The sequence below is a fragment of the Paenibacillus sp. HW567 genome, assembly GCF_000374185.1.
In the GTDB taxonomy this organism is placed as follows: domain Bacteria; phylum Bacillota; class Bacilli; order Paenibacillales; family Paenibacillaceae; genus Paenibacillus_AQ.
This window is the reverse complement of record NZ_KB910518.1, coordinates 5,760,319-5,875,661: the sequence shown is the minus strand read 5'-3', so window position 1 is coordinate 5,875,661 and position 115,343 is coordinate 5,760,319. Positions and strand designations below refer to the sequence as shown.

Genomic DNA, 115,343 nt, shown 5'->3' with positions numbered 1-115,343 from the left:
TCAGAGCAAGCTGCACAGATTGTAGTTACGCCAGTTAATGATACACCTTATATTTCTGAGATTAGCGGCAGCAACTATCTTGGGTTTGATGGCCGGGGATATGTTACACTTCCGGATTTGAACATATACTCCAATTCTCTGACCATCGAAACATGGGTAAATGCCAGCAGTGCTCCAACGTGGGCGCGCATCTTTGATACCTCATATGGAACGGATAACTTTAATCTTCATCTGACATTTGAGGGGAGTTCAGGGAGAGTAGCGCTTGAAGCCCTGCCGCAAAAGGGTACCCGGGTTAAAGACTATCTGGTGAAAACCACGGAGCCGCTGCCGCTTAACCAATGGGTGCACGTAGCCGCTGTTTATAATGCTGCGGAGAAGAAGGCTTATATCTATTGGAACGGGATTTTGAAAGGCAGCGGTTTTATGGATCTTACAGAGATGGCCAAAGGCAGTGCCGCCAATTCCAACAAGCCGAGACCCTACAATTTTATTGGTGAGAGCACCTGGTCCCAGGATGCCAATTATATTGGAAGCATGAGGGATTACCGTATCTGGAACAAGGCCAAGACCCAGGCGGAGATTGAGAGCCAGATGAATACTAGTCTTACTGGCAACGAAGCTAATCTGATGGTCAACTATAAGCTCAATGATCCTAACGACGGAGCTGTGGCCAAGGACTCCTCTGCGGGGCAAAGAAACGGAAATATTATCAGCGGTAAATGGGTGTCCGGGACAGGGTTTAACTCGAATGTGGTGACACCCGTGAACACGCCTGTATCCAAGCCGTTTAAGGTGACGGATGTCGATGATGGCGATGTGCTGACGCTTAGTGCAACCTCATCGAATACGTCGCTTGTGGCGAATGCCAACATTACTTTTTCAGGTGAAGGCCCGGATAGAAGCATCAATCTGGCTCCAACGGCAAATATGACAGGCACCTCCACCATTAATGTAACCGTAAGTGATGGGATTGCTTCGAGTACCAGCAGCTTTTTGCTGAGTGTGGTAGCCGGTAAATTTGATCTGAAATTCATTACACCTTCTGTAGGGGTGATGGCCCCTGCCTTTAACAGAGGGATTGTCTATAATAAAGTGCATGTTCCCAATAAAAGCGGCAACAGTCCGAACAATAGCATCAATATAAATGTAGGAGCAGTGAATCCCGCTGATGTAAATGTGACAGCCTACACCGACAATGGCTCCGGGATAACCGTATCGGGAACCTACCCGACGTTTACAGTAAGCGGCCTGCCAGTCGGTGTATATAAGCCGGTAAAGATAAAAGTAGCCGATAAAAATTCAACCAATTCTAAGGAATATGTGTTGGATGTGATCCGCTATCCGGAAAATGACGCCAATCTGGATGCAACAAATGGGCTTTCAGTGTCCAACTTAAGCACCGGACAAGCGATCACCCTGTCTCCAGGGTACAGCAGCAATATAGGCAACTATACTGCCACAGTCGAGAATAATGTAAGCTCGGTACAAGTGGATGTTATCAGGTCCAGTATGTTTGCGGCAGCAACACTGAACGGAACAAACATCGGCTCGGCCGAATCCGCCGCCGCCACCGGGAACGTCAGCCTGGCCTATGGAAAAAATGTGATTTCCGTAGTGGTTACAGCAGAAGACGGCAAGACAGCAAAATCCTATAATATTACGATTGTAAGAAAGCTGTCTGGTGATGCCAGTCTGACTAACCTGACTGCTTCGCCGGGTGGACTGGTGCCGGCTTTTGATACGAATCAGCCGAAGTACACGATGGATGTGGCCAATGCTGTCACGACGGCAGAATTCACTCCAATAGCTGCCGAAGGTGCAAGCATTAAGGTGAATGGCGTGGCTCACCCCAGCGGCACTCCGTATTCCATATCCGGCCTTGCAGCAGGTAATAACAAGTATCTGATCGAGGTAACAGCACAGGATGGAGTGACGAAGAAGTCTTACAGTCTGTTCATACTGCGTGCACCTTCGGATGTGGCCGACCTTGCGGAATTAACAGTCTCGTCAGGGACATTGTCGCCTGTGTTCAACAACAATAATACGGGGTACTCGGTTGAGGTCCCGAATGAGGTTTCTTCACTGGAGGTTACTCCGAAGCTGCTGGATGCTGCGGCAAGCCTGTCTGTAGACGGGAATGCTCACATAGATAATACGGCCTACACCAAAAACCTGAACGTCGGACTGAATACAGTCAAGATCGTTGTGGTCTCGCAGAGTGGTGTACGTGAGAAAACAACCCTTATAAATATTATCAGAAAAGCTTCATCGAATGCGGATCTGTCCAGCCTGGTTCTTTCAAAAGGCCAGCTCGATCCTGCTTACGACAAGAACCAAACCCGGTACGCTGTTACTGTGGCTAACCAAGTGTCTGAGCTTACAATAACCCCAACACCTGAGGACGTCCATGCAACGGTTAGTCTGAACGGCAACGTGACCCCTAACGCTCAGCCAAGACTGGTCGATTTGCAGGTAGGAGTCAATGAGTTCAATGTTCTGGTTCAAGCAGAGGATGGTGTAACCGTCAAGAATTATGTACTGACGATTGTCCGCAAGGCATCTTCATATGCGGATTTAATCAACATCACATTATCCGGCAAGCCGCTGTCCGGCGGATTTGACCGTACAACCTCGACCTATTATGAATATGTCGCCAATAATATTGACAGTGTGGCTGTTGCGGCGACTCCAAATGACGCACAGGCTACTTATATAATTAACGGAGTCCAGTCCACAGGGGGAGTGCCGGTTCCTTTGGCTGTAGGTGAGAATGTAGTTACAGTGGTCGTTACGGCCGCTGACAAAGTAACTACCAAGGAATATACAGTGACCATCGTTCGGGCGGCTTCGTCAAATACGAATTTGCTTGAGCTGACGATGACTGACTTATCGGATAACGCCATCTCCCTTACACCAGTTACAGGTACTTTCAGTTACAATGGCACTGTGCAGAATTCGGTGTCAGTAGCTAAGCTGGATGCGGTTGTTGATGATGCGAATGCAAGCACCTCCGTTTTGGTAAATGGGGTCTGGATCGAAGATCTGAAGGCGGTACCCTTGACTACAGGATTAAATGTTATTGAAGTCAATGTCACGGCCCAGGATGGAAGCATGAAGGTATACACCATTCATTTGGTGAGAAATCCAAGTGCAGATGCTACGCTGTTAGAAATAGGGGTTTCCCCTGGCGAATTAACGCCGGGTTTCCAGGCAGGGATAAGTGATTATTCGGTCAATGTAGATAATAATGTAAGTAATATGGATTTTTCAATTGTGACTAATGACGAAACTGCAACCTACACTCTGAAGAAAAATGCAGGCTCCACGGGTGTCACTGGAAAGCGTGTGGCCCTGGATGAGGGAACGAATCGAATTACAGTACAGGTTACAGCGGCAGATGCCAGTACTCAAAAGACATATACAGTTACTGTGAATCGCGCCATTCTGCCGAAGGATTCTTCTCTTGCGGATTTAACCGTGAGTTCTGTGACAGGAACAGAGATTCTGAATCCCGAATTTTCAACTGGAGTCTTCAAGTATTCCTTGTCTGTACCTTATGAAGTAGACCAGGTAGAGCTGGATGCGCTAAAAGGAGATCTAAATGCGCAGTTAACCGCAAATGGTGTTACAGTGAACAACCCGATGCTTGTCAAATTAGTGGAAGGGCTAAACACTGTTAACTTGAAGGTTACAGCTCAGGATGGTAAGACAGAAAGCGTATATGTGGTGGAAATCACCCGGGGATCACGTTCTTCCGATGCTGACTTGAACAGTATCAGCGTAAATGCCGGAGCTTTGACCCCTGCCTTTGATCCTGCTGTTTCCAATTATACGGTAGAAGTAGACCGTGACGTGGACGCCATCACCCTGAACGCGGCAGTGGCTGATACACGATCAGGCAGCCAAATCATTGGCAGAGATGGAGCCTCTCTGGAGCATCTGGCTGAAGGGGATAATGTATTTGATATTCTGGTCACTGCGGAGGATGGGACTGTAAAGATCTACACGGTTAACGTTATTAAGGCTAAGCCTGTAGCTACACCAACACCGTCACCAACGGTAACACCGACAGCAACACCAACGGCAGCGCCATCGGCAACACCGACAGAAACATCAACGGCAGCACCGTCAGTAGTACCGTCGGCAGAACCATCGGTAGCACCGTCAACAGCACCGTCAATAGCACCGTCGGCAGAACCATCGGTGGCACCGTCAACAGCACCGTCGGTAGCACCGTCGACAGAACCATCGGTTGCACCATCGACAGAACCGTCGGTAGCACCGTCGGCAACACCGACAGCGGCGCCGACACCGGCAGTACCGGCACCGGGACCTGTCACACCAATTGCGACAGCATCGACCACGGAAATTAACGTAAAGGTAGAATCTGGACAGTTGGGTCTAGGCTCTGTATTGGCGGAGACAGTTATCCGGCGCACTCAGGATTCCGGCGGAATTCTGCATGATGTAGTTAACTTTCCAACGGACCGGGTAGAGGAGGTTGTCCAGAAGATCGCTGGAACCTTGGATAATACAGCCCGGATTATGATCCCGGATGAGAAGGATCAGGTTGCAGATGTTAAAGTGAATGTTCCGAAAGAGGCAATTAAGAAACTCGGTGATTCTAACGTGAACCTGGAGATTTATACGGATAACGTTAGACTTCTTATGGCACAATCAGCATTGGATAATTTCACTGAAGATCTGTTCTTCCATGTTGTGCCGATCAAAGACCAGGCATTGCGCAAAGAGGTCGAAGACCGGGCAAGAATTGAACGGATTGTCAGAGAAATAGCAGCAAATAAGCAAATTGATGTTGTGGCCCGTCCGATGACTATTGAAACCAATATGCAGAGCAGACCGGTTACAATAACGCTTCCTCTGCGTGACGTACAACTGCCGGCCGCTCTCTCGGAAAGAGAGGACTTCCTGTCCAATCTGGTGATCTTTATAGAGCATAGTGATGGTGACAAAGAGCTGAAGAAGGCGAAGATTGTTGAATACAAGCCAGGCGAGCTTGGCCTGGAGTTCAATGTTAACAAATTCAGTACATTCACCATTCTGAACATGGAAGGCTGGGAGCAATATTTGGCGGCAACAGAGGCAGCACAGTTGCAGCAGCAGAACCAGAACCATCACCAAGCCTACATTACCGGCTATTCTGATGGAACCTTCAAGCCGAATCATACGATTACCCGTGCGGAAGTGGCTGCAATACTGGCAAGAAACCTTGGCTACGAAGCATCCGCAGTGCCGGCTGTCTCCTCCTACCGAGATGTGAGGGATAGCCACTGGGCGAAGGGTGCCATTGAATTTGTCAAAGGGTTAGGGTTGATGCAGGGCAACGAAAAAGGCTGGTTCCTCCCGGATGCCCCTATCAGCCGCGGCGAGATGGCTGCTATTGCGTCGAGATATAAGAAGCTGGACACTACAGCCATTACCTCCGGCGGCGGATTCAAGGATACGGCTGGCCACTGGGCTGCCAAAGACATTGAGGCTGCAAGCAAGGCGGATATTATTAACGGATATGAGGATGGTACGTACCGTCCAGGCGGCAGCCTGACACGTGCTGAAGCCGTAAAAGTTGCCAACCGGCTATTCGGACGCGGACCGTTATACGGTGTCTCCACTCCAAGCTGGCCTGACGTACCGGCGACAAACTGGGCTTATAATGAAATTGAGGAAGCTTCCGTTAACCACAGTTTCACAGTGAGAATTGAAGGCGGGGAAACGCTGAGTCAATAAGATCATATGAAGACAAAGAAGGCCGCAGCACCTGACAGGTGACTAACGGCCTTCTTTGTCTTATTCACAGAATGGAAAGCTGTGACGGGAGCAGCTATTAATCAATTTTTATAATCAAGGAACTGGTGAAAATATCCCCAGACGCAAGGGAGACGATACCGTCCTTATCCTTAAGCTCGCCCTCGAAAATATCCGAATCCGCCACGCCGTGCCAAGGCTCAATGCACAAAAAAGGCGCGTTCGGCTTCTGCCAGATGCCGAGGTCCGGGAATCCTTCGAAGGATACTGCCCAAAACCGGTTGTGACAGAATTATATGCTTGGTTAACGAGTCGCTGTTTGATTTCCGGAAGTTTATGATGATGGGGGATTGATAAAGCATTATGAGACTTGCAAATCCGGTGAGTCTACTGCGGCGGAAGTGATGAGAAGAATTTTAATAAAGACACCTAAATTCTATCGTAGAGTTATTGAATATGAGCAAGTTTTAACGGGGAAATAAAAGTCTCTGTTAAGAAAATGAAAATAATCACTGGTTTTATTCAACTATTAATGCAACCCAGATAAATATTACATACAGTAATATAGCTACTACAAGGGCGCATAGTGGAATAATCCACATTAGGTGCGTTCTAAAGGGCTTTAGTATTGGTCCCCATCGTTCTCTCTTTGTTAGTAATTCATTGTTAGCTTTCTTCATTATATTTTCAACTTTATATTCATCTGTTTCGAGAAGGTCATTCCAAAGTTGATCATACTGTTCTTTGAGTTGTTCCTTATTGGTACTATTTTTTAATAAGACCATGTCTTCCTCCATACTTAATATTTTATATGTAAAAAATTAGGAGGATATTTTATATATCCTCCTAATTCGAAATCAATAATTAGTTGCTAGTTTCCATAAATGTGCCCTCTGACTCTTACCCAATGTGATACACTCGGATTGGATACTTTTAGGTACACACCTTGTGGAGCATGTGCTGATGCTACACTAATTGTTTCATAAAAAGCATTACCATTCCAATTGTTAAACCCAGTATGGAATATTTCCCCGATTGTATCATCGCTAAGAAAGCCTTTATACACAACGCTATATCTCATTGTGCTGTCTGAAGTCAATCCCGGAACTTGTTGCCATCCGGTAATACCCAGAACTGTTTCTGTCATATCAAACTTATTACTATAAATTGAGTTTCCCTGAGAGACAGTAGAGTCTTCATAGCTTCCTAAAAATGTAGAAGCCAAAGGAGCAATAAGACGTTTATTGTTTTGCGTGTTGAATAGTTTTTGTGCAGCCGTACTTCTTGTTTCTTGCCCGTTTAAAAATAATTTCCAAGTTCCATCACGTTCAACTACAGGAAGAGATATTTTATTTATTTCGCCATTTTCTTTTCGGGTTAATTCCAGATTGGCTATAAATGAGCTATCGGAAAAATTAGGTACAACACTCTCAATGGTTGCATTAGCAAAGGGGTCCGTAGTCAATGATTCCTTGTACTGCTCAATTTGTTCCTGCTCTGAACTAAATCTGGTATCTACAACCCATTTAATTGCTTCTGTTACATTCCCACTTTGAACGGCACCAATATAATTACTAACAGATTGTTTTGCTAATTCTAATGAGGTGGTTGATTCTGCATTACTTAAGCCAGGAAACGCAGAAAGAAAAACTAACGGCACAACAACCAAGGCTCTCTTCATTTTACCGAAAAAATTAAAACTTGTCATTACTCCACTTCATCCTCTCTCCAGTTTTTGGATTACTTTATCATAATACTTTATTTGGAAACTAATGTAAACAAAATGGAGCTTTGTAGAGTATATAGCAATTTGTGATATGAATAGTTCTCGTGAGATATAAAATAGAAATAAATTATATATATAGGAATTTATGTTCCTTTATAAAATCATTGGAACCAAGACATCATGGGAGGGGCTTCAATTGTTATATTTTTGAGAATTTTATAGAGGGGGCTCAAAGAGGAATTACATATGATACTGTAGATTTAGTGATTGCCCACCCACTGTATAATTTGAAATTCGGAGGAAGGCTTAGCCAAAAAAACAGCGTTGTTCTACTACCGCTGGTTTTGCCTCGCTTGACCGAAACAAGCTTAATTGGTATTGAATCCAGGGAACCACTTCTATGTCTTCTTTTGAGAACATATCTTGATATGATTAGATGAATAAAAATGGTTGGTTTTACAATGGAGAACCGCATTGATTCAGTCGCTGATTCAGACTACCGGCTAAAGCCGGTAGTCGTCCAGCATATAGCTTACACTGTAGTTCCTTAGCCGATTTCAATCGTCAAGGAACTGGCGAAATGTGCACCCGGTTCGAGTATAATTGCCCCGTCCTTATCCTTAAGCTCGCCCTCGAAAATATCCGAATCCGCCACGCCGTGCCAAGGCTCAATGCACAAAAAAGGCGCATTCGGCTTCTGCCAGATGCCGAGGTCCGGGAACCCTTCGAAGGATACGGTGACGCTTTTGTCGGTGAGCTCACTCTTCAGCGTGATTGTCCGGGAGGCTACATTCTGGAAGACCAGCGCGTCGTCCTTGAACATTTCATGGGTTAACGGAAGAATGCGCTCACCCCTCAGCACTCTCTCCGGTTGGCTGGTGATCCGCAGCCCGGCACTATTCAGGAACTCCCGGTCCAGCGTTTCGTTCTCGGAGAACTCCAGTACATAATCGCTGAAGCTGCCGTTCTCATCCAGCGGGCAATTGAATGCGGGGTGCGTGCCAAGCTGGAAGTAGATGTGCTGCTCGTCCATATTTTCCACCCGGTAGTCCAGCGTAAGTGTACTGTCGTTCAGTGTATAGGTAATATACAGGTTGAATTTGAAGGGATAGCTGGACAGGGTATACTCGCTGCTGGTAAGCCGGAAGACTGCACGGGAATCGTCCGCTTCAACAATTGTAAATTCACTGCGTCTGGCGAAGCCGTGATTGGCAAGCTTATACGCTTGTCCCTGCACCCTGATCTCTCCGTTCCGGGCTGCGCCGATGATGGGGAACAGTACCGGAGAACGGCCTGTCCAATAGGCGGCATCCCCGCTCCAGATATATTCCGCACCCTTTCTTTTGAAGCTGACAAGCTCCGCTCCGAGGGTGCTGATCGTGGCTTCCGCGGAGCTGCTGCGCAAAACAGTATTCATAGGATGACTCCCCTTTCACAATGTATGGTATAGCCAGGGCTTCCTGCTGACAGTTCATATTCTACCAAACTTCTTGCGAAGTATTGTAACACAACGTGAATAATTCCCCAAAAAAATATTACAATGTGTCAAATGACAATCCCGGCGATTGGTATAACATATATAGAAAGCAAGGATTCTATATAAAACGAACTTAAAACAAATTCAAGGTGAGAGTGACGGAGGGGATTTGGAACTGTGGGAGCTTTAGCGACCGCCTGAAAGCTTTCCGTAGGAAAGCTCGCTTCGGAAGCATAATCAGTCTACGGATTTCATCCGCAAACAGCGGTATAAATCAAGAAATCTGTAGACAACAGCGGCCGGAAGTCCAAACATTCACCGCAGTTACGACCAACACCTTGAATTGAAGATCTTAAGTTCATTTTATATAAATGAGCGACGAAGCGGAGGGATAGGGCCATGCAACTGAAGCAAATATTCGTGAACGGCGGAAGACTGAAGGATACGATAGAGGCCTTTGCTGATTATGGGCGTACAGACAACAATGGTGTGACCCGGCTGTCGCTGACGGAGCAGGATGTGCGGGTGCGGAATTATTTTGCCTCATGCTGTGAAGAGCTTGGAATGTCGGTGAAGGTCGATGATATGGGGACAATGTATGCCACACTTGCGGGGACGGAAGAAGGACCGCCCGTCGTAATCGGCTCGCACCTGGATACGGTTAAGAAGGGCGGACGGTTCGACGGTGTGCTCGGGGTGATCGCCGGGCTGGAAGTGGTGCGGACGCTGGTCGATCATGGCATCAAACCGCGCCTGCCGGTGACCGTGATGAACTTCACGAATGAGGAGGGCGCGCGGTTCGAGCCTTCGATGATGGCCTCAGGGGTGCTGGCGGGCAAGTTCGACAAGGCGGAGATGCTGAAGAAGAAGGACCCGGAGGGAACAACCTTCGCAGAAGCGCTGGAAGCCAGCGGATATGCCGGAGATGCGGCGAACCGGATCAAGGAAGCGAAGGCGTATTTGGAGCTGCATATTGAGCAAGGGCCTGTTCTGGAAAAAGAAAACCTCAGCATCGGCCTGGTGGACTGCGTCGTAGGTATGGCCTGCTATGAGATTGAAGTAACGGGCGAATCCGACCATGCCGGAACAACGCCGATGGATATGCGCAAGGATGCCTTGTTCGCTGCAACCGATCTAATCACAGAGCTGCGGAGCAAGCTGGGCGTGCTGGACTCTGAACTGGTGTACACAATGGGCAGAATGAACGTGCTGCCTAACATCCATACCGTTATCCCGAACAAGGTGATTTTCACCGTTGAAGCGAGACACAAGGATATGGACATCGTACGCAAGGTGGAAGAGATCATTAACGGTTTGCCTGAAGAGGCGCAGAGCTGTACGGTGTCGAAGACCAAGCTGTGGGGCCGTGATACTGTGTGGTTCGATCCGGAAATTTGCGCACTCGTGGAGCAGGCGGCGTATCATTTGGGCTACAGCAGCAAAAAAATAGCCAGCGGAGCAGGACATGACGCCCAGTTCGTCGCAAGCTTTCTGCCGTCGGCGATGATTTTTGTGCCCAGCGTGAACGGTAAAAGCCACTGCGAGGAAGAGCTGACCTCTTACGAGGAATGTGAGCAAGGTGTCAATGTTGTGCTGGAGACCGTGCTTTCGGTATTATTCAAGTAGTTTGTGTGATGAAATATAACGCATGTATTTGAAAAGAGGGCGTTTGCTCCTCAAGGGTGCAGCAGCAATTCCGCAACCCCATGAAGTGGCTTTTGGAGGAGAGACACCGGAGACGGTGTCTTTTTTTGGCGTGCCTGATGGTGTAATTGTTAGATATACCAATGCTTTACGCGCCTGATCTTAATGTATCCTCCTCCTCCATTGTGTTAAAACACAATCATGGCAGATAAAGTTTTTCTTTTTCACCAAAATACAAAAGGGATTCATATGTTATCATTCTTTACATAAGAGAAATCTACAAGACGGGAGCGATACCAATGATCATTGGAGTACCTAAGGAAATTAAAAACAACGAAAACCGTGTTGCCATCACACCAGCCGGAGTTGTAAGCCTTGTAGCTGAAGGACATAAAGTGCTGGTGGAGGCCGGAGCGGGAGCGGGCAGCGGATTCCTGAATGAAGAGTATGCCGCCGCCGGAGCAGAGCTGATTGCTGAAGCAGCAGCCGTATGGGCCGCCGCTGAAATGGTCATGAAGGTGAAAGAGCCGCTGGAGAGCGAATATAGCTACTTCCGTCCCGGCCTGATCCTCTTCACGTATCTGCATCTGGCTCCAGAGCCAGCCCTTGCTGCGGCATTGAAAAATAAAGGCGTGTTCGCCATCGGCTATGAAACGGTTGTCCATGAACGCACACTGCCGCTGCTAACGCCAATGAGTGAAGTGGCCGGACGGATGTCCGTGCAGCTCGGCGCGCAATTCCTGCAAAAGAACTATGGCGGCCAAGGCATTCTCCTCTCCGGTGTTCCCGGCGTGAGCAGAGGCAAGGTCAGCATTATCGGCGGCGGTGTAGTCGGCACCAATGCGGCGAAGATGGCTATCGGTCTCGGTGCTGAGGTGACGATTGTTGACCTGAGCGCGGACAGACTCCGCCAGCTAGACGATATTTTTGGCGCACAGATTAATACGCTGATCTCCAATCCATACAACATTGCCAAAGCCGTTGCTGAAGCCGACCTGCTGGTAGGCGCGGTGCTGATTCCAGGCGCGAAAGCGCCGAAGCTGATAACTGAAGCAATGGTCAAAACGATGAAACCCGGCTCCGTAATTGTAGACGTGGCGATTGATCAAGGCGGGATTGTTGAAACGATTGACCGGGTGACGACACATGATAATCCGGTGTTCGAGAAATACGGTGTACTCCATTACTCGGTAGCCAATATGCCGGGTGCTGTAGCCAAAACCTCGACCATCGCGTTAACCAACGTAACGGTTCCTTATGCGCTGCAAATTGCCAATAAAGGTGTGTTCAAGGCGATTAAAGACGATGCCGGCCTCAAGAGCGGCGTCAACGTAGCAGGCGGCAAAATCACCTGTAAAGCCGTGGCAGAGGCCCTTGGAGAAGAGTACTTCGCGGTAGAGCAAGCAGTCGAGCGGGAGTTCTCTTTGATCTAAAGCAGGGGAACCGAAAGAAGAGTAGAGGGGTAAAGGACAGTCCGGTGAGGTTATCGCTGGGCTGTTTTTTTGCTGTGGAAGAAATGATGATCTTCTTTGGTTGTGGATAATATGTGCATAACTATGGGGATAAGGGTGTTATAAAAAAAGAAAAACGCTCCCGGTAGATCGGGAACGTTGGTTGGTCTGAGGATTTCGGTGAAATCGAAGGGTAATGAAAGGATCTGGAATCAATCCATTACCGATAAGCAAATGTTAGGCCCCGCCTGTACCGTGACCCATGACTTGAATTAACATTTGTGAACTTTCGTTTACTACAGGTTCAGCCGTTGTCATAGGTACAATAATTGCGATAGCTAGGCTACACGAAGCTAGAAGCGTGATAAGTTGTGTCCAGCCCTTCTCTAATCAGAGGTTTGTATCACTCTGACATAGATTCAGCCATCTCCGATACCGTGTGTCATAGTATGAACCATCATTTGAGTACTACTGTTTGCTACTGGATCAATAGTACCTACAGGTATAATAATTGCAACAATCAGACTACACGAAGCTAGAAGCATGATAAGTTTTCTTTTCATTCGCGACCTGCACCTCTCTAATCAGAAGTTTGTATTGTTCTTTCTCTTTATCATCTGCCAGATACCGATGCTGTTCAAACAGATCGACACATTTGATGACAGTGCTTTCGCTATTGATTCTAGCAGATGATTCCAAACTTTGCAGGATGAAGACAATCCCTTCTTTACGCTTGTTATGTAAATAATAAGATGATAGTTCAGCAAGGAATCTGGCATATTGATCAGCAATAATCTGCTGATTGTGAAGAATTCCAAACTCTGCAAGGTTAGTCCGGTAGGGTATATATGAATTAAAGCGCTCCAGAATGTAATCAACATTCCAGTTGTGGGAGTTAGCTGATTGAATAATCTTGTATAAGGCTATAAATATCTCACTTTCTCGGGACGAGATATATTCAACATATTCAGGTAGTGCTTCATGCTGACCGGCCATCATACGATAAAGCAAAGAATTCGCGTTACCCCACTCCTGAAACTGAGCTACGGTTCGTTGTGCCTCTTCATCGTCTTCTTGTATCCAGCTTCCATCCATATAGAGTGGTACAAACTCCAGTGCAGAACTGTAGTCTCCATATTCCATACAAACGCCTGAACGAAATAGATAAGCGTACAGAATATAGAAGTAGATCGGTTTTTCAGGAATTTTCACGCCATCATGCTTCCTGTTCGAGTTCCGCTGGAGGTTATAGCGAAGAGTGGCTAGCCGAAGCATTTCCTGCGCCAGTTTGTCTACTTTATCCCACTTATGCAGGGAATAATAGACGTGAGCCAAATGTTTCAAACCATCCAATTGATCCGCTTCATCCAGCCGGTCCAGATAACACTCAAAGAGGAGCGCCGCCTGTAAATTCTGGGTCTGGTCATCTCCAAGGGCAATTCGAAACAGACGGAACTGGCATACCGCCAGCCGTTCGGAATTCTGATATTTCTCACTGACACTTACGTTCTTATATAATAGCGCCGCAGCCTGCCACTGCCCGTCCTGAAACAGCCCTTCAGCCACATCGAACAGCATGGGGGCATAGGTCAGATTCTCAAGCAGATTCTGAACGACCTGTTCAACGCAATCGAGACGGCCCAGCTCGGCTGAACGCAAAAGAAACGGCCGCAGACGCCGCCAAGTTGGTGACGAATGATAGAAGCATTCGTCCACGTATAAGCTGTAGAAGTGGTCCTCCGGCAGACCCATCCCCTTGGTAATCCGCTCCAAATGGTTCATGGCAATCGGCTGCTGATCATTAAGTATTCGGCTGAGCGTTCCTGAATTAATTCCGGATTGTCCGGAGAATTGATTAATGGACATCCCCTGCTGCGACAGATACATCGCCAATGAGTCGCGAATCGTGGCTGTAGTAGGAACCATGTAGACACCACCTAACTGAATACCAAGAATTATAGCTTTATTTTATAGATGTAATAATATGTTATAATATACCAATGGTCAATAGTGCAATATTAGTAGAAACAGTGAACTGAGGCAGGGCTGTTGTTTGTGTATGGTTGTGTTAGGGGAATGATTTTCTTTTGTTGTGAAGCTTTATCATGTTACTCTTAGAGTTTTAACTAATCCCCTCATTGTGTTAATGATGTAGGCGGTTGTTTGCCAGTCCGGTAAGGAATCTGGCGTATTGGCCTCCAGTAATCGGTTAACTAAATGTTGTTCAAGTAAATCAACACATTTGATAATAATACTTTCATTATTGATCGTAGGGGATGATGTGAAAATTTGCATAATGAGGCTGATTCCTTCATTCTGCTTGTTATGTATATAATAAATTGCTAATTCAGCAAGAAATCTGGCGTACTGATCTGCTACAATCTGCTGATTGTATTGGCCAAATTCTGTGAAATTCGTCCTATAAGGGATATAGGCAGCAAACCGATCCAGAATGTGATCGACATTCCAATCATAGTGGTTAGCCGATATGATGATATTGTATAAGGCGATAAATACCTCGTCACTTTGAGGGGAGATATGTTCTACATATTCCGGCAGTACTTCATGTTGTCCTGACATTAGTTGATAGAGCATGGTGTTTGCAGTTCCCCACTCATGGAACTGAGCTACAGCTCGCTTGGCATTTTCATCGTCTTCTTGTATCCAGCTTGTATCCATATAGAGGGCCACGAATTTCAATGCCGACTTGTAATCCTGATACTCCTCACAGACACTTGCACGCATTAAATGAGAATATAGGATATAGCGGTAGAGTGGTTTATCAGGTTTTTTCTCGTTGTTCTGCTTGCGGCTCGAGTGCTGCTGAAGGTTATAGCGAAGAGTAGCCAGCCGGATCAATTCCTGCGCCAGCTCATCCACTTTACTCCACTTGTGCAGGGAATAATAAACATTGATCAACTGATTCAATCCATCCAACTGATTCGCTTCATCCAGCCGGTCCAGATAACACTCAAAGAGGAGTGCTGCCTTCAAATTCTGGGTCTGGTTATCTCCAAGGGCAATCCGAAATAAACGGAACTGACATACCGCCAGCCGTTCGGAATTCTGATATTTCTCACTGGCACTCACATTCTTATAAAGTAACTCCGCAGCCTGCCACTGCCCGTCCTGAAATAGACCTTCAGCCACATCGAACAGCATGGGGGCGTAGCTCAGATTCTCAAGCAGATTCTGAACGACCTGTTCAACACAATCAAGGCGGCCCAGCTCGGCTGAACGCAAAAGAAACGGCCGTAATCGCCGCCAGGTTGGTGACGAATAATAAAAGCATTCGTCCACGTATAAGCTGTAGAAGTAGTCCTCCGGCAGACCCATCCCCTTGGTTATCCGCTCCAGATGGTTCATAGCAATCGGCTGTTGACCCTTAATTATTCTGCTGAGCGTTCCTGAATTAATTCCGGATTGTCCGGCAAATTGATGAATGGACATCCCCTGCTGCGACAGATACATCGACAATGAATCGCGAATCGTTGCTGTAGTAGGGACCATGAGTACACCACCTAACCAAGTTCCAAAAATTATAATTTTGCTGTATAGATGTAATATTATTCTATAATATACCAACGTTCAATAGTTCAAGATTAGTAGATACAGTGAACTGTGGCAGGAGTCACATACGAGGAAAAAGGGAGCCATAAATTAAATAATTGATTAATTATTTGTTATGATTTCTGATCATTCGTTTGCAGTTCAAAGGAAGATTTTTGATGAAAATCATGCTTGAACTCTTATCAACAAGTAAGTGTCGAATGACTGAATCAATTCGATTTTCTGCAAGCAACTCACTGGTTGTAGAAGTAGGCTTGTACTTACCCTATGTAGTGAGAGGCAATAACAGAGTATATAAGAATGGGAACGTCTTATCTTCTCTGGTTCCCTTAATGTCTCCCAATAAAATTCAAGGGAGGATTCATAATGTCAGATCAACAATTCGTCGCTACTAGTACAGCTCCAGGTCCAAACGTTCGCTCAACAGAAGAAATTTATTTTACCAAAGATCAAATCAACTCTATGATTGAAAGTGATGTAGGTCAAAGCGTTACTGGATTAGGCTGGGCTATTGCAAGCTTTGGTTACAGTCGTATAAAAAAAATTCTTGCCGCCAAACTTCCGCCTCAAATTGCTGGAGCTTTGAGCGCAGCGGTTGTTGTAATAAGTGCAGTAAAACTAGTCCAACAGATCGCTAATTTCACTGAAGAGAATAGATTATCTGAAATTCTGCATACGCTCGTAGAAAGCTCCGGAACGTATGGAAGAATTAGAGTTACCGTGACTACTTGGGAAAAGTTAGTGGTCAATCCTACTAACAGTTATTGGACCTACTACACTACCACAGCTTATGATGCGGTTGGATATTAATAGACTGAACAGATGCACTCTGTCCTCTAAACCGTACTTGCTGATTGCACTTTTGGATTAGAAATTATTGTGAAATTTTGTTCAGCAGCCCTTTCGATTTTATAAGAGTCGGAAGGGCTTCATTTGTATAAGCGAATGTCACATAATCAAAGGAATGGTTACTTATAACGGTCCTAGCCTGAGATGATACGTGGTTGTATTTATTTTCTAAAACTCATTCTTAATTGAATAAATTCAGCATAAGTAACGGAGGCTTGTAAAATAAAAAAGAAAATTCGATTAAACATCCCCATTGGTGAATATAAAATAACAAAAAAAGTGCTGAGGCCAGCCAATAATGCTAAAAGATTAAATACAATACATAATGTACGCTTTTTTGCTAAGTGCAATATATTTGCGAATTGAAGAAAAATAGCCTGAGCTAAGATACCATTCACGAATAAAGAAAAATGTGCCCAAATCAGAGAATTTAAATAGGAAGAAAATAAATTAATAAACAAAATTGCCAAAATTAAAGAAAATAAAGAAACTTGGTCTTTTTTGCTGTGCAACTAGAAAACATCCTTTCATCTGAATTTAATTCTTATTATGACCTGTCCTCACAATGATGTATTTCCTTACTAACTACTCCTATTCCCATTAGACGTAGTGAAATAGGAAAAGTTACAATAAAATTAACATAAAAACCCAATCAACGAAACACTAAGAAGACCTGAGGGCAGAGTAGTATTAGGAATACTTCCAATCAACATCGAACAACCCGTCCTATAGTCAGCCGTAAATCTGCGGGATATAATAAAACCAGCTTATGCAGTGCAAGATTTCGGCCATTCTTCAGGGGTTGGGGTGGGGACAAATGACAGAATCAGAGCCATTGTTTGACCGTTTTTTTGACAGTATGGAGTCCCTGGCGGATACCATTAGCGAGTCGCTGCAGGCGCAGGTGACGATTGAGGACAGCAATCATCATGTGATCGGCTACAGCTCCCATCAGTTCGAGAGTGATCCGGCGCGCATCTCCACGATTATTGGCAAAAGGGTGCCGAATACGGTGATTATCGGCCTGCGCAAAAAAGGCGTTATGCAACAGCTCGAGAACACCCCCCACCCGATCCGCATTCCGGCGGTGATGGAGGTGGGGCTTGGGCCGAGGCTGGCGATGTGCATCCGGCACCAGCAGGAGATTCTCGGCTATATCTGGGTTGTGGACAGCGGCGATCTTGCCGAGGGGCATGCGGAGCGGATTGTCGAGCAGGCGGCCGGAATTGTCGGGCGCTACCTGCTGAAGCAGCGCGGCTGGAAGACCAAGCAGGAGAAGACGCATGAGGATTTTTTCTGGAAGCTGCTGACCTCCCACTATGAAACAGAGCCCCGTATCCGTCAGGAAGCGGAGGCGTCTTCCATTCTGCTGCCGGAGAGCTATTATATCGGGGTGCTGGAGAGCGATAAGAGCATCGACGACCGTTTCGTGCAGAGATTCCGCCAGATTATGGAGGCGAGTGCAGCGCAGCGGCTGCTGTTTGTGACTGCCGAGCATAACCGGCTGATTATATTGTTTTCCTTCTTATTTCCCGTGGAAGGGACGGAACTGCTGGCCTCGTTCGTGCGCAAGCTGCTTCAGCAGTTGCACTCAAGTGAAGGCTGCCGGCTTACAGCCGGCTGTAGCCCGGGCTACCGGGAGTATACCTCGGCGGCCGCCGCATACCGCGAAGCGCTCTCGATTCTGGAGCTCAAGAAGCTGCTGCCCTATCATGCCCGGCATTTGCTGCTGTACGAGGACATCGGCTTTTGGGCCTATGTCCCGGCTATTATGGAGCAGAAGCGCAGCCGGACGCGCCGCAGCCCGCTGCTTTATCCGCTGAAGGAGCATGACCGCGAGCATAAAAGCGATTTTATCAAAACCATCGCCGTCTATTTGTCGCTGAACGGTAATCTTAAGGAGTCTGCCGCCTTTCTGCACATCCACACCAACACTCTGATGTACCGGCTGAACCGGATTGCCGAGATTACGGGCAAAAGCCTCAAGGAAACCGATTACCGTACCTCGATCTATCTCGATATTCTGACGGAGGAGACCGCCCAGGTCAATCGCTGGTTCCAGGAGGTTTAGCGGGGATGTTTGGCATGCTGATTTTTACGAAAACTGCTTCGCACCAACTGGAGGCCCGACACGTACAATAACCTAACTATTGTGAAGAAACAATGGAAGGGGAAATGATTAGTGGCCTATGGATATGTTAATCCCGGTTCGGGATTTGAGCAGACTATGAGGGAACGGATTATTGAAGCTGCCCAAGCGATGAATGTCGGCGGCACAGAATTCTCCACGTTTAAGAACTCGCGCTGCAATCCGCGATATTGGATACGTACCGCTAATGGGGGCTTCCAGCTAAGAAATGATGTCGCACCTTCAGCGGCAATCAAGGATATTTTTGTGAACGGCAAGCTGTACGCCTTCGAATGTGCGATGGCGATGGTCATGATTCTCTACAAAGCGACGATTGATATGATTGGAGAAGAGGCGTTTGACCGGCACTTCACCGACTTGTTCCTGTGGGACTGGAATTATGACAACAATCTGCGGCTGATTACCACCTTTGATCCATCGGAAATGCAGCCGGGCGATGTTGTCTATTTCAAGAACCCGGATCATGACCCGGATAAGCCCGAATGGCAGGGTGAAAATGCGGTGATGCTCGGCAATGACCGTTACTACGGGCATGGACTGGGCATCAAAAGCGCGGATAGCATGATTGCTTCGCTTAACCGCGAGAGAGTTCCGGGCAGCCGGACTTCGGCTTATCTGACCAATGAAGCGCTCCATCCTGATTTTGCCTACTTGCAGACGCTGTCCAGCCGGTCACCGCTGCCCTTTAAGACGGGCAATGGGTCACGGAACACCATATTCTCCAGAATTGGCGTCAATTCTTACATCATTAAATAGCGGCGCTAACGGCCAGCCTTTTCCATTTACTTGCCGGAGCGGTATTTGAGCGGATGTATGCCGACGGTTTTTTTGAACACGGTGCTGAAATAGTGGGGATTCTCGTAGCCGACGCGCTCGGCAATCTCCATGACCTTCAAATCTGTGGTCTGGAGCAGCTCTTTGGCTTTGCTTATGCGGACCTTGGTGATATAGTCGGTGAGGGTTTCGCCGGTTTCTTTTTTGAAAATAAGACTGATGTAGTTGGGGGTCAGGTACACCTCGTCGGCAATCCGGGCGATGGACAGCTCCTGGGCATACCTCTCCTGGATGATCCCTCTGATTCTGTTGATGGTGCGGCTGTTCTTGGACGTGTTTTTACCCTCCACATAGGTAGCAAGCTCATTAAAAAAAGACAGCATATAGGCCTTGAGCCCGGAAATATTCGTCTGCCTGTACAGCGCATCCATGATGGTCGTCCGGTCCTCCAGCACCTCCTCGATATCCTCATCCAGCTCATACAGGGTTCTTGCCGAAGTGAAAACAATCTCAGCGCAGATGCTCTGCACATAACCGATCTGCAGCTTGGGTGCAGCCAGCCGGTCGAATAGCCGCTCCAGCAGCTCCAGTACTTCGCTCGTATGGCCTGCCTTGAGTTCATTCATCAGCCGGGCATGAAATTTATAAAAGAAGGTGCTCTGCAGCGTCTCCGTACTTGGCTGGATATCCTTGATATAGAGAATGGAAGCGTGGCCGGTATAAAAGGTATACACCAGCGCTGCCAGCGCATCCTTATAGGAATCCTCCATTTCGCACATGCGGGTGCAGGCTCTGCCGATGCCGATGGAGGCGTCCAGCCGCAGATATTTCTGTATGCTCTGAGTGATCTTTGCGCAAAGGCCGGAGAGCGCGGCGGTGCCGGGAGAAGCAGCTTCGTCCGGGCGGAAGATCAGAATAAATTCATTCTCGCCGGCGACGAAGCAGATTCCGCCCGGGGGCTGCTCCAGGCACTCGGCGATCATATTCTGGATGGCGAAATACAGCAGTTGCTTGTGCTCCTCCGAGAATTTATCCACCGCGCTCCGGTAATCATCCAGTTGCAGCACCCCTGCGGTCAAGACGTCGCCTGGCTTGAAGGGGAGATGAAAATAGTCTATTTTCTCCCACAGCTCGCCTTCATCCCGGTACATGCCCGCTATCCAGTTCCGGAGGAATTTCTCGCGGATTAGCGGAATATTGTCCTGAAGCTGCTTCTTCAGTTGCTCCACATTCATCTGGCGCTCTTGTTCCTGGCGGATACGGGTGACAACCTCCTGAAAGACCTCCCGCAGCTCCGGCAATTTGACGGGCTTCAGGATATATCCCTCGGCATTCACCTTGAGCGCATTCTGGGCATACGAGAAATCCTGTGCCCCGCTGATGACGATAATCTTGGTGGGGCAGTTCCCCTCCTTCAGCTTCCCGGCTACCTCCAGTCCTCCCAGCAGAGGCATCATAATATCTGTGAACAGAATGTCCGGCTTAAGCTCCATACATAAATCATAGGCTTCCTGTCCGTCCGCCGCTTCCCCGATAATCTCGATGCCGAACTCCTCCTGCCAGTTGAACACGCGGATCAGACTTGTGCGGATGTACGGCTCGTCATCGGCTACGATCATCGTCAACATCTTCCATCACCTCATCCCATGTAGTTACTACCGGAAACCGGATCATGGCCAGGAGGCCGCACCCATCTTCGGTATTGGCATAATAACGAATGCCGTAGGCTTCTCCAAAAAACTGCTGAATTCGCGTATGCACATTGCGGATACCGTACGATAGATTATCCTGCTGCTTCCCCGTAAGCAGTTGGTTAAGCCTCTCGGGGTCTGCCCCTACCCCATCGTCGAACACCGAAACGCTGAGAATTTCGTGCGGGCATTCCACCCGGATGCGGACTTTGCCTTTACCCCTCCGCTTCTGGATGCCGTGGATAATTGCATTCTCCACCAGCGGCTGCAGACTCAGCTTCACCACCAGGCACTCCTCCAGCAGCCGGGGGTCAGTCTCCTCCAGCTCATATTCCAGCTTATCCTGGAAGCGGAACTGCTGGATTTGCAGGTAGCTGTCCACCTGCCGCAGCTCGTCACGGAGCGGGATGATATTCCGCCCTTTGCTCAGGCTGTATCTGAAGAAATCGGACAGCGCGGTTACCATATGGCTGATTTCTGGGATATTATGATTGATTGCGATCCAGTTGATGGAATCCAGTGTGTTGTAGAGAAAATGCGGATTGATCTGGGCCTGGAGCGTTTTGAGCTCGGCTTCTTTTTTGCGCAGCTCGGTGACGTAGAGCTTATCAATCAGCGCTTTGATCTGCTGTAGCAGCTTATTGTAGCGGTTGAACAAGTAGGAGAATTCGTCCTTGCGCCGGTAGCGGATTGTAATGTTGAAGTTTCCGCTTTCCGCATGGGACATTGACTGGATGAATTTGCGGATAGGCGCTGAAATATTCTCCGACAGCAGCAGGGCCATCATGAGCGAGATCAGCATACAGATACCGATGGCGATATACATCACGCGCTGGAACGAGGCCAGCTCTCCATTAAGCTCGCTTACGGGAGAAAAGGAGAGAATTGTCCAGCCGGTATCCGGCATTTTGATGTAGGAGACCAGCATATTCTCGCCTTGCATGACCTGGCGGAAGGAATGGAGGCCGGCTCTGTTATCATCTGTAGATCTCATGTGGCTGTAATAGTCCTGCGTGCTGATGTTCTGGCCGACCAGTCCCGCATCCGGGCTGATCGCGATGGTTCCGGTCTGGTCTGCAATATAAATCCGGCTGCCAGCCGTAGGCTTGTAGTGCTCCAGAAGATTGCCGAATTCCGTCACCGGAATGTCGATGGTAAGCAGCCCGACGTAGGGCAACTGGGCATGCCGGATGCCGAATAGGCGTTTTGCGAATTTGAGCGTGAACTTCGAGTCCAGCGAGCTGAGTCCAACCACCGTGAAATCGGACCTGGGCGGAATGCTGAGATACCACGGCTTGAGTGAAATAAGATCCAGATTGAAGACCCGTCTGGAGAAATTATATTGCGTATATTCCGGGCGGTTCAGCATATAGAGCATAGGTACGAAGCTGCTTCCGGGTGTTCCGCTCCCGGGGAAGTTCTCCAGGAGTTTGTTCAGCGCGGCCAGCTCATTAATGATTCCTGTACTGTCCGTAGGGCGGTTGGAGGAGATGAGATCGGCAAATTCGGTATTGAGATATAAGGCGATCATGGAATTATCCGCTGCGGCAAACCGCTGGGCCAGATTGTCCTGCATCAGGTTTAGGTTATTTTCGATGGATGTATTGACGTTTCGGGTGATAATGTCCGTGGATTTGTTATATACCGTAATGGAGATGATTGTAGTCGGGAGAAGGACAAGGAACAGGAAGTAGAGGATCAGGCGGCTGCGGATACTGAAATTGTACAGGAAGAGGGTTCTGGACAGCGTATCAAACCATTTCTTCATCTGAACCCCCTTTAGCTCTGCGGATATTTTTCGCTTGCCATTTAGCAAGTATTATTGGAAAATATCCAGCAATAGATGGTATTCATTGTAAGGTGCGTTAGTTCATGCTGTCAACGCGGGAGGTGAAGGATGAAACGGCTGCTGCTGTACATAATTGGCCTGTCTCTGTGCGGACTTGTAATCTATTGGCTAGCCTATGACCGCCCGCTGCTGGTGGAATTTAATGCTGAGCCTGTACCCAAGGCTGCACCTTCAGTTCAGGTGCGGATTGCGCTGTATGACTGGACGGACAATCTGGAAGTGAAGAACGCGATCCGGCAGTATAACCTGAATAATCCTGACCATATTGAAATCGTAATGATGAATATCCAGGCAGATGCCTACGATGATACGCTCAATATGCTGATGACCTCCGGCCAAGGACCGGATGTGTTCAGCGTGGATAACAGTTGGCTGGCTACGTATGTGAACAAGGGGTATCTTGCCAATCTCTACAGCGATCTGACTCCCGAATATCTGTCCAGATTTCCGCAGTGGGCCAGAGACTACGCTCATAGTCCCCTGTTCAAGGGAGGGCTTTATTTCATCCCCTCAAGTATCGAAACTGTGCGCCTAATCTACAACAAGCAGTTATTCCGTACTGCTGGTCTGGACCCGGAGCGGCCGCCTGTTACCTTTGCCGAGGTGAAGCAGGCTGCGGGCAAGATCAGCCGGGCCGGAGTTGGCGTGAACAAATACGGGTTCGCACTTCCCGCGGGAGACAGTCAGGACAGTCTGCAGACTGGTCTGGAGATGTCGGGCACCTACAGCGGGGCATATCTCTACAATTACCGGACTGGAAGGTATGACCTGAGTGTGTATGAGCCGTGGCTAAGGCTGATGCTGGATATGAAGAAAGAGGGCAGCCTGTATCCCGGAGAAACGCTGCTTAAGCGGAACAGCGCCCTCAGGCAGTTCGCTGATGGGAATATCGGCATGATGTATGCAACCAGCAAAGATTATGTGAAGTTGCAGGAATATATGCCTAAGGATGATTGGGGGGTGGCGTTGCCGCCGGTAAGGGTAGCTTCCGAGAAGGGAGCCGGCGCGCTGATGATGATTCCGCACTCGCCGCTGGCGGTGAACAGCAGCGCCCCGGACCGCGAGGCGGCAGTGAAGGTATGGAAATTCCTGCAGTCTGAGGCATTCCTGACTATTCTATTCCGGCAGGCCTTGGCGCTGCCGGTGGTGGACGGCATCACCGGGCTTGCGAGCCAGGTTCCGGGGCTGGGCCGCTTCAAGGAATTCCATCCCACCGCCGCAGAGTCTATCTATCCGCTCTCTCCGCAGATTATGGACCAATACGATCCCAACACCGTCTCCGTAGAGCCGCGTGACTCCGGCGACCGCTCCCGGATGCAGCTCTATCTGCAGATCCTTTCCGGCGGGATCAGCGTGGGCGCAGGCCTGCGCGCGGAAAGTGACCGGCTCAACCAGATGCTGGACATTGCGGCGACCGGGTATTCTTTTAAACGTGAGGAGTATATTTACCCGGGGTTTGATCCGAGGAGGCCCTTGCAGGGGCAGAGTCTGGAGCGCCGGTGAAGGTTCGGGGAGAGGAGCAGGAGGGATCGGGTCAGGCTGGGGCTGGCGAGAAGTGGGGCCGGAGAGCAGAGACCTGGGGCTAGAGAGAGCCGGGCTGATCTGTGTGCAGAGTGATGGTAGATCGTTCAGGGGAGGCTGGAAGTGAAGAGGTGGGAGGGGGAGAGTCCGAAGGGTCGGAAGTCGGAAGGTTGGAAAGGCGGAAGCCGGATGTCAGATGAGGCAAAAATTAGGTGGAAAAAGCAACCTTATTCTGCGGAGAACCGTCCCCCAGCAAGGGTTAGTGGGAATTTGTCCACCTATTTGGGCAAATTCACTGCGTATGAAGGAATTTCGGCAAATTAGTGATACTTTTTCCCACTAAAGGCCGCTGAAGCAGAAAATCCTTCGGATTAGTGGTACTTTTTTTCCACTTCATTTCCCAGCAGCTATGGCTGCTTGTTCCAATTTCGTCGATTAGTGGTACCAAAATATAACAAAAGGAGTATGCGCATGCCTCAAGCATGACCGCAGCTCCTTTTTCATTTGAACCCATACACACCCCCAGCTCACTGGGCTCTCCAAACTCTATAGATTATCGAACTTTTATTATAGATGGCCTTATTCAGCCTGCGCCGTTCTCCGGCTACACTTAAGACAGGAAAGAGAGAGACTGCTGAAGGATCGGGAGGCGTAAGGGATGATCACTCATGAGAAAAGAGGCTTGCTGAGTACCGGGCAGAACGCGCAGGTGCGGACGGGCGCGAAGAAACGGTCCATGCTCAGGCATTTGCTGAAACACAAGGTACTGCTGCTTATGCTGCTGCCGGGGGTTATTTTCCTGCTCATTAACAACTATTTGCCGATGTTCGGGATCATCATTGCTTTCAAGAATATTAACTATGTGGACGGAATTCTGGGAAGCCCGTGGGTGGGGCTGGATAACTTCAAATTTCTGTTCGCTACGTCGGATGCCTGGATCATCACCCGCAATACGGTGCTGTACAATTTCGTGTTCATTATCCTCAATCTGGTGATTGCCGTCTCCGTCGCGATTGCCCTGAATGAGCTGAAGAATAAGCTGGCGGCAAAATTTTATCAGAGCATCATGTTTTTCCCGTATTTTCTGTCGATGGTGGTGGTGAGCTACCTGGTGTTCGCTTTTCTGAATGTTGAATACGGTTTCATTAATAAAGGCGTCCTGGCGATGTTCGGGCTGAATGAGCTGAACTGGTATTCGGAGCCGAAATATTGGCCGTTCATTCTGCCGCTGATTAACCTCTGGAAAGGGGTAGGGTACGGCTGCGTGATCTATCTGGCAGCGATTATCGGCATCGACAGTGAGTACTATGAGGCGGCTCTGATCGACGGGGCCAGCAAGTGGCAGCAGATTCTGCACATTACGGTTCCGCTCATCCGTCCGGTCATTATCATCACGACTATTCTCGCTATCGGCGGTATTTTTCGCTCCGACTTCGGGCTGTTCTACCAGACTACGCTGAACTCCGGGGCGCTCTATCCGACCACGCTTGTCATTGACACCTACGTCTATAACGCGCTGATCAACATGGGCAACCTGGGCATGTCCGCCGCAGCCGGCTTATACCAATCCATCGTCGGCTTCTTCCTTGTCCTCGGCTCGAACTGGATCGTGCGCAAGGTTGATAAGGACCAGGCGGTATTCTAAAAACGGATTAAAGGTGCGAGTAACGGAGGTGAAGTTTGGAACTGTAGGAGCGGTAGCGTCCGCCTTTATGTTTGGATTTCTACCGCAAGCAGCGGTCTCGAATCAGAGAAATCCAAACATAACAGCGGCCGGAAGTCCAAACATTCACCGCAGTTACGGCAACACCTTTGGAGTGGCAATTTAGAAGGAGGATGGAACCAGTGACCAACAACGAAATATCCAGGCCGGCCAACATTATACTCCATATTATTTTTATTATCCTGGCGATAAGCTGTCTGCTGCCGATTGTGCTGGTGTTCATGATCTCGATTACCGACTACGATTCCATTGTGCTGAACGGATATCAATTTTTCCCGCAGAAGTTCAGCTTGGAGGCATATGCCTATATCTTTAAGGATTATACCGTGATTGCAAAAGCCTACGGCGTGTCCATCTTCGTAACCGTCACCGGCACACTGCTCAGCGTATTTATCTCTTCTCTCTATGCGTATCCGATCTCGCGGGCTGATTTCAGGTACAAGGGCTTCTTCGCTTTCCTGATTTTCTTCACGATGCTGTTCGGCGGCGGGCTGGTTCCGTGGTACATGGTCTACACTCAGGTGCTTGATCTGAAAAACTCAATCTGGGCGCTAATCGTTCCGATGCTGCTGTCTCCGTTCAATGTGCTGATTATGAAAACCTATTTCCAGATGAGTGTGCCGCCCGCGCTGATTGAAGCCGCCAAGATTGACGGCGCAGGGGAACTGCGGACGTTCTTCCGGATTGTGTTCCCGCTGTCCCTGCCGGTGTTCGCCACAATTGGCTTGTTCAATACGCTGCATTACTGGAATGACTGGTTCAACAGCATGATTTTTGTTACGGATACGGACCTCTATTCCTTGCAGTACCTGATGTATAAAATGATCTCCCAGGCGGATTACCTGAGCCGCAACGGGGCTTTGATTCAAGGCTCGGCCACCGAGCTGGCCAAACTGCCGGGTGAGACCATCCGCATGGCGATGGCGCTGATCGGCATTGGTCCGATAGTGCTGGCATATCCTTTTTTTCAGCGGTATTTTATCAAAGGCTTGACGCTCGGCTCCATTAAAGGCTAACCTCGGAATTCCGATTAGCATATATTGACCATCAAGGGGAGGAAATAGACTATGGCAGGTAAAAGAGGTACGGGTCTGCTGCTGTCGCTTGTATTACTGACTGGACTATCGCTGAGCGGGTGCGGCGGAAATAACAGCAAGGAGGCTGCACCTACCGGTACAAAGGCAGAAAGCACCACTGCTCCAGCCGCTTCGGATAAGGCCACAGCCACGGAAGCAACGAACAAGCTGGAACCGGTGGAGCTGTCGCTGTATCTGCCCGGCGGGCCGGATAAGGATGTGGCTTCCGTCGAGCAGGCGATCAACGACTATCTGAAGGATAAGATCAATGCCACCATTAAAATCAATCAACTGAGCTGGGATAAACCGGCAGACAAAGTGAACCTGATGATCCAGTCCGGCGAAGTGTTCGATATGGTCTATACCTGGAACTTCATGACCAATGCCGCCAAAGGCGCGTACCTGCCGCTTGAAGAGCTGCTGGATACCTATGCCAAGGAGACCAAAGCCCAGATTAATCCGGCTTATCTTCAGGCTGCCACCGTCAACGGACATTTGTATGCGGTTCCAACGGAAAAAGAGCTGGGCCAGTCGGTAGGCTTTGCTTTTGACAAGGCGATTGTCGATAAGTATGGGTTCGATGTGAACAGCATCCAGAAGCTTGAGGACATTGAGCCGATGCTGAAGACGATTAAGGAGAAGGAGCCGGCGGTCACGCCGCTGTTCATGAATCACACGGACAGCCTGAACTGGTTCACGGTGTACCCGGACAGTGAAGACCTCGACGGCAGCAACGAAATTCCGACACTGCTCGATTACAAGACGATGAAGGTTTTTAACGAATATGATACTCCTGAAATTCTGGCACGGCTGAAGCTAATCCGGGAATGGTACAAAGCGGGTTATATCAACAAGAACGGGGCTACCGACAAAACAGAACTGAAGGACGCCGTAAAAAGCGGCAAAGCCTGGTTCACCTACGGCAATATGAATCCAACCTCGACCAATGACTGGACCCGTCTCGCCGAGAAGCCGATGATCATTAAGACCCTGCTGCCCGTACAGGTAAGCACCAAAAGCCTGCAAGGCTCGATGCTCGCCATCTCCAGAACCTCCAAAAACCCCGAGCGGGCTATGATGTTCATGAACCTGATCCACACCGATCCGGTCCTGTATAACCTGCTCACCTTTGGTATTGAAGGCAAACACTATAAGAAAGTGGGTGATAACACGGTGGAGTTCATCCCGGACAGCGGCTACAACTCCGTATCCTCTTGGATGATCGGAAATGTGCTGCTGAACTATCTGAACAAGGACGAAGACCCGAAACGGGTGCAGCTCTACACCGACTGGAACAAAAATTCTAAAGTGTCGCCGGTCATCGGATTTGTCTTCGATTCAACGAAGGTGCAGTCGCAGATTGGAGCGCTGATCAACATTACGAAGCAATATAAGAATACCCTGTACTCCGGGGAGAAGGACCCTGAACCGATCCTGAAGGAAATGAACAGCAAGCTGAAGGCCGCTGGACTGGATGCTGTGATAAGCGAAATTCAGTCGCAAATGGATGCATTTTTGGCCGCCAAGTAAGTAATTAAAGTATTAGCAGACCCGATATCCGCATAGATAGCCGCCTCCTGCCTCCTTAAGTTCAACCTGCAATGGCCGCTGCCTGGATGTCGGGTATTCCCATTCGCCGAATTAGCAATTGGGGGCCCTGTTTCTATTCTTAATAGAAGAGGGTGTTAATGTGCGAATTCAAAAAAGTACAAGTGTGCTGCTTATCCTAGTACTAGTAGTGATGTCTTGTCTCATGCCGACTGAACGTATTGTATCGGCTGATCCCCCGGCTGCAGCAGCCGTTAAGCAGGAAATTGCACCTTCCGCTGTAGCGCCGGAGCAGGTCTCCAGCCTGGTCTACGGAGAAACGCCATCGCCATCGGTAACAACTACTGTCTATGAACCGGCAGGCTTGTTATGGCAGGTGGGTGAGCCGGATAACAGCTCTGCGGAATTTACAGTGTTCAATAATGTGTACAGCGACCTGGCCCTGCCGCTGCCCTCTGAGAGCTGGAATACAGTCTCCAAAGGCATGAAGGCGAGCGTGAACGGAAGCGTTTATCTTTCATTTGATTTGGAAGCGGTTCCACAGTATGGGGCGGAATTCAGCATCAAGGTCATTGATGCCAGCACCGCCATTCCCCAGCTTGCTGTGTTCACCAACGGTCTCATAAGCGGACTGCTTCAAATTACCGGCCTGAATAACGGGGAGGTCACCCTGGAGCGTACATGGAGACAAACCTATAGGCTGTTTATTCCCAAAGAACAGCTCCATGTTGGCGAAAATGAGCTTCAACTCGTAGTTGACCGCGGCTTGTACGCTGACCCGGAGTCTCCCGGCTATGACGGCGACCAGTATCTATGGTTCGAGTGGGATTACTTCAAGCTGGAGGCCCTGAATCATCAGGCAGAGGAGCCGATACATGGACGATACGTCCATCTGGGAACGACCCTTGCCGCCTCCACCTTCAAATATGACGAGAACGCGATCCGCCATCTTGCGCCCATGATCAAATGGATGGGGATTGCCTACAGCGGCAACTGGATGCGGACCTCCTTCTGGTCGGATACAAGCGCGGGCTGGGACCCGCAAGGGCGGAACTATCTGGCTACGCTGCGTGACCTGAATCTGGAACCGATGATGAATATTATCGGAGGCAACTGGAAGAGCAATGCCGATCTGTTGAACGGAACGGTCAGTGCCGCTCTCAGAAGCAACTATGCCGCATTCGTCAGCAAATTCGGTGACTTGTACCAGTATGCGGAATCGGGCAACGAGCCGGGATTGTTCGGATGGTCCCAGAAATCTATATTGGCGATTCATGAGCTGATGGATGAGGAGCGGCAGACGAATAGCCAATCTTATCTGAAAATTGTGGCGCCCGGCTGGGCCTATTGGCCGTACAACGGAATCCCCGACGGTTGGGAGCGGGATGCCGCACAGCGCGAAGAAATTGAAGCGCTTTCAGATGTGACGAACGGACACAGCTATGGCGGAACAGGCGTACAGCCGCTGCCGGGCGGCAGCCTGTATGAGAATCTGCGGGTGTACGGCGGAGCGGACGAAGGCTTCGGCAAAAAGATGGCAATGAGCGAGACCGGCAGCAACGACAACCATTCCGACAATACGAAATACGGCACGTATGCGTATAGATTCGCTTCTGCTTTTGACCGGGAGCTGCGCGGGGATATCGGCTATGTGGACCATATTATGCAGCATGCGGCTTTCTTCAATGACGGGACAGAGTTCGGGCTATTCGCTTCCGGCATCAACTGGAACACCCACCCGTTCGAGGATACGGTGGCGGTTCCTGCGAACAGCAACGAGCAGGGCGAGACGCGGCTGAAGACGTTCCGCAGGCTGGCCGCCGCATATGCAACGCATGGCCGTCCACTCAGCTACGAGGTTCTAAATCCATCTGCCCTGAACGGGAAAAAAGCTTATTTCCGCGCAGTAGACACCTCGGCGCTGGGAACCTCAACGATAGGGGCTTCTTCAGATAAAATATTGCTGAATTTCGTAAATTTCGAAACGCAGCCGGTGACAATGCAGGTGCGGGTGACGATGCCGGACAGCGGCCCGTATGCCGGAGAGGTCTTCGGTCCAGGCGATACCTACGCTGCCGCGCACTCGAATGTCCAGCTTACAGCGACACCGGATCTTACACTGACAGTTACTCTGGGAGTGGGTGAGACCATCCAGTATATTCTGGATAAGCTGGAGACAGTAGCACCTACTGTTCCAACAAGTCCTGTGGCGGCGACAGTAAGCCATGAGCAAATCAAGCTGACGTGGGGCGCTTCAACCGACAATGACAGGGTGGTCAGCTACAATGTGTACCGGGATGGCGGGGCGACGCCGATCATGACGGTTCCGGGACGGATTAACTTTTATAATGACTATACCGTGGCTCCTGAAACGGCATACAGCTACACCGTTCAGGCTGTGGATGATTTCGGCAATGTGTCGCCTTTGACCTCTGCGGTATCAGCGACTACACTGCCTATGCCGATTACGCAGCACGCCGCAGGAGACCCGACCAAATTTGAGGCGGAAGCCACAGCCTTTGCTTCACCGCTAAAAATCAGCAACAACAGCAGCGCCTCCGGCGGAAAGGTTGTAGAGCAGACGCATGGCGGAGGTCTGACCATACAGGGGTTCTATTCGGAGCATGGCGGAAGCTACACTTTAACTATTGCATACGCTTCCAATCAGGACTCGAAGAAGAATATCCTTGTCAACGGGCAAAAGCAATCTACGGTGAGCCTGCCCACCACCGGAAGCTGGAATGCTAATATTACCGCGAGACAGTATGGCATCACGCTCCAGCCGGGCTATAACATGATCACCTTCACCTCTGGCGGGAACGGTGCGAATATTGATTACTTCAAGCTGGTAGAAGGGGCGTATGTGCCTGTATCGGCCTGGTATACCGCAGAGCATGACCATGCTTATATCGACTATACCGGCTTCACAACAGCGCCCAACGGAGTTTCTCATGTAACATATGCGCCGGATGCCACGGCTATGTTCAATTTTACCGGAATCGGGGTCCGCTGGAGATCGGATATTAAGAGTAATATGGGCAGTGCGGAAGTCTACGTCGATGGGCAATATAAGGAGACTGTGGTTATTCCTCAGGCGGGTCTTGAGGGTGAGAACAGAATCGTCTACGAGCTGACCGGCCTTGCATACGGGCTGCACCGGATTGAGCTCAGAGCTACTAACGGTCTGGTTATGGTACACGGCTTTGAATTTGAGGGCTATGAGCCGACCCTTCCCGCTCCAATGGCAGACATGATTGTGACGGATATCGGCTGGAACATCGTGAACAGCGACGGCACTCCATCCGCCCACAGCACTCCGCAATTGGGGGATTCCTTGATCTTCTGGGCCAAGGTAAAAAATATCGGAGTGCGCCCAACGCCCCTGAATACCTCGACCGGACTTGGACAAATCACCGGCGGCGCCTTCTCCGTCAATGGCGGAGTCGTCTCCTGGTCGGACACGAACAACATGGTCATCCAGCCCGGAGAAGAGATTACGCTGACGGCCAACAGCAGCGCCCAGGGCACGCCCAAGTGGACGGTTCCGACCACCGGCAATTTCACGATCAGCTTCTTCGTGAATGACATCTGGAGGTATCCGGAAATGAACAAGGAGAACAATAAGCTTAGCGAGATGCTGGGGATTAGCTTGTTCTGAGCTGGGATTGCGGCGCATATCAGCCGATGAGTTCTGCCCCCGCCCGCTGTCTGTTATGGGGTACGGCGGGTGGGGGGATAATCATGGGAGTGAGCGCCCTTCATTGCGGGCGCTCCTCCATTCTACTGTATTTCCTGCAACAGAATTTGATTCAAACACTGCGGAATTCGTTTTGATTGTACTTTCTACAGCGGAATGCAGCCGAGAGACGTCCAAAGGCCCGTTTCCGGAAAATCTGCTGCATGAAATACAGTAGATTGATATTTAGGGCAGGAAAATAGAAAATCCGCTGCACATTCTGCAATAGATTTAGATGTCAACTCGATTATGCCTAGCCGTATCGGGCGACTATGCAGTTGGGGGCAGCGTGGCTTGCCCTTGCAGTATGAGATGCAGGGGAGCAGCCAAGGCGTGCCTTTGCATGTGTGAGGTTTGGGGGCAGCGTGGCTTGCCCTTGCAGTATGAGATGCAGGGGAGCAGCCAAGGCGTGCCTTCGCATATGTAAGGTTAGGGGCAGCATAGCGTACCCTTGCTTTTGTGGCAGGCAGACTACAGCCAAAGCGGCCCCGCAGGGGTGAAGCGCTCTCCGCACACAGCAGCCCGGGAGCGCCCAACCCTCCGCCCACGCCAGCCATCCGGGTGTCCAGAGGGCCGGGGCCCTTGGGGTCCCCCTTGGCTAAGGGGGATTTAGGGGGATCGAAATTTTATAGAATTTCAAACTTTCATTATAGCTGCCTTTATTTAGAGCAGCCGGAGTTTTCGTTACACTGTGCTTAGAAACAACTATCGGGAGGAATTGTGTCCATGCGGAGGCCACTTACGAGGGAAGAGCAGGACTGGGTGGAGCGCACGCTTGCATCCATGAGCCTGAGGGAGAAGATTGGGCAAACGATGCAGGAGCATGCGGGCAGGCTTCCGTTCAAGGGGAATGATGAAGCGGCGCTTGAAGTGTATATGCAGAAATATCCGGTGGGCAGCTTTTTTATCGGCGGGGAAGTGATCCAGAAGGCTGCGGGCAAAGCGGAGGAATACCGGGACTGGACGCGGCTGCTCCAGAAGCTCAGCAAGTATCCGCTCTTGTTCTCCGGGGATTTGGAATTCGGTGCGGGGTCTGCGGTTAAAAGCTTGACTGCTTTTCCGCCGCTGCTCGCGCTAGCCGCTGCCGATGATGAGGCGCTGGCTTACGAATATGGCAAATTTACAGCGCTCGAAGGCCGTGCGGCGGGGTTCACCTGGGCGCTGGCGCCGGGGACGGATCTTTTGCTGAATTGGATGAATCCCGTGATCACTACGCGCTGCCTGGGGGATGATGCCCAGCGGGCGGCACGCCTGGCAGGTGCGGTGGTGCGGGGAATGCAGGAGCATGGCCTTGCGGCTTGTGCGAAGCATTTTCCGGGGGATGGGGTGGATTACCGGGATCAGCATATCGTTACAACGGTGAATAGCTTGTCGGAGGAGGAATGGTTCGCCACTTACGGACAGGTGTCCCGGCAGATGATTGACCAGGGCGTACTGTCGTATATGACCGGGCATATTGCCCTTCCTTGGATAGAGGGGGATGTGCAGGGGAGAAATCCCGTACCGGCAACGGTATCGGAGCGCATAACAACGGAACTGCTGCGGGAGCGGATGGGCTTCCAGGGGGTGGTGCTGTCGGATGCGCTGGATATGGGCGGATTTCTGGTGTGGGGCGATTATGAGAAAAGAATGCTGGACTGCTTCAACTGCGGTACGGATGTGCTGCTCTGGCCGGGTGTGGAGTATTTCGAGATCATGGAGAAAGCAATCGCAGAGGGCACGGTGCGAATGAAACGGCTTGATGCCAGTGTCCGCCGTATTTTGGAGCTGAAGGTCAGACTTGGTCTGCACGGTATAGATGATGAAGGACGCGACCCGCAGGCTGTTCCGCTGCTGAACGACAAATTGCCGCTGAAGCTCGATACGCAAGCAAGGAGACTGAGCCGGACTCTCGCAGAACGCTGCATCACGCTTGTCCGCAACCGGGGGGAGCTGTTGCCTCTGAATCCGCAGACGACCCGCCGGGTGCTGGTCATTCTGCTGAACAAGGTGACGGAAGGACGCAAATATGAGCGGATGAATGTTTTTGTTGATCTTTTGCGGGCGAGAGGGCTGGAGGTGGATATTCTGGATGAATTTGAGCCGCTGAATACGCTGCGGAAATGGGAGCTGTCGGGGATGCGGTGGGATGCGACTTTTGCGCCATTTTTCCTGCCTCTGCACGGCATGATGAACACGGCCCGTCCGGTGGGCGAGGCGGCCAAAGCCATCTGGGCGATGCAGCAGGCGGAGACGATCAGGCCGATCGGGGTTTCTTTTGCCACGCCGTATTTACTCCAGGATATGCCCTTCCTCGATGCGCTGGTCAATGCTTATTCGCTGCATGAAGAGACGGTGGAGCTTACGGTCAAAGCGCTGTTCGGCGAGGCTCCTTTTCAGGGAGTGTCTCCGGTAAAGGCGGACCCGCAGGGGGATTATTCTGGTACGAGGGGGCATCGGCATGGTGAACACTAGGCGGATGCTGGAGGAAAGGCTGGACCTGCTATTCCAATATATGATTGCGCAGCGGCATCAGGGGAATTGGGGGATGGATATCGGCCACTGGGATTGGGTCCCGGGGGTTGGCTTGATTTCTTTGCTGGAATATGGCGCAGTCTCCGGGCAGGGGAAGGTAGTTGATTATCTGCTGCGATGGGTGAACCGGAACAAACACAAGGCCGAAGGGGTAAAAGTGATCAATTCCCTGGCTCCGTTCGCCCTTTTCCCTGAGCTGTATCGCCTGACAGGAGACCGGTGGTTGCTGCAAAAGGCCGTGTCTACCGCAGATTGGATGCTAAGCGCTGCCCCCAAAACGCGGGAAGGGGCACTTGAGCATACCGTCACCGAAAATGTGGACTTCCCGGAGCAGGTATGGGCGGATACGGTATATATGGCAGGGCTGTTCCTGGCGCGGCTGGCCGGATTGACCAGAGAGGCACGCTTGGCGGATGCGGCACTGGAGCAGACCTTGCTTCACCTGCGGCTGCTGCAGGACCCGGCAACGGGGTTGCTCTTCCACGGCTGGAACAGCCGCGAGGGGAACCATATGTCGGCGGTCCGCTGGGCGCGTGCCAATGCCTGGATCACCTTGGCGGTTCCGCAGATTGTGACGGAGCTTCAAGGTGTGACTGAAGTTCCTGACGAGCTGTACAGCCGGTATGCATCGCTTGCGGCGGGTTTACAGTCCAATCAGGCGGCAAACGGACTGTGGCATACGGTACTGGACAGACCTGATTTTGTGCAGGAGACTTCGGGCAGTGCAGGGATTGCCTGCGGCTTCATCAAGGGCGTAAAGTGCGGCATGCTGGAGCCTTCTTATCTGGACAATGCAGAGCTGACCGTCAAGGCCATCCTGCCGCTCATTGCCGCGGACGGTGAAGTAAGCGGGGTATCCGGCGGCACTCCGGTTATGCCTTCGGCAGAGGCTTACAATGAAATTGCCGTCTACCCGACACTATACGGGCAGGGGCTGGTGATGCAGCTTTTGACACAGGCACTGTAGCTGGATTTGAAAGACAGCCAACTGTAGAGTGGAGCCGCAGTTGAACGGCGGGCCATCCTTCTTCTAGGCTCGCGCCCAAGCGCTAGCTGTATTTGATACAACTAAAAAGTCCTATTTTCGCGCTTATGCTGACGTAATTGCACTCTGTACACTTAAATAGTCTGCAATTCGGTAATTGAAGGCAATCTACCAATTTTAACTGCACAGAATACATTTATCGCTAAAAAAACAGGATATCACCTCCTCTTAGCTGCAGAAAATACACTTATCGGATACGTGTTTCACATAAAAAGTGTGCTTTGAACTCCTTATTGGAAAGGAAGATCATCGTGAAGAAAACCGCAGAGGGGAGCAATGCCCATGAAATACCGGGCGGGGAGGAAACAGCCAGTAAGCATGAAGAACCTATCGACGAACGGCGGCTGCTGATCCGTAAAATGCATACGCTGGAGTCCCGCTATGACCCGGAGGTCCGCATGCTGCGCTCGCCGTTCAGCAGCCCGGGCTATCATACCACGCTGCGGGAGGCAGAGTTCATTCATTCCACCCGGGATTCGCTGTCGTATGCGCTCGGGCTGCTGGATACGGAGCTTCCCCCATATGAGCAGCGGGCTCTTGACATTATCGGGCAAGTGGTTTCGCTTCAGGATACGGACCGCAGCCATGATACCTTCGGCATCTGGTCCTGGTTCTACGAAGAACCGCTTGCGCAAATGTCGCCGCCGGACTGGAATTGGGCCGATTTCTGCGGCAGCCGGCTGGTTCAGGGCCTGACGCGCCACAGCCAGCGGTTCCCGGAGACGCTACGGCAGGAGGTCATCCACTCCATCAGCTATGCCTGCGAAGCGATTATCAAGCGGAATGTGGGGCCGGACTACACCAATATTGCCATTCTGGGAGCGTTCGTCACAAGGATCGCCGGTGAACAATTGGGGCGGGGAGATTATGCGGACTACGGTCTGGAACGGTTGCAAAAGCTGTACGATTACACGATGCAACGCGGGGCTTTTCAGGAATACAACAGCCCGGTCTACACGTACATTGCCATCCTGGAGCTGTCCAAGCTGCGTGCTGCAACGGTAGACGACAGGGTTAGGGCGTTAAGCAACGAGCTGATTAATCTGACCTGGAGAACGGTTGCCGGGTATTATCATCCTGCTACTGCGCAGTGGTCCGGGCCGCATTCCCGTTGTTATCAGACGCTGCTCAATGATCAGAGCAAAGCTTTTTTGCAACTGGCGACTAAGGGGCGGGTGAAGTTTTATAAGTGGGAGGAGCTTCCATATGAAGAAGAATGGTATCGAAGCGGCTTCGAATGTCCTAAGGCCTATCTGGATACCTTCACAGTTCCGGGGACAAAGGAAATCAGACAGCGCTATGAAGGGAATGAGGCTGATGGGAGCGGCAAATGGGCGGTTACTTTTATGACGCCGCAGGTAAGTGTCGGATCTTTTACAACCAGCGATTTATGGAATCAGAGGAGACCGCTGCTGGCATACGTAGATAACAACGGCTTGCCGGCCTATATTCAGCTTCGCTGTCTGCATGACGGTTATGATTTCTGCTCGGCCCGCTTCAAAGCGAAGCAGGATCAGGGGCATTTGCTGTTTGGCATTGATTTTATCACGAATGGCGGGGATACCCACCCCAATCTGGACCCCACCGGGGGCGCCATCGAAGCTGAAGATTTACGGCTGCGGCTGGAAATTGGCGGCCATCTGGAGGGAATCGCTGCGGATTCTACGGCGGAGGGGGCGCTGATCCGAATCGGAGAGGTCGAGTGTATGCTCACTACATGGTTCGCGGCGTTTACAGGACATTCAGGGGCACAGCGCAACTGGACATGGGAGGTTCAAAAGACTGCGGATTTCCTCCTGGTGGAGCTGATACTCTATTCCGGGCCGAGGAAAAGAATTGATTTTACGGCATTGCAGCAAGCGGCAATGGTATTTTCACTGGATATTCAGCAGTTACCTGATGAATCTGGTCCACAGCTTGAGCTGACAGATAACGGTAAGCTGCGGGTAAGCGGCAGCGGGGAGGAGGCGGAGGCTTTTTCGCTTTGGTTGCGTCCTGGTCCGGGTGAGTAGAGCTTACAGGGAATGGTCCGTTAAGGTTTGCAGAAGCACGGAAAGAAGGGCAGGAGTGTTCCTGCCTTCTATTGTTGTGTCTGGTTAGTTCAACAATATTATTATGAAGAAATCTCGATTATAACGTTATCTGCCGCGATAGTGAACTCCATTAAAGGACTATCAAATAAAACGTGAAGTTCGAATCCAGCTTCTGTGAGGTAAATTTCATCATAAAGCCAATAACTGCCTACATTTAAGTCTGGTGGTTGTAGATTCTTCACTCCGGTAAATGTAATTTGGACATTGGTGTGATAATGATAGCCTCCACTACAATCCAAGGTCATAATGAAAATATCCTCAGAAGGTGTCTCAACAGAAATGACTTTCGCATCGTGTAATGACTTCTGATAAAATTGAACAACATTCTCTGAGAGTGAGTCTTTTATTGATAAATAATAGCGGCTGTATTCATCTCGAATAATGCTCATTCGCTTATCGTATTCATTTTGCCATTGCTCGGCCATTGTTCTAAGTTCTTCAGAAGGAAACTGTGAATTTAAAGTTCCGTCATGAATATAGGGATGAAAGGGCTCTGGGAGAAATTTCAGTAAGTCATTTTTTCTGTACTCTAATTCCACTCTACGTAGTTCTTCAAAGTTTAAACCTTCGGATATATGCCAAGCGATATTTTCTTCCCAATCCTTTTTTGTTTCAGGGAATAGCAAAAAGCTTGTTATCTGCATTTCCTCATACCATTCTTTAGTGAGATATTTCATTCTTAATTTCCTCCCCTGGACATCCAAATGGTTATATAAAGGTGAACCTATAGACATACAAATTGAAATAAAAAGAAGGGGACTCCGCATTAGCTAAATAAGTGCTGCTGCGGAGTCTTTGTCTGCTTAACCTGCTATTTGCGAGATGCATCTACTGCGGCATTTCAATAAAATCGTCCTTAAACCGCTCGTAATCGGCAATCCGGCATTCCAGCTTGAGGCGTGTGCCCTGCTCTTCGTAGCTGACCGACTGCACATCGGCGTGCTCATTGAAGTAGGAGACCACACTGCCGCGCTCGAACGGAACCAGAATTTCGCACTGGATATAATCATTGAAGACATGCTTGCGAATTAGCCCGACCAGCTCGGCAACGCCGATTTTGTGCTTGGCGGAGAGGGTGACAGAGTTCTCCTCCACTACCGGGTACGGCAGCTCCGTCAGATCGGCTTTGTTATAGGCATAAAAGGTTGGAATTCCATCGGCGCCCAGCGCCTTCAGGGTTTCTTCCGTGACGGCCATGTGCTGCTTCACCTGCGGATCGGAAATATCGGCGACGTGAATCAGCAGATCGGCCTCTGTCACCTCTTCCAGCGTAGAGCGGAAGGCTTTGACCAGATGATGGGGCAATTGGCTGACGAAGCCGACGGTGTCGGTTAACAGGAAGGTTTTGTGATCCGGCAGCTCAATGCTGCGCACGGAGGTCTCCAGTGTGGCGAACAGCATATCCTTCGCGAATACCCCTTTGTCCGATCCGGGATGGTAGGTTTCCACCAGTGTATTCATTAAGCTGGACTTGCCGGTATTGGTGTAGCCGACGAGACAGACAACGGGCACCTCATTTTTGTGCCGCTGCTTGCGCTGAATTTGGCGTCTGGCTACCTGGTTCTGCAATTCCAGTTGCAGTGCCGTGATGCGCTCCTCAATGCGGCGGCGGTCCAGCTCCAGCTTGGTTTCACCGGCACCACGGTTCTTCAGTCCCGCTCCGCCGCCTTGTCTGCCGAGAGACTCTCGCATCCCGGCCAAGCGGGGAAGCATGTATTGAAGCTGGGCGACCTCTACCTGAAGCTGCGCTTCCTTGGTTTTGGCCCGCTCGGCAAAAATATTCAGGATCAGAATCGTCCGGTCAATAACCTGGCGGTCAAGGGATGCCTCCAGATTGCGGATCTGGGAAGGGGATAGCTCATCATTAAAAATAATAACCGTAGCGTCAGCAGACTCCATCAGCATCGCCAGCTCCTGGATTTTGCCTGTCCCGATATAATGCGACGGGTTAATCCGGCTGGATTTCTGGCTTAGCTCGCCTACAACCTGAAGGTCGCAGGCAGCAGCCAGGTTGCGCAGCTCCTCCATCGAATACGAGAAATTATTACCATTCTGCAGTTGAACACCGACGATCACTGCTCTTTGCTGTACAGGTTCCATATATTTATTCAACCTCCGTTATTCAATTTGAACGAAAAAAAGCACAGGCCATCTGCCTGTGCTAACAGTATCAATAGAGGACAACAGAATAGGTTGTGGGGGCACACACCTTATGCCACCTTCCGCTTCCATAGCGGCCATGAGACAAAGAACCATTTGCGGCAAAGACGGAATAGCAGAATAGCAGGCTATCCCATCCGCACTTCGCGGTGGTGTGTCACTTGGGCTTGGAAATGCAGGTTCCGAAAGGCGAACGCCGACGGAGCCATCTGTCCGTCTGGCGTTTGGTTATAGCTATGGGTTGCCTTGAAAATAGATAGACCTATCCTGAGTCCTCTGCACAGGGCAGAGCTTTAGCGCTATAAAATTAGCTTAGCCGCGTAAAGTACGAATCCGGATATAGTCTATCACACGCAACCCTCCGTTCTAAAAAAGTTAAGCCCAGTTTAGCACATTCGCTACCGGCTGGCAACATGCTCCAATTAAGGAAGACGATGATTGCACAGCGTCTTCTGTCATGTCAGAAGACACTGTACAAGTAAATCGTGCCAGCCAGCAGACAGCCGCAGGCATTATCAGCCGACCCACTCCCGCCGCAGGGTGAACATATCCTTCAGCGCATCGGTGGACAGCTCCGTAATCCAGCTCTCGGAGCTGGAGATGACATCATCGCTAAGCTGCTGCTTGCTCTCCAGCATCTCGTCAATCTTTTCCTCCAAGGTGCCGAGCGAGATGAACTTATGCACCTGCACATCCCGGGTCTGGCCCATGCGGTAAGCGCGGTCCGTGGCCTGATTCTCGACGGCCGGATTCCACCAGCGGTCGAAATGGAAGACATGGTTGGCAGCGGTCAGGTTCAGCCCGACTCCGCCTGCTTTCAGTGAAAGGATGAACACATTCGGCTGATCGGCCGGCGGTTGACCGGAAGCAACCGGAGATTCGCCCTCCGGCAGCGGAGGCGTCTGGAACTGCTCAATCATGCGGTCGCGCGCGCTTTTGGGCGTGCTGCCGTTCAGGTACAGCACCGGCTCCTGCAGCTCCTGCGACAGCACCGTCTGGAGCATCCTGCCCATGCCGACATATTGCGTGAAGATCAGGCAGCGCTCATTCTCCTCGCGCAGCTCCCGTACCATGGCGAGCAGCCGCTCAAGCTTTGCCGAACGCTCGATTAAGGCTGCGGTATCTATTTGCCCCTTGGCATCCGGCTCCGGCAGGGCGTCCTTCGTCAGCAGCACCGGATGATCGCAGAGCTGCTTGAGACTGGTCAAGGCGGCCAGAATAGCTCCCTTGCGCTCAATGCCCTCCAGCTTCTGCATCCGCTCCAGCAGACTATTTACGTTCTGGTCATACAGGGCCGCTTGCTCAGCCGTCAGATTTACATAGGTTTTGCTCTCATTCTTGTCGGGCAGGTCGAGCTGAATGGCCGGGTCCTTCTTCTTGCGGCGCAGCATGAACGGCTTGACCATCCGCTGAAGGTCGGCAGTCCGCTTCGCGTCCCGCTCCTTCTCTATCGCATTTGCGAACCGGTCCTGAAAGGCTTTGGCACTGCCCAGGTATCCCGGTGTAATAAAATCATAAATAGACCACAGCTCCGACAGCCGGTTCTCAATCGGCGTCCCTGTCAGGGCAATCCGGTGCAGCGCCGGGAAGCTGCGCACCGCCGAGGACTGCTTGGTCCCGGCGTTTTTGATGTTCTGCGCTTCATCAAGGCAGACTGCCGCCCAGGTGAACTGCTTCAGCAGCTCCTGATCGAGCGCCGCCGTAGCGTAGGAGGTAAGGACGACATCGGCCTGTGAAGCGGCTCCGTAGAAGTATCCGGCATCCAGCCGTCTGCTGCCATAATGCAGCATTACCTTCAGGGAAGGAGCGAACCGCTGCAGCTCCTTCTGCCAGTTGCCAAGCACGGAGGTCGGGCAGATGATCAGCGACGGCCATCCCGGCGGGTCGGTCTGGCGCAGCCTTCCCGCAGAAGGATCGGCTTCGGCAGCCGCTTGCTGCTCCTTCAAGTGGAGCAGATAGGCGATGAGCTGCACGGTTTTGCCGAGGCCCATGTCATCGGCAAGCACCGCCCCGAGGCCGAAGCGCCGCAGGAAGGCAAGCCAGGCGAAGCCCTCCTGCTGGTAGCTTCTAAGCTCGGCCTGCAGTCCCGCAGGCACGGCAGGCTGCGGCCAACGGTCACGCTGTCCAAGCTGGCCGATCAGCGTAACCAGATGCGCGTTCAGCTCGATCTCGAGCCGTACACGCGCAGCATTCTCCTCCGCCTGCTCCGCTGCGGCTTCTTCGGCGGCATCGTCCCCGCTGCCGAGCAGATGCAGTTGCAGCACGTCCTGGAAGGACAAGCCCTGCGACTTGTCCATGCCTTGCATGGCCCGCTGGATCTGGGCCAGGAGGGCGGGGTCCAGCGGTATCCACTGGCCCCGGAACTTCACGAGCCGCTCGCCGCGCGCGACCAGCTCGGCGAACTCCGCCTCCGAGAGGTCGGCGTCGCCGATGGAGATGCGCCAGTCGAAATCGACCAGCGCATCCAGGCCAAACAGCGACCGGCCTCGGCCCCCCTCGCCGGAGCTGATCTTGGCGCGCAGGCGCGGTTTCCGGCGGCTGGCGGCCTCCCACCACGCCGGCAGCAGCACCTGCCAGCCGGCCTCCAGGAGGCGCCGGCTGGTAACCGTCAGGAACCGCCACGCGGCCTCGCCGCTCAGCGGTTCCCCAAGCACATCGCGCCCGCGGCCGATGTGCTCTTCGGGCAGGCTGTCCCGCAGCCGGGACAGCCACCCGCTGGCCCGCTCGTGGACGTGCTCCGTCCACGGTGCGGGCCAGCGGCCATGCGGCTCTCCGTCGTCCGAGAGCCGCAGCGGAACAAGCGCGGATTCATCGCGCTTGTCCTGGAGCAGCAGTTGCAGCCGCCAGAAGGACGAGTCCTCGTCCGGCTCCTGCAACTGCAGCGCGGGGCGGAACGGCGCGCTGTCCGCCTTCCAGCCGATGGACATCAGCCAGGTGTCCGCGTCCATCCCGGCTGCCGAAGCGCCGCCGCCGCTGAACAGCAGCGGAAATTCGCTGCGCAGGTCTCCGGCCTCGGCTTCCGTGCCGTAATAGCGCTGGAAGACCGCCGCCGAGAAGGCGGCGTGCAGCCCCTCCGCGAGAGCGGGGCGTTCCTCCAGTCCCCGCAGCGCTTCCGCAGCGTCCGGGCTGTCACCCGCAGCGAGCCGGAACGCCGGGTCATCCCACTCCCATTGCAGCTTGCCTTCTCGATAAGCCGGGAAGCTTGGGACATATTGCTTCTCTTCCAGCAGTCCGGCGAGAATCGGGGCCAGGGGGATCAGGAGCGTGGCATTGCCCTTCCAGTTCCATTCGATGTGCCGGAGAACACGGAGGTCCCCGAAGAAGGGGATCACCTGGTCGGCAGGCAGGATGACAAGCTCCACGCCATCGGCGTTCTCTGTGGTCAATTCCGTTCCATAGAAGGACTCCTCATGCCAGGCGAACAGCAGTTGCTTGAGCTGCACGCCGGAGACATAATCATCCCGCTCATTAATGCCATAGATCAGAGCATCGCCATATTGGCTCAGGAGCAACTGAACGTTAATATTACGTGTATGCATACTCATGGGATCAAGTTTCCTTTCCGCAGCTCCTCCTGAAGCGCGCGAAGCCGGCTGTGCCGGGTGGTGAAGGCATCCAGGAACTGCTCCCACCGCTCCTCGCGTTTCATCTTCTTGTACAGCTTCGCCAGGCGCTTAAGCAATTTCACGGCGGATTTGTAGCTGTGCCGGTTCTTCTCCAGCACGAACCGCTCGGCGGCCTGATGGTAGAACGGCAGCAGCAGCTCCGGCGCATTCTTCTCCAGCGGCTTCAAATCGCTGACCCGGAAATCGGCAGGTTCTTTGCCAGAGGTTAGCTGGTAGTCCATCCATTCCTGCCACTTGCCGTAAGCGAGCAGCTTCTCGTCGTAAATCTCCCGCGAGATGGGCAGCATGCCGGCCAGCGTGTCCCACATCCTTGGTTCAAGCTCCGGCACGCGGCGGATAACCTCTTCCCAGTACCCGGCATAGCCCTTCAGGTTATATAAACGGCTATTTAGCAAGGGACCAACTGCCTCAAGCCAGACTCCAAGCCGTTCCCAGTGTCCGGCTTCAGCGAGCGCCGCCAGGAAGCTTATCAGCTCGTCCGGCTGGAGGCCCGGCCGCTCGGCGGCGGCGGCAAGCCGCTCCAGGGCGGCATTGTCGTCGTTCAGATAGAAATAGATCCGGCTCTCCGCAAGCTGCAGAGCCGGGCGGCTAACGGCAGCACCAAGCTCGCTTCCGGTCTCCCGGAGCTGCTCCAGCTCTTCCATATACAGCTCCGTGTTGCTCAGGTGAGGGGCAATCCAGTTACTCCAGAGCAGGGTATAACAGAAAGAATAATAAGGCTGTTCCCGCATACGGTCGCGGGATTCTGTCAGCATCTCCAGCCGCACATGGGCCAGTGTATCCTTGAGGCGCGGCCACTCCTCCGGCGCTGAAGCCAGCGGCAGACTGCGCTTCATAAGGCGTGTGATCGCCTCCTGAAGCTCAGAGACGGCAATAGCTGTGTAATATCCGATTGAATAGCCCGCAGAGGAGAGGGCTCCTGTGGTATGGGGGTTGCCAGGCTTAATTAGGCTGTCCAGAATAAATAGATGGCTATGGAGCTGAAACAGCAGCTCAGCGGCAGGGGAGAGCGGTGCCTTGGCCTGCGCAATGGCGGCGAGCGCCCGGTCGGCATATTGCGGATTGCGCACAGTCTGGGCCAGCGGAGCGGTGAGCAGCGCCATATATTCGCGCCACTGCTCCACGGTTGCCCCGGGAATGAGATCGGCAAGCTTCTGCGCCTGCTCCCGGCGGCTGCCGGAGACGCCGGCAGCCGAGGAAGCTTCCAGGGCCGCAGCCTTTTTCCGGCTCGTAACCGCCTTGGCGTTAGCCAGCAAATTCACGGACCGCTCCTGCGACTCGGCAACATTCATCAGCACCGCGGCCATATGCTTGCAAGGTCCCTGCACCGGGCAATCGCAATGACTTTCCGTCAAGCTGTCCAGCTCAAGGCTGACGGCATAATCCTCCCTGCCCTCGACAAGCGCCATAACTCGCCGGGAAGAGATGAGCCGCAGAGATTTTACACGACTTTGCTTATAATATTGAAATCCCCGCTTGAGGGTTAAATCGTCGAAATAATAAGCCACATCCGTAATGAGCTGTTCCCATTCAGCATCGCTAATCATAAGTTTTGATTGCATTTTAGCTGGTCTCCTGTACACAATGTTCTTTTTGAAGCGTTTGAACCTGTTCCCTTCATTATAGCATTGATCATGTTTCTGACTGTAAATCTTTAAAATCTTAAAGGGTATGATATGCCCCATATTGAAGTATAGAGAAATCATGCTACTGTAGTATCCGTTCAGGCACTAAAAGCAAGAGCACCATGGAAGGATGAAGCAACGCCAATGCTGCGATTCAAGTTGAAATATTTGCTTACCAACAAACAAAACCGGCTGATTCTGATGCTGACCGTCAGTGTATCGCTGCTGATTATACTGATCGGCCTGTTCTCCTACAGGGAGTACCGGCATGCGCTGGATACCGAGCTGAACACACCGAATATTGAGCTGCTGCAGATCAATCTGGATGTTACGAACCGGGCATTCCGGGAGTCGGACAATAAGGCGGTGGATTTGTCTTTTCACCCGGCCGTTCTGAAATATATCGACGGAGCCTCCAGGGATAATGCGGGTATTGCCAGTCAGCCGCAGGACTATCTGAAAACGTTAGCTACCGGCCCGGACATTCATACCATCAGCGTCATCAAATTCAAGGATCATTCCGTTCTGTCGAGCGGCTACGGCTACAAGGCCATCTGGGAGGAAGCGCCGGAGCATGCCTGGACCGCATGGGTTGAGGAGATTAAGGACAAGCCTCTGCTGATCAAAAGAAGAGTCTATACCGGCACCGATCCCCAGCTCAGCGGGACGGAGCTGCTGTCATTAGCCCGTCCGATTGTCCGCAACGGCGAGGTTACAGGAGCGGTGCTGATTGATCTGGATTACGATATGCTGTTCTCCAAAATGTACAGCCATTTATCAAGCTATCAATTTGTGTACAATCTGGAAGGCGAGCTGATCTATCCGAAGCTGAACCTGCCGTTTCCGCTTGCGGAAATGAACAAGCTGCTGAAGGAGATGGATGTAAGCCCTTTTGCGCATGTGAAGATTGAGGGCAAGGCGTATATGGCGAATCAGGCCTTTTCCAATGTGACGGGCTGGCGGCTGGTTTCGCTGGTTCCGATGGAGCAGCTCCTCAAAAATGTGACAACTGCGCGCAATATGATGATTATGCTGTCACTGATTTCCATCGCAGTAGGCTGCTCGGCGATTTATTACTACAATTTCGCAGCCTTCCGGCCTTTGAAACGGATCAATAAGCTGCTCGCTCCCGATGAAGCGGCGGCCATTCATGGCAATCTGTATGATCTGGAGCCGGTAATCGGCAAGCTGGTCGGCGATTTCCAGAGCAAGTCGCTGGTCGCGGAGTGGAGTCTGCCTGAACTGCGCTCCAAGTATGTGAATGATCTGATTAGCCGGAGCATGGGTACACAGGAAATGCGGACGAAATGGGAGCATTACTTCACGGATTGGCAGGAAGGCCCCTCCGAGCTGCTGATTATATCCATCGACCGCCATTCGCAGTGGGCAGCAGCTTATGTGGAAGAGGATCAGATGCTGCTCAAATACGCGATGAACAACATTGTGCTGGAGGTTTTCGAGCCATCATGGAGAGCTGTAACCACCGCCCCGCACAAGGACAGTCTCGCCGTGCTGCTTCAGGCCAAGGATAAGGACGAACGGCAACTGCGCGAGGAGGGTGTCAAATTGGTGGGTATCCTGCAGGAAGTGCTGAAACTGTCCGTGTCCATCGGGATCGGCGGTGAGGCTGCCGGCATCACGCAGGTGGCCCGTTCCTATAATGAATCCATGCAGGCTTTGTCCTGTCGTCTATATGAGGGTTATGGCCAGGTTCATGCCTACGCGGAAGTGAAGAGCAAATATACGGAAGGCGGCGGAGCGGCGGATGATGCCTGGCGGCTGGAGGTGCTGCATGCGCTGAACTCCTCGGATGCCGGGACCGGACTCCAGTGGGTGCGCAGAGGTTCAGCCGATACCCGCAAAAAAGGCATCCAGCCGCAAAAAGTATTCCGCGCCATCAATGATCTGCTGGAGGAAATGATGAATATTGCCGCAGCCGGAGGCTACCCGCTTCCCGCCGAGCTTGCGGATTATACGTGGCATCAGGTTACGACAATGGATTTTGACGAGATAGAAGACATGCTGTGCAGCATTGTGGTTCATATGGCAAATGAGCTGGGTGCCCACAGGCAGTCCAAAGAATATCTGCTGGTGCAGAATCTGATCCGTTATATGGAGAGCCACTTGCAGGAGAATATCGGCCTTCAGGATATTGCTGCCCATGTCAATCTGGGGGTATCCTCGGTCAGCACGATCTTTAAAGAGGAGACCGGAACCACCGTCTACGACTATCTGACCAATCTGAGAATTGATAAAGCCTGTGAGCTTCTGCAGGACAGCAGCCTGAGAATCGCCGATATTGCCCTTCAAGTGGGCTATCAGAATGAGAACAGCTTCATCCGGGCCTTCCGTAAAATCAAATCGACCACACCGGGCAAGTTCCGGGAGAGCAGCAAATATTCCAGCGAGTATGCAGATCGGCCAAAAGCGCGCCATTCCGGCGTTTCTGACGATTCAGAATAAGATTATATGATTGTATGCAGCCCCCCGAATGCGATACAGTTCTACTTGAGAAATCTTTCACAGCTATACAATCTCATGGCTGATGCTCAAGGAATTCGGGGGTGAAGCAGCGGGCGAACGGCAGAATTCAGTATGTCAGCCTGAGGCCCGATGATCGTGATTTAAGAGAAGAGGGATGCTTTTGAAACGGAGAACAAAAATAGCAATCGGAGCGGCATCGCTGCTGGCGGCGGTGATCCTCCTTCTGCTTGGAAGCCGCATGACCGGTGATCGCGGCAGCAAGAATGAAAGCGCTGATTTCCCCAAAAAGCCGATCACATTGCTTGTGCCGTATGCGGCAGGCGGAGGAACCGATACAACCGCGAGGGCGCTCGCCAAAGCGACAGAGAAGGTGCTGGGACAGCCGATTATCGTCGTCAACCGCACAGGCGGTGGAGGTTCCGTCGGTCTGATGGAGGGTGCGAATGCCAAGGGCGACGGATATACGGTGATTTTTCTCCCGGCCGAGCTGACCATACTCCCGCATCTGGGCTTGCTGCCGATTACCTATGAGAAGTTCAAACCCATCGCTCAAACGAATTTTGATCCTTCCGCCATTACCGTTAGGCAGGGAGCGCCGTGGCGAACCGTAAATGAATTTCTCGACTTTGCGAAAGCGCATCCAGGTGAAGTCAAAATGGGAAACGCAGGAACGGGAAGCATTTGGCACTTGGCTGCCGCAACGCTCGAACGGGAAGCAGGTGTGAAGTTCGCGCATATTCCCTTTGAAGGTGCAGGACCCGCCGTCTCCGCTCTGATGGACGGTTTTGTGGATGCGGTGCCAGTAAGCCCCGCCGAAGTGAAAAAGTATGTGGATGAAGGAAAGCTGCGCACCCTGGCGGTTAATGCCGGCAAGCGCTCTGAAGCGCTGCCGGGCGTCCCTACGCTGGAGGAGCAAACCGGAATACACGTGAATTTCACCAGCACATGGAGAGGACTTGCCGTACCCAAGGATACACCGGACGCGATTGCGGAAGTGCTCGCCGGAGCTTTTATCAAAGGGACTGAAGACAAAGCATTTCGCGAGTATATGAGAAGTAACGGGCTTGGGCTGTTGGTTACCGATGGTAAGACCTTTTCCAGACAACTGAAGGAAAGCGATGATGTATTCGCCAAAATGATTCCGGAGCTTGGATTGAGCCGCAAGTAACATGAAAGCGTAGTCAAGCGAATTTCCTCGGGGCAAACCGTTCACAGGGCTGTAGGCTGTGGTGAGGGGCAGACCCGCGGGGCTGATTTGCTGCGTCCTTTTGAGGAAAAATAATCAAAATATGCAATTTTTATAAAAGAAATTATGAAGAAGGGTATGATCAATCAAATGAAAATCAAACAGACATTAGACAAGATTCCCGGCGGTATGATGCTGGTGCCGCTGTTCCTTGGAGCCATTATTCATACGGCTTTCCCGGATGCAGGCGAATATTTCGGCGGCTTCACCAAAGGCCTGATGACAGGGACGGTGCCGATTCTGGCGGTCTGGTTCTTCTGCATGGGCGCAGCCATTGACGTTAGAGCAACGGGAACTGTACTGCGCAAGTCCGGCACATTGGTATTGACCAAAATCGCCGTCGCCTGGGTTGTCGCCATGATTGCGATTCAGTTCCTCCCGGAGGGCGGTGTGCAAAGCGGATTCTTCGCCGGATTGTCTGTGCTGGCCATCATTTCTGCGATGGATATGACCAACGGGGGCTTGTACGCTTCCATAATGCAGCAATACGGCTCTAAAGAGGAATCCGGCGCATTCGTGTTGATGTCGCTGGAGTCCGGCCCGCTCGTTACTATGCTGATTCTCGGCAGCACCGGGGCAGCCGTGTTCGAACCGCATCTGTTCGTCGGCGCTGTGCTGCCCTTCCTGATCGGCTTCCTGCTGGGCAACCTGGACCATGATCTTCGCGCCTATTTCGGAAAAGCTACACAGACGCTGATACCGTTCTTCGGGTTTGCGCTGGGCAGTTCGATTGATCTTGGCGTAATCGTGGATACCGGCCTGCTTGGCATACTGCTCGGTATCGTTGTAATCATTATTACAGGCGTGCCGCTGATTCTGGCCGACAAGTACATTGGCCGCGGCAACGGGACTGCCGGACTTGCCGCTTCCAGTACTGCCGGAGCCGCTGTAGCCAACCCGATGCTAGTAGCCAACATGAAGCCGGAATTCCTTCCCGCTGCACAGTCCGCAACCGCACTCGTAGCTGCATCCGTTATTGTGACCTCTATTCTCGTACCGATCATTACGGCCTACTATTCCGATTACATGAAGAAGAAAAATCCGCCGGTGGAGGGTGGCACCTCGGAGCTTGCAGATCAGAAGGCCGCGATATAATATTCGCATAACAACTACAAATATGCATTTCATTTATTTGTTCTCACTAATGCTTTGACCCTCCAAACGCCAGAGATGGTGTTGTCTGGCGGGTCTTTTTCTTGTTGTGTAGGAAGGCATAATTTCTGCCTGGCAGGTTGTCAGACTCTACATGCTGGAGTTCGAACGATACTCCGCCGAATGGATCAGGGCGTGGAGATCACGTTTCCAGGCGTATCAGGCCCCGCGAACAGAAATCATCTCCTGATTGGAAGAGTCTGCCCGTTTGCAACGGACCGGACAGCTCTTATTTCTACTGGAAGTCATTATTCCGTTAGTGAACGGACTCCAGAGACTTTATGGGCGGACATTCACCCCAAATATACCTGCCGAAGAGGCAATAAGCGCTTTTGGGTCCGTCAGCTCGGCTAAATGTACCCCTTTCGGTAAAATAAATGCTTTCCGGTCCGTAAGAATCAGGAGGATGAATACGACGAAACCCTCCCTCCCCGAACCACAAAGGCTCCGTCCTGAGCCGCAAATTTAGAATTGATGCCGTTCTCGAATTGCGCCTAGTCGATTTGCTCACAAACAACGGCAGAAATGCCGTTGTTGAAGCCCGCTTGTCCGGTTTGCTTGGAAACAAAAGCAAAAATGCTGTTGCTGAAGTGCACTTGGTCGATTTGCGTAGAAACAACGGCAGAAATGCCGTTCTCGAATTGCGCCTAGTCGATTTGCTCACAAACAACGGCAGAAATACCGTTGTTGAAGCCCGCTTGTTCGATTTGTTCCCGGGATGCTGTAAGAGGACTAGCGCTGTCGTAATCTTGCTCTCCTATTTCACAGGGCTGCATAAGGCGAGACGAATCGTTTATACTGGCGGTATGAGGTGATTGACTGTGGACCAGATATTATTCGAGCGTATCTATGACTCGGTTGTGCGGCGTGAGCCGACCTATGACGGCGTGTATTATACTGCGGTGCTCACGACTCATATTGTGTGCCGCCCTTCCTGCCGGGCGCGAACACCGAAGGCGGGCAATGTTGTGTTCTATGACTCGCTGGAGAAGGCGGTAGCCGCCGGCTTCCGGCCCTGCAAAAGATGCAAGCCCGAGGAAGGCGGCGTATTGCGGCCGGATGCGGTGCTGGCCGCCCAGGCGGATGAGCTGCTGGCAGAGCGGTTTGGGCAAAAGATGACGCTGCAGTTACTGGCCGGGCTGCTGAAGGTGAGCCCGTTCCATTTGCAGCGGACCTATAAACGGGTCACGGGCCGCTCGCCTGCTGAGAGGCTGGATCAATTGCGGGTGGAGAAGGCCTGCGCGCTGCTGGCGGACACGGAGCTTGCGGTTGCTGAGGTGGGCCAGGCGGTTAGCTTTCGCGGGCCGTCCCATTTTGCCGCATGGTTCACACGGAAGACCGGCGTCTCGCCAACTGAGTACCGCAGCCAAATCCAAGGAGGGACTTCTAATGAGTGAAATCACGATTTATCGTCATAATATGCATTTGGGGAATAGAGATTGGACTCTGTGGGCCAGTGACAAGGGCTTAATCCGCCTGTCTTTTGGGAACGAAGAGAAGCTGCCTGAGGGGGCATGGCTGAGAACTTATGCTCCACTGCACCGGTATCAGGAGGATCAAGCCGTGTTCGCGCAGCTTGGCATTATCTCGGAGCTTGATCGTTACTTCGCGGGAATTCCGGTCAGCTTCGAGGGCGTTCCTCTGGATGTCTGGGGAACACCGTTTCAGCAGGCGGTCTGGAAGGGACTGGCCTCCATCCCGCATGGTGAGGTGATTACCTACCGGGAGCTGGCCGGAAGAATCGGCAGACCGCAGGCGATGCGCGCGGTAGGAACAGCCAACGGGCAGAATCCGCTGCCGGTTATTTTACCCTGCCACCGGGTCATCGGTGCGAACGGCACATTGACCGGCTACCGGGGCGGACTGACGCTGAAGCAGGAGCTGCTGACGCTGGAGGGCATTACACATGTGGGGGCGGCGGGGCATGAACGATTTGCTTTTTGAACTGCCGCTGCCGGCATTGTTCGATTTCGACGTATGTCTGGAATACTTGAACCGCTCGCCGCTGGAATGCCTGTACCGGACTGATCAGCAGGGAGTGACCCGGTATTTCATCCTGGATAACATGCCGGTTCTTATCCGGCTGACTGTCCCGGAGGAGAGCAAACTTCAGGTAACACTGCTGCATGGAACTGCTCCTGGCCCCGAAGCGCAGGAGCGGCTGGCCCGTTATATTATGGAATGGTTCGATCTCGGCCGGGACCTTGCGCCGTTCTACCGGGTGGCGGAAGCCGATCCGCTGCTGCAGCCTTTAGCCCAGCAGCATAGGGGCCTGCGAATCGTCGGCATTCCGGATTTATTCGAAGCGTTATGCTGGGCCATTCTGGGCCAGCAGGTCAATTTGGCGTTTGCCTACAGGCTGAAGCACCAACTGACCGCTGCATACGGGAAATCGCTGGAGTGGGGAGGACAAACCTACTATGAATTTCCGGCACCGGAGGTGTTCGCGGAGGTGGAGCTTGAGGAGCTGTTTGCCCTGCAACTGACCCGCAGCAAAGCGCGGACCGTGCTGGAAGTGGCTGCGCTGATCGCAAGCGGCGGCTTAAGCCGCGAAGAGCTGCTGGCGAAACCATCGCCGGAAGCTGCCGAGCAGCGGCTGCTGGAGATTCGCGGCGTAGGCCCGTGGACCTCGCAGTATGTTCGGATGCGCTGTCTGGACGACACCACAGCATTCCCGGTAGGAGATGTGGGGCTGCAAAATGCGGTCAAATTCCTGACCGGCATGGACAGAAAGCCTACCCCGGCAGAGCTTGTGCAACTGGCACAGCCCTGGCGCGGCTGGGAGGCCTATGCCACCTTTTATTTGTGGCGGGCGCTGTATTAAGTTTTAAACAAAATTTAAACAGCGACCGCCACGGATTTTAACCTAAGGTCCCTACAATGAATGAGAAGTGTATGAGATGAAGCATCTTCATTCACCATCATTTGTTAGAGGGGCAATGTTTTCAATGAGACCGAAGAGAAAGTTCAAATTCACGCGAATAATCAGGAACGTCCTGCTTTTTATAGGCGCAATTCTGCTTGTAATCGTGTCGGGTAATGGTGTAATAACAAGGTATGAGCATAAGCAATATCCGGCATGGGGCCAGTATGTTGAAGTGAAGGGCAAGAAGATGCATGTGTACACGAAGGGGACGAAGGGCAACACCATTGTAATGTTACCCGGACTGGGGACAGCCGCGCCTGTGCTGGATTTTGAGCCGTTGCTTAATGAGCTGGCCAAACAAAATAAAGTGGTAGTCGTAGAGCCCTTCGGGTACGGCTGGAGTGATCTGACCAATGAAGAACGAACGGTGGACAACATGGTCGAGGAGCTGCGCAGCGCATTGCAACAAGCGAACATCCAAGGCCCATACACGCTTTTGCCTCACTCTGTATCCGGTATCTACAGTATGTATTACGCCCATAAATATCCTGATGAAATCCAGGCGATTGCCGGAATTGACATCACCCTGCCGCAGGCAGTGGATTATTTCAATGAATCTGTCCCGGAGTTGCCTGTATATATGCGCTTAATTGCACCCAGTGGTCTGGCGAGACTTGCAACCTATATAGCTCCGTCAGATGTTTTACCGATAGCGGATGAAGGCACGTATTCTGACGAGAATAAAAAGCTGACCAAAATGATTACAGCCTGGAAAGCTTACAATACAAACGTAGTGAGTGAATCCAGAGAACTGAAGAATAACATCAGCACAACAAAGGCGCTGACCTTTCCGCCCAATCTGCCTGTGATGATTTTTACGACTGAGACGGATAAGGTAAATAAAGACGGCAGATCCAATATCACCTTCTATGAGGAGCAGCTCAAGAATGTACACAGCCATCAGCTCATCACATTCAAAGGTCACCATTATCTGCATTGGACGCAATATAAGGAGATCGCTAAAGATGTAAATGCATTCTTAAGTGCCTCCCCGGCTTCACCTTGAGCGCCAAGATGATTGAAATCCGGCGCAGGGGTCTGCGAGATTTTAAAGTAACATTATTAAAGCTACTACATCTGTAAAGTTGGCTAAGCAATGTACAAATATCCCTAATTTCATTGAATCTTTTTTGTGTACAAAATAAAACAGTGGGAAAAATGCCACAATTCTCGATATAATCAGCCAAGGTGACCAGAAATGATAAACAGCAAATAATACAAGATTTATTAGTACGCTGTATTTCCCCATCCATTTCATACGTGCCAGTAAAAATCCCCGAAAATAGAGTTCCTCAGTTATGGGGCCAATGAGCGTAAAAAAGATGAAGCTGACTATTATTGCAATTAAGATAAGCTTGTTACTGAATTGGCTCATGTCCTGGACATAATTGTAATCCCCTGGAAGCCAGCTAAATACAGTACTTAATATGTAATTTGATAAGGGAGCTAACACCTTCATAAGTATTCCGGCCACTGTAAGCAGTAAGAGAGTGTAAACTATATATTCTTTAATCTTCAGCTTACTTTTTAGTCCCAGTATCTTAAGGATATTGAACTTGCCCGTTTCCTTTTTGGCGGCATAAAATAAATATCCCAGCTCGATAGGCACTATTGAAAAAAAACCTGCTATGCCTAGTGTGATGAGCTTGGGATATTCAGCTAAAACTTCTACTTTTAATAAAAATAAGTAAAGCAGACCTAACGCCATTCCTGGAATTAAGTGAAGAATTATGAGCTTCCATATGCTTCTGAGATCGGTTTCGTTATTCATATCCTGTTCCCCCTATAGCTTAATTCCTCTACAATCTAAACTATGGGGCCGTCCCAAGGTCAATACATTAGTTAAATAACCTTATTCAATCGGGACATACACTTCTAAATATGACTTTAATATTCCTTCGTGGTAGCCTAATAATAACATCCCTATAATTACTATGCCTTTATGTTTATAGTTATTGGCATCGACCCATTGCATACCCTTAATAAAACTATCTTCCATCACATTCTCATACTGTAATCCATCTTCGACAATCGTATATAGACATTTTTCATAGTGTAGAATATCCCTTTCCCCTACAGCGTTGTCAACCTCTGTATCTTTTGTAACCAGCATTATATTGGATTGTATTCCCTCTTCATTAAAAATAATATGGCGTTTTAAGCTTTTGGTAATTGGCTCCTCAGCTAATTGATTTCTATTATTATGTATAACATCAAATTCCTCATATGCTCTAAAATCTGATATTTGTCCTAATACTTTTATAGGTGGCATGGGTCTAATTGAATATTTATTTAGGTGTTTTTCAATATTCCTACAATCGTTTTTAGCTTTCTCAATTCTACTTGCTATATTATTTAGTCTGGTTATATGTTGAATGATTTCATTGTGTTTTTCATCTAAAATACCTTTAATATCTTTTGTATCACTTTCCTTGCACAGCTTCTGAATGGTCTTAAATTCCAAATCCAATGATCTATAGAACTCTATTGCTAATACATTATCTATATCCTTATAACCATACTGTCTATAGTTATTCTCATCATCCTGTATTGGGGTCACAATCTCTTTTTCTTCATAGTACCTTAACTTATCCTTGGAAATTCCCATGATGTTAGCGATCTGACCTATTGTATACATTGCGCTTTCTCCTACTCCCATATATTGTCTTAGTGATTATTCTATTATAAGCGTTTGTTGTCCGAATTATTTGTTAGGAGGAAAAATGTCTGGGATATCATTATCTATACCGGTTGCAGGATCATTGTTCACAATTATGCCGAATATGTGGCTAAATCTATCGAAATATTTAACCTGCTTGGAAATGATTCTGAAGGGAGGAATTGGATAGGATGATTTATTTGGTATAATGGGAGAAAATTACCTTAATGGTTTAAATCTGGTAGGGGTCGGTGAAGTTATTTGTTTCTTGTAGATAAACGCAAGGTTAAACGTGAAGTAGAACAGCTAGGTAATAGCAAGAAGATAATAAAGGGATTAAAGGTTTCACCTGTTGCAGATTCTTACAAAAAAACAATCTGGAATCTGATGGACAAGTTACAAGAAGCGGATGCCTACTCTATGGCTCAATGGCTGGTTCACGTAGAAAGATGGATAGATGATCATGGAAAAGACCAGAAAGCAAAATATGAACGAGGTGAGATTGTCTTCATTGAATTAGGGGCTATGAATTTCGGCTATGAAGCCTCATATGAACATCCAGCAATTGTTATTGCGAACAGTTACAATACTGTCCTAGTTGCTCCTTGCAGCTCGAAGACATATGGAAAAGGGAGAAGAGATGTTATTGATATCCCAAAAAGCGATGCAACTGGACTAACAAGTGATACAGGGATTGGAGTAGGGGGAATACGTTGGATAAGCAAGAATCGTATTATGAACCGTTTAGGCAAAGTTACCAATCCTATAATTTTAGACAAGATAGATGAACATTTATTAAAACAGTTATTCTTCTACAATGTAATCTCTGCACATCACCATAATGAAATTATGGATTTAGAACGTAAACAAGATATGTTAAAGGCCGAGCTTGATGAAATGAAATCAGTTTTACGATCGGTTGAAGAACTACTACTAACCCAATCCCCTGAATTAGTGGAATCTTTTAAGGCTATTGCCGTAAGTGAAAGAGTAATAGAATTTATTATTTGACAATCCCCATAACTGACGCTATCATATAAGTATCTAATAGCAATGCATCGTTTATGAAGCGGATGCCTCTGAAAAGAGGGTCCGCTTCTTTAATTTTTCTCAGAGTATCGTCAAAGCTTCTGAAGCAACTGCTCCCCTTTAGTCTGAATATATCTATACATTCCTACACACATCGCTGCCATAAGCATTCCAGCACCTAACAAGATAACATTGCCATTGACATGAGTCAGAAGAAGGAATGTACCAACTGGAACTAACAGACTTAGGATTCCTATGAACATAGACACAATGACGGCTGCACTCTGTTTTACCACCGTAACTTCGCTTGTCCACTCCAGATTAGGTAAGTTCAAATTAACGATTACGCCCACCATCGCTGAATAACAAGCATAGATCAAAGGGATAGCCAGCAATAATAAGCTTTCGGTCCACCCCGTACGCAGCGAAATCATAAGCAGCACACAACTCACAACCAGGACCGGTAATGTAATGGTGAGATTTACGGCAATTTTGCTGAGCAATATGCTTTGTTTCGACACGGGTGAGCTTTTTAGTATCCATAACTGTTTACCCTCAAGAGAAATGGAGCTTGACGTTGTACAGCTTAAAGTTACAAATAAGGAAACCAGGATTGGAGCCAGCGTACCCAGAGATTGTGAGAATTGTGGAATTTCAATCAGTTCCCCCAGCTTCTCCGGGCTGACAAACAATAAAGCAACCGACATCACCAGTAATAAAATCATGCCAATACCTGTATTCAGCACATAAATAGAGGAACTGAAATATCGGCCTAACTCCTTCTTGTACAGTGCGCGAAATGGAGAGGATACGGCTAACGGCTTCATTTTATATTTACTGCTTGCATGACTGGTCATTAGACCTGTATGAATAGCTTTATATTTTCTACCAAGCACAGTGGCAAATATTATAAAAGAAAGTACGGATATCGCAGTAAATACTAACAATGCACTTATCCGGTAAGAGCAAACCGCATCTACATACATGGCTGTCAGGGGATACAGCTTAAATATCATATCTGCCAGCCCAGTCCCCATATCAGCTACTACCTGCCCGTTCCCATTCAGAGTAAATGAACCGACCATGATTGCAATAATTACGGCGAAGGTTAATGCAAGGCTTATCATCCGGCTCGCTCTAAACCGGGAGGAGAACCAGCTAATGAATGAGCCAATAATAGTTGCGGCAATAATCGGCAGTAACGGAATAAAGAAGAGCGTCATTAGAAAAAACAGATAAAATAACGCCCCGGGCGCTACTTTTATGGCATATACCATACCGGCTGGCAGCATGACCATCACCGTAAAAAACAAAGTCAATATATAGAGCTGGAGCACACGGCTTGCGACAACATGACTCGTCTTTATAGGCAGCGACATCACCAGATCGTAGTCCTTATAGTTGAATAATACACCGCTTGCCTTATAGATCGTAGTAAAGAACACTACAATAGAAGTAACAGCCATCATAATGGCAAGCAACAGGTCCAGCCGCCCCATTTGTTCAAAAGCCAGTGCCATTCCGAAGCTGTAGCCAAATGAAGCCGCTGCTATCATGAGCATACCCGCCAGAATACCGATGCTTAGTAGAAGCAATTTGCGTCTTTCCTTAACATCCTTCGTATGGAGAGCCTTATTCAAGCCAAATGAAGAAAGCAACTGCAGCTTCGTTAATCTCCAACTATTCATCATTGTCTATCAGCTCCATGAATACATCCTCCAGGCTATTCTCGCCCTTTACTGCTTCAGTCCTGCCATGGGCTACCAATTGGCCCCCCTTGATAATCGCTATCTTATTACAGAGCTTCTCGGCCACATCGAGCACATGTGTTGAGAAGAAGATGGCACTGCCATGGCTGCACAGATCTACCATGATTGTCTTCAGCATGTGAGCAGCCTTTGGATCAAGTCCAACAAAGGGCTCGTCTAACACTAACAGCTTTGGTTTATGAATGAGAGCAGAGATGATCGCAAGTTTCTGCTTCATCCCATGAGAATACGATGAGATCATATCACCCAAATGAGCCGTAATCTGAAAAGCATCGCTGTATTTTTGGATGAGCAGCTCACGGTCCGCCTTGGATACGCTAAAGAGATCGCCAATAAAATTCAAGTACTGTATGCCGGTAAGATGATCGTACAGATCCGGGTTATCAGGTATATACGCAATACTCGCCTTGCAAGCTACGGGATCTTTCTTAATGGAGATACCGTCAATTTCAATATCCCCTTCTTCAAAATCAAGCACACCAACTACTGCCCGGATGGTTGTTGTCTTTCCTGCACCGTTATGTCCGATAAAGCCATAGATATCGCCCCGCTCGACCACTAAATTCAAGTCATTTACAGCCCTTTTACCACCCTTATAGCTTTTGGAAAAATGTTTTATGGTAAGCATGTTCCTTCACCTCTTCCTTTAATACGTTTAGCCTATGCCAATCGTTCATTGAGCCCATCTATTCTGAAGTGAATAATAATTAGCGGGAACGAGAATAATGCAAGCGAAGTATCAGGTAAAGCACTAAAACTATAAAATTATATAGCGATATACATTAAAACTTTAAAAAAATCAAAAAAAATCATTTCCATACCCTCCAGTTTCGTTTAGAATATAACTGCCTTTATCATCGTGAATCGGAGTGATGGATATGGAAGAATACAAATTCAATTCTGAACACAATAAGATGATTGTTGATGCTATCGTAGACGGGTACCGCGATTATATTGAGCATCGTAGAGATCGGAAATCAAAGATGAAAATCAGTTCAGCTTTTGCCTGGACGAAGGGGAATTTTATTGAAAGCAGGCTTGCGGAAGATTGTGTTAATTACGGCTTCACATACAAGAAATCGAAAGCTGGACTAACGTGGGATTATCTTCAATTCATACACGGTGACTCCAATATCCTTTTTCTTATCAAAAACGCCGCTTATTTCAATGAGAATTCCTTTTCGGCAGCAAAGCTCCCAAACGATAGCAGCAAGAAAGGTCCTTATCGTACCTATCTTCATGATCTTTCAAAAATCAATAAAGACTTGAAATTCTCTTCCAATCCGCAATTATCCACAGAAGGAGCAGAAGTTAAGCAGGTCGAACAACTTTCCTTCTGGATTGTTGAGAGTCAGGTGAAAGATGAACTAAAGAAATTCGCATCTTCATATACAGAATTTCATATTTTGACATATGCCCTTGATGAGGCCTACCAGATATCTGAAATCAAGCATTATTTGCCTAATCCGGTTGATAACATCGCTTATCTTGTAGAAGATCTCTCAGACTTTATCTCTGGAGCTGACTTAACGGAAGACGATCGTGAAGTCGTGGCACCGGAAATGAACGAAGAAATTATGGACCCGGCTGCATTTGATATCGGGATACTTGAAGATGAACAACAACATGACTGGCAGAATGGTGTTAGTTAATTAAGGGGGATGCAGGCATGTTCATTGGTGAAAATCTGGCCAATTTACGGATCATGCATGGATATTCGAGAAAACAGCTCTCCGAAAAGTTAGGTGTCACAGAACAAGCAGTCTGGCAGTACGAGAATGCTTATACATCACCGAAATTGCAAATCGTGAATGAGTTGAAACGAATTTTTAGCGTTAAAAGTAAATACTTTTATACAGAAGACATGCTTGCTCGATATTTGACGCCTGCTAGTGTCGACTTAATGAACATCGCTTATCGTTCAAAAGTCTTTAATGTCATCTCGAAGACACAGGCAGAAGCGAAGCATGTTGAATACTTGGATGCTTTTATCAACTATATTACAGCCAAAGTTAATCTCCCTACCCTTAAAATCATCAAGTTAAGGGATGAGGTTATTGATTACTTAAAGCATTCAGACGACGACAGAGTGGTTCAAATCAATCAAGTTGCCCGTTTAGCGCGAGAAAGACTTGATTTAGCACAATCGACAAATGATAATCTGATATTTCTGATCGAAAAAAGCGGAGTGTTTGTGTTTGAGAAGGCCATTGGTGAGGAGATTGATGCCTACAGCCTCTGGACGCAGAATAATCGGGCTTATATCATATTAGGCAATATGAAACGGTCGGCTGTCCGCAGAAACTTCGACATTGCCCATGAATTGGGGCATCTGTTGCTTCATTATCGTCTGGAGTTCGCTAACCTGGACCGTAAAGAGCATAAAATGATTGAAAATGAAGCGAATCTTTTTGCCGGAGCATTATTGTTGCCGGAAGACGAATTTGCATCTGACATGAAGGATGTTGCTCATATCACGAATCCGGATGATTACCTGGATTTAAAAAAGAAATGGAAAACCTCGTTGCAGGTCTTGGGATATCGGGCCGCCCAACTTGGATTTATGGAGCCCAAGGCTCACCGGAACTTTTATGCGGCCATGCACCGAAAGAAGTATTTAGAGAGGGAACCGCTCGATAAAATCATTCCGATCCAGAAACCAAAGAAGATCAAAGCCATTATTGATCTTGTTTCGACAAGAGGGCTTGTGGACATTGGTCAGATGATAGAGGACACTTGGAAGGTAGAACTATCCTTCTTTCATCAATTGACAGGAATTGACCTTAGCTTTTTCAACAAGTACATGACAAGAGACCTTGATTTCGGCTTCCAAAATATCGCATCCATCCATGAGTATACTTCTCGCGATGATATATAAGTGCAATGGAAGTAAACTTAGCCAAAAGACGGCTTATCATTTGAATTCAAATGATAAGCCGTCTTTTTTGCTGCGGGAAATAATAAGCCGCCTTTGCAGAAGGATTACATAGAAGCGCTTTATTGGATCAGTCTGGTAAATAAGCGGCGGTTAGCGTAAAAACTCGAAAAATGCTTTACGCAATTGACCTTTTTCGATAATACCGGACTTACATTCGAAAGTTAATCTGTTTGATGTGGGAACGATCTCATGTGGGAACGGTCTCACAATGGAGAGCGAGGTAAAGCCGTGAGAAATATTAAAGAGATTGCGCAATTGTCAGGTGTATCCAAATCCACAGTTTCCCGGGTGATTTCAGGCCGGGGGTATACAAGCCAGGAAGCAAGAGACAAGGTGCTCAAAGTCGTTCAGGAGCTGCAGTACAAACCGAGTGCGGTTGCGCGGGCAATGGTCTCGCAGCGGACCCATAATATCGGCATCTTGATTTATCGCCGCGAGTATCCGGTCGCGTCGCATCCCTTTTACGGAAAAATACTGGATGCCATTCTGGCGACGGCTTCTCCGATGAACTATTCGGTGTTTGTGACCACGGAGTATGAGATGTCGCTGCGCTCCGCCGATTTCATGCTGGAGAAAAGAGTGGACGGGCTGATCCTGATCAGCCGCCTGGAACAGAATGTGATTGAACATATCGGTAAATTTGGCGTTCCTTACATCATGGTGAACGGGTCCACAGATGTTCCCGGTGTCATTCATATCGTCAACCGCGACCAGAATGGAGGCATGGAAGCTGCCCGGCATTTGAGCGGACTCGGGCACCGACGGATATTCGTGCTCGCCGGACCGCAGTCCCACCGGAGCCATCATCTTCGGCTGGAGGGCTTCCGCACTTATATGAACGGGCAAGGATATGAATTTGGTGAGTTCGACATCACTTATCTGGAGTCCTCGACCTTTGAGGAAGGCTACCGGAAAATGGCAGACCACTGGGAGCATTTTCGGAGCCACCCCTATACTGCGATCTTCGGCACTAACGATATGATCGCGCTGGGGGCGATGAAGTTTTTGATGGAGCATTCTGTTGCAGTTCCCGGGCAGGTGGCTGTTATGGGGTTTGATGATATTGATGCAGCCTCCATTCTGACCCCTTCGCTGACTTCGGTGAGAGTGGATACGGAGAGGATGGGGAGGCTGGCCTGCGAGATGCTGGACAAGCTGATCCGGCATGAGCCGGTAGAAGAAACGGCAATTGAGCTGGAGCCGCAACTGGTGATCCGGGATTCAACCAAGAGGAGAGGAGAAGCGCTGTAATGAGATGGTATTTAAAAGCTGTCGGGCCTAAAAAAATCATAGAGTTTTTGCTGCTGGCCGCCTTCGTGATTTTCTTCATGGGCCCATTGTTAAATCTGGCCATCCTGGCTTTTACCGGACAGTGGACTTACCCGGATACGCTCCCGAGAGAGTGGTCTCTGAAATGGTGGTCCTTTGTACTGTCCCAGGACGGGATCGCGAAGTCAATCGGACTGTCATTCGGCATTGCCGCTATTGTTACGGCGGTGTCGATCCTGCTGTGCGTTCCGGCTGCTTATGCATTTGCACGGATTCGGTTCCCGCTCAGCCGGTTCTTCCTGTTCTCGTTCCTGCTGACACATGCTTTTCCCAAAATGGGCCTCTACGTTTCAATAGCAGTATTGTTCTATAAGATCGGCCTGATGAACACCCTTCTGGGGGTAGTGCTTATCCATATTATTAACGTGCTGATGTACATGACATGGATACCTACCTCTTCCTTCCGGAATGTGCATGTGGCCCAGGAGGAATCGGCAAGAGATGTGGGGGCAAGCCCGTTTCGCGTATTCCGCAGCATTACGCTTCCGCTGGCTATGCCGGGAATCATTGTCGCTTCGATCTTTACTTTCCTGAGCTCACTGGATGAGGCGCAGGGAACCTATCTCGTTGGGGTGCCTAATTTCAGAACGATGCCCGTTGTCATGTACGGCATTATTACGGATTATCCCGCTTATGCTGGCGCAGTTTTCTCAATTATTTTGACAGCCCCAACCTTGATTCTGCTGCTCGCCGCCCAGAAGTTCGTAAGCGCAGATGTCCTGTCGAGCGGATTTCAAATGAAATAACTGGCGTAATTCCGAAGTCATTTTAGCAGGAGGTTATTATGCAGGCTCATTTATCCATACAGAAGCTGTCGAAGCGGTACAAGACCGGTGACGGTGTCACCGATATTTCACTGGATGTGAGAAAAGGGGAAATGATTACGCTGCTTGGCCCTTCCGGCTGCGGCAAAACGACGGTGCTTCGCAGCATCGGCGGTTTTCTGGACCCGGACTCCGGCGACATCATGATCGAAGGGAAAAGCGTGCTCAGCGCCCCGCCGGAGAAACGTCCGACGTCCATGGTGTTTCAGGGCTACAATTTATGGCCGCATATGACGGTTTATGAGAATCTGGCCTTTGGACTCAAGATCCGCAAGATCCGGAAGGCTGAACGCGATAAGGCAGTTTCGCAAGTGCTTGACCTGGTTCGTCTGCCCGGCTCCGAGAAGAAATATCCCACACAGTTGTCAGGCGGACAGCAGCAGCGTATTGCGGTGGCGAGATCGCTGCTGCTGAAGCCTGCGGTACTGCTGCTGGACGAGCCCTTCTCCGCCCTGGACGCCAAGCTGCGCCACGAGATGCGTGAGGAGCTCCGGGAAATCCAGGCCGAGCTTGGTCTGACGATGGTATTTGTCACTCATGATCAGGAGGAGGCATTATCCATCTCCGACCGGATCGTGGTCATGAACCATGGCCGGATCGAACAGATCGCTACGCCGCAGGAGATTTATGATGAGCCGAAATCTTTGTACGTCGCACAGTTTATCGGGAAAATGAACTTTGTGAAGGGGGTGATTGCCGGGGATGTAATTCAGACAGGTTCACTTCACTTTCCGAATGCTGCCGGCCTTTCAGGCGAAGCAACCGTTGCGGTTCGGCCGGAGGATGTGGTATTGGACAGTTCAACAGGAAGCGGGCTTCATGGAATCATTAAACAAATTATGGTGCTTGGACACTATGCCGAAGTGTCGGTCGACATCCGGGATCATGGCGTAATCCGGGCCTTCCTGGCCCGTGACAAGGTTAAGGAATTGCAGCATGGTCAAGAGATATCCGTTCAGTTCTCCAAAATTTTGGCGTACCCGCAAGCGTAAACCCATTTTCCAAGACTTTTATAAATTCATAAATCCTGAGGAGGCATTTGTGCATGTTGAACAAGAAAAAAGCTCTATCCCTGACGGCAAGTCTGGTTGTGGCAGGTTCTTTGCTGGCTGGCTGCGCGTCTGACAAGAAGGCCGAGTCCGCTACGGCCGGAGGCGCGAATTCCACTTCAGCTCCCGAAGCCCAAGCGGCAGAGTTCACTTTCTATTACACAGGTTCGCAAAATGTGGATGATTTATGGAAAACGCTGATTCCGATGTTTGAAGAGAAAAACCCGGATATTAAGGTTAACCCCGTCTACGTGGCTTCCGGTACAGCAGCACAGCCTACCTACGATAAAATCATGGCCGCCAAACAGGCCGGCAAAGGCTCCGGCGGTGTGGATCTCTATGAAAGCTCAATTGATGATGTCACCAAAGGCAAAAAAGATGATCTGTGGGATACACTCAGCACCGGCCAGATTGCTAACTTGAAGAATGTAGACCAGCAAACCATGAACGATGTGTCCAATTTGGCCGTTCCATACCGTTCGTCCGCAGTGGTGCTCGCGTATAACAGCGATAAAGTCAAAACGCCTCCACAGACACTGGACGAGCTCTACGACTGGATTCGCGCCAACCCGGAGAAATTTGCTTACAACGATCCATCCACCGGTGGCTCCGGCAGCTCGTTTGTTATTACGTCAATCTACAAATTTCTGCCGGAAGAGGCCATCCACAACTCTGATCCAAGCATTGAGAGCCAGTGGACACAAGGCTTTGATCTGCTGAAGGATCTGGGCAAATATGTATACGGTAAAGGTATTTATCCGAAGAAAAACCAGGGAACCATCGACCTGCTCGCCAGCGGTGAAGTAGACATGATTCCGGCGTGGTCGGATATGGTTCTGGATCAGATCGCCAAAGGACAACTGCCCGCTACCACCAAAATGCAGCAAGTGACCCCAGGCTTTAATGGCGGCCCTACTTATCTGATGGTGCCTAAGCTGTCTGATAAGAAAGACGCGGTGTACAAATTCCTTGATTTCGTACTGTCACCTGAAGCGCAGACGGAGGTCGTTAACAAAATGCAGGGCTTCCCGGGCATTCAACTGGCCAATATGCCGCAAGACATTCAGGATTCCTTCAAAGGCGTATCCGAAGGCTACCGCACATTCAGCCTCGGGGATCTGGGCAAAGATATCAATCAAAGATGGCAAAGCGAAGTTGCTGCCCAATGAGCAGACAAGTAAAAAGGGGGCTGCTGGGGATTTCCCTGGTTCTCCCTTCCTTTTTGATTCTGGTGTTTATTGTCGTTCTGCCCATCATTAGCTCCTTGAAAGAAAGTCTCACAAATAAAACGGGCGGTTATGACCTCTCCAACTATAAATACCTGTTCACGGATAAGCTGATGCGTTCCAACATTATCTTCACCCTTGAGATCACCGTAATCTCTTCCCTGCTTGTCCTGGCTATCAGCTATGTCCTCGCGGTCTATATGCGGTTTAACGACGGCTTTGCCGTGCGGTGGATCCGCCGGATGTACATGATTCCGATCTTCATTCCTACCGTTATCGCAACTTACGGCCTGATTCAGTTGCTCGGCAACCATGGATGGGCGTCGCGGATTTTGTTCCATCTGGGAGAGGAGAGCTTTCCGCGGATTATTTATGATATGAAGGGCATTATTATCGCCAATTTATGGTTCAACGTACCGTTTACGACGATGCTGCTGGGTTCCGCTTTGTCATCCGTGCCGGACTCCGTCATTGAAAGCGCCAAGGATGTCGGCGCAGGGCGGCTGAGAATTTTCTGCAAATTGATTCTTCCGTTGACGTATAAAACGCTGCTTGTAGCTGTTACCTTTGTGTTTATGGGTGTCATCGGCTCCTTTACGGCACCTTATCTGGTGGGTCCCAATGCTCCGCAAATGCTCGGTGTCTCCATGGAGCAGGTTTTCGGCGTTTTCCAGGACCGTCAGCTTGCCGCAGCTTTGGCCTTCTTCACCTTCCTGTTATGTTCGTTTATCGGTTACTTCTATGTCCTGTCCATGATCAAAGAGGAAGGAGTGCGGCGGTCATGAAGACGTTATTTGTGGATGTACTGTGCAAAGTGACGCCTGCATGCTCGAAGTCGCATATCACGTACCGGTTTTTCCTGACTTCGGCGGGAGGTCGGTTAGGGATCAATTTTGCTTACAGACCCAAGCAACTGGAGGATATAGAGAAGGCCAAAGCTATGATTGAGCGCAGCATTGACCTCTACTTTGAGGAGGAAACCAAAGAACAGGCCAAAGCGCGCTATGCATCGTATTTGCCGCTGAACAATTTGCTTACCGTATCGGTTGACGGTCCGGATGGACACCGCGGCGCGGCGCACCGGCATGATCCTGAGCAGCTTCTGTATTTATCCAACAATGAAGCTTCTCCCGGTCTGGTCTGCGGGGAGATCGGGAAGGGTATGTGGGAGGTTACATTAAGCCTGCATGCCGTCGTAACCGATTACTGTGAATATTCGCTGCAAATCTGGCAGGAAGAGGAGGCGGCGCAATGACCTGGCTGGCCTGTGAGCTTCATACGCATACGTTTCACAGTGACGGCAGGCAGTCTTTGGCCGAGCTGGCCCGGGGAGCCAAGTCGCTTGGTTTTGACTGCATTGCCCTGACCGATCACAATACGATGGCCGGACTTGTGCATACGGAGCAGGTTGAACGGGAGACTGGGCTGCTAATTATCTCCGGGATGGAATGGACTACTTTCTTCGGCCACATGGTTACCATCGGGATCAAGGATAATCTGGATTGGCGCAAGGTGGGACCGGGAGATATCCATGCCGGATTGGCCCAGGTTCATAAGCAGGGGGGACTTGCCGGCATGGCTCATCCGTTTCGGCCGGGCAGCCCGATGTGTACAGGATGCTATTGGGAATTTGAAATCAGCGACTGGAGCGAGATTGATTATATCGAGGTCTGGTCCACGACCTTTGCGCCGGTGAAGAAGAACAATATCCGTGCGTACCGGCTGTGGACGGACAAATTGAACGAGGGCTTCCGAATTGCCGCCACATCGGGACGCGACTGGCATATCCAGGAGCCGGCGGGTGAACCGTTGTCTGTGACCTACTTGCAGGTTGAAGAGGGGGAAGCGCCGTTTACGGAACGGGCGATAGAGGCTTTGTCCTCCGGCCGTGTCTCCGTCACCTTGGGACCAAGGCTTGATCTTGAAGTGAACGTTAATGGAAAGGTGCATCAAATCGGCGATGTAGTCAGCGGATTAGATGGAACTGAGCCATTGGCGGCCATTCAGATTCAGGCGGATTTCACCGTCCGCCATGAGCATTGGCATTTGCCGGAGCAAACCTTTACCATCAGTCTGAAAAGCAATTCAGGAGTACTGTCCGAGTTCGCCGCACTGCCGGATGATCTTCCGCTCCATACTGAAATCTCCGTTCAAGGCTTGCTGTGGATACGCGCCGAAATGTGGGGTGTTATTCAGGGAGTGCGAACGCTGATTGCGTTTACGAATGCCGTTTATTTCGAATAATACCTATATGGATTGTATAACAGAACAAGACGGGGGTGCGGAGATGGAGGCAAAAGGAAAGGGACGATTCCCGCTTATTACAGCTCATACCGGCTGCATGGATACGCTGGACAATACCCTGGAATCTGTGCGGAGGGGTATTGAGCTTGGAGCGGATATCCTTGAGGACGATATCCGGGTGACGAAGGACGGAATCGCCATTCTGGCGCACGATGACGCCTGGACCACGGTGGAAGGGCGGAGCATCATCATCTCGGAGTCGAACTATACAGAGCTGCAGAATGTGGAGGTCGTCGTTGATTATGCCGGTAAGAGAGGCAGCATGACCTTCAGCACGCTGGAAGAGATGCTGCTGTTGGTCAAGCCGTCTGGTGCAACCGCCAACCTCGACCTGAAAGTGGATGAAGCTGTGGAAGCTGCCGCAGAGCTGGTCCGCAGGCTGGATATGCAGGAACAGGTCTTTCTGTCAGGCTGCGAAAGGGAGCGTGCCCTGCTCGCGCAGCGCAGACAACCGCAGCTCAGGAAGTTGCTTAATGCAGACACTCAGCTTTTCAGAGCTTCACCATATGAGTTAGCCGCTGAGATGACCTTTCGGGACGCGCAGGAGGCTTCCTGTTTTGGGATCAACATTTATCATGAATTTGTGACCTCATGGTTTATGGAACGCGCCCATGCTCATGGACTTCCCGTCTATGTCTGGACCGTGAACGAGACGCGGCTTATGGAGCATTATGCCGATCTTGGCGTTGCATCCATTACAGCACGCAATGTGCAGGATCTGGCGAGCCTGAAGCAGGAAAGAGCCAAAGATGCATCATTATCTTAATGACAAGCCCTTAATGAAGCGGCGAAGGGAAACAAGATCACGGGCAAGCCGTAGTCTTGTTTCCCTTCGTTATTTGGCGTTGATGTTCCTGCTGAGGCTAGGATAGCGGATTCCTCATCAAGCCCGCCGCCCCATTTTGGGGGTTATTCACTATCCCGCTTTGTAAATACCTGAAAAGTCGCGCCGAACTTGTCGGTGACCATGCCGTAAGCGGGACTGAAGTAGACGGGGCCGAGTTCTATGTCCACTTGCCCGCCTTCTTGTAAAGCGTGGTACAGCCGCTCTGCCTCTCCCGCATTGTCTACCGTAATGCAGATGTTGATGCCATTGCCCGGGCGTAACACCTGTCCCTCCTCCAAATCGGCTACGAAAAAGTTCGTCTCTCCCACCCGCAGCACCGAATGGGCAATGAGTGCCTTCTCTTGCTCAGACATCGGTGAAAGGGGATTCTGCGGCCCTTCTCCGACGGTTTGCTTGAAGAGCAGCTTTGCCCCCAGCACCTCCTGATAAAATTCAATCGCTTGTCGTGCAGTTCCATCAAGCAGAATAAAGGCATTCAGTTCTAATGTCATATTCTAATCTCTCCCTACTGTCTGTTGAATTTGCCCCGTATTGCTGGGCTATGAGTTCATTGTAGGGTATAATAGTGACAACTATTGTCATAAATAAAAAATTAAATGGAGTTATGCCATGTCTAAATCGAAACGGCTGCTGGACCTGATGATGACCGTCAACCGCAAACGCAAGTTCACGGTCAAAGAGCTGGCGGAGGAGTTCGGCGTGTCCTCACGGACCATCCTCAGAGATTTGCAGGAGCTTGGGGAGCTGGGCGTCCCGCTGTATTCTGAAGTGGGACCGCACGGCGGCTATCAGGTGCTGAACGAGAGAATCCTCCCGCCGATTGCATTTACCGAGGAGGAGGCGGTGGCGATTTTTTTTGCCAGCCATGCCCTGCGTCATTACAGCTATCTGCCGTTCAAGGAAGAATCCGTGTCGGCTTTGCGCAAATTCTATCATTACATGCCCGGAGATGTCCGTGACCGTATTGACGGGATAAAGAACCGGATTGATTTCGTGACCCCGGCCAGACAGGCGGAGTTCCCGTATCTCGCTATTCTGCTGGAGGCGGCTACAGCCCAGAAAGTGCTACGGATTGATTATGAGTCCAAGGGCAAACGCATGGAGCGGGCAATACAGCCAATCGGCATTTATGCCAGCAGCGGCCTGTGGTATTGTCCGGCCTATTGTTTCTTGCGGGGCGGCATCCGCGTGTTCCGCTGTGACCGGATGCATGCGGCGGTGAACGACACCTCCGGGCTTGCGCCGCTGAATCTGCAGCATGTGCATCTGGGAAATATAGATGAATACAATTCTGTGGGGCAGGGGGGAGAACTGGAACAGGAAGTGGATAACATACAGGGGCGGGAGACAGCCAAGAACCGGGAGCAGGTCCGCTTGCACATTGAACTGACGAATGAGGGAGTGCAGGCTTGCGAGGCCGAGCTGTGGTCGTCGTCCTTACTCCATATCCGCGAAGACGGGACCGGCTGGCTGGAAGGGGATATTCCCGGTACTGACCTGCGGTTCTTCGCCCGGTTCGTGATCGGCCTCTGCAATGAGGCTGCGGTCCAGGAGCCGCCGGAGCTGGCCCAGTCGGTTAAGGAGCTGCTTACTGAAATGCTTGCGAAGATTAAGTAGACATCCATGCCGCTCTTTCGCGGCACTTTAGACGAGCACATAAGGCATATTCTGCAGTGAAAAATAATTTTGTCGCCATACGCAGGAAAAACTCATCCAACCATACGTCCGATCATCAGCGGTAAAGAGCTAATAGCACATCATAAAAAAATTCCATCCATTAAGAACTATAAGAGATTTGTACAAAGAAAACCAAAGGGCATTCAGTAAAATCACCTCTCCGGTATCTGGCCCAGCCACACCTCTGCCAGACGCCGGATACCCTCCTCTATGTTTACCTCGGCGATGCCGCCGAAGCCCAGAATAAATTCCGGCTCATCGTTATCCGGCCCGTTCCACCAGGTATAGGACATTGGCGTAACGCGGATGCCTGCGGTCCCTGCTAGCTCCGCAAGCCGGCGCGCACTGCCGCCGCTTCTTAGCGTGAGCAGAAGATGAAATCCGGCACCTTGACCGGAAACGGCAGCCTTTTCCCCGAAATATTGCTGGATGGAGTGCAGGAGAAGATCATGTTTCCTCTGATAGAGCAGGCGCATCCGCCGCACATGCTTGGCAAAATACCCTCTCTCGATAAAATAGTGCAGCGCAATCTGATGGAGCCGGGAGGCGGAGTGCTCCAGGTACAGCTCGCTTTTCAGGCGGTGATAGTCCGGCAGAAGCTGCTGCGGCAGCACCATATAATGAATGCAGAGCGCCGGAGCTACCGACTGGGCGGCGCTGCACATGTAGATCACCGGACTGTTATCCAGCAGCCCCTGCAGCGCAGGAATGGGACGGCCATGATAGCGGAACTCGCCGTCATAATCATCCTCGATAATATAGCCGCCGCTTGACCGCGCCCACTCCAGCAGCGCCAGCCGTTTCGCAATCGGCATCACCATGCCCCTGGGAAACTGGTGGGAGGGAGAGATGTATACGGAATTTGCTCCGCTTGAGTATAGCTGCTCTACATCAAGCCCGTCCTCCTGTAACGGAAGGGGAATCACATTAAATCCGTGTCTTTTAAAAGCGGCCGGCAGCAGGTGGTAGCCGGGATCTTCAATAGCGAGCTTCCCCGCCTTCTCCTGAAGGAGGAGCGCTACAAGAGAGCAAAGCGTATACTGGTCGCCGCCGATTACAATCTGCTCCGGGGTGCAGCGCAGTCCGCGGAATTGCCGCAAATGGACGGCAAGGCTTAGGCGCAGGGCAGGCTCGCCTTGCGGGTCGCCATATTGCAGCAGCTCAGGGTTCGTTAGCTGCTCCTGGTAGAGGCTGTGCCATATTTTGTGCGGGAAGTGGGAGAAGTCATTCCGCGAAATATGGAAATCATAAGCATATGTCCGGGGATCGCGGGCGGTAATGGGCTCTTGCGGCAGCGGAGGGCGCTCCAAACCCTCCGCTATTTCGCTAAGCAGGTGCACCTTCTGGACGCGGTATCCGCTGCGCGGCTTGCTGGTTATGAAGCCTTCGGACATGAGCTGCTGGTAGGCAAGCTCTACAGGAGTGGTGCTGATATGGATTTGGGCAGCCAGATCACGAATCGACGGCAGGCGGCAGTCTGCCGGAAGCGTACCGCTGATGATCTCTTTTTTAAAATAATCATAGAGCTGTATGTAGTATGGAATTCCATTGTTTTCACTGAGCGTTGGCACAAGCAGCATGAGGATACTCCCATCTGTCCTTTGGAAAAAGACGATTCTGTCTATTTTCAAGTATACAGTTCTGCAATACCATAGAGCTACATAAATGACAGGAGATGAGAGTATGAGCAAGCAATCGGGACTTTTATCAGGGCAAAGGGTGTACCTGCGCCCGCTTAACGCGGAAGACGCCGAGCTGTACTACCACATGTTCTATGGTACGGAGACCCGCCGACTAACAGGGACGCAGAAGCATATGACCAAGGAGCAGATCGCGGCATATATTGAGCGCAAACCCGGAGATGACAGCTCGGTGCTGTTGCTGATTGCCCTTAAGGAGAATGATGAGATCATCGGCGACATCGCCATTCAGGATATGGACCGCAATAACCGCACAGCTAATCTGCGGATCGCCATCGGGGAGGAGCGGCATCAGGGACAAGGCTACGGCCGGGAGGCACTGCTGCTGATGCTGGACTACGGCTTCGGGATTTTGAATCTGCACCGTATTGAATTGGAGGTCTATACATATAATAACCGTGCCGCGCACGTGTATGAGTCGATCGGTTTCGTCCGGGAGGGCGTGCGGCGCCACGCGCTTTTCTACAATCATGAGTACCATGATGTGGTGATGATGAGCATGCTGGAGACGGAGTATCGGGAGCGATATATTCATTAAAGGTCAAAAAAGGTCAAAACGTTAATAATCCCAAAATTTATGCAGAAAAATAAGCTGAAATACCGGATTTCTCCGGTTTTTCGGCTTATACGGGTTTTGTTATGTACCCGCGAGGGGATTATAATAAAGCCATAGGTCAAATAAAGTCAAAGTCAAATGAGAGGAGAATGTATGATGTTTGATTTGATTCCTTTTGGAAAACGCAGAGATGATGCTTTTGGTGTGCTGGCCAAGTCCCTGAACGAAGTGTTTAATGATGATTTTTTTGCACCGATAAAAAGCTCCACAATGTCCTTCCGGACGGACATCCGTGAGAGCGAGCAGGCGTATCTGATTGAGGCTGAGCTGCCCGGCTTCAAAAAAGAAGAAATCGACATTGATTACGCCAACCCTTATTTGACGATCAAGGCGGTCCGCAACGAAGAAAATAACGGGGAAAACAAAGACCATCAGGTGGTGCGCAGAGAACGCCGGTATGGAGAATATGTGCGCCGGTTCTATGTGCAGGACATCGCCGAGGATGAAATTCGCGCTTCGCTGAAGGACGGTCTGCTAACCCTTTCGGTACCGAAACGGCAAAAGCCGCTTGGCAAACGCATTGAAATTCAGGATAACGGTTCTACCGGAGAACAGCTTCAATAAGCCGGCAAGTTGACGGTCAAGTGCAGTGCAGCGGGCATCCGAGGGAAGCGGAGAGCCAGCGGCTGCGGCAGGGAGGATGGAGACGTCCAAGTCCGGCGGTGCGGCTGAAAATTAAGATGACCCGGGTATAGTGGCCAGCACCGTGTACCCAATAAGGCTTCTGCAGTATCAGCGGCTTCGCCGGGCTTTTCATATAGCACCATCATTCAGGCGCATTGTAGTGGGAGATTCCGGCTATGGTGCGTCTTTTCACGGAATACAAGAGCAACGGAACAAGAATATAGCATTTTAAGGGCTGACGGAAATAGGGTATTAAAAGGCAGGAAATGGCGGCTTGCCCGCCGCATTTGACGAAAGGAGGAGGCACATTTGGCAGCTAACTATTATGAAGCACTGGGCGTAGGGGAGAAGGCCACCAGGCAGGAGATCAAAAAGGCCTATCAGAAGCTCGCGAAGAAGTGGCATCCCGATGTCAACAAGGCGCCGGAGGCGGAAGCGAGGTTCAAGGAAGCGGCGGAAGCCTATGAGGTCCTGGGCAATGAGGAGAAAAGAAAAGCCTATGATGAAGAGCTCCGCTACGGCTTCGGAGGCGTGAGAGGCGGCGGGGCACAGCGTAGCGGAGCTTCGTCTTCGGCGTATGGAGATTCGCCTTTCGGTGCAGGCTGGAGCGGAAGCTACTCCTCCTCCGGCGGGATTTCCGAGGACGATTTGTTTGGAATGTTCTTCGGCAGCCGGGGTGCGGCGGACCGGGCGGGGTTTGATTTTTTCGGTAGCGGCGGAGTTGGCGGTCCCTTCGGCGAAGCGCGCAGCACGATGCAGGCGCAGCTTGAGGTTACGCTGGAGCAGGCTTATAAGGGCGGAAGCATCCGGGTTCAGGTAGGCGGCAAGGATGTGAACGTCAGTATCCCGGCTCGTGCCGCCGAAGGAACGGTTATCCGTATTCCCGGCAGCGGCGGAAATGGAGTGGCAGAGGGCGGCGACCTGCTGATCTCACTGCACCTGCTGCCGCATGATGTTTACGAGCCGGAGGGCGGAGACCTGTACGGCACGGTGGAGATTGCGCCGTGGCAAGCCGTGCTCGGCGGCGAAGCCAAGGTGCCGCTGCCGGACGGCAGCAGCGTGAAGCTGAAGATCCCGGCCGGGATGGCCAGCGGCAAGACGCTGCGCCTCTCCGGCAAGGGTCTGAAGCGCCCGAACGGCGCGAACGGTGATATCCTGTTCGCGGTGGAGATTGTGATTCCCGCCGGCTTGACGGAGGCGGAGAAGAAGCTGTACCGCCAGCTATCTGAAGCTGGCAGCTTTCAGGCCGGGGCCAAACGGCAGGCCCCGGGCGGAGCCGCGCGGCGCAAAGCCGCGATGGGCTAAGGCCCGCGCTGCGGTTGGCAGCGCGGACGCGGCCTAGAGGAAACAACGGCAGAAATGCCGTTGTTAGGCGCGCGGAGGCCGTGCCAGGAGGAAACAGCGGCAGAAATGCCGTTGTTAGGCGCGCGGAGGCCGGGCCAGGAGGAAACAGCGGCAGAAATGCCGTTGTTAGGCGCGCGGTGGCCAGGCCGGGAGGAAACAGCGGCAGAAATGCCGTTGTTAGGCGCGCGGTGGCCGTGCCAGGAGGAAACAGCGGCAGAAATGCCGTTGTTAGGCGCGCGGAGGCCGTGCCAGGAGGAAACAGCGGCAGAAATGCCGTTGTTAGGCGCGCGGTGGCCAGGCCGGGAGGAAACAACGGCAGAAATGCCGTTGTTAGGCGCGCGGTGGCCAGGCCGGGAGGAAACAACGGCAGAAATGCCGTTGAATGTAGCGGAGGCGAGCCTGGGAAGGCCGGCTCAACGATAGAAAGGTGATGAAGAAGATGGACTTCAACAAATTAACACAGAAGCTGCAGGAGGCGGTTGCCGCAGCGCAGTCGCTGGCGTCGGCTGGCGGGCATCAGGAGATTGACACGCTTCATCTGCTGAAGGCGCTGCTTCAGCAGCATGAGGGTCTGCTGCCGCGCCTGCTGCAGAAGATGAACATTCCCGTAGCCGAGCTGCTGCAGGGTACGGAGGAGCTGCTGCAGCGGAAGCCGAGCGTCAGCGGCTCGGGCGCAGGCACAATGCGGCGGTATGCTTCGCAGCCCTTGCTGGCCGTGTTGGAGCAGGCTGAGCAGGAAGCAGCGCAGATGCAGGATGAATTCGTGGCGGTGGAGCACGCCGTACTGGCGATGGTGTCCGATTCCGGCAGCGGGAACCGGGAGGTGCGCGGATTGTTTGTGAGCCGCGGAGTGACGCGCGATAAGCTGCTGGCGGTGCTCGCGGATATCCGCGGCCATCAGCGGGTGACAAGCCGGGAGCCGGAAGCAACCTATGAGGTGCTGGAGAAATACGGCCGTGATCTGGTAGCTGAAGTGCGGGCAGGCAAGATTGACCCTGTCATCGGGCGCGATGGCGAGATTCGCCGGGTTATCCGCATTCTCTCCCGCAAGACGAAGAACAATCCGGTGCTGATCGGGGAGCCGGGCGTAGGGAAAACGGCGATTGTCGAAGGGCTGGCGCACCGGATAGTCCGCAAGGATGTGCCGGAGGGGCTGAAGGACAAGACGATTTTTTCGCTGGATATGAGCGCGCTGATCGCCGGGGCCAAGTACCGGGGAGAGTTCGAGGAACGGCTGCAGGCGGTGCTGAAGGAAATCCGCGAGAGCGACGGACGCATCATCCTCTTCATTGACGAGCTGCATACGATTGTCGGCGCGGGCAAAACCGAAGGCGCGATGGACGCCGGGAACATGCTGAAGCCGATGCTGGCACGCGGGGAGCTGCATTGTATCGGGGCAACAACCCTGGACGAATACCGCAAGTATATTGAGAAGGACCCGGCTTTGGAACGGCGTTTCCAGCAGGTGCTGGTCAGTGAGCCGGATGTTGAAGACACGGTTTCTATTCTGCGCGGCCTGAAGGAGCGTTTTGAGGTCCACCACGGGGTCAAAATCCACGATAGCGCGCTGGTCGCAGCCGGTGTATTGTCGAACCGCTATATTACGGATCGTTTTTTGCCGGATAAGGCCATTGATCTGGTGGATGAAGCGTGTGCGATGATCCGCACGGAGATTGACTCCATGCCGGGTGAAATGGATGCAGTGACCCGCCGCCTGATGCAGATGGAGATTGAAGAAGCCGCGCTCAAAAAAGAAACTGACGATGCCAGCAAGCGCCGTCTGGAGACGCTGCAGCGTGAGCTTGCCGATCTTAAGGAGAAGCATCTGGGGATGACGGCGCGCTGGGAGAAGGAGAAGTCAGCCATTCAAGGCCTGCGTGAGCTGAAAAAGAAGCTGGAGCAGGCTCGTAAAGACCTGGTAGATGCGCAGGAAGACTACGATCTCAATAAATCTGCGGAGCTCAGCTACGGGATTATTCCTGATCTGGAGCGGCAGCTTAAGGCTGCAGAGGAAGCAGCGGCACAGGATCAGGAGAGCCGGCTGCTGCGTGAAGCCGTGACCGACGAGGAAATCGCCGACATCGTCTCCCGCTGGACTGGCATTCCGGTGAGCAGACTTGTAGAAGGCGAGCGGGACAAGCTGCTGCGTCTGGAGGATACGCTGCATGAACGGGTAGTCGGACAGGAGGAGGCAGTCCGGCTGGTTGCAGATGCGGTGCTCCGGGCAAGAGCGGGCATTAAGGACCCGAACCGCCCGATTGGCTCGTTCCTGTTCCTCGGGCCGACCGGGGTCGGCAAGACGGAGCTGGCGAAGGCGCTAGCCGTATCGCTGTTCGACCGTGAAGACGGCATGATCCGCATTGATATGTCGGAATACATGGAGAAGATTAGCGTGTCCCGCCTCGTCGGTGCGCCTCCGGGGTATGTCGGCTATGAGGAGGGCGGCCAGCTTACAGAAGCGGTGCGCCGTCAGCCATACACGGTGGTCTTGCTGGATGAGGTGGAGAAAGCCCACCCCGATGTGTTCAACATCCTGCTGCAATTGCTGGATGACGGGCGGCTGACCGATTCACAGGGCCGGGTGGTCAACTTCAAGAATACAATCATCATCATGACCTCGAACATCGGCTCGCCGCATCTGATTCAAGGCACCGATGACAACGGGGAGCTGACGAATGCGGTCAAGGACAGAGTCATGAAAGAGCTGAGCGGACATTTCCGGCCGGAGTTCCTGAACCGCGTGGATGATATTGTAATGTTCAAGCCGCTCCTGCTTAGTGAAATCGAACAGATTGTTCTCAAGCTGGCAGATAGCTTGCGCCAACGTCTGGCTGAACGGGGGGTAGGCCTTATGCTCAGCGAGTCCGCGGTACGGTTTATCGCCAGAGAAGGCTTTGATCCGGTATATGGCGCAAGACCGCTCAAACGGTTCATCCAGCGCAGTCTGGAGACCCGTGTGGCCCGTGCGCTGATTGCCGGTGAAGCAGAGGAGGGCTCGGTGATGGAGGTGCATGAAGCCGGAGGCGAGCTGAGCGTTTGGATCACCAAGCCGAAGCCGAAACCGGAGGAGGAGCCGCTGAGCTCAGTGTGAGGAAGCAGATTTATGGGCTGGCTGCATTTAAGCCAATTCAGAGGAACGGTTAACCAGGTAGCTGCACTTAGTACAATTAAACAGGCTGGAAATCTTCATAGCCGAGGTTTAATTGTATTTCGTGCAGCTACTTTTTGGATATTTGGCGAAACCAGCTTAGCATCAAACGGGATTTTATAGCATCAGTTCCAAATCTGTGGCTTAGTAGGCAGTCTTTGTGGTTCAGGAAAAATGATTCGTCGGATGGTGGGACCTTGATACGCCTACAGCATGATCTCCACGTTCTAATATTAATTTGATTAGGGGCCTGCGATGCCCGGAGGACTGATGGCGTGGAGCGATCTCTCCTCAGGCTCCCCCTTCCCAGACGGGGTTCATTCTTGAATTGACGTTTGGCCCTTGCGTTACGGACTGTGGTGCGCTTTATTCGGATGAGAGTCACGGCTTGGGGAAGTTACGGACACCACGGGCCTTATGATCGAATATTCCGCTCCTAAACGTTCCTTTGGGAGACCATAAGCGCCGCTCGGTCCGTTAAGCCGCAATAAGTGGCGTTTTTTTGAAAATAACGGCTCTCGGGTCCGTAAGGAGCCGACTCGGCTGCTGCGGTTCTCTTCACCCCCCTGTGTATGACCTCACCCGCAAATTTAGCTCTGAAGCTATGCTAGGGCCGACGCTGGGTCAGAAGAAATTCAGGCATTAGACTGAAAAATATAGACCGGCATGGCGCGTCAACCGGAAGAATTGTTGTGTTCAATTCTTGGATGGGGGGCAAATGTAAGAACGCTACTGACATACTGTTGGCAGTAGGGGGATTGTACAATCAAGACATACAAAATGAAAGTGAGGTTACTTACATGACATGACTTACTGAAGAATGCACATGCTTATTTTGAGGCGATGGCAAATCGAGATGTTGCAGTTCAGAATTTGACTGCAGTTTAATAAATCACCGTGAAGAACGGCAAGATAGGTTGGAGACACCTGTAACATAAATAACCGTATATACCAAGGAGGACATTATGTCAGCAATCGGACCCGATTTCATTTCACTTCAAGTGAGCAATCTTGAAGGCTCTGCTGAATTTTATCAAAACTATCTCGGACTCGTCCGCTCACAGGCGGGGCCGCCTCATGCTGTGGTCTTTGAAACCAAGCCTATTGCATTTGCTCTTCGTGACCTAATTCCAGGAACAGAACTCGGTTCAGGTACTCCTGGACTTGGTGTCGCTCTATGGCTCCATGCCCCTGATACGCAGGAAATTCACGACAAGCTTGTTGCAGCGGGCGTAAAGATTACATCCGCACCAATTGATGGGCCATTCGGGCGAACCTTTACATTTGCCGACCCGGACGGTTACCTGGTTACCCTTCACAGTAAAGCCTAATAAGCCAATATCCAGCTTAATAATAATGAACATTAAGACGTTGATCCTACAAGTGATATGCTCCCCATACGGCAGCCAGGTGAAATAAAACCGGTTTACTGTAAGGGGAGTTTTTTCATGTCTAAAAGGAAACCCGTTACCCCAAGGAAATATATGTTTTGGCGTCTGCGCCGAACCTGTTATACAATACCGCATAGACAGACTTGGAGAACCTATACTGCGGCTGGAGGAGTGGAAGCAATGGAACAATCACCGCTGAAAGTACAACAACTGATCAATCTTCTGCTGGCGATGAATCCGCGCGCCGAGGTGTTCTGGTACGATGCGGAGGGGAAATACCGGCCCCTGACAGACGAGGATGTGCAGGAGATTTATGCACCGGCGGAAGCGGCGAAGACGGTTGCGCATATCGGCGGACCCGGTAGAGCCGCAGAAACGGAGGGAACCGCATGAAGCAGGCGTTGATTACCCTGGAGAAAGGGACGGTCATCCAGCTTGAGCTTTTCGAGCAGGATGCGCCGGGAACCGTAGCCAATTTCGAAAAGCTGGCGAACAGCGGCTTTTATAACGGTCTGACCTTTCAGCGTGTTGTTCGGGACTTTGTAGCCCAAGGCGGCTGTCCGGAAGGCACTGGCAGAGGAGGCACGGACAAAATCCCCTGCGAGACGCAGAACAATCCCCATAAGCATGTGCGCGGGGCGCTGTCGATGGCTCATTTTGGGCCGGGTACTGGAAGCTGCCAGTTTTTTATCTGTTATGATACCTTTGACTATCTTGATGGCTGGCATACGGTATTTGGGCGGGTAACGGCAGGGATGGAGCATGTGGATGCCTTGAAACGCGGAGATGTGATGAAGGAAATTACAGTTATGTGAAATTCCATCCATTGTTATTCCGAGTATTCCGATGTATAATTCAAAAAACAACGAGTGAATTTGCTCATAGACAATGGAGGAGAGAAAGATATGAGAAGAGGGTTATCTGGACTTGCAGTGATAATGATATTAACATTTTTGATCAGTGCGTGCTCCGGGGGGAATAACGCCGCATCACCAGCAGCCAGCAATGCGCCTGCAGAATCACAGCAGCCTGCTGCCAGCGAAGGACCAAAAGACGGAGGAAACCTGATCATCGGGGTTGCATCCGATCCGGTAGTGCTGAATCCGAACTATGCGGGTGACCGCGTCAGTCTCACCATCGACCAGGCGCTGTATGCGCCGCTGTTCCAAGTGAATAACGGCAAGAAAACCTTTTATCTGGCGGATAGCCTGACCCCTTCGGCCGATAATCTTACTTATACACTGAAGCTCAAGAGCGGACTTACCTGGCATGACGGTGAGAAGCTGACGGCTGATGACGTAGTGTTCACTATCGACAAAATTTTGGATGAGAAGCAGAACAGCTTCCTGCGGGCCAACTTCCTGATTGGCGACAAGCCCATCACAGCTACCAAAGTGGATGATCTGACTGTAGAATTCAAGCTGCCGCAGGTCAGCCCGGCTTTTGAAGCTACGCTGGTGCAGGTTTCTCCGATTCCAAAGCATATTTTTGAGAACGAGGCCGACATTGAGAAAAGCACCAAAAATGCCGCTCCCGTCGGTTCCGGTCCATTCAAGTTCAAAGAGTACAAGGCTGGCGAATATCTGACGCTGGAACGGTTCGATAACTACTTTGGCGGCAAGCCGCATTTGGATTCCGTCACCTACCGGATTGCCAAGGATGCCAATGCAGCGAACCTTGCCTTGCAGAACGGTGAAATTAACGTGCAGTACCTTGATCCTAAGGATGTAGCTACGATTCAGGCTACGAATAATTTTGAAATCCTGCCATACGCTGAGGGACGTCTCGCCTATCTAATGTTCAATGCGAACAGCGATACCGGCGTTCTGGCGAAAAAAGAAGTTCGTCAAGCTCTGTCGCTGGCGCTCAGCCGCGATGAGCTTATCCAGACAGCCTATACTTCGAGTGAATATGCTGATCCAGCCAAGTCCTTCTTGACTCCGGACGTGCTGTATTTTACCAATGATGTGCCGACCTTCGATAACGATGCAGCCAAAGCGAAGCAAATGCTGGAAGCGGCAGGGGTTAAGAACCTGAAGCTGAGATACATTGTACAGAGCGGCAACAAGGTGCAGGAGGCGATCTCGCTGTATGTGCAGCAGAAGCTGAAGGCCGTTGGCGTAGATGTTGAACTGCAAAACATGGATTCCTCTGCCTGGGTACAGAAGTTCATTGATCTGAAGGCTACTGATTATGAACTGGCCCTGACCGGTTATATTATGGGTTACGACCCGGATGCTTACCGCATTCTGTTCACATCCGGCGCTTCCTCCAACTATTCGCATTATGCGAACCCTGAGGTCGACAAGCTGCTGAATGAGGGTGCAGGAGAAGCGGATACCGCCAAACGTGGAGAAATTTATAAAAAAGCGCAGGAGCTCGTTGCCGAGGATGCGCCAATCTATCCTATCGCTTATACTAAAACTATCGTTGCTATATCCAAGAACTATGGCGGACTTGAAGAAGCAGTGCTGAAGCCTGTCGTTATCTTCGAGGACTTGTCCAAAATCTACCAGAAATAAGATCAGCCAAAAATAAGTACGGGAAAAAATAAGCTGGGCACCCAGCTTATTTTTTTGCCGATCAGGAGCGGGAGAAGCTGCGTATGAGACAACTCATCGTCCGAAGATTGCTGCAAACACTGCCGATGCTGTTTTTTGTATCGGTTGTGTGTTTTACAATGATCAAGCTGGCTCCGGGGGACCCGGTGCTGTCTTTTGTTACGCCGAATATGCACGCGGAGGATATTGAACGTATCCGCCATAACCTGGGACTGGATAAACCGGCCTATATTCAATATTTCATCTGGATCAAAGAGATGGCGCAGGGCAATTTCGGCTATTCCCTCGTCAATCATCAGCCTGTGCTCGGACAAATTCTGGAGCGCCTTCCGGCTACAGCCGGTCTGATGGGCAGCGCCATTGCCCTTGCGGTGGTGCTGGCGATTCCGCTTGGCCTGATTGCCGGTGCGAACCGCAACCGCTGGGTAGACAAGCTGATCAATTTTATCTCCTATATCGGAATTTCGATTCCGCTGTTCTGGCTGGCGATTCTGCTGATGTATCTGTTCGCAATCAAGCTGCACCTCTTGCCGAGCATGGGCATGCGCACGATTGGCGTGGAATCGGCCGTGGATGTGCTGAAGCATGGCATCTTGCCCTGCTCGGTGCTGGCCTTCGGTTTTCTTGCCGGGTACGTGCGTTACATCCGCTCCAGCACCATCGGACAACTGAAAGAGGAATACGTGCAGATTCAATATGCTTTTGGCTCGAAAAAGTCCACGATACTGTTCCGGCATGTCATGAAGCACGTGCTGCTGCCGGTCATTACGCTGCTCGGCATGTCGATGGGCGATCTGGTAGCGGGAGCTATCGTAACGGAGACGGTCTTTTCCTGGCCGGGAATCGGTTCGCTGGGCATGACGGCTGTCAAGGGGATGGATTATCCGGTGATCATGGGGATTACCCTCTTCTCCTCCCTGATGCTGATCTTCGGCAATCTGGCGGCGGATATACTCTACAGCTTCGTGGACCCACGAATCAAATTGAAGGGGTGACCTCATGAATCGCAGTAAATGGAAAAATGTAAGGGATGAGCTGTTTACGAACGGTCTGGGTGTCGCCGCCTTGCTGACTCTGATCGTATTCACGCTCGGGGCGATTTTCGCCTTTCTGGCCGGCTATGATCCGAATGCTATGGATGCTATGGCCCGGCTTACGCCGCCGGGGGTGGGACACTGGTTCGGCACTGACGACTACGGGCGGGATTATCTGGCGAGAGCTTTGTACGGGGGGCGCGTATCCCTGCTGGTCGGGTTTGCTTCGATGATCGTAGCGACCGGCATCGGGGCCACGATTGGTGTAATCAGCGGCTATTTCGGCGGCTGGCTGGACAATCTTCTGATGCGGATGCTGGATGTGATCATGTCAATCCCGTCGTTTCTGATTCTGCTGCTGCTCAGCGTATATTTGAAGCCAAGCGTCGGCAATATCATCATTATTATCGCCCTTCTGATGTGGATGAATGTGGCCCGGGTCGTCCGGGCAGAGACGATGACCATCAAGGAACGCGAATACGTGCTCTACGCCAAGGCCTCGGGACAAAGCGGCTTCGGCATCATCTGGCGGCATATTCTTCCCGGCCTTGTGCCGGTCATTATTGTGGGTGCGACCAATAATATCGCTTCGGCGATCATGATGGAATCGTCGCTGAGCTTTCTCGGCTTCGGGGTGCAGCCGCCGAATGCCACCTGGGGCAGCATGCTGAACAGCGCGCAGGGCTACATTGCCCAGGCACCGTATCTGGCGCTGTTCCCCGGGCTATTGATCCTGCTGACGGTGCTGAGCTTTAATGTGCTGGGTGATATTTTGCGGGTGGGCTTTGAACCGAAGCTGATGCGAAGATAGGAGTGAAGACATAAATGACGGAACATCTGCTGTCTGTTGAAGATTTGAAGGTTTCGTTCGCTACCCGGGATGGCGAGAACAAGGCCGTCCGCGGAGTCAGTTTTCATATAGATGCCGGTGAAACGGTAGGGATTGTCGGTGAATCCGGCAGCGGCAAAAGCGTCACAGCCAAGGCGATCATGTCGCTCATTACGCCTCCGGGCCGCATCACTGCCGGTAATATCCGTTTTCGCGGGGAGAGCCTGAACGGGCTGTCGGAGAAGCAGTGGCGGCACCTGCGCGGCAACCGGATTGCGATGGTCTTTCAGGACCCGATGACCTCGCTCAATCCGGTAAAAAAAATCGGCCAGCAGCTCACAGAGGTCATCCGCAGGCACCGGGGGCTGGATAAAGAAGCCGCCTATGCCGAGGCGGCCAAGATGCTGCGCCAGGTGGGCATCCGTGATGCGGAGCAGCGTCTGCAGCAATATCCGCATGAATTCAGCGGCGGCATGCGGCAGCGGGTAATGATCGCTATGGCGCTCTCCTGCCAGCCGGAGCTGCTGATTGCCGATGAGCCGACGACGGCGCTGGATGCCACGATACAGGCGCAAATTCTTGACCTTTTTAAAGAGTTAAAAGGCAATTCCGACACAGCGGTCGCGCTGATTACGCATGATCTCGGCGTGGTGGCGCAGGTCTGCACCCGGGTAATCGTCATGTACGGCGGACTGATCATGGAGGAAGGAACGGTGGAGGATATCTTTTACCGGCCTCAGCATCCCTATACCCAAGGCCTGCTGCGCTCCATTCCGAAGCGCGGCGGGGGTTCGCGTGAACGGCTCATTCCGATTGAGGGTACGCCGCCCGATCTGCTCAACCCGCCGCCCGGCTGCCCGTTCATGGAGCGCTGCCCGCATGCTTTTGCCCGCTGCAGCGAGCTTCCGCCTCCAGCAGAGCTCTCTCCGGGACACCGCTCGATGTGCTGGTTAGCACAAGGGATGCAGGAGCAGCCGGCAGCTTATGCTGAAGGGAGGGATTCCGGTGAGTGAGAGCAAAATATTAGTCGATGTGAATAATCTCAAGAAGCACTTCTCCAAGGGCAAGGACATGCGTGGACGCGATACAGCCGTATTGAAGGCCGTCGATGGTGTCAGCTTCCAGATCCGCCAGGGGGAGACCTTTGGTCTGGTAGGCGAATCCGGCAGCGGCAAGTCTACAGTCGGCCGCTGTCTGCTCCGGCTGTACGATTATACAGCCGGTGAGGTGTCTTTCGATGGACAGCCGCTTGGCAAGCTGGGCGAGAAGGGGCTGAAGCCTTTCCGCCGCCGGATTCAGTCGATCTTTCAGGACCCGTATTCTTCGCTGAATCCGAGCCTAAATGTGCTGGAGCTGATCAGCGAGCCGATGAAAATCCACGGCATCTACCAGGGCGATGAGCGTAAGGAAGCGGTCGCCGCGCTGCTGGAGCGGGTTGGGCTTAAGAGAGAGCATCTGTACCGCTATTCCCATGAGTTCAGCGGCGGGCAGCGCCAGCGCATCTCCATTGCCCGGGCGCTGTCGGTGCGGCCTGAATTTGTTGTCTGCGACGAGCCGATCTCGGCACTCGATGTTTCCGTTCAGGCCCAGGTCGTCAACATGCTGGAGGACCTGCAGTCCGAATTCGGCCTGACATATCTGTTCATCGCCCATGACCTGTCGATGGTCCGGCATATCTCGGACCGCATCGGCGTCATGTACGGGGGCCGCCTGGTAGAGGTTGCGGAGAGCGATGAACTGTACGACAATCCGCTGCATCCCTACACCAAGGCGCTGCTGTCCTCCATTCTGGAGACAGACCCGCAGAAGGTAAGCCAGCGGATACAACTGGACGGCTACGCCGGTGCAGGCAATTCGGGCGGGCAGGCTGAGCTCCGGGAAGTAAGCCCGGGCCACTACGTGGCCCTTGACTAAATAAGTTTAACTTAAAAAAATCATAAAAAGGTAGGAGTGCGGAGGGGAAGTTTGGAACTGGAGGAGCGATAGCGACCGCCTGAGAGCTTTCCGTAGGAAAGCTAGCATCGTAAGCATGGGCTGTCTGCGGATTTCCACCGCGAAGAGCGGTATAAATCAAGAAATCTGCAGACAACAGCGGCCGGAAATCCAAACATTCCCCGCAGTTACGACCAGACCCTAGTATGAAAATCTTAAGTTCAACTTATACAATTCGATTAATTTACAACCGAAATGGGAGGTTATGAGATGACTGATATTTTAAACAAGGTGAAATTGTCGCAATGGGATGCACTGCTGGTAGAGTCGCTGCGTTCCCTGGGCTGGTCCGATGAAGAGCTGCTGCGCAGAGTTGAATCGGGCGAGCTTCCGGTGGATAAGAGCGAATATAAATTCGATTATACACAGTTGACCGCTTTGGCAGGCGAGCAGCCGGAGCAGTTCCGGCAGGCCGTAACCGAGGGCTACCAGATCAAGTACAATACCATCCGCGGCATCCGCAGTTGGATTTCTGTCGCGCTCGGCATACAGGCGGAGCTGGAGCTGGAAGAAGGCAATGAAGCTGTAGAAGCGGCTTTGAGAGAGGAAGAGAAGAACCGGCTGGGAGCGGTTCTGTCCTTCGGCTGGCAGATTGTAGATACCGGCCGCACCGGAGTATACCGGATCGAGCCTATTCAGAGATAATTGTAAGTGGCAACCTATGCCTCCTGGCCTTGTGCCAGGAGTTTTTTGCGTTATGGGGATCTTGCTGTTAATTGTCCTATCCATCTGAAACGCACGAATAAAACAAACGTATGATAAGAAGCGGAAAATCATATGAAATCCATAGGAGCCCCATTGGATTACGTTTTCCCGCAGCTCAGAAAATCTGTTCATTGTAGGAGGTGACCAAGTGCAGAAGTGGAAACGCGGTGACATTACCCTGTTCCAGAGTGAGTTGTACGAGACCAATTCACTGGTTGTTGAGAGTGCCGGACATGTGCTGGTCGTTGATCCTTGCTGGCTGCCGAGCGAGGTGGAGGAAATTCGTCAATATGTCAGCGGTATCCTTGGCGGAAGACAGTTGCTGCTGCTGTTCACGCATTCTGATTTTGATCATATTATCGGTTATGGGGCTTTTCAGGAAGCAGAGGTTATCGCCAGCAAAGCCTTCGCGGACAAAACCTTGGAAGAGCGGGAAGCGATTCTGGAAGAGATCCGCACCTTTGATGATAGATATTACCTTAAGAGGCCTTATGAGATTACCTACCCGGATGTGGATTATATTATGGAGCTGGATGGGCAGACGATGGTATTCGGGGAGCTGCAGCTTACAGGATATGCTGCATCGGGGCATACCAATGACGGTCTGTTCACGGTGGTGGATTCCCCTCGCCTGTTCATTGCCGGGGATTATTTGTCGGATGTGGAGTTTCCATATATTTATGACAGCAGTGCTGCCTATGAAGCTACACTTGGCAAGGTGGAGCAGGTGATCGCTCAACAGCCTGTACCCCTGCTGGTACCAGGACATGGGGCGGCAGCGGAGAGTCTGCCGGACATCGGGCGGCGCAGAGAGGCCGGCTTGAATTATATCCGCAGCCTGCGAACGGCTGTAGCTGCCGGAGACCAGGACGCGGTGGATAAGCTGATTGCGGGCTGTGCCTATCCCCGCAATATGCGCCAGTTCCACCGCAGCAACCAGGAGCTGATCGAGCGGGAGCTGGGTGGAACTGGCGGCTAGGTCTTCACAGATTTAGCTGGATTTTGCGGGTGCTGAGGACACCTTCAAGGCCGGTAGGGTCTGTGCTTACTTTGCGGGAGACGAATTTTTCGGCCTGCTCTGAAGTGCGGATACGAAGCGGCTTGACCTCCATATGCACCAGATCCCACATCACTTCGGCAACGGAATCCGCCGTCTGAGGCTCCGTATTGCGCTGCAGAAACGTGGCTCTGTAGGCATCGAGGACCGGCTTATATTCGTCTTCCAGAATTCCGCCGGTATCGGCTATGTGCCCAAGCACAGTTTTGTTGAATTCAGTGGCAATAGCGCCAGGCTCAAGCAAAGAGATGTCGATATTAAACTGCGGCTTGTAATAGGTAGCCATACTCTCCAGCAGGCCCTCCAGCGCAAATTTGCTGGCGCAGTAGATTTCGTTCATAGGCTGGCCTACCAGTCCGCCTACGCTGGAGGTGGCCACAATATGCCCGTAGCCGGTCTTGCGCAGCAGGGGCAGTGCGGCCCGGATCGTATGCATGACTCCATAGACATTGGTGTCGAAGACACGGTGAACCTCCTCCATCGGGGCTTGTCCCAGCGCTCTAAGGTAGCCGAAGCCGGCGTTGCAGAACAGCACATCAAGCGTGCCTTGCTCCTGTTCAATCTGATCTATCACCCGCCCGATGCTCTCCGGCTTCGTGACCTCCAGCTCGACAAACTTAAGATTGTCCACTTTGCGGTATAGCTCCTGGTCGCGTTCCAGGTTGCGGGTTCCGGCATAGACAGTCCAGCCTTCCTTGGCGAATTTCAGGGCCGTTGACAGGCCGATTCCGGTTGAAGCGCCGGTGATGCAGATGATTTTGCCCATACAGGTGAACCTCCAGTTTTATTGAAAATTTAATAAAAAGCATAGACTCCCTTTAAGTCGGCTCAGCCCGTTTTACCTGCACATTATAGCACAACGGCAGCATGACACAGCAATCGCCCGGCATTTCGACAATTAATTTGTTTTTTCGCGTTTTAAGCGGGGCTTCATTTGCTATAAGTGTTTTCGTTACTGTAGACTATACAATATATATACAAAAGTCCTAATCGTAAGCGAATGGAGAGGAACAGAAGAACAATGGATGTAATTAAACGTTATTATGCGAATTTAACAGTCCGGCGCTTTTTGATTCTGGGGCTGATTGCACTGCTGCTGTACAGTATTAGAGATATGCTGAATCTGGTGCTGCTCACGTTTCTGATGGCTTATGTGATGAACAGCTTTCAGGTGCTGCTGTCCAAGCAGATCGGCAAATTTGTCAAGGTGAACAGCAAGGTGATTATCATCCTTTTATATGTCGCTCTAATCACCATGATTGTGATGGCGCTCGTCAAATACCTGCCCAGGGTATTTATTCAAATTAAGCAATTAGCCGATTTCCTGACGAATTTAACCCCCGATGATATCCCGCAAAACCAGATCGCGCAGTATATATTCGAAAAACTCAAGGATTTGAACTATCAGTCCTATATGACCCATGGTATTGAATATGTGCTGAGGATCAGCGACTGGGGTACAACCTTCGTATTATCAACCATTCTAAGCTTTGTCTTCATTCTGGAGAAGAACCGTATTGTCAACTTTACCTCCCGCCTGAGAGAGAGCAAGATTGCCTGGTTTTATGTGGAACTGGAGTATTTCGGCAAAAAATTCATCGCCTCCTTCGGCAAAGTCATTGAAGCACAGATTTTGATCGCAATGTTCAATACTTTGTTTACAGTGTGCGGCTTGTGGATACTCGGCATGTTCTTTTCGCCCTTCCCTTACCTTTTCGCGTTGTCCATCATGATTTTCCTGCTCAGTCTAATTCCGGTTGTGGGTTTTGTGATCTCACTTATTCCCCTGTGCATCATAGGGTACAATATTGGCGGGCTGACGATGATCATTTACGTACTGGCGCTGATTGCCGTGCTGCATGTGATGGAAGGGTACTTCCTCAATCCGAAGCTGATGTCCTCCAAAATGAATCTGCCGATGTTCTACACCTTTATCGTGCTGCTGTTCTCTGAACATTATATTGGCATATGGGGACTTATTCTCGGCATCCCGATCTTTGTCTTTTTCCTCGATATTTTGGAGATTAGACGGGATAAAGCGGGATCGTAGTCCGGTGCTGCCACATCCAACATTTGGTATACAATAAAAGTGACATTCCTGCTGAACGCAGCCTGAATGGCACTTTTTTATTTTTAAAAACAAATGGAGCAGCCGTTTATACTTGAGGAGGCAATTACAATGATCAGATATCCGTCGTTACGGTCAGGAGCAACAATAGGGACAACAGCCCCTTCATCCGGGGTAAAAGCAAACCATCATGCTCATCTGAAGCTTGCAGTCAGCCGTTTGGAGTCGAAAGGCTTCCGCGTAGTATGCGGCGACACCGTGTGGACCCAGGCCAAGGCCAAATCATCACCGGCCCAAGTGCGTGCTGCCGAATTGGGTCAGATGATGGCAGACGAGAGTATTCAGCTCATTCTCCCGCCTTGGGGCGGAGAGCTGCTGATCGAGATTCTGGAAGCTGTTGATTTTGATGTGATGCCTTGCAAGTGGGTGTTGGGGTATTCAGATGTTAGTATGCTTTTGCTGGCGATCACTCTGAGAACGGGCATCGCGACTGCACATGGAACCAACCTGATTGATCTCAGAGGGGAATTCATGGATGATACTACAGCCATGTGGCAGGAGGTGCTGTCAACTCAGACAGGGGAATCCATTCTCCAGCACTCTTCTGCAAGCTATCAAAAGGAATGGAATTTCGACGAACCCTCGACCTGTGTGTTTCACCTGACGGAGCAGACCCGTTGGCGTTCTGTTTCCGGTGAGGATGTGCACATGCAGGGCCGTCTGCTTGGCGGATGCGTTGATGTCATCAGACATTTGATCGGTACGCCGTTTGGTGATCTCCGGTATTTTCAGCAGCATTTTATTGATAGCGAGCCGATTCTGTGGTTTTTCGAAAACTGTGAGCTGTCTGTAACCGACCTGCGCAGATCGCTGGTGCAGATGAAGCTTGCGGGATGGTTCGAGCATTCAGCGGGTCTGATGTTCGGCAGAAGCGCCGCCAACCGGCCGGTTGAGGATTATAAGGTGGAAGACGTCTACCGGGACCTGGCGGAGGAATTGCAGTTGCCGGTAATGTATGATATTGATTGCGGGCATGTTCCGCCGCAGCTAACCTTCATTAACGGGGCATTTGCTCAGGTTGAGCTGAGCGCCGATCAGGGCCGCGGCTCAGTGAAGCAGATTTTCGAGCCGTGATAAGGGCGGAAAGCAGCTTGAGGTTTCAAAACAAGGGCAAAAGTACCGTTGTTGGTGGTGCCGCAGGCCGCTGGGCATGGAACAACGGCAAAAATGCCGTTGTTGGTGGTGCCGCAGGCCGCTGGGCATGGAACAACGGCAAAAATGCCGTTGTTGGTGGTGCCGCAGGCTGCTGGGCATGGAACAACGGTAAAAATGCCGTAGTTGGTGGCGTCGCGGGCCACTGGGCATGGAACAACGGCAGAATTGCCGTTGTTGGTGGTGCCGCAGGCCGCTGGGCGTGGAACAACGGCAAAAATGCCGTTGTTGGTGGTGCCGCAGGCCGCTGGGCATGGAACAACGGCAAAAATGCCGTTGTTGGTGGTGCCGCAGGCTGCTGGGCATGGAACAACGGCAAAAATGCCGTTGTTGGTGGCGTCGCGGGCCGCCGGGCATGGAACAACGGCAAAAATGCCGTTGTTGGTGGCGTCGCGGGCCGCCGGGCATGGAACAACGGCAAAAATGCCTTTGTTGGTGGCATCGCGGGCCGCCGGGCATGGAACAACGGCAAAAATGCCGTTGTTGGTGGTGCCGCAGGCTGCTGGGCATGGAACAACGGCAAAAATGCCGTTGTTGGTGGCGCCGCGGGCCGCTGGGCATGGAACAACGGCAAAAATGCCGTTGTTGGTGGTGCCGCAGGCCGCTGGGCATGGAACAACGGCAAAAATGCCGTTGTTGGTGGTGCCGCAGTCCGCTGGGCGTGGAACAACGGCAGAATTGCCGTTGTTAATCCCGCCGTGAGCCGCAGCTCCACCCCAAAATAAACAGGCCATCTCAAGCAGATTTCCTGCGGTTGAGATGGCCTGTTCGCAGACCGTTAACACGGCCTGCGGCTGGTTGAGTACTATGTACTCTCTGTTAGCCAAAAGAAGTCAAGACGCTCTGCGCCACGATCTCCCGCAATTCGGCCTTCTGAGCGGTATATTGCTGCCGGGTGATGCTGCCGCTGGCGAGCCTTGCATCGAGCTGCTGTGTAAGCTGGGTGACCTGCAAATTGATGACGCTGTCAATATTTCCGCCATGCTCGGCTGCGATATCCTTCAAGGATTTGCCGTCATAGAGCGATTCGTACAGTTCTTCATCGGAGGACTGGTTCAATGCTTCCAATAGGTCATCCTTTTCGGCTACACTGGTAGCAGACCATTTAGCGACAGGACTTGCACTTGCCAGGGGCTTGCCCCAGGCGGTTCCTCCGAAGGAGATGGCTACAATCATCGACCCCACAATCATTACTCGTTTTATATTCATAAGTTATCCTCTTTTCATGTGTTGTTATATCGGTGCAGAGTCGTTGGTTACGTTAGCCAGGTTCTTCAACTACTATCATTGTACCCGGCGAAGCTGAGATTAAGCTTAACTCTTCTTTAAGATAACCTAAAGAATGGGCCTCTCCCGGATACTACGTTTGGATGGCGGTTTGGGTGCAGTTCTTTTTTCGCGTATGGGAACCTTTCGGGTTCAAGCCCGTCTGGAAGTATACCAGAAGAGTAATTGCAGAAATCAGAGGAGAAAATAAATGCAACCGAAAGAGGTGAACCGCAGGGTGGCCAAAAAAGTACTGGTAGTGGATGATGAGCCGGGCATTGTAAGTGCGATTGCCTACGCGCTGCGGCGTGAAGGCTATGAGGTGGATACCGCCGGTGACGGCGAAGAGGCGCTCGGCAAGGCGGCTGTGTTCCGTCCGAACGTGATGGTGCTTGATGTGATGATGCCGAAGCTGAGCGGATACGATGTATGCCGCAAGCTGGAGGACCGGGATGATATCGGAATCATTCTCTTAACCGTCAAAAATGATATCGTCGATAAAATCGTCGGTCTGGAGCTGGGCGCGGACGATTATATGACGAAGCCGTTCGAAATCCGTGAGCTGCTGGCCAGAGTGAAGGCGCTGCTGCGCAGGCTGGAGAAGAATACCGCCGAGGTCAAAAGCGAGGTCATCGAGTACGGTGCTTTACAGGTCCATGCGGACCGGCGCTCAGTCCTGCTGGGCAGGGAGTCGCTGGAGCTGACGCCGAAGGAATTCGATCTGCTGCTCCTGCTGCTCTCCCATCCGCAGCGTGTCTATATGCGCGAAGAGCTGCTGGAGCAGGTCTGGGAGATGGATTACGCTGGCGGCACACGCACGGTGGACATCCATATCCAGCGGCTGCGCAAAAAGCTGGGCGAGCCGTACCAGAATATTCTCCAGACCGTCTATGGCGTCGGCTATAAGGCTGTCCCGGCAGGGAGCTTCGCATGAGAATCAGCATCAAGCTGAAGTTCAGCCTGTTCCTGGCCGTGCTGCTTATTCTGGCGATAAGCATCCTGAGTTTTTTCGTGCTGCGCGGAGTAACGCTGAATCAGCAGGCGCAGATGGAGAGCGCGCTGGCCCAGCATGCCAAAACGGTGAATCTGCGGGTCAAGCAGACCTACTATACCGGTGCGCGGCTGGAGCCGCAGGCATTCATGCAGCAGCGGGGCAAGGCGCTGGCCGTCGAGCTGGCCGGATTCACCGGCCTTGCGGTTACGCTATATGATGCGCAGGGCCAGCAGGTCGGCAGCTCCCGGCAAGGGGAAGCGGCTCCAGCGGAACCAAAGCCTGCAAATGCGCTGACCTATGCGCTGCAGAACAAAATCGCCTACCAGAGCGCAGGCGATACCCTGCTCTATCTGGCACCTTTGCAGGGGCCGGACAGCCAGATGGGGGCTATGCAACTGGAGTATTCGCTGGCAAGCCCGCAGAGCTTCCAGCGGACCCTGCTGAACCTGTTCCTGACCACAGGGGGCGCGGTGCTGCTGCTCAGCTTCATCGGAGGTTACCTTTATTTCAACCGGGCTGCGGTGGCCATCGGGCGATTGAAGAAGTCTGCAGAGTCTATACAACGGGCGGACTATATCACCGCACCGCCGGTGAAGCGCAAGGATGAGCTGGGCGAGCTGGCCGAGGGCATTTATTTTATGAGCCGGGAAATTGAGAGCAGCATTGCCGCGAAGGATGCGGAGCAGCATAAGCTGCAGCTCGCCGTCCAGAAGCTGCAGGCGCTGGAGCAGCAGCAGAAGCAGTACATCGGCAACATCAGCCATGAGTTCAAGACGCCGCTGACCTCGATCAAGGCATACGTGGATCTGCTGAACATGTACGAGGATGATCCCAAGCTGCTGCATGACGCCAAGCTCAACATCGCCAAAGAAACGCAGCGGCTGTACGAAATGGTAGAGAAGGTGCTGCAACTGACGGCGCTGGAGAAGTATGATTTCGAGTCCCAGGCCGAACGTCTGGAGGTAGCGGAGGAACTGCGCGATATCTGCGGGCGCATGAACGGCAAGGCGGAGCGGTATGGCCTGAAGATTACGCTGGATGTCCAGCCGGCCCTTATTTGGATCGACCGGGAGAGCTTCATGCATATCTTCATCAATCTCCTCGACAACGCGATCAAATACAATGTTCCGCAAGGGAAGATTCTCCTTCACAGCGAGGTCAGGGACAACCGGGTCTGGATTACGGTGAAGGATTCCGGGATCGGCGTTCCGGATGAGTCCAGGGACAAAATCTTTGAGCCCTTTTACACAGTCAACCGCGACCGGTCCAGACAGTCCGGGGGGACGGGGCTTGGCCTCTCCCTCGTTCGCAATCTGGTGGAGAAGCAGAACGGGACCATTACTTTGCGGGAGACAGGCGAAGAGGGAGCAGCGTTTGAGCTGTCTTTTCCAGCGGTGGATTAAGGGCTGGAGTTTTACAACTTGGAAACATTCGGTGATGTTTTGGAAATATGCCTTCAGTATGCTTGGAGCAACACAACCTCTAGGGGGATACATTCATGAACATTACAATGAGCGGCAGAGCGGGCAAGGTGGCGCTGATTCTCATGGGCACAGCAATGCTGCTTGGGGTCACAGCCTGCAGTACAGGAAATACGGAGACACGGCAGGTCGTAGAAAAAGGCGGACAAAAAATCACCGTCCTCGACAACACCAGCGAATCGGTCTATACCAAGCTGAAGCTTGCGGGCATCGACAAGGTGGAGGGGGTGCGCGGGCTGGATTTTGCCAGTGAGGATACGATTGTGGTGGACAAAGAAAACCGCAGCCTTCCCCCGCAGACAATCGAAGGCCAGGAACGGTATCCGCATAATCTCTATCTCCGCACGCTCTCCTCGGGGAATGATACGCCGCTTCAGGAGGGAGACAAAAATTATGGCGCGGCGCAGTTTTCCCCCGACAAGAAGCAGCTTTTTTACAGAGAACTCTATGACGCTACGGGGATTGGCTATCTCATGAACCTGGCTGCCGGGACTTCGGTGAAAGTAAGCGATGCGGAATTCAGAAATGAGGAAGGGATATGGACGGATAATGAGCATGTTATTTTCCCGGATATGGAAGGAAACATCATTTCAGCGGGTATAAACGGCAGTCAGGATACGATGCTTAAGACTGGAATACCTTATGTGCATGAGGTCAGCCGGTCCGGCAGCAGGTTGCTCTATGTGACTGGGGAAGACAGCCAGCTTACCGCCTATGATACCGATACGAAGCAGTCCAAGGCTCTGCGCAAAAATGTCATATGGGCCGTTCCCTCACCCGATGGAAGCAGACTGGCGATTGTGGAGCGGAAGGGGCCGGGAGAAATGGTGCTGCTGCTCTGCGACAGCGAAGGCAACGAGCAATCCCGCGTGGCATCGGGCCAGCAGATTTATGGCACAAGCTGGTCGCCGGACGGCAGCAAGCTGGCCTATGTGACGACTGCCGCAAGCGCCGCCGATAACCAGGACGGTCTGTTCATTACAGAGGTGGAGACAGGGGAACAGACGCCCGTGCTGAACGATATTGAGGTTGCTGACCAACTGCGCTGGAGCCCTTCCGGCAAAAAACTGCTGGCTTCCATCTCGGTTCTGAAGGACAATGCGTACCAGTTCATAACGTATATAGTCAGGCTGTCTTAATGTGCATAGAAGCTATAAGCAGGCGTCTTTTTTTCCAGAAAGGTCAAATGGCTGCTGCGGATTCAGAGTAGACACTGGAAGAACAAAACTCTACGTTATCTGATAGAATCTACTTTGACCCTTCTGGAATAAGGCTGCTGACGATATAATCAATCAACTTGGGGTATCCAATCGGACCTTCTCCACCAACAAAGTCGCGTGTATCTAATGTAAATACTTTACCCTCCTTAACAGCCTTCAGACCATTCCATATGTTGGATTTTTTTAATTCCTTGGTTGTTTCATCGCCATTAAAGTTAGCTGCCTGCCGATTCTCAACAAAGATATAATCGGGATTCATTTCTGGTAAAAGTTCCATGGATATAACCGTAAACCATGCCTCTTCCTTCGCCAATTGCTCAGGGATTTTCAAGCCAAGCTGATGATAAAACAACTGACTGCTTCCCATCTTGGCACGTTGTCCCAACACCCGGTAATTCTTCTGATCTGCCCGCAGCACCAATACCGTATGATCTCCAATCGCTTTATCTAGCGCTAGTTTAGCCTTTTCTACTGTACTATCAAACTCCGCCTTGACCCTCTTATACTCGGCTTGTTTACCAAATAATTCAGCGAGTACAGGCATCGCTTCATCCATTGAAGGACCTGAACTAATCGCAACAGTCGGCGCAATTTGTGATAAATGCTCATACACATCTTGCTCCATACCGAAACCCATGGCAACAATCATATCAGGAGCAAGAGATAGCAGCAGTTCATAATTTTGTTCATATTGCGGATAGTCAATCAATTGTACGCCGTTCTCCTTGAAATACTCCGAGCGATATTCTGGCTCCACACTCGGCACACCAGCTACCATTGCAGGTTTGATCCCCATCGAAATCAAATATTCTGCATAACGGGTACCAATGACTAGCAACTTCTTAGGCTCCTGCGGAATTGTTACTTCTCCAAATTGATCTTTATACGTGCGTGTTTGAGGCGTCTGAGTCTCCTTCACTTTTGTATCTGACAATGATTGTTTTGATGCATTATTTACTGAACAGGCTGTCAATACAACCATAAGTGCTAGTGCTGTAAACCAACCTATCCAGTGTAGTGATTTTGTAGACATGCTTCAATCTCCCCTTTATAGTTAACGATCATTTATCATAAGACAAAGTGTGACAGCCAGGGCTTGAAGAAAATGTCACAGCTAAATCAACTCTATCTATGAGAATGATTATCACTGATAAATCGTAACAAATTATTGTTAGGGTCTCTATAGGGGATAGTGCTATATTATCTGGATATTTGTGCTGTCCTCATTCGTTAGTGCTGCTACAATCTGTTCCATGACGAGAGGGTAACCAAAGGGTCCGCAGCCAATCCATAAGCTCGTATCAATTGTATACACACGGTTGTTCTTAACTGCGGCAAGCCGATTCCAGCTCGGATGCTTCATAAGCACTTCTTTCATTAAGCGCGTATCACTCCCCTCCATCACTCGGTCTTCTAAAAATATAAAATTCGGATCAATTGCAGGCAATGTCTCTATATCTAACGGATTAAACCAATACTGCCCCCGGTTTAACGGCGTAGGAATCGTTAATCCTAATTCCCGGTAAATCATACGTGAAAGTCCAAGTGAATGTGCACCAAGGTATCGGTAACTATCCTCTTCAATGCGTAAAACCATAACTGTACGACGCTCTTGAATGATCGTCTTTAATCGTTCACGTGCCTGAGCATCTATTTTCTTCAAATAGCGATACAAGTTTTCTGCTTCTTCTTCTTTTCTAAATACTGCCGCTAATTGGGCAATAGCTGGAATCAAGTCTCGTGATAATCCTGATATGAAGGGTGATATAGACATCAGGGCGCTCCTGGCTTCTCCCTGAAGTGTGTGACCTACAATAAGCTGAGGCTTTACCTCAGCAATCGCCTCCAGATCAAGAGCATATTGCGAGGTTGGAATCATGTTCACATTATGTTTTTCTAATATTAAGCGCTGATGTGGCGGCAATAACATTGGAACGGTCACAACTGAATTGGGGACAACTCCTAACGCTAATAAAATTTCAGCGTACAATGGAGACAACGCACACAATTGCCGCTCAGCAGCAACTTGGACATAGTGTTTCGGTGAGATTCCCTCCATCTGCTTAAATCTGCGACTAAAGTATGCTGCATCTTCGAAACCTACCTGTTTGGCGATATCGTGCATATGACCATCATTTTGAATCAGCCGTTCCTTTGCACGATAAATTCGGTAACGATTCAAATATTCGAGCGGGGCCTTGTCCGTCAATGCTCTAAACTTACGCGAATAATGCCAAGGACTAAGTCCCGCTACCTTCGCCAGTTCGTTCCGTGTAATCGGCTTATAATAATACTGCTCTAAATATTTTATTGATTGCAGTATCGCCTGTTCTGTCGTCTGCGGAGCCCGTTCCACAGGTTGATACAATATATCGAGCAGCGTATATAGCACCTGATGGCAACGCACCTCTTTCTCAACAGCCTCATCAGCAAGCATACTTAACGCTTGTAATTGATCTCTGATTTGACGCCCATCCATTGTCCCGGTGAGAAACTCCCGGTGGTTTGGCAGATGCCAGATGGATTGAAATATTTCCGCACTTTTTTCGTTATTGACCTTTAATTCAAATTGACGAAATTCAATGACCCACCCTTCCAGTCCAAACGTCCCCATACGATCCGGTTCAATCCATGTCCCAGCAGGTAGTCCAACCACTATACCCGAGCGCAATATTACCTCCTGATCATTCAATTGCCATACTGCTTGTCCACCCGTAATATAGAACAACGAATTTTCTACAAGTCCAACACGATCAATAGCGTAATCCATATAATCATTTAGCTTTTGACATGTGTGCCAACGAAAGACAACTTGCGCTTCAGCAGCTTTTTCTGTATACAAAAACATCACCCCATACCTTCAAGATCATCGCCCCATGAGCGTGTTTGGCACGAGATTGACTCTTTTCTTTGCCCCTTACGAGACGGACTCGCAGGCATAAGGAATGCCACCATTTGCCTTCACCTCGTTATGTATATTAAAACGCATAACGCTGAATGGAAAAAGTGTAATTTAGCATTATAGTTACGCGGCATTCGATCAATTTGTATTGGAGTTTCGTTATATTTTAACGGGAGTCCAGGTTGTTGACAGCGCTAGCCGTATTCGTTATTGTGTTTGAGAATGATTATGTTAGATCATTTTGACCGGCTGGATTATCGAGGCAGCGAGCCGGTAACTGCCCAAAGTAAGTATAATGGAGGGTTATAAATGAAGTACTTTTACGGAGTATTATCTTTTTTGGGACTCGTCTTGCCCTATTCGCAGTTCATCCCTTGGGTCGTGCGCAACGGCCTCGATTTGTCTCTCCTATTGGAAGCCATAACCAGTAACCGTATCGGAGCTTTTGCATGGATGGATGTTTTAGTTACCGCAATCGTGCTTGTGGGGTTCATTCTGTTAGAAGGCACAAGAAAGAGAATGAAATATTTATGGCTGCCGGTTGCAGGTACGCTACTGGTAGGTCCTTCACTGGGTTTTCCCTTGTTTTTGTTTCTTCGGCAATTACATATGGAGAAAAGCATTCTAAAATAACATCAAAGCTGGGAACGGAAGCATGGTTAAAGTAATCAGTTAAAAATATTCGGCATTTCTTTTAACAGCATGATGTCATCGACGCAGCAATGAATGTATCTCGGATGCAGGGGCATAGATCGTAAACTTCAAAACGTTCTCCATACACATGGGCCTGATGTTGAAGTCGAAGTACCAGCGGTACCGGGCAAAGGGCTTCCTGCAAATGATTTGAAGTGTTGTCCCCTAGAATCTGTTTCAGTATGAGGACTTGCCGTTACAGACAGCGCGGTGAACCCGTATCACAAGTACTGGTAAAGCGGAGAATCGGTGGGCCTTTTGGTATGGTCGAAAAAGCTTCTGGCTGAGACTATACGACGATTATTGCGGAAATACGGCCTGGAATGTTGTCATGGCGGGGACTGCCGGGTAATAGAGATGATTAGAACTTTCGAATTGGCTGAATTCGGCTTGGAAGCCAAGGAAACGGAGGGACAAATCATGGCGGCACAGACAGTATCAGGCATCAGTCCGGTACAAGCCATTACAGCTTACGGCGACACACAGAGCGACGTCAGTTCCATGGAGAAGCAGCGAAACCGGCTGATGATGGAGCTGGACAAGGTGAACGAGGCGCAGGGCAGCGAGATGCAGACTCCTTATCGCCGGGAGCATCTGCAGCGGCAAATCCGGCTGCTGGAGGCCCAACTGGCGCAGAAAAGCGGGAGCAGCAGCACCCCGGTCAATTTCGTACCGGCTTCTCCGCTTCAGGACCATCTCCCGCTCTGGCGGACTGAAGGAAAGGGAGGACTTAAGGACATCGGTCTAACCGATCCCCGGACGGCGACGGTGAACCCGGAGGGCCGGTTCGACGCGTTGATTTAGACCAGAGAGCAAAGGTGCGGAAAAACCGGTGTATTACCGGGTTTTCCGCACCTTCTTGTTTTTAGAGGCGGCGGTGTATGAATTCTACTGTACTAAACTATCCAATTCCGGCTTCAATTTGTTCCGCAGAACATACAGCATGACGGCACCGACAAGAAAGGCGACGGCATCCGCAATGACAAGCGACCAGACCACCCCGTGGAAGCCGTTCATTTGATTGGCGATATAAAGCACAGGAATCAGCGTAATGCCTTGAATAATTGACATCATAAACGCGGCCGTTCCCTGCGCTGTGGCTTGAAAGATCCCCGTGAACAATGTGGTCATCCCTGTAATGAACAAGGATAAGAACGTTACGTGCAGAATGTAGCTGCCCATTTCAATTAAGTGCGGGTCATTTGTAAAAAGACCAATTAAATGGCCGGAAATCAAATAGACGACGATGCCGAATACGGCTGCCAACACCACGATTGCTTTAATTGTAAAGCCAATGGTATTCTTCATACGCAATTTATCCGCTGTAAAAGAGAAGGCAATGAGCGGCACAACTCCCTCGCATAAACCCATCAGAATAAACTCAGGAAACTGCAACAAACGTGATGAAATTCCGTAAGCAGCTACGGCCGAATCCCCATATTCGATAAGGAAATGGTTAAAGATGAGCGACATTGCGCCCAAAAAGATGCTCATAATAAAGACGGGAACTCCGATTTTGAATACATTGCCCATAATGTCCCTGGTAGCCTTGAACCATTTTAGGGAGACCGTTAAGAATTGGCTCTTATCCCCCATATGGAAGGCGTAGTATACACTCGCAACCAGGTTGGAAATGACCGTAGCCGACGCAACGCCGATCACGTCCCATTGGAACACGAAGATGACGAGCGCATCGAGAATGATATTTACAACAACACTGAGGATCATACCGATCATAGACGTGATGGCTGCACCTTCTGAGCGCACGATATTCTCCAGCGTGAAGAATAATACGACGAACGGTGAACCGATAAGCATAACCGTGACATAGTCTTTTGTGAATCCGAAGGAGTCAGGCGTTGCCCCCAGGCTGTGTACGATTTGTTCGATCAATGGGAGACCCACGGCCATCAGGATAAGTCCGAGCACTACACTGCTGTAAAAAGCGAATGAGGACACATGCTTTACGTCATCATATCTCTTCTCTCCCAGCAAACGGGAGATGAATGTGCCGCTGCCGATGCCAATCAAGTTGCCCAGCGCCATAATGATTGCGAATAACGGCAAGGTTAGTGCGAGTGCGGTTAGCATGGCCGTATTGTGGAGTGTGCCCAGGAAGTAGGCGTTCAAAATGGAATATATGACGTTCATTGATGTACCTAACATCATCGGTACAGCGAAGTGAGCAACGGCTTTTGCTACCGGTGCTTTTTCAAAGTAATAGAGGTTTTCTGCATCCATGTTGGATCACTGCTTTCTTTGTTTTTTATAAGCCGTTTCCACTCATCTAACATCGTTAGATTGAACCTTACAGTGTTAGATGATATCATGAACCTAAGAACCTGTAAAGAATAAACTTACACTGTTAGATAAAAGGGCGGATAACGATGAAAAAGCAGCAGCCTCAGATCTCGGAGGAACGGATTTTGGAAGCCTCTTGGGAGCTTCTTGGAGAGGAGGACATTGAGAAATTCAGCATGAGACGCTTGGCCGACAGGCTAGGGATTCAGGCTCCCTCTCTGTACTGGTACTTCAAGAGCAAACAGAATCTTTATCAGCGTCTGGCTAACCACGTATCGAAAATGATTGTGGAGGAATTCCATTCCAAGGGGGACTGGAAGGAGCAGTTGACGGAGCTTGCTGTAACGATTCGGAGCGTGCTCAGCCGGTATCCCTGCTCCACGCAGCTTATGATGATGACGCTGCCTCACGAACCGGATATTATCCGGTTCACCAACCTTATGCTGCTCTGCGTGGAATCGACGCCTCTGGAGCAAGCGGAGAAAATGCAAGTGGTTACTACGCTTGTGAACTATGTTTTCTACTTCGTTCTGGACGATTATCAGCATGAGCGCAATGTGTCCGCGATCCTTAAGGACCAGGGAGCGGCACCGGGTGAGGAGATGATTCGTCTTCTGGACTCCATGAGCGAGAAGGATGCAGGACTGTTCCGGAGGATGTTCACGAACGGGCTGTTCGAGCTGATGGGGACCGACGGGGCATTTGAGTTCGGCTTGAAGCTGATTCTGCTCGGGATTGAGCAAGTGATCAAGGAGCAGGAGAAGTAGAAGACAGCGCGGTGAACAGTATGATAAGCAGCGGCAAGTGACCGGGCACAATCCATGCCTGATGGATGAACGATCATTTCATGAACGTTGAAGGATTTTTCTGTGATTTGTTGAAAGATATCAGTACCTGAAATCAATGTACAGCGCCATTGCGAATGGGAGTAGTGTACATACGGCTGCGGTGTTCCAGGCATCAGTTCCCCTGTTCTGTTCGACGGCCCTTTCGTTGTCTATGCGGATAATGATCCGTTCGGGAAATCATTTGGGAAAAGAGGGAATTGAACTGATGTCCAAGATTCGGTTAGGCAGTACCCGATTCACAGGAGCAGATGGCGTCCGTGCTATTGCTTGCCTGTCCGTCATCCTGCATCATCTGTCGCAACGGCTGGCGATGCCCGCACAAAAGCCTTGGCTTCAAGAAATGCAGTCGGTTTTCTTGCTTGGGAACAGCGGGGTGAGCCTGTTTTTCGTGTTAAGCGGTTTTTTGTTGTCGTTTCCCTTTTGGAGCGCTTACTTGGACAATGAGCCGTATCCAAGTATCCGAGCGTATGCAGTGCGTCGCGCTGCGAGAATTATGCCCGGCTTCTATGTTTCATTCCTGGTTTGTCTATTGCTCGTATGGAGGCTGGACATTCCTACGGAGTTCTTGTGGCGGCGAATTCTAGCGGGCTTCACGTTTACAGCGGGCTTCCACTATACAACGTTTTTTCCGTCCGACTTGAATGGGCCGTTCTGGTCGATTAGCTTCGAGGTGTTTTGCTACATGCTTATGCCTTTGTTTATGGCTTTATTGTTTCTGCTCAGCAAGCGGCGTTCGTTCGGCAAAGCGATCATGTTCTGGATCGTTGCGTTTGGATTGGTGCTCGTCGCCAACTCGCTCGTACATCAGTGGTTTACGCCTGGCGAGACGGGCCGGGGGTGGCGATTTGGTCAGATCGGCGGTGCAAAATACTGGATGCCGAATTACAATCCGGTCGGGTTCTTCGGCCACTTCACCATCGGCATCCTGGCGGCGGGTGTAATGACCGCAATCATGCGGTGCGGCACGGCAATCGAGCGGTTGCGCAAGTCCGGGTTGTTCGATGCAATCGGGGCAGTCGCTTTGGGGCTTGCCGGCTTGCTGCTCTGGCGTATGCGCCACCGGGGCGAATTTGACTTCAGCTTCCAGCAGCAACCGTACTACTTCCCCGCTTATGCCATTTTGTTCGGAGTCGTGCTGCTGTCGGCACCGTTCAGCGTGAGATTAGGTCGCTATCTTGATAACCGCTTTTTCCGGTTTACCGCGAAAATTTCGTTCGGCCTGTATATTTGGCACTATTTGTTCATTACGTTAATCGAAAAGTATGGCATACAGGATTATCACCAATCCGGAGTTGAAGACGTGTGGCGATGGCTCGGCATCAGTGTATCCGTCGTCGTAATCTCGTATGCGGCGGCGGTGATCTCTTATTATGTCATAGAGCAGCCGTTCATCAATTGGTCGAAAGGCAAGCCGTTCTTCCGGCGCAAGCGGAGGGATGCACACTCGGTTACGACATTCACATGAAAGTTGTATGTGCCGGAGAAAAGCTGTACACCCTTTGGGTATACAGCTTTTTTGGCGTTATCTATATTAGGAAAAACCTATTACTTTTCCGTCTTTATAACAGATAGCCTCTCAGTTGGGTAAGGTCTTGAGAGAGTGCAACACGATAGTGTTTGTTAGAGGCGGTTGTACCGCCTGCGCTTCCCTTGAGCAGTAAGCGGTTATTTGACATTTACGCGAAGACCGTCGAATAGAATCGACACGGCGCGGTCCGGGAAAGTTTCGCCGTTCCCGGCTGCCTGCAGAATGCCGGTAAGCAGGATTTTGATATCCTCAATGCTGGCATCAGCCCGCACGGAGCCGTTTTGTTGGGCGCGGCCGAGAAGATTGTCAATCCCCCGCCAAAAGTCCCTCGCAACCTCCGAACGTCCGCCGTTTTTATTCAGTCTGCTAATCAGGGCATCGGTGATTGCCTTATTTGCAATCCCCTCACGTATGATTTTTGCAAAATAATAAAAGAACGCCTCACCGGGATCGTCGTGGTGCAGCAATTGATGTGCTTCTTCGATAAGACGTGCCTTGTGGCTGACAATGACGGCTCCGAACAAATCCTCTTTGGTCGGGAAATGCCGGTAAACAGTGCCGACACCTACACCGGCACGCCGGGCAATTTCATCCATCGAGATGGAGGCGCCTTCGGTCGTAAACACCTTATGGGCAACCTGGAGGAGCTTATCTCGATTTCTTACGGCATCTGCACGTAATGCCTTCACAAGAGGCGTCACGACGAATTCAGTAGTGTCACTGTGTTTGGCTGAAATGTTCTTTTTGGACATCTTGGGATAACACCTCTTTGTAAATAGTACATCACCAGTGGTCGATTGACAAACGGAGAATGTTCTCCGTATAATTTTAAACGGAGGATACCCTCCGTTTATGATGATGCTAGTGATTCCAGCGTGTCCACTTCGAAGAAAAGGAGTTAAATAACACATGTATAATTCGCCGAGCAAAAGCGCACTATTGGTCATGGATATGCAGAACAGCGTCGTGTCACGGTTCGTAGACAATGAGCAGGCACTGCTTCCGTTCCAAAAGGCGATTGAAGCCGCACGCAGTCACGCTATTCCCGTTATTTATGTACGGGTCGCATTTCGCGCCGATTATCCTGAGATTAGTTCCAGAAACAAAATGTTCGCGGGAATTGCCGGCCGGGCTGGATCAGCAGCAGCTCCGGAAGCCGCGACGCAAGTTATTGAATTCTTGCAGCCCCGGCCGGACGAACCCATTGTGACCAAGGTTCGGGTGAGCGCGTTCACCGGAAGCGATCTTGAGGTGATCCTTCGGTCCCGCCAGATCGACACGCTCATTCTTAGCGGTATCGCCACAAGCGGGGTCGTTCTTTCGACCTTGCGGGAAGCGGCAGATAAAGACTTTGCCCTTACGGTGCTTTCCGATGCCTGTATTGATGCCGACCCCGAGGTTCATCGCGTCCTGACCGAGAAGGTGTTCCCCCGTCAGGCAGAGGTGGTCACTGTCGATGCGTGGGCAGAATCATTAACTAATTAACGGGAATTAGTCCCTGCAGCAGCCGAAGCTCTGCAGGGGCTTTTTTTATACTCCAAGCCTGCGCTCGCATGATACTATTACAGACAGGACATATTTTACATTTAATAGAGGAGTGAGTTCTGGTGCAAGCACTGCAAATGAAGCTAGCAGCGTATATTAGCAAATATCTGGAGCTGTGGGACTTTTACGGCGTTATTCATGTCATCCGAAAAGGCGAAGTCCTTTTTGAAAACGCATACGGTTATGCAAGTATCGAATTCGGAATACAGAACAGTATAAACTCATGCTTCTCAATCGCTTCCATGTCTAAGCAGTTTACCGCCTTTGCGATTATGCTTCTGCATGAGAAGAACATGCTGGACATCCACAAACCTGCTCAATTGTACCTTCCTGCCGATATGAAGATTGACAAGTCGATTACGGTACATCATTTGTTGTCGCATACGTCTGGTTTGTATAATTTCTATAATTTTGAAAATGATTTTTTTGCCGGATACAACAGAATGGAATATTCGCAAAAGGATTTCTACCAGCAGTACATTAATAAAAAGCCTACAAGGCCGCCGGGTACGGCATTTGATTACAATAACTCAAACTACAATTTGCTCGCATGGATTATTGAGCATGTGTCAGGACAGAAGTACGAAGACTACATTCGAAACAATATATTTCTGCCTTTGAAAATGATGAACAGCGAAGTCGATGATGGCTGTAAACCTATTAAGAACCGATCATTTAATTATGTGAAAAATATGGATGCCAACATCAAAGCTCCGTATCATAACGAGAAATTCAGCATCGGCGCAGGAGCTATTGTCTCAAACTGCGATGATTTGTACAAATGGTATACCTGTTTGCGGGATCGTAAAATCCTGTCGCCACAAACGTACACCAGGTTTTTCAGGGAGAATAGCAATAATTACTGCTATGGACTGGAGCATCATCAAGTTTACGGTACAGACAGATATTCTCATGGCGGAGATCACCTTGGGGTAAGCACGTATATGCAGGATTATTTCGATGAAGATATGTGTATCATCATTCTTTCAAATAATGAGACTATTGATCAGTACAGATTGGGCAATGCTATTTCGGATATGGTGCATCAATTGGACGTGGAGCTTCCGACAAAACATGAAGAGTTCCCATGCAACGAAGAAAAGCTTAAAGAGTATTGCGGAACATACTTACAAGACAAGATCCAAGTAGAACTTATCAATGGAATATTATATTTCACAAGATACTCCGGCAATCTTCATATCGAGATCTATCCGGTAGGCGAAGGGAAATTTGTTCGCAGACATTCTGATCAGATTCATCCGTATAGTATGACTGAGAACGAGGACGGCCAAATGACGTTTTTTGGGTATGCAAAAGATACTTCCGCAAGTAAGTAGTTTGGGTCCGACACCTCCTGCTTCCCGGGGATCTATTCGAAGAAAAATAGCCCTCGGAATGATTCCAAGGGCCATTTTATATGAGCATATAAACAACACAGGGGCAGTCTCCCCCTATTTCGCTTTCACCGTTTCTCCTTCAACCAAAACAGGTTGATAATAGGTGCTGTTTCTTAAGTCCTTCTTTCCTTGCAGTTTCTTAATGACCCAATCGGCGGCGTCGCGTCCCATTTGCTCCTGGGGGTGGGTTAAGGTCGTTAGCTTGATGTTTGCATTTTTGGCGATATAAGAATTATCCTGACCAATAATGGACAAGTCTCCCGGAACGGACAGTTCAAGTTGTCTGCACACATTTACGACCTCAAGCCCTACCTCGTCGTTATAACAGACAATTCCAGTCAAGTTGTCTCTATTTTCAGATAGAAATCTCTTTAAGCTTGTGGACAGGTCCTGCTTCGTCTCGGTATCGAAGGAGAGCACCTGCTCGGGGTGAAACCGTAATTTGGCTTCTCCAAGCGCTTTGATATACCCCTTCATCCGGTATTTCCCTTGTAAATCATCCATTTTGGCAATGATCCCAATTTGGGTGTGTCCTTTCGAGATCAATTCTTTGGTCGCCAGATAACTGGACTGTACATCATCCAGGCAAAAGAAAGGAACCTCCAATTCTTCATAATAAGCATTGATCATAATAAAGGGGACCTCTTGTTCCTTGAACGACAGGTAGTAAGCGATATTGGGATTGTATAAATTGCTCTTCGTAGGTTCGATAATCAGGCCATCCACACCAAAGGACAGCATCATTTCCAGGGCTTTCTTTTCTTGTGCGACATCATTATTGGTGCTGGCTAATAACAACGAATAATTATCCTCATTCAACCGGCCTTCAATCCCGCGGATAATGGAGGGAAAGATGTAATCCGAAATATAGGTCGTGATCACACCGATGGTCCGGTTATTGGGATTCCCGCCGGATTTGGAGCGGAACTGGTTGCTGACATAAGTGCCTGATCCTTTTTCGCTTCTTAAAAAACCCTCGTTGGACAGCTCTAAAATGGCCTTCCGCACCGTCTGCCGGCTGACTTGATACATCTCCTGCAAAGCGGATTCTGTAGGGATTTGTTCGCCTACGTTGTAGGCTCCCGAAAGTATATTGCTTTTTATATCCTCAAGGATAACCTGATATTTTGGTTTCACTTTACTCACTTCCTCCATAGTTGTTCCAATACTAATTGACTCACCCGTAATATTTGTATGTACATATCATAACATGCTTATGAACTTATTATAATCCTTTGTTTTCTATGTATAAACAGTATAAGTAAAACATAACATTGTCTATTGTGAAATTTGTAGGCATATCTATTATTATTTATTGACAAATGTACGAACAAAAAATATACTAAATCTGTTAATAAGGGAAAGCGCCTTCTTTCGGTTATAGGTGTTAAAACAGTTGTCATAGAGGGGAGTAACGTGATCATGGATCAGAACATTAAGCAGGCGATTACTAAGGGAGAAACCTCGCTTGGTATCGAATTTGGGTCCACACGTATCAAGGCAGTACTGATTGATCAGCGTTTTGAGACAATCGCGTCGGGAAGCTATGAGTGGGAAAATCTTTTAGCAGACGGGTATTGGACGTACAACTTAGCGGAGATTATCAAGGGTCTGCAAGCGGCCTACAGTGAAATGAAGCAGGAAGTTGAACGGAAATATGGAGTCACCCTTCGAACCATTGGTTCGATCGGATTTTCTGCAATGATGCACGGGTATATGGCTTTTGACAGCACAGGCGAGCTGCTTGTGCCGTTCCGGACCTGGCGTAATGCAACAACCGGCGCTGCGGCTAAAGAATTAACGGATAAATTCCAATTCAACATCCCTGAGCGGTGGAGTATTGCCCACCTGTATCAAGCCATATTAAACAAAGAGCAGCATGTGCCTCGTATTGATTTTGTTACGACTTTAGCCGGTTTCATTCACTGGTTACTGACAGGCAATAAGGCTATCGGCATCGGAGATGCTTCGGGTATGTTCCCGATAGATGAAGCCACACAAGATTACAATGAAGCGATGGTTAAGCAGTTTGAGGAATTGATCGCGGGCAAAGGCTACTCCTTGAAGCTGAAGGATATTTTCCCTAAGGTCTATACCGCAGGCGAGCAGGCAGGTGTATTAACCGAGGCTGGGGTGAAAATTCTGGACCCATCCGAAAATTTACAGCCGGGAATTCCGCTTTGTCCTCCGGAAGGCGATGCGGGAACAGGGATGGTTGCCACGAATAGCGTGAGAAAACGGACCGGCAATATTTCTGTAGGAACTTCGGTTTTTGCCATGATTGTATTAGAAAACGAACTCTCAACCGTATACCCGGAAATTGATATGGTAACCACTCCTAACGGCAGTCCGGTCGGCATGGTTCATGCCAACAACTGCTCAAGCGATATCAATGCCTGGCTGGGCTTGTTCCGTGAATTTGCTGAAGCAGCGGGACAGAAGGTGGATACGGCTCAACTATACAGTGTGATGTTTAACAAGGCTCTGGAAGCAGACCCGGATGGCGGCGGCTTGCTTAGCTACGGGTATTTGTCAGGCGAAAATATCACCGGAATCGAAAAAGGCCGGCCGCTGTTTGTCCGCTCACCTGAGAGCAACTTTAATTTGGCCAATTTCATGCGGACTCATCTATTCACGGCGTTTGCTGCTTTGAAAATCGGCATGGATATTTTGACAAAGAAAGAAAACGTGGCAATTGACAGCATTCTGGCTCACGGCGGTTTGTTCAAAACCCCTATCGTTGGACAAAAAATCGTTGCAGCGGCGCTCAATGTTCCAGTGTCCGTTATGGCAACCGCCGGAGAAGGCGGGGCTTGGGGAATGGCTATTCTCGCTTCTTACATGATGAACAAGGCTGGACAGGAACGTCTGGACGACTTCCTCGACGGCAAAGTTTTCAGCAATGCCCAAGGCCAAGAAATTTATCCGGATGGCTCTGACGTTAAAGGCTTTGAGACCTTTATGGAGCGCTACACCAAGGGGTTGGCGATTGAACAGGCTGCTGTAGATAATCTAGTGGAGAACTGGAGGAATTAATGTGTTAGAGCGGTTGAAAGAAGAGGTATACCAGGCCAATCTGGACCTGCCTAAGCATGGACTCGTCAAATATACGTGGGGCAACGTGAGCGCGGTTGACCGTGAGAGCAGCTTGTTCGTAATCAAGCCCAGCGGCGTGGATTATGAGAAGATGAAGCCAAGCGACATGGTAGTTGTCGATTTTGACGGCAATGTGGTTGAAGGTGAAATGAGACCTTCCTCCGATACACCGACCCATGCCGTGCTATACAAGCATTATGACCAGATCGGCGGCATCGTGCACACGCATTCGACTTGGGCCACTGTCTGGGCACAGGCCGGACTTGATGTTCCTGTAATGGGAACTACCCATGCCGACACATTCTACGGCTCTGTACCTTGTGCCCGGTTCTTGACGCAAGAGGAGATTGACCGTGGTTATGAAGCGGAAACCGGACGCATCATTATCGAAACTTTCGAGCAGCGTGGCCTGGATGTTATGGCAGTTCCCGGCGTCCTGCTTAAGGGTCATGCTCCCTTTACCTGGGGCAAAGATGCCAAATCTGCCGTAATGAACAGCGTTGTGCTGGAAGAGGTTTCGAAGATGAATTTGTTCGCACGGGAACTAAACCATTTTGCCGAAGAATTGCCGCAGCGGATCTTGGATAAACATTATCTGCGCAAACATGGGAAAGACGCCTACTACGGGCAGAAATAATACAAACTTATAAAGAGAAGAGGATGAGCATCATGTCAACAGTAAGTGCCAAACAATTCTGGTTTGTCGTAGGATCGCAGCATCTTTATGGAGAAGAAGCGCTGGCAGAAGTTAAGGCTCATGCGCAGGCTATGACCGATGCGCTCAATAACAGCGGTGTTCTGCCTTACCCGCTTGTACTGCAGGATTTGGCTGTCAGCGCGGATAAAATCACCTCCATCATGAAAGAAGTCAACTATCGTGACGAGGTTGCCGGTGTCATCACCTGGATGCATACCTTCTCTCCGGCAAAAATGTGGATTCGCGGAACGAAATTATTGCAGAAGCCTTTGCTGCATCTGGCAACCCAATACAATGAGAGCATTCCTTGGGCAACAATTGATATGGACTTCATGAACCTGAACCAGGCTGCTCATGGCGACCGGGAATACGGATTTATCAATGCCCGTCTGCAGAAACAGAATAAAGTGGTAGTTGGCTACTGGGAACGTGCTGAAGTACAGAAGCAAATTGCGGACTGGATGGACGTAGCGGTTGCTTATAACGAAAGCTTCAACATCAAGGTTGCCCGCTTCGGCGATAACATGCGCAACGTCGGCGTTACCGAAGGAGATAAGGTTGAAGCCCAAATTCAATTCGGCTGGACGGTTGACTATTTCGGCATTGGAGACCTTGTGCAGTACGTGAACGCGGTTACGGAAGAAGAAATTAATGCTTTGTTTGCGGAATATGCAAAGCTTTATAAATTTGATTACGGTACGTACAGCAAGGAAGCCTGGGAAGCTAGCGTCAAGGTTCAGGCGAGCTATGAAATCGCCCTGAAACGCTTCCTGGATAACGGCGGTTACAATGCCTTCACTTCGAACTTCGAGGACCTGCACGGCATGAAGCAGCTTCCGGGTCTTGCAGTGCAGCGTTTGATGGCACAGGGTTATGGCTTCGCCGGTGAAGGCGACTGGAAGACGGCTGCACTCGACCGTTTGCTGAAAGTAATGAGCCACAACCTGAATACAGGCTTCATGGAAGACTACACGTATGAAATGGCTGCAGGTCAGGAAGCCATTCTGCAATCCCATATGCTTGAGGTAGACCCAAGTCTCGCAAGCAACAAACCGAAAGTGATCGTATCTCCGCTGGGTATTGGCGACCGTGAAGATCCGGCCCGTCTGGTGTTTGACGGCAAAGCAGGAGAAGGCGTAGTTGTATCCATGGCTGACTTCGGCACTCATTACAAGCTGCTGATCAACGAGGTTACGGCATTTGAACCTACGGTTCCTGCTCCTAAGCTTCCAGTGGCCCGTGTATTGTGGAAGGTGAAGCCGAACTTCCAGGATGGAGTTAAGGCCTGGATCGAGAACGGCGGCGGCCACCATACCGTTGTTTCCTTGAACTTGACGACAGACCAAATTGTTACCTATGCCAAGCTGGTTAACCTGGAATACGTCATTATTAAGTAATTAGAGGACAATCATACAAAACAGCCTTTGGAATCATTCCAAGGGCTGTTTTGTACGTATATTTTTCCCAAAGCGGAATAATAAGCCGCCTGTGATCCTGCTGTTAACTGCATTTTATAACGAATTAGTTGACCCCGTAATTAAGTCCATAGTTATTATCCCAATACGTTTGTCCGCCAGTTGTATACGAGATTGAATATTTAACATTTGCAGCACCAGGAACATTGAAGCTGTAGCTCCATCTTTCAACACTATTGAAATTATTCAAGGAGCCATTGTAAGCAGCGTAGCCCTCATGAGTCGTTGCCCAGTTGTCCGTGGTGTACAGTACTTTTACTGTTTTCGTCGGATTCAGGTTTTTAACATAGATGTTTCCGCTAAATTCACCATTGCTCAGAGTACTACTGGCGTTAAGCACATTTGGTGATCCCAAAATAACGGAACTCAGAGGAACTGTGCTATTGACTTCATTGTAATAATTCACTCCCCCGTTGTTATCCCAATAGCTCTGGTTATTTACTTCGTATTTGATTGCGAATTTCAGGAAGCTCAGATTCTTCAACTCGGAATGATCTGTTGTAGAACCATTTGTGGAAATGCTAAAATGCCATTTCTCATGGTTTACCTCCGTCGGCCCGACATAATTCGCACTCGTATCATACCAATTTGTGTTATCTGTCGTGTAATGGACAGTGACATTTTTTACGGGTCCCAGATTAGCAACGTCAATATTTCCGCTGAATCCAACATATCCAGGTTTATAAATAACGCTGACATCCGAATCAATAAGCTTGACCTCATCACCGCTGGCAAATGCCGAGCCTACAAAGGATAAACTAAACATCAGAGTAAACATCATCAATCCGGCAAATAGCTTTTTCATTGCTTTCACTGTTCTCTCTCCTCTAATTTTAAATTTTTTACACCCGGGTCGTGAGCCGATAAGTATGACATACGTGCAGTATACTTTTTGGTTTTCATCCCTCCTTTGTCATGCGGAAACGAAGCTGTAATTTGCTGAATGTTAATTATTTCCTGTTACTAGAATATCTTTAGTAAAAAAATATGTAAATAGTAAATAAGTAACATTTATATATATTATTAGGTTTGATATTTTGTTATAAAAGGTCGCGAGAAGAGGAAGTCAGCACAAAAGATCCTTGAGGCTGTTGACATTCGCCCTGAAAACCATAACTAACACCTTCTCTGTCCGCCAGTAGCTGCTTGAAATAACTAAAAGCGTTTTCGTATGTGATATTTATATGAAATGTTAATTAATAACATTTTACGACAAAATTCACCTTACTTTTACAGTTGGGCTGTGGTATATTCTGGTCGAATATAGAATGAGTATTAACAAATCAACAAAAAATGAAAGGGAGAACAAGAATGAAAGCACTGGTGTGGACATCCAATCATAAGCTGGAGCTGTGCGACTGCGAAGAGCCGCTGATTGCAGCTCCAGATGAGGTCAAAATCCGGATTGAGATGTCAGGGGTTTGCGGAACGGATCTGGCGGTCATAACGGGTAAAGAAGAGGGAGTTCCAGGGGTCATTCGAGGTCATGAGGCTGTGGGGACTGTAGTCGAAATCGGCAGCAGCGTTGACCGTGTTAAGGTGGGAGACCGCGTGGTTATTGATCCGAATCTAAGCTGCGGTGAATGTTATTTTTGCCTGAAGAAGCAGCCGCACCTGTGTACGGGTACCGGTGGCAGGGGAATGCCTATTGCGGGTTTGAACCGAAATGGAACGTTCGCTTTTTTTTACTCAACTGCACAAACGTTTGCACACCTTCTCCCGGATCATATGAGCTGGGAAGCAGGGGTTTTGATTGAGCCGCTTGCCTGTGTGCTGCACAATTTCAAAGAGGCTAACCTATCGGCAGATGATAAGGTGCTCGTTCTCGGGTCGGGTCCGATGGGACTGCTCAGTCAAATTGTCAGCAAATCCAAAGCGGCGCTTACTGTTGCGACGGAGATTAATCCATATCGGCTGGCCTTTGCCAGAGAATTTTCAGATTATGCTCTAACTCCGTCCCAATTAGATCAAGCTGTCGTAGACGAGCTCTGCTCAGGACATAAATTTGATCTGATTATCGACACGGTGGGTACTCAGCTCGAAACGGCAGAGGAATGGATTGAGCGTGGCGGCCGTATCGTTCCATTCGGAATTAATGCGAAATACCAGTATACCTTTTCTCCTACCAAATTCGTACAGAATGCCCTCAAAATTATCGGGGCAGGCGAATACCGCAACATGTTCGGGGAGGCTTTGCGGTTTGCCGCTGAGACACCGGAGCTGGAGAAGCTGGTGACCAGAAAAGTGAAGCTCAATCACTATGAAACAGCAATTAATGAGCTGATCGGCTATGAATTGGACTCTTTGAAGGTGGTTAGGAGTGAAACTGTCAAGACGGTTTTTGTGCCCTAAATAATAGAACTACAATCAACGAGAGGTGGCACCTGCCAATGAGTAAAGACAGCAATTATAGACTTGTTCAGGATTACCTGTCTGCACACAAGGATAAAGATGTAGAGCCGATCTGGATTCCCGCTGTGTGGAATGAGTGCCAATATGAGCGTGTTCTTTTCGAAAAAGACGGTGAGATTTGTGTATACCCGTATG

92 protein-coding genes (2 of these 92 only partly in view) are annotated in these 115,343 nt (G+C 50.5%); 66 read left to right on the top strand and 26 right to left on the bottom strand.

Translation table 11 applies throughout. The features are described from left to right. On the top strand, positions 1 to 5,748 hold the 3' portion of the coding sequence (locus tag B212_RS32480; RefSeq protein WP_156830222.1) for a cadherin-like beta sandwich domain-containing protein. 441 nt of this gene lie to the left of the window's left edge; 5,748 of the gene's 6,189 nt are visible here — the last part of the coding sequence; the start codon falls outside the window, past its left edge; its stop codon occupies positions 5,746 to 5,748. A gap of 536 nt (positions 5,749 to 6,284) precedes the next feature. On the opposite strand, the gene B212_RS0126130 is transcribed toward B212_RS32480, so the two are convergent. From B212_RS0126130 to B212_RS0126120, 3 genes are all read right to left on the bottom strand, one after another. Beyond that, positions 6,285 to 6,551, bottom strand: coding sequence for a hypothetical protein (locus B212_RS0126130; RefSeq protein ID WP_019914212.1), 267 nt, complete (start codon positions 6,549 to 6,551; stop codon positions 6,285 to 6,287). An 86-nt stretch (positions 6,552 to 6,637) separates the two neighbouring features. Next, positions 6,638 to 7,474, bottom strand: coding sequence for a hypothetical protein (locus B212_RS0126125; RefSeq protein WP_019914211.1), 837 nt, complete (start codon positions 7,472 to 7,474; stop codon positions 6,638 to 6,640). 565 nt (positions 7,475 to 8,039) lie between these two features. Then, positions 8,040 to 8,909 (bottom strand): aldose 1-epimerase family protein, encoded by an 870-nt coding sequence (locus B212_RS0126120; RefSeq protein ID WP_019914210.1) that lies wholly within the window; start codon positions 8,907 to 8,909, stop codon positions 8,040 to 8,042. Between the two features lie 459 nt (positions 8,910 to 9,368). On the opposite strand from B212_RS0126120, the gene B212_RS0126115 reads away from it, so the two are divergent. Continuing rightward, positions 9,369 to 10,595 (top strand): Zn-dependent hydrolase, encoded by a 1,227-nt coding sequence (locus B212_RS0126115; RefSeq protein ID WP_019914209.1) that lies wholly within the window; start codon positions 9,369 to 9,371, stop codon positions 10,593 to 10,595. Positions 10,596 to 10,912: 317 nt separating this feature from the next. Further along, positions 10,913 to 12,046: an alanine dehydrogenase gene (gene ald, locus B212_RS0126110; RefSeq protein WP_019914208.1), complete on the top strand. Its 1,134-nt coding sequence runs from the start codon at positions 10,913 to 10,915 to the stop codon at positions 12,044 to 12,046. Positions 12,047 to 12,589: 543 nt separating this feature from the next. Here the strand turns inward: ald and B212_RS0126105 are convergent. Both B212_RS0126105 and B212_RS32475 read right to left on the bottom strand, forming a co-directional pair. Then, positions 12,590 to 13,990, bottom strand: coding sequence for a helix-turn-helix domain-containing protein (locus tag B212_RS0126105; protein WP_019914206.1), 1,401 nt, complete (start codon positions 13,988 to 13,990; stop codon positions 12,590 to 12,592). A gap of 177 nt (positions 13,991 to 14,167) precedes the next feature. Next, positions 14,168 to 15,574: a helix-turn-helix domain-containing protein gene (locus B212_RS32475; RefSeq protein ID WP_019914205.1), complete on the bottom strand. Its 1,407-nt coding sequence runs from the start codon at positions 15,572 to 15,574 to the stop codon at positions 14,168 to 14,170. 426 nt (positions 15,575 to 16,000) lie between these two features. Here B212_RS32475 and B212_RS0126095 point away from each other — a divergent pair, with 426 nt between their 5' ends. Continuing rightward, positions 16,001 to 16,444 carry a hypothetical protein gene (locus B212_RS0126095; RefSeq protein WP_019914204.1) on the top strand — a complete coding sequence of 148 codons (444 nt, stop codon included), beginning with the start codon at positions 16,001 to 16,003 and terminating at the stop codon, positions 16,442 to 16,444. A 200-nt stretch (positions 16,445 to 16,644) separates the two neighbouring features. On the opposite strand, the gene B212_RS0126090 is transcribed toward B212_RS0126095, so the two are convergent. Continuing rightward, a complete protein-coding gene (locus B212_RS0126090) occupies positions 16,645 to 16,995 on the bottom strand; it encodes a hypothetical protein (RefSeq protein ID WP_019914203.1) in 351 nt (116 codons plus the stop codon). 305 nt (positions 16,996 to 17,300) lie between these two features. On the opposite strand from B212_RS0126090, the gene B212_RS32470 reads away from it, so the two are divergent. Both B212_RS32470 and B212_RS0126080 read left to right on the top strand, forming a co-directional pair. Further along, positions 17,301 to 18,554 carry a PucR family transcriptional regulator gene (locus B212_RS32470; protein WP_019914201.1) on the top strand — a complete coding sequence of 418 codons (1,254 nt, stop codon included), beginning with the start codon at positions 17,301 to 17,303 and terminating at the stop codon, positions 18,552 to 18,554. A 111-nt stretch (positions 18,555 to 18,665) separates the two neighbouring features. After that, entirely contained in the window at positions 18,666 to 19,388 is a 723-nt protein-coding gene (locus tag B212_RS0126080) for a hypothetical protein (protein WP_019914199.1), read from the top strand. 26 nt (positions 19,389 to 19,414) lie between these two features. On the opposite strand, the gene B212_RS0126075 is transcribed toward B212_RS0126080, so the two are convergent. Together B212_RS0126075 and B212_RS0126070 are read right to left on the bottom strand one after the other, a co-directional pair. Beyond that, entirely contained in the window at positions 19,415 to 21,034 is a 1,620-nt protein-coding gene (locus tag B212_RS0126075) for a response regulator (protein WP_036668527.1), read from the bottom strand. Beyond that, positions 21,009 to 22,865 (bottom strand): cache domain-containing sensor histidine kinase, encoded by a 1,857-nt coding sequence (locus B212_RS0126070; RefSeq protein WP_019914197.1) that lies wholly within the window; start codon positions 22,863 to 22,865, stop codon positions 21,009 to 21,011. The genes B212_RS0126075 and B212_RS0126070 overlap by 26 nt, the downstream gene beginning before the upstream one ends. A gap of 129 nt (positions 22,866 to 22,994) precedes the next feature. Between B212_RS0126070 and B212_RS0126065 the strand changes: the two genes are divergently transcribed. The 8 genes from B212_RS0126065 (at position 22,995) to B212_RS0126020 (ending at position 38,121) form a co-directional block, all read left to right on the top strand. Beyond that, on the top strand, positions 22,995 to 24,449 hold the full coding sequence (locus B212_RS0126065; protein ID WP_019914196.1) for an ABC transporter substrate-binding protein: 1,455 nt from the start codon (positions 22,995 to 22,997) through the stop codon (positions 24,447 to 24,449). Positions 24,450 to 25,125: 676 nt separating this feature from the next. Then, positions 25,126 to 26,112, top strand: coding sequence for an ABC transporter permease (locus B212_RS0126050; protein WP_019914194.1), 987 nt, complete (start codon positions 25,126 to 25,128; stop codon positions 26,110 to 26,112). A 191-nt stretch (positions 26,113 to 26,303) separates the two neighbouring features. Continuing rightward, complete coding sequence (locus tag B212_RS0126045) at positions 26,304 to 27,206, top strand: carbohydrate ABC transporter permease (RefSeq protein WP_036668525.1); 903 nt, start codon at positions 26,304 to 26,306, stop codon at positions 27,204 to 27,206. A gap of 51 nt (positions 27,207 to 27,257) precedes the next feature. Next, positions 27,258 to 28,796 carry an ABC transporter substrate-binding protein gene (locus tag B212_RS32465; RefSeq protein ID WP_019914192.1) on the top strand — a complete coding sequence of 513 codons (1,539 nt, stop codon included), beginning with the start codon at positions 27,258 to 27,260 and terminating at the stop codon, positions 28,794 to 28,796. Positions 28,797 to 29,019: 223 nt separating this feature from the next. Next, positions 29,020 to 32,472 (top strand): carbohydrate-binding domain-containing protein, encoded by a 3,453-nt coding sequence (locus tag B212_RS33465; RefSeq protein WP_019914191.1) that lies wholly within the window; start codon positions 29,020 to 29,022, stop codon positions 32,470 to 32,472. A gap of 804 nt (positions 32,473 to 33,276) precedes the next feature. Continuing rightward, on the top strand, positions 33,277 to 35,004 hold the full coding sequence (locus tag B212_RS0126030) for a glycoside hydrolase family 3 protein (protein WP_019914190.1): 1,728 nt from the start codon (positions 33,277 to 33,279) through the stop codon (positions 35,002 to 35,004). Continuing rightward, positions 34,991 to 36,031 (top strand): glycoside hydrolase family 88/105 protein, encoded by a 1,041-nt coding sequence (locus B212_RS0126025; RefSeq protein ID WP_019914189.1) that lies wholly within the window; start codon positions 34,991 to 34,993, stop codon positions 36,029 to 36,031. Before B212_RS0126030 ends, B212_RS0126025 begins: the two co-directional genes overlap by 14 nt. A gap of 329 nt (positions 36,032 to 36,360) precedes the next feature. Further along, positions 36,361 to 38,121, top strand: coding sequence for a hypothetical protein (locus tag B212_RS0126020; protein WP_019914188.1), 1,761 nt, complete (start codon positions 36,361 to 36,363; stop codon positions 38,119 to 38,121). A gap of 101 nt (positions 38,122 to 38,222) precedes the next feature. Here the strand turns inward: B212_RS0126020 and B212_RS0126015 are convergent, their stop codons facing one another. The 4 genes from B212_RS0126015 to B212_RS0126000 form a co-directional block, all read right to left on the bottom strand. Beyond that, positions 38,223 to 38,879, bottom strand: coding sequence for a DUF4085 family protein (locus B212_RS0126015; RefSeq protein WP_019914187.1), 657 nt, complete (start codon positions 38,877 to 38,879; stop codon positions 38,223 to 38,225). Between the two features lie 151 nt (positions 38,880 to 39,030). Beyond that, complete coding sequence (gene hflX, locus B212_RS0126010; RefSeq protein WP_019914186.1) at positions 39,031 to 40,302, bottom strand: GTPase HflX; 1,272 nt, start codon at positions 40,300 to 40,302, stop codon at positions 39,031 to 39,033. Between the two features lie 575 nt (positions 40,303 to 40,877). Continuing rightward, the gene (locus tag B212_RS0126005; RefSeq protein WP_019914184.1) at positions 40,878 to 43,907 is read right to left on the bottom strand and encodes a DEAD/DEAH box helicase; all 3,030 of its coding nucleotides are present in this window, start codon (positions 43,905 to 43,907) and stop codon (positions 40,878 to 40,880) included. Beyond that, positions 43,904 to 45,550, bottom strand: coding sequence for an SWIM zinc finger family protein (locus B212_RS0126000; protein ID WP_019914182.1), 1,647 nt, complete (start codon positions 45,548 to 45,550; stop codon positions 43,904 to 43,906). Before B212_RS0126000 ends, B212_RS0126005 begins: the two co-directional genes overlap by 4 nt. 207 nt (positions 45,551 to 45,757) lie before the next feature. Here B212_RS0126000 and B212_RS0125995 point away from each other — a divergent pair, with 207 nt between their 5' ends. The 7 genes from B212_RS0125995 to B212_RS0125965 all read left to right on the top strand — a co-directional run bounded on the left by B212_RS0125995 (position 45,758) and on the right by B212_RS0125965 (position 54,427). Next, positions 45,758 to 48,076 (top strand): helix-turn-helix domain-containing protein, encoded by a 2,319-nt coding sequence (locus B212_RS0125995; protein ID WP_019914181.1) that lies wholly within the window; start codon positions 45,758 to 45,760, stop codon positions 48,074 to 48,076. 175 nt (positions 48,077 to 48,251) lie between these two features. Next, on the top strand, positions 48,252 to 49,265 hold the full coding sequence (locus B212_RS0125990) for a tripartite tricarboxylate transporter substrate binding protein (RefSeq protein ID WP_019914180.1): 1,014 nt from the start codon (positions 48,252 to 48,254) through the stop codon (positions 49,263 to 49,265). 168 nt (positions 49,266 to 49,433) lie between these two features. After that, the gene (gene kdgT, locus B212_RS32455; RefSeq protein ID WP_036670131.1) at positions 49,434 to 50,438 is read left to right on the top strand and encodes a 2-keto-3-deoxygluconate transporter; all 1,005 of its coding nucleotides are present in this window, start codon (positions 49,434 to 49,436) and stop codon (positions 50,436 to 50,438) included. 878 nt (positions 50,439 to 51,316) lie between these two features. Beyond that, positions 51,317 to 51,892 (top strand): Ada metal-binding domain-containing protein, encoded by a 576-nt coding sequence (locus B212_RS0125980; RefSeq protein ID WP_019914178.1) that lies wholly within the window; start codon positions 51,317 to 51,319, stop codon positions 51,890 to 51,892. Beyond that, the gene (locus B212_RS0125975; protein ID WP_019914177.1) at positions 51,885 to 52,439 is read left to right on the top strand and encodes a methylated-DNA--[protein]-cysteine S-methyltransferase; all 555 of its coding nucleotides are present in this window, start codon (positions 51,885 to 51,887) and stop codon (positions 52,437 to 52,439) included. Before B212_RS0125980 ends, B212_RS0125975 begins: the two co-directional genes overlap by 8 nt. After that, positions 52,420 to 53,319 (top strand): DNA-3-methyladenine glycosylase family protein, encoded by a 900-nt coding sequence (locus tag B212_RS0125970; protein WP_019914176.1) that lies wholly within the window; start codon positions 52,420 to 52,422, stop codon positions 53,317 to 53,319. Before B212_RS0125975 ends, B212_RS0125970 begins: the two co-directional genes overlap by 20 nt. A 124-nt stretch (positions 53,320 to 53,443) precedes the next feature. After that, positions 53,444 to 54,427: an alpha/beta fold hydrolase gene (locus B212_RS0125965; protein WP_019914175.1), complete on the top strand. Its 984-nt coding sequence runs from the start codon at positions 53,444 to 53,446 to the stop codon at positions 54,425 to 54,427. A gap of 42 nt (positions 54,428 to 54,469) precedes the next feature. On the opposite strand, the gene B212_RS0125960 is transcribed toward B212_RS0125965, so the two are convergent. Continuing rightward, positions 54,470 to 55,192 (bottom strand): CPBP family intramembrane glutamic endopeptidase, encoded by a 723-nt coding sequence (locus B212_RS0125960; protein WP_019914174.1) that lies wholly within the window; start codon positions 55,190 to 55,192, stop codon positions 54,470 to 54,472. Positions 55,193 to 55,273: 81 nt separating this feature from the next. Then, entirely contained in the window at positions 55,274 to 56,059 is a 786-nt protein-coding gene (locus B212_RS0125955) for a MerR family transcriptional regulator (RefSeq protein WP_019914172.1), read from the bottom strand. A 282-nt stretch (positions 56,060 to 56,341) separates the two neighbouring features. Between B212_RS0125955 and B212_RS0125950 the strand changes: the two genes are divergently transcribed. After that, on the top strand, positions 56,342 to 57,091 hold the full coding sequence (locus B212_RS0125950) for a type II toxin-antitoxin system PemK/MazF family toxin (protein WP_019914171.1): 750 nt from the start codon (positions 56,342 to 56,344) through the stop codon (positions 57,089 to 57,091). 110 nt (positions 57,092 to 57,201) lie between these two features. Here the strand turns inward: B212_RS0125950 and B212_RS0125945 are convergent, their stop codons facing one another. Both B212_RS0125945 and B212_RS0125940 read right to left on the bottom strand, forming a co-directional pair. Continuing rightward, the gene (locus B212_RS0125945) at positions 57,202 to 58,800 is read right to left on the bottom strand and encodes a hypothetical protein (RefSeq protein ID WP_019914170.1); all 1,599 of its coding nucleotides are present in this window, start codon (positions 58,798 to 58,800) and stop codon (positions 57,202 to 57,204) included. After that, entirely contained in the window at positions 58,790 to 59,506 is a 717-nt protein-coding gene (locus B212_RS0125940) for an ABC transporter ATP-binding protein (RefSeq protein WP_019914169.1), read from the bottom strand. Before B212_RS0125940 ends, B212_RS0125945 begins: the two co-directional genes overlap by 11 nt. Positions 59,507 to 59,756: 250 nt before the next feature. Here B212_RS0125940 and B212_RS0125935 point away from each other — a divergent pair, with 250 nt between their 5' ends. From B212_RS0125935 to B212_RS0125890, 10 genes are all read left to right on the top strand, one after another. Then, positions 59,757 to 60,530 carry a spr1630 family ClpXP-sensitive toxin gene (locus B212_RS0125935; protein WP_019914168.1) on the top strand — a complete coding sequence of 258 codons (774 nt, stop codon included), beginning with the start codon at positions 59,757 to 59,759 and terminating at the stop codon, positions 60,528 to 60,530. Positions 60,531 to 60,547: 17 nt separating this feature from the next. Continuing rightward, positions 60,548 to 61,756 carry a spr1629 family repressor/antitoxin gene (locus tag B212_RS0125930; RefSeq protein ID WP_019914167.1) on the top strand — a complete coding sequence of 403 codons (1,209 nt, stop codon included), beginning with the start codon at positions 60,548 to 60,550 and terminating at the stop codon, positions 61,754 to 61,756. A gap of 288 nt (positions 61,757 to 62,044) precedes the next feature. Next, the gene (locus B212_RS0125925; protein ID WP_019914166.1) at positions 62,045 to 63,067 is read left to right on the top strand and encodes a LacI family DNA-binding transcriptional regulator; all 1,023 of its coding nucleotides are present in this window, start codon (positions 62,045 to 62,047) and stop codon (positions 63,065 to 63,067) included. Beyond that, complete coding sequence (locus B212_RS0125920) at positions 63,067 to 63,891, top strand: ABC transporter permease (RefSeq protein WP_019914164.1); 825 nt, start codon at positions 63,067 to 63,069, stop codon at positions 63,889 to 63,891. The genes B212_RS0125925 and B212_RS0125920 overlap by 1 nt, the downstream gene beginning before the upstream one ends. A 38-nt stretch (positions 63,892 to 63,929) precedes the next feature. Continuing rightward, a complete protein-coding gene (locus tag B212_RS0125915) occupies positions 63,930 to 64,961 on the top strand; it encodes an ABC transporter ATP-binding protein (RefSeq protein ID WP_019914163.1) in 1,032 nt (343 codons plus the stop codon). A gap of 53 nt (positions 64,962 to 65,014) precedes the next feature. Then, the gene (locus B212_RS0125910) at positions 65,015 to 66,187 is read left to right on the top strand and encodes an extracellular solute-binding protein (RefSeq protein ID WP_019914162.1); all 1,173 of its coding nucleotides are present in this window, start codon (positions 65,015 to 65,017) and stop codon (positions 66,185 to 66,187) included. Further along, the gene (locus B212_RS0125905) at positions 66,184 to 67,029 is read left to right on the top strand and encodes an ABC transporter permease (RefSeq protein ID WP_019914161.1); all 846 of its coding nucleotides are present in this window, start codon (positions 66,184 to 66,186) and stop codon (positions 67,027 to 67,029) included. The genes B212_RS0125910 and B212_RS0125905 overlap by 4 nt, the downstream gene beginning before the upstream one ends. Continuing rightward, positions 67,026 to 67,499, top strand: coding sequence for a hypothetical protein (locus B212_RS0125900; RefSeq protein ID WP_019914160.1), 474 nt, complete (start codon positions 67,026 to 67,028; stop codon positions 67,497 to 67,499). The genes B212_RS0125905 and B212_RS0125900 overlap by 4 nt, the downstream gene beginning before the upstream one ends. Beyond that, positions 67,496 to 68,488, top strand: a complete 993-nt coding sequence (locus B212_RS0125895) for a CehA/McbA family metallohydrolase (RefSeq protein WP_019914159.1) — start codon at positions 67,496 to 67,498, stop codon at positions 68,486 to 68,488. The genes B212_RS0125900 and B212_RS0125895 overlap by 4 nt, the downstream gene beginning before the upstream one ends. 43 nt (positions 68,489 to 68,531) lie before the next feature. Next, positions 68,532 to 69,314 (top strand): glycerophosphodiester phosphodiesterase, encoded by a 783-nt coding sequence (locus B212_RS0125890; protein ID WP_019914158.1) that lies wholly within the window; start codon positions 68,532 to 68,534, stop codon positions 69,312 to 69,314. Positions 69,315 to 69,457: 143 nt separating this feature from the next. On the opposite strand, the gene B212_RS0125885 is transcribed toward B212_RS0125890, so the two are convergent. Beyond that, positions 69,458 to 69,886: a VOC family protein gene (locus tag B212_RS0125885; RefSeq protein ID WP_019914157.1), complete on the bottom strand. Its 429-nt coding sequence runs from the start codon at positions 69,884 to 69,886 to the stop codon at positions 69,458 to 69,460. 118 nt (positions 69,887 to 70,004) lie between these two features. On the opposite strand from B212_RS0125885, the gene B212_RS0125880 reads away from it, so the two are divergent. Next, the gene (locus B212_RS0125880) at positions 70,005 to 71,012 is read left to right on the top strand and encodes a helix-turn-helix transcriptional regulator (RefSeq protein ID WP_019914156.1); all 1,008 of its coding nucleotides are present in this window, start codon (positions 70,005 to 70,007) and stop codon (positions 71,010 to 71,012) included. A 212-nt stretch (positions 71,013 to 71,224) separates the two neighbouring features. Here the strand turns inward: B212_RS0125880 and pdxR are convergent, their stop codons facing one another. Then, positions 71,225 to 72,652, bottom strand: coding sequence for a MocR-like pyridoxine biosynthesis transcription factor PdxR (pdxR, locus tag B212_RS0125875; protein WP_019914155.1), 1,428 nt, complete (start codon positions 72,650 to 72,652; stop codon positions 71,225 to 71,227). A gap of 103 nt (positions 72,653 to 72,755) precedes the next feature. On the opposite strand from pdxR, the gene B212_RS0125870 reads away from it, so the two are divergent. The 16 genes from B212_RS0125870 (at position 72,756) to B212_RS0125800 (ending at position 87,995) form a co-directional block, all read left to right on the top strand. Next, positions 72,756 to 73,310, top strand: a complete 555-nt coding sequence (locus B212_RS0125870; RefSeq protein ID WP_019914153.1) for a GNAT family N-acetyltransferase — start codon at positions 72,756 to 72,758, stop codon at positions 73,308 to 73,310. A 174-nt stretch (positions 73,311 to 73,484) separates the two neighbouring features. Next, positions 73,485 to 73,952, top strand: a complete 468-nt coding sequence (locus B212_RS0125865; RefSeq protein WP_019914151.1) for an Hsp20/alpha crystallin family protein — start codon at positions 73,485 to 73,487, stop codon at positions 73,950 to 73,952. Between the two features lie 369 nt (positions 73,953 to 74,321). Beyond that, entirely contained in the window at positions 74,322 to 75,317 is a 996-nt protein-coding gene (locus B212_RS35845; protein WP_019914150.1) for a DnaJ C-terminal domain-containing protein, read from the top strand. Between the two features lie 105 nt (positions 75,318 to 75,422). Then, positions 75,423 to 75,779, top strand: coding sequence for a hypothetical protein (locus B212_RS0125855; RefSeq protein WP_019914149.1), 357 nt, complete (start codon positions 75,423 to 75,425; stop codon positions 75,777 to 75,779). A 16-nt stretch (positions 75,780 to 75,795) separates the two neighbouring features. Continuing rightward, positions 75,796 to 78,447 carry an ATP-dependent chaperone ClpB gene (gene clpB / locus B212_RS0125850; protein WP_019914148.1) on the top strand — a complete coding sequence of 884 codons (2,652 nt, stop codon included), beginning with the start codon at positions 75,796 to 75,798 and terminating at the stop codon, positions 78,445 to 78,447. Between the two features lie 12 nt (positions 78,448 to 78,459). Further along, positions 78,460 to 78,627, top strand: a complete 168-nt coding sequence (locus B212_RS34775; protein ID WP_156830215.1) for a hypothetical protein — start codon at positions 78,460 to 78,462, stop codon at positions 78,625 to 78,627. Between the two features lie 842 nt (positions 78,628 to 79,469). After that, complete coding sequence (locus B212_RS0125845; RefSeq protein ID WP_019914147.1) at positions 79,470 to 79,835, top strand: VOC family protein; 366 nt, start codon at positions 79,470 to 79,472, stop codon at positions 79,833 to 79,835. Between the two features lie 240 nt (positions 79,836 to 80,075). Next, a complete protein-coding gene (locus tag B212_RS0125840) occupies positions 80,076 to 80,288 on the top strand; it encodes a hypothetical protein (RefSeq protein ID WP_019914146.1) in 213 nt (70 codons plus the stop codon). Then, positions 80,285 to 80,710 (top strand): peptidylprolyl isomerase, encoded by a 426-nt coding sequence (locus tag B212_RS0125835; protein ID WP_019914145.1) that lies wholly within the window; start codon positions 80,285 to 80,287, stop codon positions 80,708 to 80,710. The genes B212_RS0125840 and B212_RS0125835 overlap by 4 nt, the downstream gene beginning before the upstream one ends. A 90-nt stretch (positions 80,711 to 80,800) precedes the next feature. After that, on the top strand, positions 80,801 to 82,417 hold the full coding sequence (locus B212_RS0125830; protein ID WP_019914144.1) for an ABC transporter substrate-binding protein: 1,617 nt from the start codon (positions 80,801 to 80,803) through the stop codon (positions 82,415 to 82,417). 83 nt (positions 82,418 to 82,500) lie between these two features. After that, positions 82,501 to 83,451, top strand: a complete 951-nt coding sequence (locus B212_RS0125825; protein ID WP_019914143.1) for an ABC transporter permease — start codon at positions 82,501 to 82,503, stop codon at positions 83,449 to 83,451. Between the two features lie 4 nt (positions 83,452 to 83,455). Beyond that, positions 83,456 to 84,301 carry an ABC transporter permease gene (locus B212_RS0125820; protein ID WP_019914142.1) on the top strand — a complete coding sequence of 282 codons (846 nt, stop codon included), beginning with the start codon at positions 83,456 to 83,458 and terminating at the stop codon, positions 84,299 to 84,301. Positions 84,302 to 84,315: 14 nt separating this feature from the next. Continuing rightward, positions 84,316 to 85,332, top strand: coding sequence for an ABC transporter ATP-binding protein (locus B212_RS0125815; protein ID WP_019914141.1), 1,017 nt, complete (start codon positions 84,316 to 84,318; stop codon positions 85,330 to 85,332). Then, the gene (locus B212_RS0125810; protein ID WP_019914140.1) at positions 85,304 to 86,233 is read left to right on the top strand and encodes an ATP-binding cassette domain-containing protein; all 930 of its coding nucleotides are present in this window, start codon (positions 85,304 to 85,306) and stop codon (positions 86,231 to 86,233) included. The genes B212_RS0125815 and B212_RS0125810 overlap by 29 nt, the downstream gene beginning before the upstream one ends. A gap of 288 nt (positions 86,234 to 86,521) precedes the next feature. Then, a complete protein-coding gene (locus tag B212_RS0125805; RefSeq protein WP_019914139.1) occupies positions 86,522 to 86,956 on the top strand; it encodes a hypothetical protein in 435 nt (144 codons plus the stop codon). A gap of 208 nt (positions 86,957 to 87,164) precedes the next feature. Further along, positions 87,165 to 87,995 carry an MBL fold metallo-hydrolase gene (locus B212_RS0125800; RefSeq protein ID WP_019914137.1) on the top strand — a complete coding sequence of 277 codons (831 nt, stop codon included), beginning with the start codon at positions 87,165 to 87,167 and terminating at the stop codon, positions 87,993 to 87,995. A 4-nt stretch (positions 87,996 to 87,999) separates the two neighbouring features. Here the strand turns inward: B212_RS0125800 and B212_RS0125795 are convergent, their stop codons facing one another. Further along, positions 88,000 to 88,839, bottom strand: coding sequence for an SDR family oxidoreductase (locus B212_RS0125795; protein WP_019914135.1), 840 nt, complete (start codon positions 88,837 to 88,839; stop codon positions 88,000 to 88,002). A 255-nt stretch (positions 88,840 to 89,094) separates the two neighbouring features. Between B212_RS0125795 and B212_RS0125790 the strand changes: the two genes are divergently transcribed. The 3 genes from B212_RS0125790 to B212_RS0125780 all read left to right on the top strand — a co-directional run bounded on the left by B212_RS0125790 (position 89,095) and on the right by B212_RS0125780 (position 92,078). After that, positions 89,095 to 90,123: an AI-2E family transporter gene (locus B212_RS0125790; protein WP_019914134.1), complete on the top strand. Its 1,029-nt coding sequence runs from the start codon at positions 89,095 to 89,097 to the stop codon at positions 90,121 to 90,123. Between the two features lie 129 nt (positions 90,124 to 90,252). Next, positions 90,253 to 91,275: a S66 family peptidase gene (locus B212_RS0125785; protein WP_019914133.1), complete on the top strand. Its 1,023-nt coding sequence runs from the start codon at positions 90,253 to 90,255 to the stop codon at positions 91,273 to 91,275. Between the two features lie 17 nt (positions 91,276 to 91,292). Continuing rightward, the gene (locus B212_RS0125780; protein ID WP_156830214.1) at positions 91,293 to 92,078 is read left to right on the top strand and encodes a hypothetical protein; all 786 of its coding nucleotides are present in this window, start codon (positions 91,293 to 91,295) and stop codon (positions 92,076 to 92,078) included. A 94-nt stretch (positions 92,079 to 92,172) separates the two neighbouring features. Here B212_RS0125780 and B212_RS0125775 read toward each other — a convergent pair whose 3' ends face one another. Then, positions 92,173 to 92,562, bottom strand: coding sequence for a hypothetical protein (locus tag B212_RS0125775; RefSeq protein WP_019914131.1), 390 nt, complete (start codon positions 92,560 to 92,562; stop codon positions 92,173 to 92,175). 295 nt (positions 92,563 to 92,857) lie between these two features. Between B212_RS0125775 and B212_RS0125770 the strand changes: the two genes are divergently transcribed. From B212_RS0125770 to B212_RS0125760, 3 genes are all read left to right on the top strand, one after another. Continuing rightward, positions 92,858 to 93,553, top strand: a complete 696-nt coding sequence (locus B212_RS0125770; RefSeq protein WP_028531045.1) for a response regulator transcription factor — start codon at positions 92,858 to 92,860, stop codon at positions 93,551 to 93,553. Further along, positions 93,550 to 95,016, top strand: a complete 1,467-nt coding sequence (locus B212_RS0125765) for a sensor histidine kinase (protein ID WP_019914129.1) — start codon at positions 93,550 to 93,552, stop codon at positions 95,014 to 95,016. Before B212_RS0125770 ends, B212_RS0125765 begins: the two co-directional genes overlap by 4 nt. A 95-nt stretch (positions 95,017 to 95,111) precedes the next feature. Continuing rightward, positions 95,112 to 96,233: a PD40 domain-containing protein gene (locus B212_RS0125760; RefSeq protein WP_019914128.1), complete on the top strand. Its 1,122-nt coding sequence runs from the start codon at positions 95,112 to 95,114 to the stop codon at positions 96,231 to 96,233. Positions 96,234 to 96,342: 109 nt separating this feature from the next. On the opposite strand, the gene B212_RS32445 is transcribed toward B212_RS0125760, so the two are convergent. Both B212_RS32445 and B212_RS32440 read right to left on the bottom strand, forming a co-directional pair. Next, positions 96,343 to 97,347 (bottom strand): ABC transporter substrate-binding protein, encoded by a 1,005-nt coding sequence (locus tag B212_RS32445; protein WP_019914127.1) that lies wholly within the window; start codon positions 97,345 to 97,347, stop codon positions 96,343 to 96,345. A 162-nt stretch (positions 97,348 to 97,509) separates the two neighbouring features. Then, complete coding sequence (locus B212_RS32440) at positions 97,510 to 99,156, bottom strand: helix-turn-helix domain-containing protein (RefSeq protein ID WP_198015891.1); 1,647 nt, start codon at positions 99,154 to 99,156, stop codon at positions 97,510 to 97,512. A gap of 369 nt (positions 99,157 to 99,525) precedes the next feature. Between B212_RS32440 and B212_RS0125745 the strand changes: the two genes are divergently transcribed. Both B212_RS0125745 and B212_RS0125740 read left to right on the top strand, forming a co-directional pair. Beyond that, positions 99,526 to 99,849, top strand: a complete 324-nt coding sequence (locus tag B212_RS0125745; RefSeq protein WP_019914124.1) for a DUF2834 domain-containing protein — start codon at positions 99,526 to 99,528, stop codon at positions 99,847 to 99,849. A 417-nt stretch (positions 99,850 to 100,266) separates the two neighbouring features. Further along, the gene (locus B212_RS0125740) at positions 100,267 to 100,713 is read left to right on the top strand and encodes a FlxA-like family protein (RefSeq protein ID WP_019914123.1); all 447 of its coding nucleotides are present in this window, start codon (positions 100,267 to 100,269) and stop codon (positions 100,711 to 100,713) included. A gap of 84 nt (positions 100,714 to 100,797) precedes the next feature. On the opposite strand, the gene B212_RS0125735 is transcribed toward B212_RS0125740, so the two are convergent. Further along, the gene (locus B212_RS0125735) at positions 100,798 to 102,150 is read right to left on the bottom strand and encodes an MATE family efflux transporter (protein WP_019914122.1); all 1,353 of its coding nucleotides are present in this window, start codon (positions 102,148 to 102,150) and stop codon (positions 100,798 to 100,800) included. Positions 102,151 to 102,296: 146 nt separating this feature from the next. Here B212_RS0125735 and B212_RS0125730 point away from each other — a divergent pair, with 146 nt between their 5' ends. Further along, the gene (locus tag B212_RS0125730) at positions 102,297 to 102,977 is read left to right on the top strand and encodes a TetR/AcrR family transcriptional regulator (protein WP_019914121.1); all 681 of its coding nucleotides are present in this window, start codon (positions 102,297 to 102,299) and stop codon (positions 102,975 to 102,977) included. 286 nt (positions 102,978 to 103,263) lie between these two features. Beyond that, on the top strand, positions 103,264 to 104,523 hold the full coding sequence (locus B212_RS0125725) for an acyltransferase family protein (protein WP_019914120.1): 1,260 nt from the start codon (positions 103,264 to 103,266) through the stop codon (positions 104,521 to 104,523). Positions 104,524 to 104,723: 200 nt separating this feature from the next. Here B212_RS0125725 and B212_RS0125720 read toward each other — a convergent pair whose 3' ends face one another. After that, positions 104,724 to 105,338 (bottom strand): TetR/AcrR family transcriptional regulator, encoded by a 615-nt coding sequence (locus B212_RS0125720; RefSeq protein ID WP_019914119.1) that lies wholly within the window; start codon positions 105,336 to 105,338, stop codon positions 104,724 to 104,726. Positions 105,339 to 105,495: 157 nt separating this feature from the next. Here B212_RS0125720 and B212_RS0125715 point away from each other — a divergent pair, with 157 nt between their 5' ends. Both B212_RS0125715 and B212_RS0125710 read left to right on the top strand, forming a co-directional pair. After that, positions 105,496 to 106,071: a cysteine hydrolase family protein gene (locus B212_RS0125715; RefSeq protein ID WP_019914118.1), complete on the top strand. Its 576-nt coding sequence runs from the start codon at positions 105,496 to 105,498 to the stop codon at positions 106,069 to 106,071. A 122-nt stretch (positions 106,072 to 106,193) separates the two neighbouring features. Continuing rightward, the gene (locus B212_RS0125710) at positions 106,194 to 107,468 is read left to right on the top strand and encodes a serine hydrolase domain-containing protein (protein ID WP_019914117.1); all 1,275 of its coding nucleotides are present in this window, start codon (positions 106,194 to 106,196) and stop codon (positions 107,466 to 107,468) included. Between the two features lie 114 nt (positions 107,469 to 107,582). On the opposite strand, the gene B212_RS0125705 is transcribed toward B212_RS0125710, so the two are convergent. Next, the gene (locus B212_RS0125705) at positions 107,583 to 108,665 is read right to left on the bottom strand and encodes a GntR family transcriptional regulator (protein WP_019914116.1); all 1,083 of its coding nucleotides are present in this window, start codon (positions 108,663 to 108,665) and stop codon (positions 107,583 to 107,585) included. Positions 108,666 to 108,950: 285 nt separating this feature from the next. On the opposite strand from B212_RS0125705, the gene B212_RS0125700 reads away from it, so the two are divergent. From B212_RS0125700 to araA, 3 genes are read left to right on the top strand one after another with little or no spacing between them, the layout of a single operon-like run. Continuing rightward, positions 108,951 to 110,564 carry a xylulokinase gene (locus B212_RS0125700; RefSeq protein ID WP_019914115.1) on the top strand — a complete coding sequence of 538 codons (1,614 nt, stop codon included), beginning with the start codon at positions 108,951 to 108,953 and terminating at the stop codon, positions 110,562 to 110,564. A 1-nt stretch (position 110,565) separates the two neighbouring features. Continuing rightward, the gene (locus B212_RS0125695) at positions 110,566 to 111,261 is read left to right on the top strand and encodes an L-ribulose-5-phosphate 4-epimerase (protein ID WP_019914113.1); all 696 of its coding nucleotides are present in this window, start codon (positions 110,566 to 110,568) and stop codon (positions 111,259 to 111,261) included. Between the two features lie 32 nt (positions 111,262 to 111,293). After that, the gene (gene araA, locus B212_RS0125690) at positions 111,294 to 112,718 is read left to right on the top strand and encodes an L-arabinose isomerase (RefSeq protein WP_019914111.1); all 1,425 of its coding nucleotides are present in this window, start codon (positions 111,294 to 111,296) and stop codon (positions 112,716 to 112,718) included. Positions 112,719 to 112,842: 124 nt separating this feature from the next. Here the strand turns inward: araA and B212_RS0125685 are convergent, their stop codons facing one another. Continuing rightward, positions 112,843 to 113,601: a carbohydrate-binding protein gene (locus B212_RS0125685; RefSeq protein ID WP_232231586.1), complete on the bottom strand. Its 759-nt coding sequence runs from the start codon at positions 113,599 to 113,601 to the stop codon at positions 112,843 to 112,845. Between the two features lie 506 nt (positions 113,602 to 114,107). On the opposite strand from B212_RS0125685, the gene B212_RS0125675 reads away from it, so the two are divergent. Together B212_RS0125675 and B212_RS0125670 are read left to right on the top strand one after the other, a co-directional pair. Next, the gene (locus B212_RS0125675; RefSeq protein WP_019914108.1) at positions 114,108 to 115,148 is read left to right on the top strand and encodes a zinc-dependent alcohol dehydrogenase; all 1,041 of its coding nucleotides are present in this window, start codon (positions 114,108 to 114,110) and stop codon (positions 115,146 to 115,148) included. 38 nt (positions 115,149 to 115,186) lie between these two features. Beyond that, positions 115,187 to 115,343, top strand: the 5' end (the start) of a protein-coding gene (locus tag B212_RS0125670; RefSeq protein WP_019914107.1) for a hypothetical protein. The gene runs 1,784 nt beyond the window's last position; only the first 157 of its 1,941 coding nucleotides appear in the window; its start codon is at positions 115,187 to 115,189; its stop codon lies beyond the right edge, outside the window.

Excerpts from the sequence above, each read along its gene's own strand:
- B212_RS0125820 (WP_019914142.1), top strand. The coding sequence starts at position 83,456 with ATGAATCGCAGTAAATGGAAAAATGTAAGGGATGAGCTGTTTACGAAC.
- B212_RS0126075 (WP_036668527.1), bottom strand. The coding sequence starts at position 21,034 with ATGTTGACGATGATCGTAGCCGATGACGAGCCGTACATCCGCACAAGT.
- B212_RS0125730 (WP_019914121.1), top strand. The coding sequence starts at position 102,297 with ATGAAAAAGCAGCAGCCTCAGATCTCGGAGGAACGGATTTTGGAAGCC.
- B212_RS0125765 (WP_019914129.1), top strand. The coding sequence starts at position 93,550 with ATGAGAATCAGCATCAAGCTGAAGTTCAGCCTGTTCCTGGCCGTGCTG.
- B212_RS0126005 (WP_019914184.1), bottom strand. The coding sequence starts at position 43,907 with ATGAGTATGCATACACGTAATATTAACGTTCAGTTGCTCCTGAGCCAA.
- B212_RS0125840 (WP_019914146.1), top strand. The coding sequence starts at position 80,076 with ATGGAACAATCACCGCTGAAAGTACAACAACTGATCAATCTTCTGCTG.
- B212_RS0125795 (WP_019914135.1), bottom strand. The coding sequence starts at position 88,839 with ATGGGCAAAATCATCTGCATCACCGGCGCTTCAACCGGAATCGGCCTG.
- B212_RS0125775 (WP_019914131.1), bottom strand. The coding sequence starts at position 92,562 with ATGAATATAAAACGAGTAATGATTGTGGGGTCGATGATTGTAGCCATC.
- B212_RS0125895 (WP_019914159.1), top strand. The coding sequence starts at position 67,496 with ATGACCTGGCTGGCCTGTGAGCTTCATACGCATACGTTTCACAGTGAC.
- B212_RS0126025 (WP_019914189.1), top strand. The coding sequence starts at position 34,991 with ATGGTGAACACTAGGCGGATGCTGGAGGAAAGGCTGGACCTGCTATTC.
- B212_RS0125970 (WP_019914176.1), top strand. The coding sequence starts at position 52,420 with ATGAACGATTTGCTTTTTGAACTGCCGCTGCCGGCATTGTTCGATTTC.
- B212_RS32475 (WP_019914205.1), bottom strand. The coding sequence starts at position 15,574 with ATGGTCCCTACTACAGCAACGATTCGCGATTCATTGTCGATGTATCTG.
- B212_RS0126015 (WP_019914187.1), bottom strand. The coding sequence starts at position 38,879 with ATGAAATATCTCACTAAAGAATGGTATGAGGAAATGCAGATAACAAGC.
- kdgT (WP_036670131.1), top strand. The coding sequence starts at position 49,434 with ATGAAAATCAAACAGACATTAGACAAGATTCCCGGCGGTATGATGCTG.
- B212_RS0126125 (WP_019914211.1), bottom strand. The coding sequence starts at position 7,474 with ATGACAAGTTTTAATTTTTTCGGTAAAATGAAGAGAGCCTTGGTTGTT.
- B212_RS0126050 (WP_019914194.1), top strand. The coding sequence starts at position 25,126 with ATGATCACTCATGAGAAAAGAGGCTTGCTGAGTACCGGGCAGAACGCG.
- B212_RS0125975 (WP_019914177.1), top strand. The coding sequence starts at position 51,885 with ATGAGTGAAATCACGATTTATCGTCATAATATGCATTTGGGGAATAGA.
- B212_RS0125940 (WP_019914169.1), bottom strand. The coding sequence starts at position 59,506 with ATGCTTACCATAAAACATTTTTCCAAAAGCTATAAGGGTGGTAAAAGG.
- ald (WP_019914208.1), top strand. The coding sequence starts at position 10,913 with ATGATCATTGGAGTACCTAAGGAAATTAAAAACAACGAAAACCGTGTT.
- B212_RS0125865 (WP_019914151.1), top strand. The coding sequence starts at position 73,485 with ATGTTTGATTTGATTCCTTTTGGAAAACGCAGAGATGATGCTTTTGGT.
- B212_RS0125955 (WP_019914172.1), bottom strand. The coding sequence starts at position 56,059 with ATGTATACAATAGGTCAGATCGCTAACATCATGGGAATTTCCAAGGAT.
- B212_RS0126065 (WP_019914196.1), top strand. The coding sequence starts at position 22,995 with ATGAAACGGCTGCTGCTGTACATAATTGGCCTGTCTCTGTGCGGACTT.
- B212_RS0126115 (WP_019914209.1), top strand. The coding sequence starts at position 9,369 with ATGCAACTGAAGCAAATATTCGTGAACGGCGGAAGACTGAAGGATACG.
- B212_RS0125855 (WP_019914149.1), top strand. The coding sequence starts at position 75,423 with ATGCCGTTGTTAGGCGCGCGGAGGCCGGGCCAGGAGGAAACAGCGGCA.
- B212_RS0125945 (WP_019914170.1), bottom strand. The coding sequence starts at position 58,800 with ATGATGAATAGTTGGAGATTAACGAAGCTGCAGTTGCTTTCTTCATTT.
- B212_RS0125935 (WP_019914168.1), top strand. The coding sequence starts at position 59,757 with ATGGAAGAATACAAATTCAATTCTGAACACAATAAGATGATTGTTGAT.
- B212_RS0125880 (WP_019914156.1), top strand. The coding sequence starts at position 70,005 with ATGTCTAAATCGAAACGGCTGCTGGACCTGATGATGACCGTCAACCGC.
- B212_RS0126070 (WP_019914197.1), bottom strand. The coding sequence starts at position 22,865 with ATGAAGAAATGGTTTGATACGCTGTCCAGAACCCTCTTCCTGTACAAT.
- B212_RS32470 (WP_019914201.1), top strand. The coding sequence starts at position 17,301 with ATGACAGAATCAGAGCCATTGTTTGACCGTTTTTTTGACAGTATGGAG.
- B212_RS0125990 (WP_019914180.1), top strand. The coding sequence starts at position 48,252 with ATGCTTTTGAAACGGAGAACAAAAATAGCAATCGGAGCGGCATCGCTG.
- B212_RS0125745 (WP_019914124.1), top strand. The coding sequence starts at position 99,526 with ATGAAGTACTTTTACGGAGTATTATCTTTTTTGGGACTCGTCTTGCCC.
- B212_RS0125870 (WP_019914153.1), top strand. The coding sequence starts at position 72,756 with ATGAGCAAGCAATCGGGACTTTTATCAGGGCAAAGGGTGTACCTGCGC.
- B212_RS32445 (WP_019914127.1), bottom strand. The coding sequence starts at position 97,347 with ATGTCTACAAAATCACTACACTGGATAGGTTGGTTTACAGCACTAGCA.
- B212_RS33465 (WP_019914191.1), top strand. The coding sequence starts at position 29,020 with ATGCCGACTGAACGTATTGTATCGGCTGATCCCCCGGCTGCAGCAGCC.
- B212_RS0125685 (WP_232231586.1), bottom strand. The coding sequence starts at position 113,601 with ATGAAAAAGCTATTTGCCGGATTGATGATGTTTACTCTGATGTTTAGT.
- B212_RS0125965 (WP_019914175.1), top strand. The coding sequence starts at position 53,444 with ATGAGACCGAAGAGAAAGTTCAAATTCACGCGAATAATCAGGAACGTC.
- B212_RS0125930 (WP_019914167.1), top strand. The coding sequence starts at position 60,548 with ATGTTCATTGGTGAAAATCTGGCCAATTTACGGATCATGCATGGATAT.
- B212_RS0126030 (WP_019914190.1), top strand. The coding sequence starts at position 33,277 with ATGCGGAGGCCACTTACGAGGGAAGAGCAGGACTGGGTGGAGCGCACG.
- B212_RS0126120 (WP_019914210.1), bottom strand. The coding sequence starts at position 8,909 with ATGAATACTGTTTTGCGCAGCAGCTCCGCGGAAGCCACGATCAGCACC.
- B212_RS0125785 (WP_019914133.1), top strand. The coding sequence starts at position 90,253 with ATGATCAGATATCCGTCGTTACGGTCAGGAGCAACAATAGGGACAACA.
- B212_RS0125725 (WP_019914120.1), top strand. The coding sequence starts at position 103,264 with ATGTCCAAGATTCGGTTAGGCAGTACCCGATTCACAGGAGCAGATGGC.
- B212_RS0126095 (WP_019914204.1), top strand. The coding sequence starts at position 16,001 with ATGTCAGATCAACAATTCGTCGCTACTAGTACAGCTCCAGGTCCAAAC.
- araA (WP_019914111.1), top strand. The coding sequence starts at position 111,294 with ATGTCAACAGTAAGTGCCAAACAATTCTGGTTTGTCGTAGGATCGCAG.
- B212_RS0125995 (WP_019914181.1), top strand. The coding sequence starts at position 45,758 with ATGCTGCGATTCAAGTTGAAATATTTGCTTACCAACAAACAAAACCGG.
- B212_RS0125905 (WP_019914161.1), top strand. The coding sequence starts at position 66,184 with ATGAGCAGACAAGTAAAAAGGGGGCTGCTGGGGATTTCCCTGGTTCTC.
- B212_RS0125720 (WP_019914119.1), bottom strand. The coding sequence starts at position 105,338 with ATGTCCAAAAAGAACATTTCAGCCAAACACAGTGACACTACTGAATTC.
- B212_RS0125815 (WP_019914141.1), top strand. The coding sequence starts at position 84,316 with ATGACGGAACATCTGCTGTCTGTTGAAGATTTGAAGGTTTCGTTCGCT.
- B212_RS0125845 (WP_019914147.1), top strand. The coding sequence starts at position 79,470 with ATGTCAGCAATCGGACCCGATTTCATTTCACTTCAAGTGAGCAATCTT.
- B212_RS0125700 (WP_019914115.1), top strand. The coding sequence starts at position 108,951 with ATGGATCAGAACATTAAGCAGGCGATTACTAAGGGAGAAACCTCGCTT.
- B212_RS0125825 (WP_019914143.1), top strand. The coding sequence starts at position 82,501 with ATGAGACAACTCATCGTCCGAAGATTGCTGCAAACACTGCCGATGCTG.
- B212_RS0125715 (WP_019914118.1), top strand. The coding sequence starts at position 105,496 with ATGTATAATTCGCCGAGCAAAAGCGCACTATTGGTCATGGATATGCAG.
- hflX (WP_019914186.1), bottom strand. The coding sequence starts at position 40,302 with ATGGAACCTGTACAGCAAAGAGCAGTGATCGTCGGTGTTCAACTGCAG.
- B212_RS0125835 (WP_019914145.1), top strand. The coding sequence starts at position 80,285 with ATGAAGCAGGCGTTGATTACCCTGGAGAAAGGGACGGTCATCCAGCTT.
- B212_RS32465 (WP_019914192.1), top strand. The coding sequence starts at position 27,258 with ATGGCAGGTAAAAGAGGTACGGGTCTGCTGCTGTCGCTTGTATTACTG.
- B212_RS0125960 (WP_019914174.1), bottom strand. The coding sequence starts at position 55,192 with ATGAATAACGAAACCGATCTCAGAAGCATATGGAAGCTCATAATTCTT.
- B212_RS0125910 (WP_019914162.1), top strand. The coding sequence starts at position 65,015 with ATGTTGAACAAGAAAAAAGCTCTATCCCTGACGGCAAGTCTGGTTGTG.
- B212_RS0125830 (WP_019914144.1), top strand. The coding sequence starts at position 80,801 with ATGAGAAGAGGGTTATCTGGACTTGCAGTGATAATGATATTAACATTT.
- B212_RS0125740 (WP_019914123.1), top strand. The coding sequence starts at position 100,267 with ATGATTAGAACTTTCGAATTGGCTGAATTCGGCTTGGAAGCCAAGGAA.
- B212_RS0125920 (WP_019914164.1), top strand. The coding sequence starts at position 63,067 with ATGAGATGGTATTTAAAAGCTGTCGGGCCTAAAAAAATCATAGAGTTT.
- B212_RS0125890 (WP_019914158.1), top strand. The coding sequence starts at position 68,532 with ATGGAGGCAAAAGGAAAGGGACGATTCCCGCTTATTACAGCTCATACC.
- B212_RS0126045 (WP_036668525.1), top strand. The coding sequence starts at position 26,304 with ATGGAACCAGTGACCAACAACGAAATATCCAGGCCGGCCAACATTATA.
- B212_RS0126000 (WP_019914182.1), bottom strand. The coding sequence starts at position 45,550 with ATGCAATCAAAACTTATGATTAGCGATGCTGAATGGGAACAGCTCATT.
- B212_RS0125675 (WP_019914108.1), top strand. The coding sequence starts at position 114,108 with ATGAAAGCACTGGTGTGGACATCCAATCATAAGCTGGAGCTGTGCGAC.
- B212_RS34775 (WP_156830215.1), top strand. The coding sequence starts at position 78,460 with ATGGGCTGGCTGCATTTAAGCCAATTCAGAGGAACGGTTAACCAGGTA.
- clpB (WP_019914148.1), top strand. The coding sequence starts at position 75,796 with ATGGACTTCAACAAATTAACACAGAAGCTGCAGGAGGCGGTTGCCGCA.
- B212_RS0125805 (WP_019914139.1), top strand. The coding sequence starts at position 86,522 with ATGACTGATATTTTAAACAAGGTGAAATTGTCGCAATGGGATGCACTG.
- B212_RS0125790 (WP_019914134.1), top strand. The coding sequence starts at position 89,095 with ATGGATGTAATTAAACGTTATTATGCGAATTTAACAGTCCGGCGCTTT.
- B212_RS0125915 (WP_019914163.1), top strand. The coding sequence starts at position 63,930 with ATGCAGGCTCATTTATCCATACAGAAGCTGTCGAAGCGGTACAAGACC.
- B212_RS0125900 (WP_019914160.1), top strand. The coding sequence starts at position 67,026 with ATGAAGACGTTATTTGTGGATGTACTGTGCAAAGTGACGCCTGCATGC.
- B212_RS0126105 (WP_019914206.1), bottom strand. The coding sequence starts at position 13,990 with ATGGTTCCTACTACAGCCACGATTCGCGACTCATTGGCGATGTATCTG.
- B212_RS0125735 (WP_019914122.1), bottom strand. The coding sequence starts at position 102,150 with ATGGATGCAGAAAACCTCTATTACTTTGAAAAAGCACCGGTAGCAAAA.
- B212_RS0126130 (WP_019914212.1), bottom strand. The coding sequence starts at position 6,551 with ATGGTCTTATTAAAAAATAGTACCAATAAGGAACAACTCAAAGAACAG.
- B212_RS0125760 (WP_019914128.1), top strand. The coding sequence starts at position 95,112 with ATGAACATTACAATGAGCGGCAGAGCGGGCAAGGTGGCGCTGATTCTC.
- B212_RS0125810 (WP_019914140.1), top strand. The coding sequence starts at position 85,304 with ATGCTGAAGGGAGGGATTCCGGTGAGTGAGAGCAAAATATTAGTCGAT.
- B212_RS0125885 (WP_019914157.1), bottom strand. The coding sequence starts at position 69,886 with ATGACATTAGAACTGAATGCCTTTATTCTGCTTGATGGAACTGCACGA.
- pdxR (WP_019914155.1), bottom strand. The coding sequence starts at position 72,652 with ATGCTGCTTGTGCCAACGCTCAGTGAAAACAATGGAATTCCATACTAC.